At 32.2% G+C, this 106219-nt stretch carries 84 protein-coding genes and 1 tRNA gene (1 of these 85 running past the window's edge); 31 read left to right on the forward strand and 54 right to left on the reverse strand.

Annotation, left to right across the window (positions count from 1 at the left end):
• Positions 1 to 1239, reverse strand: partial view of a DUF1800 domain-containing protein gene (locus H526_RS0112375; protein ID WP_027393289.1) — the 5' portion only. Its footprint begins 306 nt before the window's first position; the window shows 1239 of its 1545 coding nt (coding positions 1-1239); it begins with the start codon at positions 1237 to 1239; the stop codon falls past the left edge of the window.
• Between the two features lie 104 nt (positions 1240 to 1343).
• On the opposite strand from H526_RS0112375, the gene H526_RS0112380 reads away from it, so the two are divergent.
• From H526_RS0112380 to H526_RS31795, 6 genes are all read left to right on the forward strand, one after another.
• Positions 1344 to 2240: a S66 peptidase family protein gene (locus H526_RS0112380; RefSeq protein ID WP_027393290.1), complete on the forward strand. Its 897-nt coding sequence runs from the start codon at positions 1344 to 1346 to the stop codon at positions 2238 to 2240.
• Between the two features lie 2 nt (positions 2241 to 2242).
• A complete protein-coding gene (locus tag H526_RS0112385) occupies positions 2243 to 2602 on the forward strand; it encodes a YraN family protein (RefSeq protein ID WP_027393291.1) in 360 nt (119 codons plus the stop codon).
• Between the two features lie 26 nt (positions 2603 to 2628).
• Positions 2629 to 3525, forward strand: a complete 897-nt coding sequence (locus tag H526_RS0112390) for an aldo/keto reductase (RefSeq protein WP_027393292.1) — start codon at positions 2629 to 2631, stop codon at positions 3523 to 3525.
• 89 nt (positions 3526 to 3614) lie between these two features.
• Positions 3615 to 4733 (forward strand): helix-turn-helix domain-containing protein, encoded by a 1119-nt coding sequence (locus H526_RS0112395; protein ID WP_027393293.1) that lies wholly within the window; start codon positions 3615 to 3617, stop codon positions 4731 to 4733.
• Positions 4734 to 4812: 79 nt separating this feature from the next.
• Positions 4813 to 5733 (forward strand): NHL repeat-containing protein, encoded by a 921-nt coding sequence (locus tag H526_RS0112400; protein WP_027393294.1) that lies wholly within the window; start codon positions 4813 to 4815, stop codon positions 5731 to 5733.
• A 92-nt stretch (positions 5734 to 5825) separates the two neighbouring features.
• Positions 5826 to 5996, forward strand: a complete 171-nt coding sequence (locus H526_RS31795) for a hypothetical protein (protein ID WP_155839683.1) — start codon at positions 5826 to 5828, stop codon at positions 5994 to 5996.
• An 87-nt stretch (positions 5997 to 6083) separates the two neighbouring features.
• Here the strand turns inward: H526_RS31795 and H526_RS0112410 are convergent, their stop codons facing one another.
• From H526_RS0112410 to H526_RS0112430, 5 genes are all read right to left on the reverse strand, one after another.
• Entirely contained in the window at positions 6084 to 7277 is a 1194-nt protein-coding gene (locus H526_RS0112410) for a serine hydrolase domain-containing protein (protein ID WP_027393295.1), read from the reverse strand.
• A gap of 88 nt (positions 7278 to 7365) precedes the next feature.
• Entirely contained in the window at positions 7366 to 8277 is a 912-nt protein-coding gene (locus tag H526_RS30880) for a helix-turn-helix domain-containing protein (protein WP_051336136.1), read from the reverse strand.
• 246 nt (positions 8278 to 8523) lie between these two features.
• Positions 8524 to 8817 carry a hypothetical protein gene (locus tag H526_RS0112420; RefSeq protein WP_027393296.1) on the reverse strand — a complete coding sequence of 98 codons (294 nt, stop codon included), beginning with the start codon at positions 8815 to 8817 and terminating at the stop codon, positions 8524 to 8526.
• 180 nt (positions 8818 to 8997) lie between these two features.
• A complete protein-coding gene (gene mfd / locus H526_RS0112425) occupies positions 8998 to 12363 on the reverse strand; it encodes a transcription-repair coupling factor (RefSeq protein ID WP_027393297.1) in 3366 nt (1121 codons plus the stop codon).
• A gap of 66 nt (positions 12364 to 12429) precedes the next feature.
• Complete coding sequence (locus tag H526_RS0112430; RefSeq protein ID WP_027393298.1) at positions 12430 to 13572, reverse strand: aminotransferase class V-fold PLP-dependent enzyme; 1143 nt, start codon at positions 13570 to 13572, stop codon at positions 12430 to 12432.
• Positions 13573 to 13729: 157 nt separating this feature from the next.
• Here H526_RS0112430 and H526_RS0112435 point away from each other — a divergent pair, with 157 nt between their 5' ends.
• Complete coding sequence (locus H526_RS0112435; RefSeq protein WP_027393299.1) at positions 13730 to 16105, forward strand: DUF5686 and carboxypeptidase-like regulatory domain-containing protein; 2376 nt, start codon at positions 13730 to 13732, stop codon at positions 16103 to 16105.
• A 69-nt stretch (positions 16106 to 16174) separates the two neighbouring features.
• On the opposite strand, the gene pdeM is transcribed toward H526_RS0112435, so the two are convergent.
• Genes pdeM through H526_RS0112455 form a run of 4 tightly spaced genes read right to left on the reverse strand, consistent with a single transcriptional unit; the run spans position 16175 to position 21936 of the window.
• A complete protein-coding gene (gene pdeM / locus H526_RS0112440) occupies positions 16175 to 16813 on the reverse strand; it encodes a ligase-associated DNA damage response endonuclease PdeM (protein WP_027393300.1) in 639 nt (212 codons plus the stop codon).
• 7 nt (positions 16814 to 16820) lie between these two features.
• Complete coding sequence (locus H526_RS0112445) at positions 16821 to 19286, reverse strand: ligase-associated DNA damage response DEXH box helicase (protein WP_027393301.1); 2466 nt, start codon at positions 19284 to 19286, stop codon at positions 16821 to 16823.
• A complete protein-coding gene (locus H526_RS0112450) occupies positions 19283 to 20911 on the reverse strand; it encodes an ATP-dependent DNA ligase (RefSeq protein ID WP_027393302.1) in 1629 nt (542 codons plus the stop codon). The genes H526_RS0112445 and H526_RS0112450 overlap by 4 nt, the downstream gene beginning before the upstream one ends.
• Positions 20908 to 21936, reverse strand: a complete 1029-nt coding sequence (locus tag H526_RS0112455) for a ligase-associated DNA damage response exonuclease (protein ID WP_027393303.1) — start codon at positions 21934 to 21936, stop codon at positions 20908 to 20910. The genes H526_RS0112450 and H526_RS0112455 overlap by 4 nt, the downstream gene beginning before the upstream one ends.
• Positions 21937 to 22147: 211 nt before the next feature.
• Between H526_RS0112455 and H526_RS0112460 the strand changes: the two genes are divergently transcribed.
• Complete coding sequence (locus H526_RS0112460; RefSeq protein ID WP_027393304.1) at positions 22148 to 22579, forward strand: tellurite resistance TerB family protein; 432 nt, start codon at positions 22148 to 22150, stop codon at positions 22577 to 22579.
• Positions 22580 to 22617: 38 nt separating this feature from the next.
• Here the strand turns inward: H526_RS0112460 and H526_RS0112465 are convergent, their stop codons facing one another.
• The 5 genes from H526_RS0112465 to fbp form a co-directional block, all read right to left on the reverse strand.
• Positions 22618 to 24156 (reverse strand): ATP-binding response regulator, encoded by a 1539-nt coding sequence (locus H526_RS0112465; RefSeq protein ID WP_027393305.1) that lies wholly within the window; start codon positions 24154 to 24156, stop codon positions 22618 to 22620.
• A 4-nt stretch (positions 24157 to 24160) separates the two neighbouring features.
• On the reverse strand, positions 24161 to 24652 hold the full coding sequence (locus tag H526_RS0112470) for a Rab family GTPase (protein WP_027393306.1): 492 nt from the start codon (positions 24650 to 24652) through the stop codon (positions 24161 to 24163).
• The gene (locus H526_RS0112475) at positions 24639 to 25463 is read right to left on the reverse strand and encodes a hypothetical protein (protein ID WP_027393307.1); all 825 of its coding nucleotides are present in this window, start codon (positions 25461 to 25463) and stop codon (positions 24639 to 24641) included. The genes H526_RS0112470 and H526_RS0112475 overlap by 14 nt, the downstream gene beginning before the upstream one ends.
• Positions 25464 to 25483: 20 nt before the next feature.
• Entirely contained in the window at positions 25484 to 25834 is a 351-nt protein-coding gene (locus H526_RS0112480; RefSeq protein ID WP_027393308.1) for a hypothetical protein, read from the reverse strand.
• Positions 25835 to 26140: 306 nt separating this feature from the next.
• On the reverse strand, positions 26141 to 27151 hold the full coding sequence (gene fbp, locus H526_RS0112485) for a class 1 fructose-bisphosphatase (RefSeq protein WP_027393309.1): 1011 nt from the start codon (positions 27149 to 27151) through the stop codon (positions 26141 to 26143).
• A 176-nt stretch (positions 27152 to 27327) separates the two neighbouring features.
• Between fbp and H526_RS0112490 the strand changes: the two genes are divergently transcribed.
• The 4 genes from H526_RS0112490 to H526_RS29085 all read left to right on the forward strand — a co-directional run bounded on the left by H526_RS0112490 (position 27328) and on the right by H526_RS29085 (position 32293).
• The gene (locus tag H526_RS0112490) at positions 27328 to 27807 is read left to right on the forward strand and encodes a GNAT family N-acetyltransferase (protein ID WP_027393310.1); all 480 of its coding nucleotides are present in this window, start codon (positions 27328 to 27330) and stop codon (positions 27805 to 27807) included.
• Positions 27808 to 27852: 45 nt separating this feature from the next.
• Positions 27853 to 29106, forward strand: a complete 1254-nt coding sequence (locus tag H526_RS0112495; protein WP_027393311.1) for an aspartate kinase — start codon at positions 27853 to 27855, stop codon at positions 29104 to 29106.
• Positions 29107 to 29159: 53 nt separating this feature from the next.
• Complete coding sequence (locus H526_RS0112500; RefSeq protein WP_035085461.1) at positions 29160 to 30968, forward strand: GNAT family N-acyltransferase; 1809 nt, start codon at positions 29160 to 29162, stop codon at positions 30966 to 30968.
• Between the two features lie 113 nt (positions 30969 to 31081).
• Positions 31082 to 32293 (forward strand): mechanosensitive ion channel family protein, encoded by a 1212-nt coding sequence (locus tag H526_RS29085; protein WP_051336138.1) that lies wholly within the window; start codon positions 31082 to 31084, stop codon positions 32291 to 32293.
• A 12-nt stretch (positions 32294 to 32305) separates the two neighbouring features.
• Here H526_RS29085 and H526_RS0112510 read toward each other — a convergent pair whose 3' ends face one another.
• The 12 genes from H526_RS0112510 to H526_RS0112565 form a co-directional block, all read right to left on the reverse strand.
• Positions 32306 to 32728, reverse strand: coding sequence for an arsenate reductase ArsC (locus tag H526_RS0112510; RefSeq protein WP_035085463.1), 423 nt, complete (start codon positions 32726 to 32728; stop codon positions 32306 to 32308).
• A 20-nt stretch (positions 32729 to 32748) separates the two neighbouring features.
• Entirely contained in the window at positions 32749 to 33246 is a 498-nt protein-coding gene (locus tag H526_RS0112515) for a GNAT family N-acetyltransferase (protein WP_027393314.1), read from the reverse strand.
• The gene (locus H526_RS0112520) at positions 33247 to 33732 is read right to left on the reverse strand and encodes a DUF6428 family protein (RefSeq protein WP_027393315.1); all 486 of its coding nucleotides are present in this window, start codon (positions 33730 to 33732) and stop codon (positions 33247 to 33249) included. It lies immediately after the preceding gene.
• Positions 33733 to 33755: 23 nt separating this feature from the next.
• Positions 33756 to 34079, reverse strand: a complete 324-nt coding sequence (locus H526_RS0112525) for an ArsR/SmtB family transcription factor (RefSeq protein ID WP_027393316.1) — start codon at positions 34077 to 34079, stop codon at positions 33756 to 33758.
• A gap of 81 nt (positions 34080 to 34160) precedes the next feature.
• Positions 34161 to 34517 carry a TM2 domain-containing protein gene (locus tag H526_RS0112530; RefSeq protein ID WP_027393317.1) on the reverse strand — a complete coding sequence of 119 codons (357 nt, stop codon included), beginning with the start codon at positions 34515 to 34517 and terminating at the stop codon, positions 34161 to 34163.
• Between the two features lie 145 nt (positions 34518 to 34662).
• A complete protein-coding gene (locus tag H526_RS0112535) occupies positions 34663 to 35046 on the reverse strand; it encodes a VOC family protein (protein ID WP_027393318.1) in 384 nt (127 codons plus the stop codon).
• Between the two features lie 6 nt (positions 35047 to 35052).
• Positions 35053 to 35511: a DUF1801 domain-containing protein gene (locus H526_RS0112540; RefSeq protein ID WP_027393319.1), complete on the reverse strand. Its 459-nt coding sequence runs from the start codon at positions 35509 to 35511 to the stop codon at positions 35053 to 35055.
• 16 nt (positions 35512 to 35527) lie between these two features.
• The gene (locus H526_RS0112545) at positions 35528 to 36043 is read right to left on the reverse strand and encodes a DUF4199 domain-containing protein (protein WP_027393320.1); all 516 of its coding nucleotides are present in this window, start codon (positions 36041 to 36043) and stop codon (positions 35528 to 35530) included.
• Positions 36044 to 36141: 98 nt separating this feature from the next.
• Positions 36142 to 36558 carry a response regulator transcription factor gene (locus H526_RS32495; protein ID WP_027393321.1) on the reverse strand — a complete coding sequence of 139 codons (417 nt, stop codon included), beginning with the start codon at positions 36556 to 36558 and terminating at the stop codon, positions 36142 to 36144.
• A 58-nt stretch (positions 36559 to 36616) separates the two neighbouring features.
• Positions 36617 to 37237 carry an HD domain-containing protein gene (locus H526_RS0112555; protein ID WP_245591209.1) on the reverse strand — a complete coding sequence of 207 codons (621 nt, stop codon included), beginning with the start codon at positions 37235 to 37237 and terminating at the stop codon, positions 36617 to 36619.
• A complete protein-coding gene (locus tag H526_RS0112560; protein WP_027393323.1) occupies positions 37231 to 38172 on the reverse strand; it encodes a 2-hydroxyacid dehydrogenase in 942 nt (313 codons plus the stop codon). The genes H526_RS0112555 and H526_RS0112560 overlap by 7 nt, the downstream gene beginning before the upstream one ends.
• 101 nt (positions 38173 to 38273) lie before the next feature.
• Positions 38274 to 39056 carry a hypothetical protein gene (locus H526_RS0112565; RefSeq protein ID WP_027393324.1) on the reverse strand — a complete coding sequence of 261 codons (783 nt, stop codon included), beginning with the start codon at positions 39054 to 39056 and terminating at the stop codon, positions 38274 to 38276.
• A 398-nt stretch (positions 39057 to 39454) separates the two neighbouring features.
• On the opposite strand from H526_RS0112565, the gene H526_RS0112570 reads away from it, so the two are divergent.
• The gene (locus tag H526_RS0112570) at positions 39455 to 39886 is read left to right on the forward strand and encodes a hypothetical protein (RefSeq protein WP_035085465.1); all 432 of its coding nucleotides are present in this window, start codon (positions 39455 to 39457) and stop codon (positions 39884 to 39886) included.
• Between the two features lie 48 nt (positions 39887 to 39934).
• On the opposite strand, the gene H526_RS0112575 is transcribed toward H526_RS0112570, so the two are convergent.
• The 9 genes from H526_RS0112575 to serS all read right to left on the reverse strand — a co-directional run bounded on the left by H526_RS0112575 (position 39935) and on the right by serS (position 48249).
• Entirely contained in the window at positions 39935 to 41023 is a 1089-nt protein-coding gene (locus H526_RS0112575; protein ID WP_027393326.1) for a Gfo/Idh/MocA family protein, read from the reverse strand.
• Between the two features lie 56 nt (positions 41024 to 41079).
• Positions 41080 to 41445 (reverse strand): cupin domain-containing protein, encoded by a 366-nt coding sequence (locus tag H526_RS0112580; RefSeq protein WP_027393327.1) that lies wholly within the window; start codon positions 41443 to 41445, stop codon positions 41080 to 41082.
• 18 nt (positions 41446 to 41463) lie between these two features.
• Entirely contained in the window at positions 41464 to 41856 is a 393-nt protein-coding gene (locus H526_RS0112585) for an acyl-CoA thioesterase (RefSeq protein WP_027393328.1), read from the reverse strand.
• Positions 41857 to 41897: 41 nt separating this feature from the next.
• A complete protein-coding gene (gene mgtE, locus H526_RS0112590; RefSeq protein WP_027393329.1) occupies positions 41898 to 43253 on the reverse strand; it encodes a magnesium transporter in 1356 nt (451 codons plus the stop codon).
• A gap of 86 nt (positions 43254 to 43339) precedes the next feature.
• Entirely contained in the window at positions 43340 to 44206 is an 867-nt protein-coding gene (gene rsmA, locus H526_RS0112595) for a 16S rRNA (adenine(1518)-N(6)/adenine(1519)-N(6))-dimethyltransferase RsmA (protein WP_027393330.1), read from the reverse strand.
• 1 nt (position 44207) lies between these two features.
• The gene (locus H526_RS0112600; protein ID WP_035085468.1) at positions 44208 to 44636 is read right to left on the reverse strand and encodes a hypothetical protein; all 429 of its coding nucleotides are present in this window, start codon (positions 44634 to 44636) and stop codon (positions 44208 to 44210) included.
• Position 44637: 1 nt separating this feature from the next.
• Positions 44638 to 44946 carry a DUF4286 family protein gene (locus tag H526_RS0112605; RefSeq protein ID WP_027393332.1) on the reverse strand — a complete coding sequence of 103 codons (309 nt, stop codon included), beginning with the start codon at positions 44944 to 44946 and terminating at the stop codon, positions 44638 to 44640.
• A gap of 152 nt (positions 44947 to 45098) precedes the next feature.
• A complete protein-coding gene (locus H526_RS0112610; protein ID WP_027393333.1) occupies positions 45099 to 46886 on the reverse strand; it encodes a tetratricopeptide repeat protein in 1788 nt (595 codons plus the stop codon).
• A 91-nt stretch (positions 46887 to 46977) separates the two neighbouring features.
• Positions 46978 to 48249 carry a serine--tRNA ligase gene (gene serS / locus H526_RS0112615; protein WP_027393334.1) on the reverse strand — a complete coding sequence of 424 codons (1272 nt, stop codon included), beginning with the start codon at positions 48247 to 48249 and terminating at the stop codon, positions 46978 to 46980.
• An 857-nt stretch (positions 48250 to 49106) separates the two neighbouring features.
• On the opposite strand from serS, the gene H526_RS29090 reads away from it, so the two are divergent.
• Together H526_RS29090 and H526_RS0112625 are read left to right on the forward strand one after the other, a co-directional pair.
• Positions 49107 to 49265: a hypothetical protein gene (locus H526_RS29090; protein WP_155839685.1), complete on the forward strand. Its 159-nt coding sequence runs from the start codon at positions 49107 to 49109 to the stop codon at positions 49263 to 49265.
• Between the two features lie 147 nt (positions 49266 to 49412).
• Positions 49413 to 49790, forward strand: coding sequence for a hypothetical protein (locus tag H526_RS0112625; protein ID WP_027393335.1), 378 nt, complete (start codon positions 49413 to 49415; stop codon positions 49788 to 49790).
• A 73-nt stretch (positions 49791 to 49863) separates the two neighbouring features.
• On the opposite strand, the gene H526_RS0112630 is transcribed toward H526_RS0112625, so the two are convergent.
• Both H526_RS0112630 and H526_RS0112635 read right to left on the reverse strand, forming a co-directional pair.
• On the reverse strand, positions 49864 to 50667 hold the full coding sequence (locus tag H526_RS0112630; protein ID WP_027393336.1) for a tetratricopeptide repeat protein: 804 nt from the start codon (positions 50665 to 50667) through the stop codon (positions 49864 to 49866).
• Positions 50664 to 51224: an RNA polymerase sigma factor gene (locus H526_RS0112635; RefSeq protein ID WP_027393337.1), complete on the reverse strand. Its 561-nt coding sequence runs from the start codon at positions 51222 to 51224 to the stop codon at positions 50664 to 50666. Before H526_RS0112635 ends, H526_RS0112630 begins: the two co-directional genes overlap by 4 nt.
• Before the next feature lie 97 nt (positions 51225 to 51321).
• Here H526_RS0112635 and H526_RS0112640 point away from each other — a divergent pair, with 97 nt between their 5' ends.
• From H526_RS0112640 to H526_RS0112655, 5 genes are all read left to right on the forward strand, one after another.
• Positions 51322 to 51771, forward strand: a complete 450-nt coding sequence (locus H526_RS0112640; protein ID WP_035085472.1) for a hypothetical protein — start codon at positions 51322 to 51324, stop codon at positions 51769 to 51771.
• Positions 51772 to 51778: 7 nt separating this feature from the next.
• On the forward strand, positions 51779 to 54514 hold the full coding sequence (locus H526_RS0112645) for a CHAT domain-containing protein (RefSeq protein WP_027393339.1): 2736 nt from the start codon (positions 51779 to 51781) through the stop codon (positions 54512 to 54514).
• A 321-nt stretch (positions 54515 to 54835) separates the two neighbouring features.
• On the forward strand, positions 54836 to 55072 hold the full coding sequence (locus tag H526_RS0112650; protein ID WP_035085474.1) for a hypothetical protein: 237 nt from the start codon (positions 54836 to 54838) through the stop codon (positions 55070 to 55072).
• An 18-nt stretch (positions 55073 to 55090) separates the two neighbouring features.
• Complete coding sequence (locus tag H526_RS31800; protein ID WP_155839686.1) at positions 55091 to 55249, forward strand: hypothetical protein; 159 nt, start codon at positions 55091 to 55093, stop codon at positions 55247 to 55249.
• Positions 55250 to 55342: 93 nt separating this feature from the next.
• On the forward strand, positions 55343 to 55924 hold the full coding sequence (locus H526_RS0112655) for a M23 family metallopeptidase (RefSeq protein ID WP_081415614.1): 582 nt from the start codon (positions 55343 to 55345) through the stop codon (positions 55922 to 55924).
• A 33-nt stretch (positions 55925 to 55957) separates the two neighbouring features.
• On the opposite strand, the gene H526_RS29095 is transcribed toward H526_RS0112655, so the two are convergent.
• The 6 genes from H526_RS29095 to H526_RS0112685 form a co-directional block, all read right to left on the reverse strand.
• Positions 55958 to 57853 (reverse strand): ATP-binding protein, encoded by a 1896-nt coding sequence (locus tag H526_RS29095; RefSeq protein ID WP_051336139.1) that lies wholly within the window; start codon positions 57851 to 57853, stop codon positions 55958 to 55960.
• A gap of 38 nt (positions 57854 to 57891) precedes the next feature.
• Positions 57892 to 59211: an HTTM domain-containing protein gene (locus H526_RS0112665; protein WP_027393342.1), complete on the reverse strand. Its 1320-nt coding sequence runs from the start codon at positions 59209 to 59211 to the stop codon at positions 57892 to 57894.
• The gene (locus H526_RS0112670) at positions 59208 to 60140 is read right to left on the reverse strand and encodes a bifunctional riboflavin kinase/FAD synthetase (RefSeq protein ID WP_027393343.1); all 933 of its coding nucleotides are present in this window, start codon (positions 60138 to 60140) and stop codon (positions 59208 to 59210) included. The genes H526_RS0112665 and H526_RS0112670 overlap by 4 nt, the downstream gene beginning before the upstream one ends.
• A gap of 210 nt (positions 60141 to 60350) precedes the next feature.
• The gene (gene pth, locus H526_RS0112675; RefSeq protein ID WP_027393344.1) at positions 60351 to 60989 is read right to left on the reverse strand and encodes an aminoacyl-tRNA hydrolase; all 639 of its coding nucleotides are present in this window, start codon (positions 60987 to 60989) and stop codon (positions 60351 to 60353) included.
• Positions 60990 to 61075: 86 nt separating this feature from the next.
• On the reverse strand, positions 61076 to 61696 hold the full coding sequence (locus H526_RS0112680) for a 50S ribosomal protein L25/general stress protein Ctc (protein ID WP_027393345.1): 621 nt from the start codon (positions 61694 to 61696) through the stop codon (positions 61076 to 61078).
• Between the two features lie 26 nt (positions 61697 to 61722).
• Positions 61723 to 62664: a ribose-phosphate pyrophosphokinase gene (locus tag H526_RS0112685; RefSeq protein ID WP_027393346.1), complete on the reverse strand. Its 942-nt coding sequence runs from the start codon at positions 62662 to 62664 to the stop codon at positions 61723 to 61725.
• A gap of 156 nt (positions 62665 to 62820) precedes the next feature.
• On the opposite strand from H526_RS0112685, the gene H526_RS0112690 reads away from it, so the two are divergent.
• The 8 genes from H526_RS0112690 (at position 62821) to H526_RS30895 (ending at position 87514) form a co-directional block, all read left to right on the forward strand.
• A tRNA-Leu gene (locus H526_RS0112690) sits at positions 62821 to 62902 on the forward strand.
• Between the two features lie 345 nt (positions 62903 to 63247).
• Positions 63248 to 70417 carry a BspA family leucine-rich repeat surface protein gene (locus H526_RS30885; RefSeq protein ID WP_051336140.1) on the forward strand — a complete coding sequence of 2390 codons (7170 nt, stop codon included), beginning with the start codon at positions 63248 to 63250 and terminating at the stop codon, positions 70415 to 70417.
• A 4-nt stretch (positions 70418 to 70421) separates the two neighbouring features.
• Positions 70422 to 71336, forward strand: coding sequence for a PorP/SprF family type IX secretion system membrane protein (locus H526_RS0112700; protein ID WP_027393347.1), 915 nt, complete (start codon positions 70422 to 70424; stop codon positions 71334 to 71336).
• 1058 nt (positions 71337 to 72394) lie between these two features.
• Positions 72395 to 75730 (forward strand): cellulase family glycosylhydrolase, encoded by a 3336-nt coding sequence (locus H526_RS30890; protein ID WP_051336141.1) that lies wholly within the window; start codon positions 72395 to 72397, stop codon positions 75728 to 75730.
• A 79-nt stretch (positions 75731 to 75809) separates the two neighbouring features.
• Positions 75810 to 77663 (forward strand): polysaccharide lyase, encoded by a 1854-nt coding sequence (locus H526_RS0112710; RefSeq protein WP_027393348.1) that lies wholly within the window; start codon positions 75810 to 75812, stop codon positions 77661 to 77663.
• 42 nt (positions 77664 to 77705) lie between these two features.
• The gene (locus H526_RS0112715) at positions 77706 to 79958 is read left to right on the forward strand and encodes a polysaccharide lyase (protein WP_027393349.1); all 2253 of its coding nucleotides are present in this window, start codon (positions 77706 to 77708) and stop codon (positions 79956 to 79958) included.
• 93 nt (positions 79959 to 80051) lie between these two features.
• A complete protein-coding gene (locus tag H526_RS0112720) occupies positions 80052 to 82190 on the forward strand; it encodes an Ig-like domain-containing protein (protein ID WP_027393350.1) in 2139 nt (712 codons plus the stop codon).
• A gap of 728 nt (positions 82191 to 82918) precedes the next feature.
• Positions 82919 to 87514, forward strand: coding sequence for a carbohydrate-binding protein (locus H526_RS30895; RefSeq protein WP_081415616.1), 4596 nt, complete (start codon positions 82919 to 82921; stop codon positions 87512 to 87514).
• A gap of 62 nt (positions 87515 to 87576) precedes the next feature.
• Here H526_RS30895 and H526_RS0112730 read toward each other — a convergent pair whose 3' ends face one another.
• The 10 genes from H526_RS0112730 to H526_RS0112775 are packed head-to-tail and all read right to left on the reverse strand — an operon-like array spanning position 87577 to position 96903.
• Positions 87577 to 88872, reverse strand: a complete 1296-nt coding sequence (locus H526_RS0112730) for a TRAP transporter large permease (protein ID WP_027393352.1) — start codon at positions 88870 to 88872, stop codon at positions 87577 to 87579.
• Positions 88869 to 89336 (reverse strand): TRAP transporter small permease, encoded by a 468-nt coding sequence (locus H526_RS0112735; RefSeq protein ID WP_027393353.1) that lies wholly within the window; start codon positions 89334 to 89336, stop codon positions 88869 to 88871. The genes H526_RS0112730 and H526_RS0112735 overlap by 4 nt, the downstream gene beginning before the upstream one ends.
• Positions 89333 to 90313: a TRAP transporter substrate-binding protein gene (locus H526_RS0112740; protein ID WP_027393354.1), complete on the reverse strand. Its 981-nt coding sequence runs from the start codon at positions 90311 to 90313 to the stop codon at positions 89333 to 89335. Before H526_RS0112740 ends, H526_RS0112735 begins: the two co-directional genes overlap by 4 nt.
• A 4-nt stretch (positions 90314 to 90317) precedes the next feature.
• On the reverse strand, positions 90318 to 90983 hold the full coding sequence (locus H526_RS0112745; RefSeq protein ID WP_027393355.1) for a beta/alpha barrel domain-containing protein: 666 nt from the start codon (positions 90981 to 90983) through the stop codon (positions 90318 to 90320).
• Positions 90984 to 91979: a sugar kinase gene (locus tag H526_RS0112750; RefSeq protein WP_027393356.1), complete on the reverse strand. Its 996-nt coding sequence runs from the start codon at positions 91977 to 91979 to the stop codon at positions 90984 to 90986. It abuts the gene before it with no gap.
• The gene (locus H526_RS0112755) at positions 91976 to 93217 is read right to left on the reverse strand and encodes a DUF4861 domain-containing protein (protein WP_027393357.1); all 1242 of its coding nucleotides are present in this window, start codon (positions 93215 to 93217) and stop codon (positions 91976 to 91978) included. The genes H526_RS0112750 and H526_RS0112755 overlap by 4 nt, the downstream gene beginning before the upstream one ends.
• Positions 93217 to 94011: a gluconate 5-dehydrogenase gene (locus tag H526_RS0112760; protein ID WP_027393358.1), complete on the reverse strand. Its 795-nt coding sequence runs from the start codon at positions 94009 to 94011 to the stop codon at positions 93217 to 93219. The genes H526_RS0112755 and H526_RS0112760 overlap by 1 nt, the downstream gene beginning before the upstream one ends.
• An 8-nt stretch (positions 94012 to 94019) precedes the next feature.
• Positions 94020 to 94859 (reverse strand): 5-dehydro-4-deoxy-D-glucuronate isomerase, encoded by an 840-nt coding sequence (kduI, locus tag H526_RS0112765; protein ID WP_027393359.1) that lies wholly within the window; start codon positions 94857 to 94859, stop codon positions 94020 to 94022.
• An 18-nt stretch (positions 94860 to 94877) separates the two neighbouring features.
• The gene (gene uxuA / locus H526_RS0112770; protein WP_027393360.1) at positions 94878 to 96062 is read right to left on the reverse strand and encodes a mannonate dehydratase; all 1185 of its coding nucleotides are present in this window, start codon (positions 96060 to 96062) and stop codon (positions 94878 to 94880) included.
• A 10-nt stretch (positions 96063 to 96072) separates the two neighbouring features.
• A complete protein-coding gene (locus H526_RS0112775) occupies positions 96073 to 96903 on the reverse strand; it encodes an SDR family oxidoreductase (protein ID WP_027393361.1) in 831 nt (276 codons plus the stop codon).
• A 450-nt stretch (positions 96904 to 97353) separates the two neighbouring features.
• On the opposite strand from H526_RS0112775, the gene H526_RS0112780 reads away from it, so the two are divergent.
• The 3 genes from H526_RS0112780 to H526_RS0112790 all read left to right on the forward strand — a co-directional run.
• A complete protein-coding gene (locus tag H526_RS0112780) occupies positions 97354 to 99027 on the forward strand; it encodes a right-handed parallel beta-helix repeat-containing protein (protein ID WP_051336142.1) in 1674 nt (557 codons plus the stop codon).
• A gap of 105 nt (positions 99028 to 99132) precedes the next feature.
• Positions 99133 to 103236, forward strand: a complete 4104-nt coding sequence (locus tag H526_RS0112785) for a hybrid sensor histidine kinase/response regulator (protein WP_027393363.1) — start codon at positions 99133 to 99135, stop codon at positions 103234 to 103236.
• A gap of 239 nt (positions 103237 to 103475) precedes the next feature.
• Positions 103476 to 106219: SusC/RagA family TonB-linked outer membrane protein (locus H526_RS0112790; RefSeq protein ID WP_035085477.1), on the forward strand; the 2744-nt coding region annotated here is incomplete at its 3' end.

Below are 106219 nucleotides of genomic sequence, written 5' to 3' on the forward strand. Positions count from 1 at the left end.
GAACTGTGTTTGATTCTGAGAATAAAAAGTATTTATGATACTTTGAATACCTTCCCATCTTCCAATTAAATAGTCAGGACTAATCCAATCTTCATCTCCTTGCCAACCTTCTACATCAATTGGATTTAGTACTTCTTGACCAATTGTAGTAGTTCTCCCTAATAAAGAATTTAAAGTTGCTAGTGTAGGAGGAGATTCAAAGTTTAATTGTTTAAAATGAGTAACAAATAGATCAATTGGACTTTTAATAATGGCACCTATAGCTTCTTGATCAAAGAAGTGTTCGCTTTTAAAAAGCTGACGTAACACTGGTGCAATCTGAAAGTTATTTGCTATAAATGTTTGTGCCATTTCGGCTACAATTGCTTCGTTACAAGTAGGACTTACGAAATAAGCATATAGTTTACCGCAAATAAAATTAGCTATTAATGTTTCTCGTTGCGCAAACAAATGTGCAATTACGTCATCAGGGCTTCCAAGTCCATAATATCCAAAGTTAGCGGTTTGACCAAAAATATCTTTTGTGTCATTACTAAATTGACCAGGATTAAAAGTAATAGGTCCCCAAGGAATATCATTAGTCTCTACCCAACCGGTAATAGCCTTGGCAGTTTCGATAATATCATTTTCATTATATCCATTATCTACACCTAATGTAAATAATTCATATAATTCTCTGGCATAATTTTCATTAGGTCTGTCTCTTGTGTTCTCATCTCCATTTAGATATACCAACATAGCAGAAGATATACCGATATCATATACAAATTGTCTAAAATCACCTAATGCATGAAATTGAAGAAGATTATAATATTGATATTGATAAGCAGGACTTCTGTACGATTGATCCTCAGTAACAAAGTGATTACTCCAAAATAGTGTTAAACGATCTCTCAATCCGTTTTGCACAAAATCATATATCATTTGTCTTTTACCCTCATCTTGATAAAAATTAATATCATTGTCCTCGTTAGCCATTTCAGCGGCTTCAAATTGATCTCGATTCCAAAAAGCCCATTCTGGGGCAGCAGTTGGAACTAAGGCAATTGCTTCATCAATCAAGGAATCTACTAATGCTGAGGGGTTGTTCTGATTTAATGCATCGATAACCTGTGTTTTAGTAGCTCCAAAGGCTACTCTTCGGTATAAATGATTTATTTTGCTTACGTTCCAAGGATTCTCAGCCGAGGGTACATAAGGGTCTAACGATGCTAAGTTACAAGAAGTATCAGAGATCATAGGCAATAGGTTTAATTAGTGTTAAGGGACGATTTTCAGCGTAATATAATAGTTTAGAACGAAAACATTTGTTAATTAGTATCCTAAAATGAAAAATTTAAGAAATGTTGAAGCCTAATTTTGTTAAAAAAGGAGATAAAATAGCCATTGTTTCCACTGCACGAAAAATTAGTCATAAAGAAATTAGTGAGGCTATTAATATTGTAGAAAAATGGGGTTTAACTCCTGTTGTGGGATCAACTATTGATTTAGAGTATAACCAGTTTGCAGGGACAGATGATGATAGAAGGCAGGATTTTCAAAGAATGTTAGATAATAATGAAATAAAAGCTATATGGTGTGCTCGAGGCGGTTACGGTACAATAAGAATTATAGACCTATTAGATTTTTCTATATTTATGAAACATCCAAAATGGATTGTTGGCTACTCTGATATTACAGTATTACACGCACATATTCACAATTTAGGAATTTCTACAATTCATGCCGCAATGCCGATAGATATTCATAAAGGTAGCGAAGAATCAAGACAATCACTATATGATTCTTTATTTGGAAAAAAGATTAAGTATAATATTCCTTCTTTTGAAAAGAATAAAACAGGAAATTGTAAAGGAAAGGTTATTGGAGGTAATTTATCTATCTTATATTCTATTTGTGGTTCTAAATCATCTATTGATTGTAAAGGAAAAATACTTTGTATTGAGGATTTAGACGAATATTTATATCATGTTGATAGAATGCTCCAGAATTTAAAACGTAATGGATATTTTGATGGATTGTCCGGTTTAATTGTTGGGGGGATGACTAAGATGCACGATAATAATATTTCTTTTGGAAAAAATGCTAAAGAAATTATTTTAGAAATTGTACGAGATTATAGTTTTCCTGTGGTATTTGATTTTCCGATGGGGCATATTGAAGATAATAGAGCATTAATTATGGGGGCAGAAATTTCTTTGGAAGTACAAAAGGAATCTGTAACCTTAAAGTATACGTAGGGGTGGCAGAGCATAATTTACTTGGTAAGGAAGGAGAAACATTAGCTGTTAAGTTTTTAGAAAAAAAGGGATATGAAATTCTAGAACAAAATTATAGATATCTAAAGGCTGAAATTGATATTATAGCCAAGAAAAGTAATACAATAGTGGTTGTCGAAGTAAAAACCAGAAGCACACCAGAGTTTGGTGATCCACAGGATTTTGTAAAACAGAAACAAATACAATTATTGATCAAAGCGATAAATCACTACGTAGAGGAAAATGATTTCGATGAAGAGATACGTTTTGATATTATAGCAATAATTAAAAATAAGTTGCGAACGGAAATTGAGCATCTTGAAGATGCTTTTTATCATTTTTAATAATTAGTCTTAATACAAAAGAATAAATGAAATATCGCAGACTTGGTAATTCGGATGTGGAGATTAGTGAAATATCTTTTGGTTGTATGTCTCTTGAAGAAGATTTTGAAAAAACAAAAGAACTAATCCATTTGGCTTTCGATAAAGGGATTAATTATTTTGATACAGCTGATTTATATCAAAATGGTAACAACGAAGAAATGCTAGGTAAGGCCGTTAAAAGTTTTAGAAACAAGATTATTATAGGCACAAAAGTTGGGAATCAACCTAGAGAAAATGGAGAAGGCTGGGATTGGAATCCAAGTAAAAAATATATTATAAATTCTGTAGAAAAGAGTTTAACTCGCTTAAAGACTGATTATATAGATCTTTATCAATTACATGGAGGAACTATTGATGATCCTATTGAAGAAACTATAGATGCTTTCGAAACATTAAAAGCAGAAGGTAAAATAAGATACTATGGTATTTCGTCTATTCGACCTAATGTAATAAGAGAATATATAAAACACTCTAGAATTTCTAGTGTAATGATGCAATATAGTCTTTTGGATAGGAGACCAGAAGAATCCTGTTTACAATTATTACAGAAAAATAACATAGCTGTTTTATCGAGAGGATCGATAGCAAAGGGATTGTTAGCAGGGAAAAAGGCAAAAGAGTACTTAGAATATATTTCTTCTGATGTTGATATTGTTATTAAAAAGTTAAAACAATTATCTAATGAGGATAGGACTATCGGACAAATAGCAATTCAGTTTGTTTTAAATCATAAATCTATTACTTCTTCTGTTGTTGGTTTTAGAACTGAACATCAGTTACAAGAATGTATAAAAGCTTTAGAAATACAGCAGTTGTCCGATGAAGAACTTAACTATCTTCAAAACATTATTCAGCCATTATTATATAAAAATGACAGATAGATTGATATAAAAAGTACGAGTGTACCCAAACGGTCTTTCTAATTTTTAAATTTGATTAGATTTGAAAAAGGGAATATTTAAACTTCTATATGGATTCATTCGGAATTGTTGATTTATTATTATTCTTAGGAATTAGTCAAGGAGTTTTTCTTGCGATTACTCTTTCATTGCTTCATAATAAAAATAAACCAGCTAATAGGATCTTATCTTTTATACTATTAATAGCCTGTTTGATGCTTGTAGGCAGGGTGTTTTATCCGAGATTTTCTGGAGTTTTATTTTTCCGAATAGCAGGATTTGTGGATACATTGATTTTTATTTTTGGACCTTTGCTATATACGTACATAAGAAGATTGACTTTTAATGAATCTCCGGGTTATAAAACTCCTTGGTATCATTTTATTCCTGCTTTTCTTCATGTAGTATTTTTTAGTTGGACGTTATTTTATACTAGAGAAGAATTACAAATTATAATCAGTGAAGGTGGCTTTAATTTTGTTTATTTTATTGTAGAGACTGTAGGTTTAATAAGTAATGTAGTATATGTTGCTAAATCATATCATTTGCTCAGTATCTATAAAACTGCAGAAAAAACAAACCTTTCTTATTCGCAGAAAGTACAAATCTTCCTAAGGTTTTTTTTATTTGGAATTTCAGTTTTTATGATTTTATGGATCATAAGTTATGCTAATTATTTTATGAGATTTAAGGAGTTGTATTTTATAAGTTATCATCTAATTTGGATGTCAATTCCCGTATTTATTTATATTGTTGGATTTTTTAGTTTAAAGCAACCCGAAATATTTAGGGTTCCACTTAGTAAGAAAAAAACTGTTTCAAAAGAAAGGTTGAATGGAGAAGAACTGGAAATATTAAAAAAGAATTTAGAGGATCTTATGGTTAATAAAAAGATATATTTAAATAATGAACTTACTTTAAAGGATCTTTCTAAAGAACTCAATACTTCTACTAACAATATATCTTGGTTACTCAATAATATACATCAATGTAATTTTTATGATTATGTAAATACATATAGAGTTCAAGAATTTATCTCCAAAATCCAAAAAGGAGAGCATTTTAATCATACTATTTTAGCATTGTCGTTAGATTCAGGTTTTAATTCGAAATCAACTTTTAATAAGGCTTTTAAAATGATTAAGAATGACACTCCAAGTAATTATATAAAAACATTACAAACCTCTTAAAGAAGTTTCAGCGTATACATTAGGTCGATTTTTAAAGTTTTTTGACTCAGTTTTGAGTATAACTTTAAAATTATATCAAATGAAACGAACAGTTAATTTTTTTTCAGCAATAAAGAAAGCGATATGCTCATATGTTACCCCTTCTATTTTTGTTTTATCGCTATTGGTTACTTCTTGTAGACCGGGCGAAGTTCCCAATATAGTAACCACGGTAGATACGGTGACAGATGGTTCATTTCACGATGGACTGGCAATAGATCGTAAAGGGAATTTATATGGATCTGATTTTGTCGGAAATACAGTTTATAAAATGACTCCTTCTAGAGAAGTAACAGTTTTTGTAGATAGTCTGGTTTCTCCAAATGGGATTGGTATTAATAAAAATGATGAAATTTATGTTTGTGATCATTTTGGCAATACTATTTATAAGTACTCAGAAGAAGGTGCGCAATTGGATAGTATTCCGGCAATTTCTCCGGCAGGTATAAAAAGAATACCAGGGACCAACGATATGTTGTTCGTCGAATATAATACGAATACGATTAATTTATTATCAGAAAATAATACAATCACTAAGTTATATGAAGGATCACCAATTAATGGACCAGCTGGAATTGCATTCGATAGGAGAGGTGATTCATATATTGGTAACTTTAATGATAGAAAAATCTATAAATTTAAAGACGGTGAACTCACTTTTATTGCTGAGTTACCCGCAGAAGCACCTAATGCTAATTTTTTAGGGTTTTTGACGTATGCTAGAGGTTTTCTTTTTGCTACTCAAATAGGGGAACATAAGATTTATAAGATCAATCCAAACAAAGAAAATGATTTTGAAGTATTTGCAGGAAGTGTATTGGGTAACGAAGATGGAGATGTTTCTGAAGCGACATTTAATTTTCCAAATGGAATATTAGCTAGCAAGAATCAGAAAATCCTATATATTTCTGATGCTGGGACCAAAAATTTGAGAATCATAGAAAGTGGTATTGAACATTAATTTATAGTTATTAAATAGAAACAGGGAAATTTTCTCTTTTTTATTTTGTAACTTATACCCACAATACAAATTAATCTTAAAATAAATTCATCATGTTAAAATCGATTTTGACTCAGCAAGGAGTAAAACAATTAAACAAAGAACAACAACAAACAATCAATGGAGGAGGAGGATTAAACTCCGAATGTCATTCTGATAGCGAGTGTGATTATCCGTTAATCTGTGCTGGATGCTTATGTAGACCTGTTGGAGGACCATTTTAGTCCGCAGTAGGTATTTAATTAAGGCTAATTCAAATATAAAAAAGGTCAGAATTTAGAATTCTGACCTTTTTTATATTTTTCATCTTGTTAAATTTTTTGATTAATAAAATTTTTTGCAATTGCATATACATTTTCGAATAAATCCGATGATGAGCCATTTTTATTAGCCAGCATTGATATTGATAAGTTATGCTCAGGAAATAATGCTAATAAGGAGATGGATCCATTAGCAATACCTCCATGATGCCAAACCCTGATTGTGGTACCGTTGTTAAATATATCTTTGGCATCATTCCTCCAACCAATAGCATAATTCTGTTCGTTAACTTTAGAATTATTGAGCATTACTGGTGTAGTTAGGAGATCAGTAGTGTTTTTATCGAATAATTCATTATTTAAAAAAGCATTTCCTAGTTTGATGAGGTCGGTTGGAGATGCCAAAAAACCTCCTCCAGCCCATTTATTACTATTGTTAACGGGGTATACCTTTTTATATTTTTGATTAGTTACATCATAAAACTCTGCGGCATCCTTTATAGTTTCCGAAGTTTCCTCAATAATAAATGTAGCATGTAATGGTTCGAATACAGATTCTTTCATGAATTCAGGAAATGGTTTTCCTGAAGCTTCTTCAATCATTGCACTAAGAAGTGTATAATTATAACTGCTATAACTAAAATTATTCCCAGGGGTAAATAATAATTCATCATTATTAAATAATGAAACGCTTTCTTCTACACTAGAATAAGAATCGTTATTGTAATATTCCCAAATAGGAAAACAAAGACAAGTTCCATAATTTCTTATCCCAGAAGTATGCGATCCTAATTGTTTTAAAGTCAAATCTTTAAGAGGTTTGTCTACATATGAGACGAACTGTTTTACCTGATGGTCTAAATTAAGCTTATTGTTTTGAAGTAAAACACCTATTCCTAAAGAAGTGACTGCTTTTGAGGTGCTTCCTATTCTAAATTTAGTGGTAAGATCTGCTAAGGTTTTATCCTCAATATCTTGATATCCGATAACATTAGACCATATGACTTTATTGTTTTGACCAACTGCAATTGATACAGCTGGCGCATCTAATTTTGTGTAGATTGCCTTAAGAATACTATCTGCCTTCTTTAATATGAGGTCATTGTGTATTTGAACCGGTTGAATATTGGAAGTGTTAGGCTTGTTTTTCCAACCGATGGTATAGACAAATATCGGTTCAAAAAGATAATATGCTAAGACTAAAGCTAGAATAGAAATAGAACAAATTTTAATGTATTTTTTCATGTTTTTTAATTGAGATTAGACATAGAATTCCTTGTCATAGAAAGTTAATTCAATGATTTTGATGAGTATTTTTAAAATGAAGAAGGGATTACGCTAAGTCTGTTTCTTGTTGCTTAGCTTTTATCATTTCAGAGATCCTATACAAAAGGATTATTTCAAGAATAATGGTAGGAGTAAGTAAGAAATACCCAAGAAACCCTAATATAACTGTGGCCATACATCCATAAGCAATAATTTCGAAGATACCCGTAGTTTTTGCTAACATTCCTAATGCATTTTGAAGCCTAATCACCGAGATTCCTAAAAGAATACCAATAACTCCAAAAGTGACAGCTTGAGCGCCAATTATGTAGGTAAAATCTAACTCACCTATGTGTAAGGATATTAAATCATAGGTATAGAAAATAATTGTCATAGATGTAAATATAAAAGCAGTTATTCTCAATAAGTAGTTTTTAAAAATTTTGCCAGATAGTATGAAACCTCTCATAAAAAGTATAATTGCTACTAGAATTACCAATTTTAATACACTGTAAAGTGCAGTGGAGACTAACATTTCACTACCAAAATATCTTGAATAGTCCAATGCAAATTCTCCAAATCCAAGAATAAAATATACAATACCACTAATCCAAGATATGGTCAGTTGTCTAGTTAAAAAACTAGCTTCTTTACTGTCATCAATATCAAGAAGAAAAAGTTTTTTAAATTCTTTAGCTACTTTAGAATTTTCGGTTTGTATTTTTTCTAAGTCATAATCCAGTGCCGATAAGATTGTTTTTATTGTGTAGCTTCTTGGAGTTACTTCTCCCGCCTCAATGCGTTGTATAGTTCGAACACTAATATTGCATTGTTCTACGAGCTCTTCCTGTGTAAGTCCTTTAGATTTTCTTAATTCGGATATTTTAATACCTAATGCTGGTTGTTCCATGATTTTTAAGTTTTTCGTTTCTTGTGAAGTAGTATTCCCTGCAGTAGAATTACTAGAACTTGTTTTCATTTGATACAGCAATATTAGTTGTAAGAGATAAAATCTCAAATTTTTTGACTTGACTTTGACCCGTCATTAACCTGACATTTCAAGTATAATAGGGTTTTGAAGGGTTTTTAGTAAATCCCTTTGGAGATGAAATATAGGAATTATTCTAATGCAAAAACCTATGTTTTTGGAATAAGATGTATTCTTTATATAAGATAATTAATTAGGACAGTAGAGATTTTATTGTTGCAACTGTAGTTTTTAGATTTAAGCGCACATTCTTAGATTTTGCAGATAACTCTTAACCTCTATAAACATAGCTTCTTTACTATGAAGGTCATCAATATCATTACTGTAATGGTAACCAAACGAATAGTTTATAGAAAATTCTTCTATATCGATAAGTTCAGGGTGATTTTTGTAGTTTTCTAATTCTTCAGCAAACCTTCTTTCTACATTTGAATAGTTGATAGCATAAAGTTTATTATTATTCCTAGTATCCATATTTATCTTTCTCGATAAAGATCCTTTTAAAAAACTGAATTTTTCTTTTCGTCTCATAATTTAAGTTGGTTTAGTACTTATAATCTGAAATGAAATTAGAAATTTAAAATAATATTAATCGTTTTTTGTAGTTAAAAATGGTTAAAATGACGTTGAAATGCACTTTTAAATCGATGAACGGTAATTTAGTTTTGTGATATTTAAAGTTAATTTTAACGCTTATATTTTAATTAGTACTTAAGAATTTTCAGATTCACTAGCTGTAAATTTTAATGGTTGCAATACTTTAAGACCAGTATTAACAGAGTCAATATTTTCGAAAGTCAGTAATAGCCTTAATCCATTCCTTGTGTTTTTTTCTTTCATTTTGCAGACATTTGGGTTCTTTTGTACAAATTGAAGTACTTTTGAAAATGCAGGACTTTGGTAAAAACTAGATTGTTGATCACTAATAAAATATCCAATAAGTTTATTTTGTTTCATGATTATTTTCTCAATACCTATTGATGTAGCAATCCATTTGATGCGTACGGAGTTTAAAAGATCAATTGCTTGATCGGGTAATTCTCCAAATCGGTCGATTAATCGCTTTTCATATTCCCGTAATCCGGTTTCATCTTTAATACCATTAAGTTCTGTGTATAGGTTAAGTCGCTCAGTAATATTGTTGATGTAACTATCAGGAAATAATAATTCAAAATCGGTATCAATTTGTGTATCTTTTAAATATGCTTTTTCTTTTTTATCATCTTCATATAATTCTGCAAACTCATTTTCTTTTAATTCTTCTATAGCTTCATTTAATATTTTTTGATAAGTATCGAAACCAATCTCGTTAATAAATCCACTTTGTTCTCCTCCTAATAAATCACCTGCTCCACGAATTTCTAGATCTTTCATAGCGATATTAAATCCGCTACCTAAATCAGAATGCATTTCTAAAGCAGTAATACGTTTTCTTGCATCTTCTGTCATTGCAGAATAGGGTGGTGTAATAAAATAACAGAATGCTTTTTTATTACTTCTACCAACACGACCTCTCATTTGATGTAAGTCTGATAGCCCAAAGTTATTAGCATTGTTGATAAAAATAGTATTTGCATTGGGTACATCCAATCCACTTTCTACGATAGTAGTAGACACAAGTACATCAAACTCTCCATTCATAAAAGAGAGCATCAAGCTTTCTAATTTTTTACCATCCATTTGACCATGCCCAATACCTACTTTAGCATCAGGAACTAGACGTTGTATCATCCCAGCTACTTCTTTAATGTTTTCTATTCTGTTGTGAATAAAATATACCTGTCCACCACGTTGAATTTCATAACTCACCGCATCTCTAATCGTTTCTTCAGTAAATCTAATAACATTGGTTTCAATCGGATATCGATTTGGCGGAGGTGTAGTTATTGTAGATAAATCCCTTGCCGCCATTAAGCTAAATTGTAATGTTCTTGGGATAGGTGTAGCTGTTAATGTAAGCGTATCAACATTTTCCTTGATTGTTTTTAATTTGTCTTTTACGGAGACACCAAATTTTTGTTCTTCATCGATTACTAATAATCCAAGATCCTTAAATTTGACATTCTTATTTACCAATTGATGGGTTCCTATAATGATATCAACTTTTCCAGAAGCTAAATCTTCTAGTGTTTCTCTTTTTTGTTTGGCAGTACGGAAACGATTTACATAATCTACCACTACTGGAAAATCCTTTAGTCGTTCTCTAAATGTTTTAGCATGCTGAAAAGCAAGAATAGTGGTTGGGACTAATATGGCTACTTGTTTTCCGTTATCCACAGCTTTAAATGCAGCTCTTATGGCAACTTCAGTTTTACCAAAACCAACATCACCACAAATTAATCGATCCATCGGTCTTTCGCTTTCCATATCAGCTTTTACAGCTTCTGTTGCAGTACTTTGATCAGGTGTATCCTCATATATAAAAGATGCTTCTAATTCATGTTGTAAATAACTGTCAGGGTTATACTGAAATCCCTTTTGAAGTTTTCTTTTTGCGTATAACTGAATTAAGTTAAAAGCAATATGTTTTACTCTTGCTTTTGTTTTTTGTTTTAACGTTTTCCAAGCCTTAGAACCTAGCTTATATATTTGTGGTGGTTTACCATCTTTACCATTAAACTTAGAGATTTTATGAAGAGAATGAATACTTAGGTATAATACATCACGTTCTCCATAAATCAATTTGATAGCTTCCTGCTTTTTACCTTCTACATCTATTTTTTGGAGTCCGCCGAATTTTCCGATTCCATGATCAATATGAGTTACATAATCACCAACTTCTAAATTAGTAAGCTCTTTTAATGTAATAGCTTGTTTTTTGGCATATCCACTTTTTAGACTAAACTTATGGTAGCGCTCAAAAATTTGATGATCTGTATAACAAGCAATTTTACGATTATGATCTATAAACCCTTGAAATGCAGAAAATACAATTGTTTCGTATTGTTTTACATCAAGATCAGCATCATCAAAAATATCATGGAAACGTTTAGCTTGTTGTTCACTTACACAGAAAATATAATTCTTATATTCTTTTTCGTGGTTTTCATTAAGGTTCTTAATCAATAAATCAAACTGCTTGTTAAAGGAAGGCTGAGGTTTTGTATCAAACTTTATGGCATAATCAGCTTTAGTTAGAGGTCTGTTTCCTATTTCTACTAATGTAAAATTTAGTAGTTGTTTTTTGATTAATTCTGAAGAAGCAAATAGTTCTTCAGGTGTACCATGCTTGATATCTTCAGAAAGTGTTTTGAAGGCTTCTTTGGCTTTTTCAAAATTTTTATCAATTCTTGAAGAAAGAAGATCAATGTCTTTTGCAAAAATGACGGTTTTGGAAGCAATGTATTTTAAGAAACTCTCACGAGTTTCTTGCATGGCTTTATTCTCGACATTGGGAATGATAGTGATCTTTTTAATTTGTTCTGTCGATAATTGAGTTTCTACATCAAAGGTTCTGATGCTATCTACTTCATCACCAAAAAATTCTATGCGATAAGGCTCGTCATTACTAAAAGAGAATACATCTACTATACCACCACGTACAGAAAATTCACCAGGTTCAGTGACAAAATCTACTCTTTGAAACTGATACTCGAATAATACTTCATTTACAAAATCTAATGATAAAGTATCCCCAATAGATATTTTTAAGGTGTTTTTTTCTAATTCTTTCCGAGTAACTACCTTTTCGAATAACGCATCAGGATAGGTAACGATCAGAGCAGGTTTTTTACGCGAGTTAATTCTATTTAATACTTCTGCTCTTAATAAAACATTGGCATTGTCAGTTTCTTCAATTTGATAAGGTCTTCGGTAACTACCAGGGTAAAAAAGCACATTTTTATCACCCAATAATTGTTCTAAATCATTTAGGTAATAGGCTGCTTCTTCTTTATCACTAAAAATACATAAAAAAGGTTTTTCTGCTTGTAGAAAAGCATTTTCAATTGCAAAGGATAATGAAGATCCAATGAGACCTTGTAAATGAATTTTACTTTCGGATTGGGCAATAGCATTTCCCAGTTTCTGCAATTGCTGAGACTGTGCAAAAGTTTGCGTGATTAAGATTTGACTCACGTAGCGAAGATTTTGTAGCAAATATAACAGCTATATAAACGTATCCAAAAAAGAACGTCTGATTTATTAAGAGAATTGAAGTAGTAGTCTTTCAAAATCTTTTTCAGAGTTATATACATTGCAAGAAACTCGTATGGCATTCCCTCTAAATGAAACAAATATTTGCTCTCTTTTTAATCGAACCTTTAGTTCGTCTAAATTGATTTGATTAGGAAGGTAGATGCCAAAAAGATGATGTGCTCTGAAAGAGTCATTCTCAATAAAGCAACCTAATTCTCTAAGCTTTTGTATGGTATCTTTAGAGATATTTTTTGCATACTCCTGAATGTTTTTTGGTTGCCATGCAATCAATTGCTCTATAGCATTTATCAACATGGGCGTTAATATAAAATTGCTAGATTCTCCTACAGAATATCTAGCTGCTTTTTCTTTGTAACGATCTTCATAATTAGTAAGTCCAGAAAAATCCTCACTATTGTGTCTATTCATCCAATTATGTTCAATAGGTGTTCCATCGTTAAAAGCATCACTGTAATAAGCCATTCCGATAGAGTAGGGACCTAATAACCATTTATAACCTCCACAAACTAAAGCATCAGGTTCAATATCTTGAACAGAAAATGGCAATGCGCCAACACTTTGTGTACCATCTATGACTAACATAGCTTTTACCATGTTAGCTTTTTCACGGATAGCTTTTAGATCGAATAAAGTTCCATCTGCCCAATGTATATGAGGCAAAGCAATAACCGCAGTATTTGGAGATATAGCATCTAAAATATGTTGATTCCATAACATACCACGATCTTTAAAATCTTTTGGAGGATATACAACTTTGATAATGGCATTGTTTTTTTTGGCTACCTCTTGCCAGATATATACGTTACTAGGAAATTGTTCATCAACTAAGATGATTTCATCACCACTTTGTAAAGGAATATTATTTGCAGCATTGGCAATACCATATGAAACGGAAGGAATAATAGCTGTATTTCTATAATCTGGAGCATCAATTAATGTTGCGAAACGCTGTTTTAAAATTTCTTTATCATTAAAAAAATCTTCAGGTAAGATTTCATTAGGATGTGATTTCTTTTGTAAAGATTGCATACCAATTTCGGTAACTGATTTTAATTGTGGAGCCATATAGGCTCCATTTAAATAGGTAATTTCTTGGGATAGATCAAAAAGGTGTTTTTGGTTTTGCATTAGTAAGTGATTTATACTTTTGGTTTGTATTAGGTTTAAGCAAATTAGAATATTAAATTGATTCATACTCAGCTACTAAGAATTCTTTAACTTTTATAAGAAATAAATGTTTGTAACAAAATTTAATACGTAGAGTCAAATACTAAAAACATAATATATGTACAGAATAGTAATTTGGTGCTTTTTATTAGTTGGGAGTTCTATTTTTTCTCAAAAATCTTTAAAAGGAAAAGTGCTTGATTTTAATACAAAAGAGCCACTAGCGTTTTCTACTATCGTTTTTAATAACAACAAAACATTAGGTACTATTACTGATATTGACGGAAACTTTGTTTTTAGTTCTGATACAGACATTAATAGTTTGGTTTGTAGTTATTTAGGGTACAATAAAAAAACTATTGATGTAATAGATACTACTTATATAGTTATTGAATTAATACCGAAAGAAAATCAACTAGATCAAGTTGTTATTTCTTCAACCGAGAATCCAGCAAATAGAATTATAAGAAACGCGATTAAAAATAGGGAAATAAATGATCCAGAGAAGTTGCAGTCTTTTGCATATAACTCTTACAATAAAATTATTTTTGATGTCCGCTCAAAAAAAAATAAAGATTCGGTGTCATTGGTAAAAAGACTTAAAGGTGGGCATATGATGATCATGGAGAGTATTACTAGAAGAAAATTTTTAGAACCGGATTTAAGTAATGAAGTAGTTGTCGGAACTAAAGTTTCAGGTTTTAGAAATCCTCAATTTGCATCACTAGCTACAGATATTCAACCTTTTTCTTTTTATACTGATATGATAAATTTGTTCGAGGTTAATTACTTAAACCCGATATCTAAAGGAAGCTTAAAAAAGTATAAATTTTTTCTTGAAGAGAGTATACCAGTAAAAAAGGATACAATACATGTGATTTCTTTTCAGCCAAAGGCAAATAAAAACTTTGAAGGGTTAAAGGGAATAATCCATATAAACACTAATAAATTTGCAATACAGAATGTTACAGCTTCTCCATATCAAAAAGGAAAAATTGATTTAAAAATTCAACAAAAGTATGCGTTGTTAAGAGATTCTATATGGTTTCCTGAACAATTGAATTATAAATTGTCTATGCCAGAGTATCCAAGTAAAGAAAATAATTTAGTGATGAATGGTAAAAGTTATATTACTAATATTTCTTTAGATACCTTGTTACAAAAAAGAGATTTTCCAATAGAGGTTGTTAGTATTGCAGAAGGTGCTACTAAAAAGGATAGTGTATTCTGGAACCTAAATCGAAATACAGTCTTAAATCAAAAAGAAAAGATTACGTATAGAGTTTTAGATAGTATTGGAGAAAAGGTGGATTTAGATAAGTTTTTAACCTTATCAGAGAGTCTTTTTAGAGGTAAAATTCCAGTTGGTATTGTAGATATTGATATAAATAAAACAATAATCATGAATCAATTTGAAGGTTTTCGATTAGGAACAGGCTTGTATACAAATGATAAGTTTGATGATCGATTAAGTTTAGGTGGTTTTGTGGGATATGGATTTGATGATAAAGATTGGAAATATGGTGGAGAAGTAAATTACTTGGTGTCAAAAAAGAACGAAGTATCCATAGGATATCAGTATCAGGTAAACTTAAGAGAAGTTGGTAATTACAATAGGCAACAACAAGATTTAGAGTTTTTAAATTTCAGAAGTTATTTAGGATTTAACTTTGATAAGATAAGAGAGCATTCGGTAAATGTTCATTTCAGAAGTTTAAAATATTTAACAGCTGATTTATCCTTTAATCATACTTCAGTTAATCCTAAGTACGAATATGAATTCATTAGTGAAACAACAAACTTTAGAGAATATACCAATAGCAGTTTATCTCTTAATCTTAGATATGCATATAAGGAAAAAATGATTAATTCGTTTAACCAAAGATTCACATCGGGAACAGATTACCCGGTTATTGGTTTTTCGTTTTCCAAAGGATTTGATGATATTCTTGATGGAGATATGGATTATAATAAAATCGAAGTATCTCTAGATCATTCTTTTTACACTAAAAGCTTTGGAAAGACTAGTTATAGGATGGAGGGTGGCTATATAGATAATGCAGTTCCTTATGGATTGTCGTTTACAGGAAAAGGTAATTACGATACTGACTACCCTTTTTTTAGTAAAAATCTTTTTCAGACAATGACTCCATACGAATTCGTGTCTGATAGATACGCTAACCTTTTTATTGCTCACAATTTCGAGGGATTGTTGTTTAAAATTGGAAAATTTCAACCTGATATCGTAGTGCATCAAAATATAGGTTGGGGTAATCTTATTAATAACAATAACGCTCTTGTTCCTTTTAACACAATGGATGAGGTGTTTTTAGAAAGTGGTTTAGAGTTAAAGAGTTTATTTAAAGTGAATTACCTCAATTTAGGTTATTTAGGATTTGGTTTAGGCGGGTTTTATAGATATGGTTTTTATTCAAATGAAGATTTTGAAGATAATTTAGCAATTAAATTTAATATAAGTTTTAAGATCAAATAACTAATGAGGCCCAGTTTTTTAGAGAAAAGATTTAGGATCGATGGGCTTTGATTCTTGTTATTTAAGTAATCAATTTATTAAAATAACTTCCTTTTTTGTGATAGCATATATTTTAACTTTTTTTGTAGATTCCAGTATATGATTACCAGTAAACTCTCCAAAAGCAGGGAGGATAAGTTGATTTTCTTTTTGGTAAAAACAAGGCAAGCGTAAACGTTGTTTGCCTAAGCCTTCTAAAAGTACGCCAGGATGAATATGTCCACAAAAATTAAATAGACCTTCTCTTTCTTCAGGATGATGACTAAGTAAAAAATTATCTAAAATTAATTCTAAACCTAGTTTTATGCCTATTTCTTCATATTTAATAGGAGAGATGATATCATGATTTCCTACGATTAAAAGAAGCTCTACTTTAGTTTTAGATACCCATTCAGAAAACAATATCCATTCATTATTAATGAAACTATGAAAAAGATCTCCCAAAAAACAAACTTTAGATGGGGTAAAGGTTTCGAGAACTGCGTCTAATTGTTCAAAATTTTTGAGAATTGCTTCTTGAGGTACCGCGCTACCGTGTTTTCTAAAATGGGATATTTTTCCTAGATGTAAATCCGCTATCAAAAGGATGTTTTTTTCTTTCCAAAACATTGCGCCTGTAGGATGCAGAAGAAAAGTTTGATTTTGTATTTGTACGGTTTGGAATTTCAAGGATTCATTATTTAGACAACAAAGCTACCATCTTTTTAATACGATCTTCAAGTTTTTCGCTGGATAATTTTTCTCGTAATCGATCTGTTATAATAGGGAATGAAAAAGGAGTCGCTTTTTTACAGGATTTCCAAACAATAGATTGATTTTCTATTCTTTCCAAGGCCTTTTGTAATCTTCCTTCTTCTAATTGATGTTCAAATGTTTCAATAAAAGATTGTTGGTATAAGAGGTTTTTAGACTCAAAATCTCTAAAAACATTGAATAATAATTGCGAACTAGATTGCAAATGTTTGCTTTTTAATATTTTATCGGGATATCCCGTAAACACCATTCCTGATATTACGGCTATATCTCTAAATTTGCGCCTTGCCATTTCTGTAGCATTTAGGCTTTTTTGAAGATCATTGTGCATATGATCTGTAGCAAAAAGATTGTTGTCAATTACCTGTTGCATATCAATTTCTTGGTCTGATAACAGTTCAAAACCGTAATCATTAAATGCTAAGGAAAAGGAGATAGGAAATAAAAGACTAATTCTATAGGCCAACAAGCTTCCTAAAGCTTCGTGGACAAATCTACCTTCAAAAGGATAAAAAATCGCGTGATATCCTTCTCTAGTTTTAAAGGTTTCTATTAAGAATTCATCGGACCCTGGAACGATACTTTCTTCTTGTTGTTTCTGAAATATGTGTGATAGTGCTTTTAATTCCAAAGATTTTTTTTCGTCAGTTTTGGATGAAACTTTATATAATTCCTTCCGAAGTAATTCAGACATTTGGGATGTTAGTGTCAATCGACCACCCATCCAACTAGGAACTTTGGAAGTTTTTTTTGAAGATTTTCTTACCAAAACTTTCATTTCTTTTATCCTAACAAGTTCCAGGTTTCGTCCTGCAAAAGTAAAAACATCTCCAGGTTTCAATTTTGAAATAAACCATTCTTCAATGCTTCCAATATATCCACCTTTAAGGTATTTGACCGTTAACACAGCATCACTAACAATGGTACCTATCTGTAAGCGGTGACGCATTGCAATACCACGATTATTTACTTTGAATAATCCATCTTCTAGAATTTCTACTTTTTTATATTCATCATAACTTTGTAAACTTTGACTACCAATAGTTATAAAATTTAGGATCCATCTCCAATCATCTTCAGAAATAGCTTGGTAACAAAAAGTGCTTTTAATTTCGTGATAAATCTCTTTTGGATAGAATCCATCAGAAACCGCTAGTGTGGTAAGATACTGAATCAGTACATCATAACTATTTAGGTACGGAATTCGATCTTCTACGGTATTATGTTTTACAGCTTGCTGTAAAGCAGATGCTTCAATTAATTCTATAGCATGTGTTGGCAAAAAATAGATTACACTGGTTTTACCAGGTTGATGTCCGCTACGACCTGCTCGCTGTAAGAATCGTGCCACTCCTTTTGGCCCTCCAATCTGAATAATAGTTTCTACTGGAGCAAAATCAACACCTAGATCAAGACTAGAAGTGCAGACTACTGCTTTTAAAGATTCATTACGTATTGCTTGTTCTACCCAAAGCCTTGTTTCTTTGTTAATACTACCGTGATGCATAGCCATTTCTCCTGCGAATTCAGGATATTTTTGTAGTATTTTCTGAAACCAGATTTCGCATTGGCTACGAGTATTAGTGAAAAGTAATGTTGTTTTACTTGTTTTGATAATAGGTACAACCTCGTCTAATAAATGAATTCCCAAGTGACCCCGCCAAGGAAAGGTTTCCATTTCTTTGGGAATAATACTTTTTACCTTAATTTTCTTTTTGATGTTAGCTTTGATTAATACCGAGTTTTGTAAAGCATCTGATTGATATCCTAATAAAACTTCACGTGCCTGCTCCAAGTTTCCGATGGTAGCTGATATTCCCCAAATTCTAAGTTTAGAAGAAACTGTTTTTAATCGAGATAGTGCTAATTCAATTTGAACTCCTCTCTTGGTTCCTAGTAGTTCGTGCCATTCATCAATTATAATGGCAGTGCAATCTTTAAAAGTTTTATCATATCCTTTTGAAGCAAGTAGTAATTGTAAACTTTCTGGAGTGGTAATGAGCAAATCTGGCATAGAACGTTTTTGTGCTGCTCTTTCTTTTTGAGAAGTATCTCCTGTTCTTATTCCTATTGTAAATTGTGTATCTAGATCTTTAGCAAATCTTTCTGTAGCTTGTTTAATCTCTTGTGAAAGTGCTCTTAGAGGTGTGATCCATATTGCTTTCAATCCTTTTTTATGTTTGGTTTGATAGTCAGGATTATCCTTTATATAGTTCAGAACAATTGGAACCCATAAAGAATACGTTTTTCCACTTCCTGTTGGTGCATTTAGTAATCCATGTTTACCCTGTAAGAATGCTTTCCAACTTTGTTTTTGAAAAGGGAAAGATTTCCATTGTTGTTGTTGAAACCAAGATTCTGCTATGGTAAAAAGTTCTTTCTGGGTCATGATTCCTTCGTTAGGCTGGGGATCAATGTTTTTAAATCCTCTAATGTATTTGCTTCTTGAATTTTTTTATCCTGTCGCCATCTTAAAATGCGAGGGAATCGAGTTGCTACACCACTTTTGTGTCTTTTGGATAAAGCAATTCCCTCAAAAGCTATTTCAAAAACCAGCTGAGGAGTTACACTTCTTACTGGGCCAAAACGTTCTAAGGTATTTGCCTTTATAAATTTATCAACTTCCTTAAACTCTGCGTCGGTAAGACCAGAATATGCCTTTGCAAAAGTGACTAATTCAGTTTTATCCTCGTTCCAAAGTCCAAAAGTATAATCTGTAAATAAATTAGACCTACGCCCATGTCCTCGCATAGCATATGTTAAAACTGCATCGATAGTTAGTGGGTCTACTTTCCATTTCCACCAATCTCCTTTTTTGCGACCGACTAAATAAGGTGAATCTTTCTTTTTTAACATTAAACCTTCTGATCTAACGTCTCGCGATCGTTCGCGCTCATCAGCAACTGCTGACCAGGAATTGAAAGTCATTTTTTCAGATAGATGTAATGGTGTTTCTTGTTTTATATAAAGTTCAGAATCACAGACGTTCAGAAATAGTTTTTCTAATAATTCACGACGTTCAGAAAACGGATAGTTTCTGATGTCATTTCCTTTCCATTCTAGCATATCGTATGCTTTTAGAATAATAGGAGTTTTTTGTAATAAGTTTTTAGAAACTGTTTTTCTCCCTATTCTGGTTTGTAGATCATTAAAAGTTCCTATTGTTCCATTTGGGAATGGTAGAATTTCACCGTCTAAAACGGTTCCGTTGGGTATGATTTTTAAGAGTTCTTGAAATTCTGGATATTTATCTGTTACCAATTCTTCTCCACGACTCCAGACAAAAATTTCGTTGTTTCTAATAATAACTTGGGCTCTGATTCCGTCCCATTTATGTTCAGCATACCAATCTGCTACATTTCCTAGATCGGAAATTTTATTTTCTACTGCATATGCTAGGTAGAATGGATAAGGTTTTGAAAGAAAATCGGATTCATTTTCTTTTAAGATTAAGTCTTCGAAAGAAATAGTATTAGGATCCCAATTACCCATCAATTTATATGCTAATATATCTTCGTCAATTTGTGTAGCATTAGATAACGCTCTAGTCATTAATTTTTGACTAACTCCAATCCGGAATCCGCCTGTAATTAGTTTAGTGAACACAAAACGTTCGTAGTAGTTTAATACTCCCCAATTTTTTTGAAGATATGCGCGTTTATGTTCTTCTGATTGTTTTTTAAGCGCAATCATTTCTTGTAGATATTCCGTTAGGGTTTTTGTGGAACTTTCTTTTGAAGTAGGTACTACAAGCGCTATGGTTTCTGCTAAATCTCCAACAATATGATATGATTCTTCAAATAACCAAAGAGGAATGTTCGCTAATTCTGATGCCCAGGTTCTAAGTAATGTGGTATTTACAGGTCTTGGAGGTCTTCGATGAGAGAGTATAGCAATAGTCCATACTTTATCATTTTCTGGAGCATTTTTAAAATAAGAAGCCAATGCACTTACTTTTACATTGGTTTTATTGGTGCTATCTAAAGTTTTGATGAGGTTTGCAAATAGTTTCATTCTGTAACCTCACTTTCTTTTTTAGTTTCTATTTCTGCAAGTTCACCTTCATATTGTGTTTTTTCTGTACGAGCATCATAGCCAAGTTCCCTAAGATATCGCGAGAATATTTCTGTATATCCGTGGGTACTTATAACTTTAGTAGCTCCAGTTTCTTTAACGGCCGTTAATAAACCATCCCAATCACAATGATCAGAGAGTACAAACCCTTTGTCAATTGCTCGTCGTCGTCGTGCTCCTCTAAAGGCCATCCATCCACTTGCAGAAGCAGTTACATAAGGAACCATTTTCCGTATCCAAGTACTGCCATGAGCACTAGGCGGTGCTACTACAATATTCCCGATAAAATCTTCTTTTTTAGTTTCTCTCGTTACCAAAGTAGTTTTAGGGAAGTCGGTCATTGGTCTAATAACATTGGTCATGTTTTCTATGGCTCCATGTGTATAAATCCTTCCAATTTCAGGATTTAAATATTTCAAAAGACGTTGCGCTTTTCCAAGAGAATATCCGAAGAGTATAGAAGTTTTGCCTTCTGATTTATTTTTTGCCCACCATTGGTTAATATCTCTAAAAACTTCCTTTTGAGGTGTCCATTTAAATGGGGGTAACCCAAAAGTGCATTCGGTAATAAAAGTATCGCATCGTATGGGTTCATAAGGAACCGAAATCCCATCATTTTCTGTTTTATAATCTCCTGTGAAAACCCAAACTTCTCCATTATGTTCTACTCTGATTTGCGAGCTTCCGATGATATGACCTGCGGGATGTAGACTAAATTTTACATTGTTTATTATAAAAGTTTCTCCGTATTCTTTCCCGTTAACGTTAATATTTCCTAATCTATGTTTGATAATTGGGATATTCGTGTGATGCGTAATATATTGTTTATGTCCCCATCGACTATGATCAGCGTGTCCGTGTGTAATAATTGCTTTATCTACCGGTTTCCAAGGATCAAGATATACTTTGGCAACATCACAATAGATTCCCTTTTCTGTGAATTCTAAAAGCGGTCGATATGACATAAATGGTAATTATAACTTAATTTATTGAAATTACGGAATACTATGTGGACGAGAAAGTGTTTATAGAAATATTAGGAGTTGTTGATGGTCGTTTTTAGAATTGAATTAGTGTATTTTTATTCTGAATTGGATCGATAAAAAAATCTCGCTTATTAAATTTTAAAAGGAGTATAGTTTGGTTATATTTGCGGAAAATAAATAAAAATACATGATGTCAATATCTGATTTATTTGATAGTGGATTTCAGAAGAGAAATCAAGATCATTTTGCTGCAATTGTTAGAGTAGCAATGAGTGATGGAGTGATAACTGATGAAGAGAGCGCTTTCTTAGATCGATTAGCTAGAAATCTCAGTATCTCTGAAAATGATTATAAAGAAATATTAAAAGATTATGCTTCTCGTCCTATTAATCCTCCTACAAGTTATGACGCTAGATTAGAAAGATTGTTTGATTTAGCAAGAATGGTATATGCTGATAATATAAAAGGAGATGATCAGGTTGTGTTATTAGAGAAGTTATGTATCGGATTAGGTTTTAGATCAGACAATGCTAAATATGTAGTTGATAAAGCACTTTTTTTAGTTGATCAAAATGTGGATGGAGATACATTTGCAGATGAAATTAAAAATATGAATCGATAATCAAATTTTGATAATCAATATTATAAAAAAAGCCGCTTCTATGAAGCGGCTTTTTTAGCTATTTGTTTTACTATTTTATAGATTAAATCTTCTTGTTCAAAAGGTTTCGCTATGAAATCATCCATTCCAGAACGTAAGCATTTGTCTCTTTCAGCTTCAGTTGCTTTTGCAGTAAAACCTATGATTGGAACTTCGGATATCATTTTGTCTCCATAATTATTTCTGATCATATGGGTTGCCTTATAACCATCTACTTTTGATAGTTTTAAATCCATTAAAACAAGATCATAGTTTCTTCTTTCTAGATAATTAATTGCCTCCTGACCGTTAATAGCAACATCTACAAAGAAACTTCCGTGACTAATTAATATTTTCATTAATAAGAATTGAGTAGCTTCTTCATCTTCGACCACTAATATTCTAAATTTCTTTTTAGTTTCTGGAAGGCTGTATTTTTTCTTTTTCTTCGTTGGGATAGATTTTGTAACATCAAACTTGAAGGGTAACTTAATATCAAAGGCTGTCCCTTTATCTGGTTCACTAGTAACTTTGATCTCTCCATTTAGGAGATCTACCAAGTCTTTTACTATAGCTAATCCTAATCCTGTGCCTGAAATTTGTTTATCCCCATTAAAACGCGTAAATCTGTTGAAAATGTTTTTAAGATTTTCTTCTTGAATTCCTAAACCAGTGTCTTCAATCTTGAAACCAATACTTATTTTATTGGTACGTTGATAGTTTTTAGTAACTGATAGAGTTACTTTGCCTTCTTCGGTAAACTTGAAAGCATTGTTAAGAATGTTATTTAAAATTTGAAATACTCTGGTTCTGTCTCCAATAAGATATTCCTGAATATTTGGATCAATATAAGTTTCGAACTCGATGCCTTTTTCTTCGGCAAGTTTGGCGTATGTTTCTTCGAAACCTTCTAATAGGTTAATAAATAGAAACCTTTCGTCTATAATTTTTATTTTTCCAGATTCTATTTTAGAAATATCTACCATATCCTCTATAAGAGCATTGAGGTGTATGCTTTGTCTCTTAATAATTCGAGCTAATTCTTCTTGTTCAAAATTTAAATTTGTTTTTTCTAATACCTCGATAAAACCTAAAATACCTGTCAAAGGTGTTCTAATTTCATGATTAATGTTGGCTATAAAACTATTTTTGAACTGTTCTTTATCAAGTAAATACTGATTTTTAAGCTCTAACTCTTTTGCCCTTAAAATAGACTCATTTTTTTGTTGTGCTATTTTATTTAGTTCGTAGTACTTGGTAGAGTAATCAAACAAGAGAATAACAACTTCTTCAGAATTTATTTTAATTGTGATATCACATATTTTATCAAGTTTCCCTTCTTCTAAGTGAATACAAGGGAAATTATAGGTAGTTTCTTCTTTTTCAAAAACCGCAATAAAACCTTCTATAATCTCGAAAAACGGATGTGCATCATAGATAGATGTTCCTATTTTCCATGTGAAAATATTGCCGTCGGTTTCTTTAATCGTTCCATCGTGTTGAACAATCGTACACTGCGTTTTTTGATTAAATAGTAACTTTTCTTCTTGATATGTCATGGTACTATGCAGTTATTTCCTTAGCAAGATCTGTAAAGAAATCTTGTACGTTTTTATTGGTTTTTGCACTGGTCAAACAATCAACAGTTATATTTAGTTCTTCGAATTTTTTTGTTACATCTTTTTCATTAACCAGATCTAATTTATTGCCAATAACCTTTACTTTTACCTTAGAATGATTTTTAGAAAGATATTCTAAATCTTGGTTGAGATCTTTATAGGTGTCGATACGAGTAAGATCAAATACATAAATAAAGGCGTTGGACCCTAGAAGGTATGACTTTCTGGTGTCTTCTATGTCTGTATGCCCTTCGGTATCCCAAATGATCATAGAAAGTTCTCGACCATCTGGCATTTCGATTACTTTCTTTTTAATTTGAACACCTAAGGTAACTTTATAATCTTCAGAAAATTCGTTATCAATAAAACGTCTGAATAAAGACGTTTTTCCTACACCAAAGTGTCCTAAAAGCACTACTTTTTTAGACAATTTCATCTTCAAAATGTTTTTTTAATTTTTTAGTAAAAAGTTCACTGTTTTCTAAGTCTCTTTTAGAAATGTGATGCTGTGCAAAGTTAATAATTTGATCTTCTAATACTTCTTTAAACATCATATTATATGCGCCAGAAATTACAGCGGCAATATAATAAGAATAAAAATTTTGCACGTGTATAGTGTATAATTCGTATTCTATAGTTTCCAGATTTTGGTTTCCTCCCCGAAAAGCATCTTCTACAAAACTTTTGATAGCAGTTAACATACCTGCAACCATATCTTTATCAACAGTATTATCTGACAACGGGCTGTAATCTGTTATTAGTAAACCAGAATCTTTTTCAATAACAAACATCTGTATTAATCTAGGTTTTGCATAATCTGTAATAGCCAGATCGCCATCACTAATTCCTTGCGCCCTTGCCTTAGTTCTTCTAAATAAGTTTTTGAATGAGAATGCTTGCCTAGTTTTTCGATTAATGTTTTCACTTAACAGTTTCATCTCATGAGCAATATATTTCTTAATCATTTTACCGATTATCGGAAATAATGCTTCTACCACGGCGTCCTGAGAGTTTTTAATCTCTTCCTTTAAAGTTTCTGTAATTGTGGGTCCTAAAGTTTTCGGTATATCCTCAACAAATTGTTTTAATTTATCATCTATAATAGGATCTACCTTATACGATAATTGCTGCTTTTGATGAACAATTTTACTTAATTCATCAACTTTTTTGGCAATGGATTCCGCATACTCCTTCTCTTCTGTAAGAAGTAGTTCTTTGAGAATTTTTAATTTATCCTGTTCTTCCATATTGTTGGATAAACAGATTACTACTTATTAATTTTTTCTCCCATAGCGATTAAAAGATCACCTAATGTTTTTCTATCAACCTTTTTATCATCTAGTGTATCTATTTTATCAGCGAGATTGTCTTCTAATTCAGTGATTCTAATATTTATATCAGTGCTAAGATTGTCAATTGCCTGATTTAATTCTTTTCGAGTATCTTCAATAAAATCTTCAAGCTCCTTTTTCTTAGAAGAAATATCTTTTTTAACTGAGTCAAATTCAGAATTATAAGCAGCAATGTTTTCTCCAAATATTAGATTCTTTATTGCTTCTATTTTTGAAGAAGGATCATTTACTACCTGTTCTTGCGCAGCTTTATTTTCTTTGGCCATTTTTGGTAATTTATATTGTTGTTCTATGAGCTTCAGGTAAATTTAACATAAAAAACATTAAAAATAAGAGTTCACAGAACAATAATGTTAAAGTTACTTGCTTTTACAACAAATGTAATACGTTTAATTTATAGAGTTTTAATAGTTGGTTGGAGGGAGAAACTCTTTTATTTTTATCGTTTGATTGCAAGATTAGTGAAAATTAATTGCAATCAATGTATTCATAAGCTTTTTTTATAAATACACCATTATCTAACTACTCGCTTGATAGTTAAATAAATTATATCATAAGTAAAACTGATGTATTTATGATTCGGAACTTTTCATAAATGATTCTACTTTTGAAACCATATTTTTACTACCGCATATAAATGGAGTGCGTTCGTGTAATTCTGTCGGTTTTATCTCTAAAATCCTTTTAAATCCATCACTTGCTGATCCACCTGCTTGTTCTGCAATAAAGGCCATTGGGTTACATTCGTAAAGTAAACGAAGTTTTCCGTTTGGAGATTTAGAAGTGCTTGGATACATATAAATTCCGCCTTTTATCATATTACGATGTATATCACTAACCAACGAACCTATGTACCTTGATGTATATGGGCGATCTTGTTTTTCTTCTTGACAGTACTTAATGTAGTCCTTTATACCTTGTGGAAAATGAATATAGTTTCCTTCGTTTACAGAGTAGATGTTTCCATCTTCTGGAAAAGTCATGTTTGGGTGTGATAGGTAATATGTACCCAAAGCTGGGTTTAATGTAAATCCATTAACACCGTGACCAGTAGTATATACCAACATAGTAGATGTTCCATAAATAATATATCCAGCAGCAACTTGTAGATTACCAGGTTGTAAGAAATCTTCCATGGTAACAGGTGTTCCTGTCGGGGTAACTCGTCTATAAATCGAAAAAATTGTTCCTACAGAAACATTCACATCTATGTTAGAGCTACCATCTAATGGATCCATAAGTACCACATAATTGTTTCTATGATCACTTTTTTGTCCTTTAATTGTAATGAAGTCATCATTTTCTTCGGAAGCAATACCACAAACAATTTCTCGATTTGTTAGTGTGTTGATAAAGGTTTCATTTGCTAGTACATCAAGTTTTTGTTGATCTTCTCCTTGTATATTAGTTTCACCTATAGCTCCAGTGATATCAACCAAACCTGCTTTGTTAACTTCATGGTTCACCATCTTTGCAGCTAATCGAATTGAATTGATCAATCGAGAAAGTTCTCCGCTAGCATACGGAAAGTCTTTTTGGTTTTCGATAATAAATTCTCCTAAGGTTTGGTTTTTTCTAGCCATTTTGGTTATGTTGAATTTCTGCAAAAATATTATTTTTTAAATAACTAAAACGTTTTCGTAACCGTAATTTGTGAAACTTTTTTAAGAATTAGTAAAACCAAAATTAGATCAGTATAAGATTACAAAATTGTCTGGTTTCTAATACATATTTTATAGTTTTGATAAACTTTTGACTTATGGACTATATAATAAGAGATGCTGTAGCAGAGGATATGCCTCAAGTACTTACATTAATTGAAGAATTAGCTCTTTTTGAAAAAGAACCTGATGCCGTAGAAGTGACGGTAGAAGATCTGATTAATGAAGGTTTTGGAGAAAAGCCATTGTTTCATTGTTTTGTGGCAGAAATTAATAATGAGTTAGTAGGTTTAGCACTGGTGTATTTTAGGTTTTCTACATGGAAAGGAAGAACTGTGCATCTAGAAGACTTAATTGTTAGAGAGTCTATGAGAGGTTCTGGTATTGGAATGGGATTATATAAAAGAGTTATGCAGTACGGAATTGAGAAAGGAGTTAAAAGAGTAGAGTGGAATGTTCTGGACTGGAATAAGCCCGCAGTTAATTTTTATCTAAAGAGTGGTGCTAAAATTTTAGAAGGTTGGCAGGTTGTGCAGATGGATGAATCTGGATTAAATGCATTTGTTTCAAAGATGTAATATGGAGATGAATACATTCGTTTATGAACGAAATTATTGTAACTGATGAGGGTTTTTAAATTTGGAGGCGCATCTGTAAAAGATGCAAAAGCGGTAAAAAACGTAGTTCGTGTATTACAAACAGTTGGGCATTCTGATATTGTAATTATAGTATCTGCTATGGGGAAAATAACCAACGCTCTAGAAACAGTTGTAGAACATTATCTTAACAAGAGTGACCAATTTAAAGATGCCATAGACTTTATAAAAAAATATCATCACGAAGTACTTACAGATCTTTTTGTAAATAAACATCATCCAATCTTTGATAAGATAGATTCCCTTATTTTGGATATGGAAACTATGCTTAATAGAAATAAATCCAATCAATACGATTATGTATATGATCAAACGGTTTGTTATGGAGAATTAATATCTACTACAATTATTAGTGAGTATTTGTCAGAAAATGGATACAAAAATGAATTATTAGATGTCAGAGATGTTATAAAGACAAATGATGTTTATCGCGACGCTATTGTAGATTGGGCAATCACTCAAAAAAGTATTGATGCTACAGTAAATAAAAAAGGTCTGACAATAACACAAGGTTTTATAGCTTCTGATTCTAATAATTTTACAACGACACTTGGTAGAGAAGGAAGTGATTATACAGCAGGAATTTTTGCGTATTGTACAAACGCCATAAGTGTAACAATATGGAAAGATGTACCCGGCGTATTAAATGGAGATCCAAGAGTTTTTGAAAACACTAAATTATTATCGCAAATCTCTTATGAAGAAGCTATCGAATTAGCATTTTACGGAGCTTCAGTAATTCATCCTAAAACCTTGCAGCCATTGCAAAGAAAAGAGATCCCGTTATATGTGAAATCATTTCTTAATCCCGAAAATGAAGGGACTTCGGTTAAAAAAGGACAAAGATTGGTTCCATATTTGCCTTGTTATATAATAAAAAAGGATCAAATACTTTTATCCCTTTCTTCTTTAGATTTCTCATTTATTGTAGAGGAGAACGTAAGTGAAGTTTTTGCACTTTTTCATAAGTTTCACCTAAAAGTAGATCTTATACAGAACTCTGCAATTAGTTTTTCTGTATGTTTAGATGATAAATTCAATAATTTTGATGAATTATTAATACACTTAAAAGCAAAATTTAGTGTCACGTACCAAAAGAACGTGTCTTTATTTACCATTAGACATTTCAACAAAGAAGCAATTCTTTTTTTAGAAGAAAATAAGGATATATTGCTTAAACAAAGCACAAAAGAAACGTATCAAATGGTTGCAAAACAATAAGATGCCCTATTCAATGATTTTGCTATATTTGTAGTTAGCACAAAATGTATTTAATGGCGGTAGTCACCTCTAAAGAAGTAGCCAAAGGGCTTAAATTGGATAAACTTGGTTTTATTGGCACTTTTGTTGGCTGGATGATTCTTAAAATCACACGGTTATCAAAAATAAATCGTCAATACGATAGTATTAGTCACTTAGAGGGTGAGGAGTTTGTAAAGAGTGTATTAGATATGTATGGTGTTACTTTTGAGATTCCACCTGAAGATCTAAAAAGATTGCCTAAACAAGGAGCTTTTATTACACTATCTAATCATCCACTGGGCGGGCTTGACGGGATATTGTTGCTTAAGTTAATGTTTGAACACCGCTCGGATTACAAGATAATAGCTAATTTTCTTTTGCATAATTTCACTCCTTTGAAACGATATATTATGCCTGTTAATCCTTTCGAAAATAGAAAGGAAGTAAAATCTAGTCTTGTAGGAATTAGAGGAGCAATTTCGCATCTTAAGGAAGGGAAACCATTGGGAATATTTCCTGCAGGAGAAGTGTCTACAATGAAGGAGGGTAAGCATTATGTGGATAAACCTTGGGAGCCAGGAGCAATGAGATTAGTTAAGAAAGCTAAGGTACCTGTAATTCCGGTATATTTTCATGCAAGAAATAGTAGGCTTTTTTATCAATTGGCTTCTATTAATGATACGCTAAGAACAGCTAAATTACCAAGCGAACTTTTTTCTCAAGAAAATAAAGTCATTAAAGTAAGGATAGGTAACCCTGTTTCAGTAAAAGATCAAGAAGAATATGGTAACATAGAAGATTTTACAAATTTTTTGCGTAAAAAAACTTATATGTTAGCTAATCCATATGAGAAGAAAACATTGATGGAATCTATTCCTCAGAATTTAAAAATACCAAAGTCTCCGAAAGAAATCGCGGTAGAAGGAAGTATTAATTCTATAGAGTCGGAACTTACATTTTGTCGTGATAATGATATGCGTTTATTAGCGAGTAAAAATTATGAAGTTTTTCTTGCTAAAAAAGAGTGTATTCCGAATGTTGTACACGAAATTGGTCGATTACGCGAAATCACATTTAGAGAGATTGGAGAAGGAACAAATCAATCTATCGATTTAGATCCTTTTGATGATTATTATCATCATATGTTTTTATGGGATGCGAAGGCTAAAAAACTAGCTGGAGCGTATAGAATGGGGATGGGGAATGAAATTTATTCGAATTTTGGAATTGATGGATTTTATTTACAAGATCTATTTAGGTTCGAACCAGAATTACATAAAATGATGAGTGAATCTATTGAAATGGGTAGAGCATTTATCATAAAAGAATATCAACAACGTCCGATGCCGTTATTTTTACTTTGGAAAGGGATTGTGCACTGTACACTTCGTTTTCCAGATCATAAATATTTAATCGGTGGTGTAAGTATAAGTAATAAGTTTAGTAATTTTTCTAAATCATTGATGATCGAGTTTATGAAATCTCATTATTACGATCCTTATGTGGCACAATATGTTAGACCTAAAAAAGAATTTAAGGTTAAACTTAAGGATGCGGATAAGGATTTTGTGTTTGATGAGAGTAGAAGTGATCTTAATAAATTTGATAAAATTATTGATGAAATCGAACCTGGAAGTCTTCGTATACCAGTTTTGATAAAAAAATACATTAAACAAAACGCTAAGGTTGTAGCGTTTAATGTTGATCCATTATTTAATAATGCTGTGGATGGATTGATGTATATAAGAATAGCAGACTTGCCTGATAGCACGGTTAAACCGGTAATGGAAGAGTTTCAGGCGGAATTAGAACAGAAGTATTTTAAAAATGCCGACAAATAATCGGTAATTGGTAGTTTTTTTGTGTAGTTAATCGTAAAATTCCCGTTTTTTCTTACTCTATTCTTTTAGAATACTGATATATTTCACTAATTTGATGATTAAAATATCTTGAAGTGGTTGTACAATATATTTACTTTGCTATTGCGTTATTAGGCGTTATATTATTTCTTTTTCTTAATAAAAGACTTTTTAAGTGGTTACAAAGCAAAATAAGTAAACTAGAAAACAATATTTTTTTTGGAAGAACTAAATTCTCTCAGTTCTTTAGATTTATAACTCCTAGAAGAGAAAGACATATTCTTACGTTCATTATAAGGCTTTTAAAGATAACTGTAATCTTTATTTTTTTCATATTCTATCTTCCTTTTCTATTTAGTCTGGTTCCACAAACGAAGGAGTATGCTGATGTTGTTTTAGGGTATATAAAGAAACCTTTAGTGTTTTTATATGAAGGGTTAGTGGGTTTTATACCGAACTTATTTTTTATTATTGTTATCTTTTTTGTGACTAAATATCTAATAAGGTTTTTAAAATATGTAACAGCAGAATTAGAAAAAGAAGCAGTGCGTCTAGATGGTTTTCATGCAGATTGGGCAAGACCGACTTTTAACTTGTTACGTGTTTTTATAATTGCTTTTGCACTCATAATTGTCTTTCCATACATACCAGGTTCTGATTCTCCTGCTTTTAAAGGCTTGTCAATTTTCTTTGGTATTTTATTTTCTTTGGGATCCACCTCTGCGATATCTAATATTGTAGCAGGTGTTGTGATAACGTATATGCGACCTTTTAAAGTAGGTGATAGGGTTGAGATAGGAAATACTATTGGAGATGTTACAGAAAGAAGTCTTTTGGTAACACGAATCCGTACAATAAAAAACCTGGATGTGACAATTCCTAACTCTTCAATTTTAGGAAATCATATTATCAATTTTACTAAGAACGCTTCAGAAGATGTAGGTGTTATTCTGCATACTTCGGTTACCATTGGATATGATGTGTCTAGTAATGACGTTATAGAGGCATTAAAAAAAGGAGCAAAGAATACGGATCAGGTTTTAAGCGAACCCGTACCCTTTGTTTTGATTAAAAGTTTGGATGATTTTTACGTAAATTATGAATTAAATGTTTACACCAAAAATCCAGAAAAGTCAGCTGCTATTTATTCGATACTACATGAGAATATTAAAAATGAATTACATCAATCGGGAATAGAAATTCTATCCCCACACTATCATGCCGTAAGAGATGGAAACAATCTGGCAGTTCCGCCTTCGAACATTCCTGAAAACTATGCTAAACCAGGGTTTAAGATTGACAAGTAATTTGATTAAAACCTATGTAGTTTGTAAAACGCTTTTATTTACAAAATCGTGGCAATATTCTTTAATTTGATTTCTTGTTTTGGTAAAAGCTGCATGAATTTCTTCTTCAGTTCCTTCTACTTTTGAAGGATCAAAAAAGTTGTAATGCAAGCGTTCTGCTTTTCCTGGAAAAAAAGGGCACCTTTCTTTTGCATTATCACAAACTGTGAGAATATAATCGAATTTTAGATCTAAATATTCTTCTAGGTTGTTAGATGTATGATTAGAGATATCAATTCCATCTTCTTTCATAATGGCGATAGCTCTAGGGTTTACACCATGAGTTTCTACTCCGGCACTATAAACCGTTGCACTATCTTTTGCAAAATGTTTTAAATAGCCTTCTGCCATTTGACTTCTACAGGAATTTCCTGTGCATAATACTAAAATGTTCATTATTGTGGTGTTTTTTGTGGTTACATTATTGTTTTACTTCTACGTTCTAAAATGATATTGTCATACCATATGTTAGACAATTTGCCTATTTTTTCTCTATATCCAATGACTCTAAATCCTAGGGATGTGTGTAGATGAATGCTAGCTTTATTATTACTAAATATTCCTGCTTGTAGGGTCCAAAATCCTTTTTTTTCGCTTTCTTCAATTAATTTAGTCAAAAGTAACTTGCCGACTCCCAAATTCCTACGATTTGATGTTATGTAAATACTAATTTCTGCAACGCCTCTATAAACATCTCTTGTAGAGACAGGAGCTAAAGCTGCCCAACCAATAATTTCATTATTTAGAACAGCTTTTAATCTGCAGGATCCAATATGAACTTGATTCCATTGTTCCCATTTTGGGATCTTGGTTTCGAAAGTTGCTATACCAGTATCTATTCCTTCTTTGTAGATTTTAGCAATATCTTGCCAATCTTCTTCATTAAAAGTTAATATTTCTATTTTTGGTTTCATCTAGCAACATCCACTTCCTGGTGCACAAGAATTTGCTTCGACAGCAGATGATTCTGGAACTCCACAGGTTTCTTTCGCTTTACAATCGGTAGGGTTTACGGCAAGTTTTACTATTAGTTGTCCATCATTTATATTAAATCCAGTAATATGTAAATGTGCAGTGTGAAACATAGAATTTCCGTATTCGATTTTTACTGGAGCATCCATTTCATAAGCAGTCATTGTTCCTACTTTTCTAAGAATGCCTAATGCCTTATAGGAACTTAGATAATCTCGTTTCCCTAATTCATTTGGACTTTCCCATAACTGAATGATTGTTTCTTTCCAAGAATCTGTTCCTGCTCCACAATCAACAGAGTCTATGGTTACATGTTTTACTTCTGTAATATGATAATTAGCACCTACCAGCATTCCAGGCGCATATTCAAACAGTAAAGGTTTGTCTTGATGTTCTCCTAATAATGAAATAAATTCTGATGTATTCATAATATAATAATTTATTTTTTTGTTTAACAACAGTTCTGTTTCGTGGTATTAAAAAATGAATTGAGGTTTTGTTGTAATTCATTCCATTTGTCAATATTGATACAATAACACATACTTTTTCCTTCGACTTCTCCTTTTAGGAGGCCGATACTTTTTAATTCCTTGAGATGTTGTGATATAGTAGCTTGTGCTAAACCTATTTCTTCTACCAAATCATTACATATACAAGCATCTTGTTTACTTATATATTGAAGTATGGCGATACGCGCAGGATGCCCAAGTATTTTAAAAGTTTGAGCTAGTTCGTTTTGTTGTTGATCGAATATTTGAGTTTTGGTAATACCCATAATGTAATTTTAATATCGCAATATTACGATATTAAAATGAAACAAAAAAGCCAGAATAATATTTTCTGGCTTTTTTGTTTTTTAGAACCAAGGTTTTTTACCTACTTGATAGGTTTGGTAGAATTCTTCATCAGATTTGGTCAAGTAAATAATCCCCTCAATTAATCCTACAATACCACCTGCACCACAGGTAACTACTGATATAATTAATTGGATAATACCTTCTTTATTGTACCCTAAAACAAATTTATGAATCCCTAATGATCCAAAAAGTATTCCTAAGATACCTGCAAGAACTTTTTTGTTATCACCTGTTACTTCGTTAAATGTTTCTTTGGCCCCTTCGGCAAACTCACTAGCTGTTTCTTTTGCTGCATCAAGCGCTTCTTCAGCTCCTTTTTTCAGATCATCTCCCAAATTGTTGTTTTCTTCACTCATAATTTTGTTATATACAATTGATTAGTGCGTAGAAAGTTACAAAAAAATATGATTATATAGAATCATTATAAAAAAGGTAACACAATGAAAATCTTCAAATATGATCTGTTAAAACCTTTTTTAAAGCTGTAATTAGATTGTAAGCTTATAAAAATGCTTTATCTATAGGTTCCCAAAGCTCAATTTTATTGCCTTCGGGATCTACAATCCATCCAAATTTACCATATTCATATTCTTCTATTTCACCAACTATTTTTACCCCTTCTTCTTTTAGAACTTTTAAGAGTTCTACTAGGTTTTCTACTCTAAAATTCATCATGAATTCTTTTTTGCTAGGAGAAAAATAGTTGGTGTCTTCTTTAAAAGGGCTCCATTGCGTAGAACAATCATTGCCATCTTTGTCTTTCCACCAAAAAGTACATCCATAATCATCTACAGGTAACCCTAAATGTTTGCCATACCATTCTTTTGTTGTTTTTGGATCTTTTGTTTTGAAAAAAAAACCTCCTAGCCCTGTTACTCTTTTCATCTATCTTTATTTCTTTTTTATATTAGTTTCATATATGTTAATCCACTCTTGGGGAGTCATTTTAGCAGCTAATTCTCCAATTAGTTGTAAAGGAATTTGATCAATTTTCTTAAAACGAATACAACTTTTACCCATATCTAACTTAGTTTTTACATATTTAGGATACTCCCCTACAAACCAATCCATTAATTCTTTATCCGCATAAATCCCCATATGATATACAGCAATAAAATTTTTCTGAGATGCAATATTCATAAATGGTAACGGTAATTTTGGGTCACAATGATATCCATTGGGATATGTTTCGTGGGGGATCACATATCCTATTAATCCATAATTCATTACTTCAGAGAATCCTTCTGGGAGATTATCTAAAATCACCCTTCTTAAATTTTGCATAACCTCTTTACGTTCTTCGGGTATAGCTTCAATATATTCATCTGGTGTGTTTGCTTTGTGTTGCATACTGTTTATGTTTTAATTATTGAGATGGTTTTCTATGTAGCATGAGTCCTGAAATCAGTGAAATAATAAATCCGATGATAAGGACTGTTACAGACATCAATAAAAAATTCATTAAAGGATTTGAAAATAATTCTTTTTGAGTCTCTAATTCTGAAAGCTTTATTTTAAATTCTTCTTCAGAAAGAGTAGTACGCATTTCTTCTATAATGTGACCATAATATTCTGCAGAAAAATTAGGGTTGATATACTTTATATAAACTACATCTAATAATCCAAATGCGATTGCGGCAAATAAAGAAATCAATAATCCAATTATCAATGCTTTTCCGAAAGATACTGTACCATTATTTTCTATATCTCTGTAATGCTTTATGCCAAAGTATACGAAAATAAGGGATACTACCATACTGGCATATCCAATTACTTCTTGTAGGGAATAGGATAAACTTTTTCCAAGAGTCAATGCTAAAGTAAATAGTATACATATGGTTATTGCACCATATATTCCATAACGTACAACTGTATTTTTCATTTGTGTTTTGTTTTATGATTTAGTCAAAAGTAGTTTCGATAATCAAAAAATCACTCATACTAAAGTATGAATTGTATAGCACTTTTGTGCTAAAAGCCTTAAAATTGGATAATTCGAAGTTCTTTGGCGATCTGTATGGCTTGTGTACGGCGTTTAGCATTTAACTTGACTAAGATGTTTGATACATGTGTTTTGATGGTACTTTCGGACACAAAAAGTTTCTTTGCTATTTCTTTATTAGATAATCCCGATGCTATTTCGCATAATACCTCATATTCCCGTTTGCTTAAACCTAATGTTTTGATTTTTTCGTGATCTATTTCTTTTGAATTACTTTTTTCTCTGTGAAGTACTTTTTTATTAATTATGATTCCAATAACAAAAAAAACGATGGCTATTCCTGCAATAATAAATTCTATAGAGGTGTGACCAGATACAAGACTGTATTTACTTAACTGAAAAAGTAGAAGTAATGCTAAAACTAATGCTCCGAAGATGAATATGGTTTTCTTCACCATATAAATTTACTAAAACAAGATGTAATTGATTGTTTTTTTTGGGTTACTAAACAAATTATTTAGAAAGCAAGTCAATCTCTTTTTGAAGATTTTGTTTAGCTTGTTTTTCTAGTATACTATAAAAATGCCTTGTTTTATAAATCTTAGGCATTTCAATGAAGTGTTGTAGTACTTTGATCCTGCCTTTATTGTACATAAAATCTGGGTAGTATTTATATTCTTTTCTAACTTGTTTAAAGTACATTTCATAATCGGTCCAACGACTTCCTAGAATTGAAAGATCAGCATCCGTAAAATAATTAACATCGTTGTTTTTAGAAATTTGATGGCCTTTGGTTGCTAAAATTATTTCTTTACAAAGCTCAACTCTTTCTGAACTAATAAATAATGAGGATAATACTTCTTCAGCTTTTTGTGCACTTCGTTCTTCATTATCTTGTTTTAAAACGTTGTAAATGCAATCATGATAGAACAATGAAAATAACACAATATCCCAGTCTACAATTTCTTCTTGTACCGAAAGTAAATTTTGATACAAATTTTCTAGATGCGATAGATTATGGTAATATCGACTTTTTTTATTGTGATTTTTGATTACATAATCCCATAGAGAACTGGAAATTTTTTGATTTTCAGAATATTTGGTAATCAGTTGTATGAATATTTCTTCTAGCAAAATTCAGCTTTGATTTTATCTACAATTGTTTGAGCAAGTTTTTCTTTAGACTCAATTGTCCAACCAGCAATATGAGGACTAAGAATTACATTGTCCATTTTTATTAAGTCTTTTAGTGGTTTGGGCATTTCAGCTTCTGAAGAAAATAATTGTTCAAAAGAAGATTTTTCGTATTCGAGGACGTCTAATCCTGCTCCTAAAATTTTCCCTGATTGTAACCCATCTACCAAGTCTTTGGTAACTACACTTTTTCCTCTAGCAGTATTGATGAGCCAAAATGGTTTTTTGAATTTATCGATAAACTTAGCGTCTATCATTTTGTTGGTTAAAGGAGTCCAAGGTGTATGCAAACTTAAAACATCTGTTTTTTCAAAAAGTTCTTCTAGGCTAACTTGAGTAGCATCGCTATTCTCCACATCTTCTTTGATATCGTAGCAAATTACTTCTACATCGAAACCTCTCAATTTACGGGCAAATGCCCTTCCCATATTACCATATCCAATGATACCAATAGTTTTTAAATCTAGTTCAATTCCACGATTTGCTTCGCGGTTCCAATGACCATTCTTTACCTGACGATCTGCTGTGTTTAATTTGTTGAATAGTGATAAAATCATTCCTAAAGCGTGTTCTCCTACAGCATTACGATTTCCCTCGGGAGCAGAAAAGAGTTTAATGCCTTTTTTTTCTGCATAATCGGTATCAATACTTTCTAAACCTGCACCAACGCGACCAATAAACTTTAGGTTTGTAGCTTTATCTAAAAAATCTTTATCAATTTTAATACGGGACCTGATTATGATTCCATCATATTCTTTTATTATTGATTCGATTTCAGGCTTTGTAGACGTATAACTTTTTTCGTTTTCAAACCCTAAATTATTTAATTGGTTTATTAAGAGAGGATGATTAGCATCTATATGCAGTATTTTCATGAACGATATTATTAGTATTTCAAAAATAACTAATAAAAGATAAAATAATTTTAATGGAAGTATAATAATATCGGATATCGTCTTTTAAAGTTATTAGATGATTAAATTGCAGAATTTGATGGAATAAAAACAGTTTTGATTCTATCGATAATTCCCTGTAGGATGCTAAAGATTGCATCAGAAGAAAAACCACCAATAAGTGCCATTAGTCCTTTGTTGAATAGATTAATTTGCTGAGCATCTTTTTGATAAAAAGAAATAATCTCCGAAGAAATTAGCCCAGCAATAACTCCCAAGATAATTAATGCGACGTAGTAGATCGTATCTTCTGGAACCAAAGTGCCATTTTTTACTGCCGTACTTACATTTTTTAGTAAATAAAAAAGTACTCCTAAACCTGATATAGCAGTTAGAAAACCTAAATTTAGGAGTAATGAAAGACCTTGGTTATCCATAATACCTTTGTCCAATGAATCGTTATTTACTTCTGGAGAAAGTCCAGTAATGATAAATGCGATTAGAAAAATTATAGATAATATGATTAAGTTTCTTACCAAAGGTAATTTGCTGAACAATGTCTTTCCTTTTTCTTCTTCTCTAAGTTTTTTAGTGTACTCAATAGATTTTGGTGTAGCAGGTGAAATATTTTTGCATAATATGTTATGAGAATTAATAAGATCATCTACTGTACTATTTTGAATAAGCGTATTCACCTCTGTATTTATAGTTATACCATTAAAAATAGCATAAGAGAGCATATTATTTATTTCATTACTAAGCTTATGAATGATTTCTTTAGAAATTCCAGGAACTATTTCAGGTTTTGGAGAGATAGTTTTTACTGTTTTATCGGTAGCTTTACTGATGTTAGTTGCAGTTGCCATGGTGTTAAGAATTTATCGATAGTTATTTAGTACTTTAAAACTATAAAATTATAATCAGTAAAAAACATAGTATTTATACCTGTTTTTAAGCTAGCATTTTTCTATAAATCTAACCGCCAGAATAAATGTTGTTTTTAATATATTATAGAGATAGTTAGATTATTTACAAAGTTTAAATATCATTCTATTTGATAAAACCAGAAATTGCTTAGATACTTGGGGAGTTTTTTTTATATATTTATTAGGAAATACCATTATAATAGCGTGTTATAAAAAAACACTACTATACTTATGTTAAACAAGTAGTTTTATTTTGTAAATTGACTGAAAATTATGAGAAAGTATAGTTAAATGACTTTGCTTATGTATAATAATTCAAAACCCAAAATTAAAATATGATGAGATCACTACTATTATTATTTGCTGTTACCCTTTTGTTTTCTTGTAAAACTCAACAAAAAGGAGAATCTTTAGGTGGAAACGAGGATATTGAGGCTATAGCAGAAGATGAATTACTTACAGGAAAAGTGTTAGGTAAAAGGAAGAAGAAAATGGAATATGTAGCTGTTAAGTTAGTTGTAGATGAAAATACTTGTATGAAGGCTTATACAGATAAAGATGGTCTATATGATTTTTTAATCAATCCAAGTAAGTTAAAAGCTGATAGTTATTTTGAGTTTGTTTATAAGGGATACGCTAAAAAACAGATTCCTTATAGTGAGATAGCAGAAAAAGGTACTGTTACTTTAAGCACAAAAGGAGAGGTTGTAACAACCACAGATTATCGTTTGTTTTATGAGGCAATTAGATCTTGTAAGGACGAATTATAATTGGTAAAATTGCTTAATAGGTAAAAACTATGTCTTTTTTAGTACTTATTAAACTAGTTTAATTTTCTTTTTGTCTTTAGCAGATTTATAAATTGCTTCTACAATTCTAATGTCTTTTATACCTTCTTCACCGGGAACTAAGACATCAGTATTATTTATTATAGATAAAGCATCATCATCCATTTGTTTGGCTTGTTGGTTTTCTATATATGTATTTAATAAAGTTCCGTCACTGGCTTCGCCTTGTACGCCACCATACATTGAAAATGGTTGTAGTTGATACCATCCATTATTAGTGTTTACGCGTAACCGATGCATATCATGTCCAACACTTGTTTTTCCATGGGCTATTGCGCCTGAGGGGAACTCTAATGTAAAATGCGTTGTTTCATCGGTTTCAGTAAATATATCTGGTCTTGTAGTCATTTGTTCAGCTACTACAGATATTGGTTCTTCTGCGGTTGCATACCTCGCCGCATTTAATGAATATACACCTAGGTCATACATAGTTCCTCCTCCTAAAGCTGCATCTAGTCTCCAGCTTCTTTCTGGATTTCTTACATGATAACCAATTTCAGCATAAACTTCTTTAATATTTCCATAAGGTTTGGTAGTAGCCCATTTTATAACTTGTTGTGTATTGGGTTCGTGTTGCATTCGATATCCAATAGATAGTTTAACTTTATTTTTTTTACAAGCACTAATGATGGATTGACATTCTTTTTCGGTTTTTGCCATCGGTTTTTCACACCATACATGTTTTCCTGTATTAGCCGCTTTAATTGCATATTTTGCGTGCAAACCGGTAGGTAGTACAATATATATTACATCTATATCTGGATTATCCGCAATACGGTCCATATTCTCATAGTTATAAACATTTTTATCTGGAATATTATATTTCTTTTGCCAGATAGGTATTTTAGATGGTGTTCCAGTAACTATTCCAGTCAATTGGCAATGTTTTGTTAATTGTAATGCTGGTGCTAGGACTGAAGTACTATAGTTGCCTAATGCTACTAAACATACTCCTAGTTTTTTATTTGGAGTATTAGAAAATAAATGTGTGGATGGTATAAGACTATAACTCGCTATTAACCCAATATTTCGGATAAATGACCTTCTATTTATATTCATAAACCTATTTTATTAAATTTTTTTAGAGGAAAAATCTATTAAAACAATATCGAAATTTAAATATCAATATACTGCGAAACAGTTCTTTCGCTTTCTACTTCTCCGGTATGTTTAGTGCTTGCTTTTTCAAATAATAGAACGTGAACTTCTTCATCATTTTCTGTAGAAGGACAATGTTCCACTCCTTTTGGCACAACAATGATTTCCCCTGCATTAACTTTAACAGTTTTATCTCTAAACTTCATGAAAAGTGTACCTTTTACGACCTGAAAAAGTTCGTCTTCGTCGTCATGCTTATGCCAAATAAAATCACCGCTTAACTTTGCAAGATAAACTTGATTGTTATCCACCATTGCTATGCGATGTGGATGCCATTGCTTGTTAAATTGAGATAGTTTATCTTTAATATTAATTGCTTCCATGTTTTCAACTTAATTATGTCAAAACAAGGTACTTATTTCTTTATTGATTCTGGTAGGTCTTAACGTTTCTTTATGGAGTAAACACCACATGGTTTTGGCGGTAACTATTACTTTTTGAGTAGAAGTTTTTATTATTTTAGTGTGTCGTTCACTTTTTGCACCATGATGATGATCAATCCATGTTTGGATTGTTAGTTCATCATGTTCAACGGCTGGACTGTGATATTCTATGAAATGATTTAAAACTACCCATACGTAGGTGTCTCTAATCGTTTCTGTTGTTTTTGTTTCCCAATGTTTTTTTGCAATATCCTGTACCCAATGCAAGTAGGTAACATTATTTACATGATTCATATCATCAATTGCGGATTTTGGTACCGTGATAGTATATTGAAATACGTCAGAGTTCATAATAAGAGTAGTACTAATTATAATTAATGGAGTTCTAAAACTTAAAACCCAAGTATTAATTTTGCGATGTAAAAAAACAAGAAAATTCCAAAAATATCATTACTAGTAGTAATAAATGGACCAGTTGCAATAGCTGGATCAATACCTCTTTTGTCAAGAATTATAGGAACAAATGTACCTATCAAAGCGGCTACTATGATTACACTCATAAGCGCTGTAGCGATAGTTAAACTAAATGAAATTTCGTAGCTCATAACAATTCCAAATAGTATCACTAAAAGAGCTAGAGCAACTCCATTTATTAGACTAAGCCCAATTTCCTTTAATAATCGTTTCCAAAGACTGCCTTTTACATTGTCATTTGCCAAACCTTGCACAATAATGGCTGAAGATTGAACTCCCACATTACCTGCCATCGCTGCAATAAGAGGTGTGTAAAAGAATAGATCTCGTATTCTAGGATTGGTCATTACATCTTCAAAATCTTGCATAATAAAAACACTTCCTAAACCTCCAAATAACCCTAGAATTAACCAAGGTAAACGTGCTCTAGTAAGTTCCCATACATTATCATCGGCTTCTACATCCTGAGATATACCAGCTGCCATTTGGTAATCTTTTTCTGCTTCTTCCTTAATAAAATCAACCATGTCATCAATTGTGATACGACCAACAAGAACCGTTTCATGATCAACTACAGGAATGGCCTCGAGATCATATTTTTGCATAATTCTTGCTACTTCTTCACCTTCAGTTTCTATATTAACATAGTCTACTTTAGGGATATAAACATCTCTGATATATGCTTTTGTAGGAGCAGTAAGTAAATCTTTAAGAGATAATCTTCCTTTTAATTTTCCTTCTTTATCTATTACATAGATTGAATGTACTCTGGTTACTTTTTCTGCCTGACGACGCATTTCCCGAACACACCCGGCAACTGTCCAAGTTTCTTTTACTTTTACAAGTTCTTTTGCCATTAATCCTCCTGCTTTATCTTCTTCATACAGCAGCAGTTCTTTTATATCTTCAGCGTGTTTTTCATCCTCAATCTCAGCGATTACCTCTTCTGCACGATCTTCAGGAAGTTCTGCAATAATATCTGCAGCATCATCCGTGTCCATTTCTTCTAACTCTTCTGCAATTTCTTTTACAGATAGGTTTTCAAGAATACGTTCTCGGAAATCTTCTTCTAACTCCATTAGAGCCTCCGAAGATTTTTCACTATCTAATAATTTAATTAAGTAAGTTGCTTGATATAAGTTAAGCTCACCGATTATTTCGGCAATATCGGCAAAGTGGATTTCATCGAGCATTTCTTGTAAACGAGTATCGCTTACATCTTCAATAAGATGCTTTACTTGATCGATAAGCTCATCTGAAATCTCGAATGACATAGTGTACTTGTTTATGGGATTTCTTTACAAACGCTCACAAAGATAACCAAAGAATTGAATTGCAGTTTAGATTGACGTTAAATGAATTAAATTCTTGATTTTTCAATCAACAAAGTGAGTTCTATAAATTGATCAACACTTAACTGTTCTGGTCTTTTAGTTAGTATTTCCATTTCTTTTATTTCATCAGGTAATTGAAATGTTTTAAGACTGTTTCTCAATGTTTTTCTTCGTTGCCCAAAAGAAGTCTTGACTACTTTATAAAAAAGTTTTTCATCACAAGGAAGTGTGTGATTTGATTTTCGAATCAATCGTAAAACTCCGCTATCCACCTTGGGCGGAGGATTAAAAACAGAAGGAGGAACTGTAAATAAATACTCAGCATTATAAAATGCCTGGGTTAATACCGATAAAATACCGTAGGCTTTACTTCCTGGTTTTTCACAAATACGTTGGGCTACTTCTTTCTGAAACATCCCGGTAAACTCAGGAATTCGTTTTCGTTTTTCTAATGTCTTAAAAACAATTTGAGAGGAAATGTTATATGGAAAGTTACCAGTAATAGCAAATGGATCATTGTCAAATAATGTATCTAAATCGTATTTAAGAAAGTCTGCTTCGATAACTTTAAAAGCTCCTTTTCCATTTCTAATTTCTGGATGTTCTAAAGGGAAACTAGTATTGAGGTAATCTATAGATTCTGTATCTAAATCCATAGCAATTAAATCTACATCTTTTTGTAGTATATATTTAGTAAGTACACCCATTCCTGGACCTATCTCAATTACATTAGTATAACCGTTTAGTGTTAATGTGTCTCCAATTTTTTTAGCAATATTTTCATCTTTTAGGAAATGCTGACCCAAATGTTTTTTAGCACGCACAGCAGTTTTTTCTGTTCGAACTCTATCGTTAGATGATTGCTTTTTATTTTTTTTAAATTTAGAGGACATCCTAAACTTGTTTTGTTAATGGTTTTATATTTTCTAGGATTGTCTTTTCGATTTCTATTCTATCTTTTTTTGAAAGCCAAGAAATTTCAAGATCAATTTTTTCTCCGTCTGTAGTAATAACATAAGGTTCAGAACCACCCTTAGCAGGATAAAAACTTTGGATTAAATTATAGGGTATATCTTGGTTGCCGATATTTATATAATCTTCATAGGTAGTAATACCAGGATTGTTAGAACGTATTATTAAAAATGCGGATATTATAAATAAAGCAATAAGAACTACAGTTATAATTTTTTCGAAAATAGAGCTTGCTATAAAAAATGAAACAATATTTAAAAAAACACTAATTATAAAAACCCCAAAACCAGCACATACTATAAGACCAAAAATCTTAATAGCATACAGTAATGTTGGTCTATATTGTTTCATATTATTGTTCACTAATAATTTCTAATTCTGTTCTAAACGCAACAAAATGTCCTGCAAATCGATTTGTTTTAGCTCTTAATCTTTCTGCGTCTACTTTATAATATTGTTCTAAGGTACTTTTACTATCCGTTGTGTATTGTACAGAATATGTATAGCCTCCCATTTCCTCTTCCACCAACACCTTACTCATTAAGGCTTTACTAAACTTCCCTGTTGCGAGCATATCAGGAATATGCTCATTTTTCATCCAGGATAACCATTCTTGGTGCTTAGTCTCTTCTATATTAATAGTAACATTGTAAATATACATATTCGTAATTGTCTTTATTGATTAAAGGGAATCAATGCTTTTATAATTAACTTACAAAGTTACGAAGAAGCTTAGACCTGTTATAACGATCACATTGTTATTTGAGTTTTGGATAGAATAATATATAGAAGGAAAATATATTTTAAAAAGAATCAATTGATGGCATCACCACGCAGTGTTCGATACTTTTTTCTAGCATCTACAAAATAGATACTGTCCGCGTGATTAAAGATTAACTTCTCATATAATTCTTTTGCTTTTTCAGGTTCACCCAGAATGTTTACATATAATTCTGCTAACCAGTAATAGGCATCATCTACCAATATGTCATCAGGATAGAATTCGATGATTTTGAGATAGTTTACTTTTGCTTTTTCGAATTCTTTTTCTTTTTCAAATAATTTCGCTTGTCTAAGAAAAGCTTCATCTTCAATTTTTTCTCCTTTGTGATTCACTAAAATTTCTTCGTATTTAGTGATTGCTTCTTGGTTTTTATTTTGAAAAGCTAACAAGTCAGCTCTGGCAAAAATCTTTAAAGCTGTTTGCGTCGAATCTTCTAAAGAATTATCACTTATAATAAGACTTAATTCCATAGCATCATTAGCAATTAATTGAGAGGTAGATGATTTTAGTACATCTAACTGAGTTTGCGCCCAAGCAAAATCCCCTTTATAATAACTAGTTTTAGCTACTTTAAAACGTGCATCTTGGGCTAGAAAGTTATTTTTTAATGCATTCTGTACTTGCGTATAATAGATAAGTGCTTGATTAAATTTTTGATCTAAAACTAAAATATCTGCAATTTTCATTTTAGCTCTAGAAGATTGAAATCTCGAAAGTCTTTCTTGATTTAATAGACGTTTTAAGAATTCAATTGCTTCTTTTTTATTATCCTGATTGAATGCTAAAAAATGAGCGTAATCTATTTGTAAACCGATGGTTTGCGAGCCTTTTCCATAGGTTTCGAATACTTCTTCGTACTGTTGTTTGATTTCTTTGTAATCCTTTTTATCAGCAAGATCGGTTTTTGCTTTTAAAATGATTTTATGAGCTGTCAATTTCATATCATTCCCAGCAGGTGCGTTTAGTATGTAATCTAAAATCTGGGTAGCGGATTTTATATCTTTAGCGCCTATAGCAATTCGGGCAAGCCCAATGATACCTTGTAACCCTTGATCTTTTCTTTTATAGATTGCTTTTTCTTGTACAAACGCTTTTTTAAAGTCCTTTTGTTGAACAAAAAGCCAACTTAACATCTCATTATATATAATATCAGGATTTTGTTGTAATTTTTTGATTAATAATTTTCTGAAAATAACATTGGCATTATTTAATGGGTCATCTGTGATATATTGATTAAAATTACGTTGAACAATGTTTTTATAATTTGGTTGTAATTGTAGTAATGAAAGATAACTGTCGAACATTTTTTCTAGTTTACCTTGTTCTCCGTAAATTTTAGCAAGTTGTACATTAAAATTAGCTCCTGGGTTAGATGCCATTCCTTTTTCATAAATTAAGGCTGCTTGATCTAAAAGATTGTATTTTTCAAAAGTTTGCGCTAGTGAATACGCCGCATTTACATTATTACTATTAAAAACTTTTAAAGCTTTATTATAATAGGTAGTGGCTTTTTCAGAATTCCCTTGAACTTCGTAATGGTGACCCAACTCAACAAGTAGTTGTGCGTTCTTTGGTTTATTCTCAATTTGCTTCTGCAGAATTTTTTCTGCTTTTTCAAACTGTTCTAATTGTTGATGAGATTCTACCAGACCTAGGAGATAGGTAATCCGATTAGGGTTTCTGGTATGTAATTTTTTATATACGGAAAGTGCTTTTTCATATTCACCTTGTTGTACATAGTTTTTTGCTAGCTGTTCGGATTGACCAAACATGGGTATAGCAAAAAGAAAAATGATACAAAGATAAATAAAGCGCATGCTGCAAGTTTTTTTGTAAATATAGCAAAATGCGCTTTGATATTATGTTATAAGTATTGTTAAACTAGCTGATTATCTAGCTCTAAAAGAATTAGTCGATATATTCAAACCCACAATAAGGTACTAAAACATCTGGTATTTTAATCCCTTTAGGCGTTTGATAGTTTTCTAAAATACCAGCTAATACTCTTGGTAATGCTAGAGAACTTCCGTTTAATGTATGAGCTAATTGATTTTTACCATTACCGTCTTTATACCTTAGTTTTAAACGATTGGCTTGATAAGATTCAAAATTAGAAACAGAACTTATTTCTAACCAACGATCTTGAGCGGTAGAAAACACTTCGAAATCATAGGTAAGTGCAGCTGTAAACCCAATATCTCCTCCACATAATCTTAATATACGATAAGGTAATTTTAATTCATTAAGAATTTCCTTTACATGATCTACCATTCCATCTAATGCCTGATAAGAATTTTCAGGTTTTTCGATACGTACAATTTCTACTTTATCAAATTGATGTAAGCGGTTTAACCCACGAACGTGAGCTCCATAAGAACCTGCTTCTCTTCTAAAACAAGGAGTGTATCCAGTACAGCAAATTGGGAGATCATTCTCATTTACTAAATCATCTCTAAACATATTGGTTACCGGAACTTCTGCCGTAGGGATTAAATATAAATCATCTGCTGTAACGTGATACATTTGGCCTTCTTTATCCGGTAATTGGCCAGTACCATAACCAGAAGCTTCATTTACTAAATGAGGAACTTGATATTCTTTATATCCAGCATCTGTATTTTTATCAAGAAAATAACTAATTAGGGCACGTTGTAATCTTGCTCCTTTTCCTTTGTAAACTGGAAATCCGGCACCTGTAATTTTTACTCCTAGTTCAAAATCTATGATGTCATATTTTTTTGCTAATTCCCAATGCGGTAAAGCTCCTTCTTCTAAGGTTGGGATATCACCTTCTCTAAAGACTTCTTCATTATCCTCATCAGTTTGTCCATCAGGAACAGAAGAATGTGGAATGTTAGGAATTGTATATAATAACTCAATAAGTTCAGCTTTTACTTTTGGAAGTCTATCTTCTAAAGTATTCATGCTTTCCTTGATTTGAGAAGCTTTTTGTTTTAATATGTTAGCTTTTTGTTGTTCTCCATTTTTAAACAAAACTCCAATTTCTTTATTCAATTTGTTAGAGTCTGCTTTGATATTATCCAACTTGGACTGTGTAGCACGTCTTTCTTCATCTAAATTGATTACTTTTTCTAGAATTGGAGCAGCATCAAAATTTCTTTTGGCTAATGCAGCAATATATTCTTCTTTATGTGCTATGATTTGTTGTGCAAGTAACATGGTTTTTGTTTTGGGCGATTCCACTCGCTTCCTCGTGGTCGGGCTATCCGCTATATCTTTTGTTTTTCCTTCTACAAGTTCAGGATGATAAAACAAAAGGATGTCGCTGTTATCCCTTTCGCATTAAAGCAGCAAATTTAAAGAAAAGGTTGGTTTTGTATGAATGAGAAAGAATGAATTTTTTAAAAAAGATGAACCTTTTATTTTTTAGACTTATTTCTAGACTTAAAATAGATGATATTATTCGGTGATTACTTGGGGTAAACAATAAAAAAAGCTATGCAACAATGCATAGCTTTTGGGTAATATGACGATGTGGGATCTTGGGGATCAATATTTTTTATGTATGGATTATATGTTTCTTTCTAGAGGCAACTCTCGGTTACTTATTTTATGTTTCATATAAACAACACTAATTTGTTATTTTCTCTGATGTAAAAATACTACAGGTCTTTTCAATATTTTCTTAAGATTAGGTGGGAGTATAGTTTCTATAGACCAAATCTAATTTTCTATCGCCCAAAGGAAATTATAGTGATGAGGTTGATTTGTTTCATTTTCCTTGAAGACGTTTTGGGTTATTATTTTTTTGAGGAATTCTCCCCATTTTTATAAAATAAATTAAATTTTCTTGTGCTGTTTATCGATTTAATATCAACTCTTAACGAAAAGAAACTTTGCTTGAGTAACACTTTTTAGATTTAAGTTATTAACTGATTAGAGATGATTTTCTAATTAATGAAGTAAGTAAGAAGTAAGTGATACATAAAATAGTATAAGAAATGATGTGATCAAACGACACAAACCTTGAGTGTCGATAAATGTTCAGGGCTTACAAATCATTAAATATTTCACATATGAAAAAATCAATTTTAAACATCGGAAAAACTTTAAGTAGAGAGGAATTAAAACAAATCAATGGACAAAGTGGAGGTTATTATTGTCCAGGTGGTAATAGCGAGCCGAATGCTCCTAGATGTCCGGTTCCTTGTTTTATGGGTAATTGTTTTTTGTAAATTAATTGTAAACGAGATTGTCTTATTTAAGATAATCTCGTTTTAAATATACTTATTAGCTGCTAAAAACGCACTTAATCTATGTAATGTTTTTATTATTGGAGGTTTTTTCCTACATTTTTATTGAATGAATTAAAGATACCATTTATGAAACTATGTTGTTTTTTATTTACAGTACTTTTCATTCACACAATTTCTGCTCAGAATATAGATGATTACGACGCCGTTATCATTGATTTTATTAAAGGATATAATTATCTATCTCCCACAACGATTTTTGATTTATTAGATGAAAAATATCAGCAGACAAAAACTATTGATGATATTGATCAATTTTTAGAAAGCCATAATAAGACATTAGGCATGATAGAAGACTGTAGAGTAATTTCAAAAAAGAATGGAGAAACGTCATACATCATGCAAGCCGAAAAATCCGTTATGATTATGAAATTTGAGTTTTCTGATCAAAATAAAATTACTCATTATGAGTCAACGGTATTACAAGCTTCATTACCTACATTCTAAAAGCGATTTTGAAAAAATAAGGACTAGATAAAATTTGTCTTATTTAATATGCGGTATTTCCCTATATCAATAATTAAGTTTTATAATTAACTATTTCTTCAAATAATTCCTTAGCTTCTTTATTCTTAGAATATGAGTTTTTAATAATAACTTGGAGTATTTTTTTACATTTATCTAAATCTTTTGTTTTTAAGTATAGGAGTGATTTGTACCAGTATCCTTTTTCGGAGTCAATAAGGTCACTATTAATTAAAGTATCTAAACTCTCTTCAGCCGAAGAATAGTCACCTAGTTCCCAATGAGATATTGCCTTGTATACATATAAAGTACTATTATCCTTATCTTTCTTTAGTAATTTGTCAATATAAATTATTGCTTCTTGATAGTTTTCATTTTTAAAATTATTCTCCGCCAAAGCTAAATCAGGATCTACTTCATTAGGGTTTCTAGTAACTAAGGAAGGTAGTTCATAAGTGCTGTAATTAGTGTAAATTTCCTCAATAGTCTTTTGGTTTTTTTGAAGGTAAAAATTGATAAGCAGTGCAAATAGCGCAACAGCAGCAACAGCAGAAAAATAGGTTAATCTTCTTATTTTATTCTTACGCTTGTTACTGGTTGTAGCCTTGTGTATTACTTGTTTTAATCTATCTGCATTATTTCGATATAAAGTGGTATATTCTTCTACTTCTGTTACATCTATTTTTGAAACATAACTCCATTCTTCTTCATTTAGAGTTTCAAAAATTTGCTTCTCTAAAAGAAATTTTTCTTTAAAATTTTGATCATTGGCAATGGTATCCAAAAAATCATTCCGTTCTTTTTCAGAAAGTTGATTTCTTAAAAAGCGTTCAATTAATATGTCTTCTTCTAAACTCATAATTCTTTTAATGAATTATATCTACTATCTTTTTTAATTAATTCTGCCAAACGTTTTTTGCATTTAAACACGCGTTGTCGAACAACCAATTCAGAGGAATATTCTGTGTTGGCAACAATTTCTTCGTATGGAGTTTTTGCAAAAAAAAGTGTTAAAATCTCTTTACAATTTCCGGTAATTTCTGCAAATTTTTCAATAAACAGTTCTTGTCTCTTTTGCTCTAGAAGGGCAAATGAACTATCTATATATTCATCATGTACTTCAACTTTTTCTACATTTGTTACCCTTTTTTTATGAAGATTTAATTCTCTTCGCCATAAGTTTTTACAAATTGCCATTAAATAGGCATCAAAATCTCCCGAAATACTAAACTTTTCTCTTTTGTATCGAATTATTATCTGAATCAATGATTTTTGAAATATATCTTCTGCATCCTCCGTATTTCCGCTATTTAGAAGGATAAATTTTTTAATTGAAGGGAAGTTTTTATTATATATCTGAGCAATTATTTTTGAATCTTCTTTTACGAGCTCTTTTAAAAAAAAATTACCGTCCATATGTAAATGTTAAAAAGCAAAAATAAAATTTTATACTTTTACGTGGGTAACATTTTAAGTTTTTATGAAGAATAGGAAAATAAAAAACGTAAAAAAAATGAGGAAAAACATTATTTTAGGAGTACTAAGTTGTTTGTTCTTCTTTGCTTGTGAGCAAAATGAGGAACCTACAGAAATCGAAGGAAACGCTAAATTCGATGATTTAACTTTTGTAGATGGAACTCCTGTTCAGTATACCATCGAAGATATAGAAGTTGTGGTTATTTATGAAGTAGGAACTACAGAATCTCAGAAAGCTGAAATTAGAGCGAGGCACGCGACTGAATACGGCCAGGTTAATGTAACTTCCTGTTCATTAAATCCTAATGGAGAAATCTGGAGTTATAGAGATTTGGTGATTCATAATTGGGAAGATGCCCCATATCAGGAATTGAATCATAGAGCTACGGATCCTATTGAAGCAGAAGATCCGGTAGAAAAATCTGTACTTCTTAAAATTGATTATAGAACATATTCAATTAATGATCCAAATATTGTTTGCGATTAATTAAATATTGAAGATTAAGATTAAGAAATATAAAATCTTTTTTTGGCTACTTATTGGGCATATTCTGCCTATAAGTAGCCAAAATTATTATAAACAATTTGTAGAACTCAAAGAAAGTAAAAAGATAATTGAGGAGATAGAGAGTGATCATCTTTTGGGCTTAACAAAAGATACGACCCATATTCTAGAAATGTCTCATTTTTTTTCTGTACAGTGGTACAATAAAAAAAAATATGATCTAGCGATAAAGTATGCGAAGATTGAGATAAGTCATTTTAATGATCAATTAAAAAAAAGTGTTTCTTATGAAAATGCGCTTTATAATTTAGGGAGATTTTATTTTAAAAATAGAGAATTTACTAAGGGAGTTTGGTGTTTTAATAATGTGATAGAAGCTAATATTACAAGAATTAAAGTAGCGAGATCATATGGAGAGTTAGGTAAATATTATAGACGAAAAGGAGAATTATATAAAGCTTTAAATTACTCCAAAAAAGGAATTTACTTATTGGAAACAGATTCAAGTAAGAAAAGTTCGTTAGAATCAAGTCTTTTATCTTTGTATATCAACACTACGATTATTTGCGATGAGTTAGATACCAAAACATCCTCTAGGCAAGGTGTTGAATTATTAAAAAATGCGGATAGTTTAATACAATTAAACGAAAAACTACTTTCACAAAAAAACTTTTATTCGTTAAACGCTACTTATGCAAATTTATACGCTAATGCGTACCTGAATGATTTTAACAAATCCAAATATTATTACATTAGGAATTTAGAAAGAGGAATAGAACAAAAAGACTCCTCGGTAATTTCTAATTCATATGTGAATTTAGGGGAATTGTATTTTGATTACCAAAAAGATAGTGCGCTATTCTATCTGCAACGTAGTTTGATATTTAATAAAAATAATAAAAACAGAAAGGCTGAAAGTTATAGAAATATTGCAAACTATTTTAGAGAACAAGGGAATTATAAATTAGCTCTTCGAAATATTGAAAATTCATTGGGTTGGAGTTTTGGACTAAATGGTGAGCTAACTAATCCCACGCCATCTGAACTACAATTGTTCGACACGGATGATAGAAGAAATGTTTTTAGAGCGTTAAGAAGTAAAATAATAATTCTATTTGATTTATACGAAAAAACTAAAAATCTTAAGTACCTAGAACAGGTAATCAATACAGTAACAATTAGTGATCGACTTGTTACTGTAATTATAGAGAATAGTTTCGAGATTAATACAAAATTATTATGGCGTAAAGAGGCTTCTGATACCTATACCATGGGAGTACGAGCAGCTTATCTTTTGGGAGATAATGCTTCTATATTCCGTTTTATGGAAAAAAACAAGGGCTTATTGCTAATACAAGGTGTTAAAGAAAATACGATTCAATATGACTTGCCAAAAGAATTATTGGACAAAAGATTACGGCTAAAAGAGAATATTTTAAGTCTAGAGGATAACATAAATCAAAATCAGGATATCTATAGTAAAGAAAAAGATTCCTTGTTCGAATTTAAAAAGTCATATCAAGCTTTTAATGATTCGCTCTACATGGTAAATCCAAAATACTTTGATAAAAAATTAAGAATAGAGCCGTTTGCACTTTCACAAGTAAAGGAAAAATTAGATTCGGATACAGTAATTATTTCATATACCCTCGATGAACAAAATGCTGAAGAGAAAAGTGTTTTTGGACTCGTAATCACTTCTAAAAATACATTCAGTTTCAAAGTAAAAAACGCCAATGATTTATTGGTTAATTTAGATGAGTATCGAAGGTTAATATCGAGGCCCTTAAAAAAGAAAAAAGAATTGATATCTTTTAAAGATGTTTCTTACGCTATCTATCAACAACTTTTTCCTGGAGAGCATTTTAAAAAAATGATTAAGAATAAACATTTGGTGTTTATTCCTGATGTTGCTATGCAAAACATCCCTTTTGAAGCTTTTAATGTAAGTGCGGAATCATTGAAATATCTAATTGAGCAAAATGATATTAGTTATACATATTCTGCATCCTTTTTAGAACATAACAGTAAAACCGAAAGAAAAACCAAGCTTAATTTTGTTGGATTTGCACCAATTCAGTTTTCAAATCCCAATCTTCCAGAACTAAGTACTACCGAAGAAGAGGTTTCGTCGATAAATACTATTGTAAAAGGAGAGTCTTACTTGTCGGATCGGGCAAGTAAAGAAATGTTTCTAAAAATGAGTGAGGATGCTAAAATTATACATTTGGCTACTCATGCAAATTCTGGAGAAAAGCCTGAGATTTACTTTTTTAAAGATACTATTAAGCTTCATGAGTTATACACATATAAAAATAATTCAGATCTCGTAGTGTTAAGTGCATGTCAAACTAACCTGGGGAAAATTAATAAAGGAGAGGGTGTCTTTAGTTTAGCAAGAGGGTTCTTTTATGCTGGGGCCAATACCGTTATTTCATCCTTATGGAATGTTAATGATACTTCTACTTCTAATATTATGAAATATTTTTATGAAGATTTAAATGCTTCTTCATCTAAAGTAGAAGCCTTAAGTAATGCTAAACGAAAATACCTAAAAGAACATTCATTATCTGAGATGTCCCCATATTATTGGGCTTCTTTTGTGCTGATTGGTGATACTGATCAAGTTTTTGAAAACAACTTCGTTCCCTACTATATCATGGGATTTCTAATTTTTATCTTTTTTATTTTTATTTTTTTTAAAAAAATGGGTAACAAATCATAAAAGTATGAAGAGTTAGGAGAAATGAAGTTCATTTTGAAAGACTCGATACTACATATGATCACGTTAATATTTTAAAGAGAATAAGGTCTCTTGCAATAAAGAAGCATCGATTTTTTTTAAAACAAAGTCATCTTTCTTATGTATTTCATCATAGGTTTTTATGAAAACATGCTTTTATTAAAGCAGTTTTATGAATCCACAGCTATTATAGACTAGAAATAATGAAAATATAGAAACAACTACCGGTTGTATAAATGTATTGACACAAACCTTGAGTGTCGTAAAATGTTCAAGGACTTAATCATTTTAAATTATTTACTTATGAAAAAATCATTGTTAAACTTAGGGAAAGCACTTAGCAAATCGGAACAAAAAGACATTCACGGAGGAAGAGGAGGTTTTGTGGCGTGCGGTTGTTCTTCGGATTATATTTTAGAAGGAGGAGAATTTGTAAATGGTAGCGAGTGTTCATTTGTTGCAAATGGTACTGCATGGGGAGATCCTTTTCCAGGAGGTCGTTGTTTAGGAAGTGTACAAAATGGAATGTGCTGTGTTTAATGTAAAATTAATTTAATGATGAAAAAATCAATTTTAGATTTCGGTAAAGCGTTAAGCAAATCGGAACAACAACAAATTAACGGAAAAGGGAATATCTACTGGTGTGCAGGAGGTAATTCACATACCACTAATCAATGGTGTCCAGTTCGCTGTTTTATGGGGAATTGTTTGTTGTAAATTAATGATTATCGAGGTTGTCTGAAAAGGGAGCCTCGTTTTTTTAGTTTTAATTGACTCAATGGCTAAGAGTATATATCGTATATTTAATATATGATCACCAGTGCTACGCGTCGTTTTTTAGCCTCACTTTTGATTCTAATAGGTTCATTATATCGAAATAAAAGAACCCGAAAATTTACATTAATCCCTTTGGTTGTAATTGGATTAGGATTTTTGGTTCCCCAAAAAATGATAATTCCTGTACAAGGAGCTACTATAAAGGATTGGGATGACCATTCGTTCTGGGCATATCCTTGGGGAAGTTCAGTCACGCATAAAGGGATTGATATTTTCAAGGAAAAAGGCACCGATGTAATTTCATCTACGCACGGCATTGTGATGTATACCTATGAAGGAGGAAAAGGAGGGAAGACAGTCATGGTTTTGGGTCCTAAATGGCGATTTCATTATTATGCCCATCTTGATGAGGTTGATGCTTTTCCGTTTCAACCAGTAGCGTCCGGAACCAAATTAGGAACAGTAGGAAATACTGGTAATGCTTTAGGTAAACCTCCTCATTTACATTATGCGATCACAACACCGTTTCCTTATTGGTGGTTAAGAGAACCAGAAGTTATACAAGGAAATCGTAAAATGTTTTATCTAGACCCGGATACGTGGCTTAGAAAGTAATACGTAGTAAGAATTCTTACATGTTTTTTAATTTTATACAGGGATTTCTATATTAACTACGGTGCCTCTATTCTCTGTAGAATCTATCATCATTTTACCAGATAAAGGACTTAGTCGGTTTCTGATATTTTTAAAACCAATTCCGTCTTTTATTTTAGAGGTGTCAAAACCAATTCCATTGTCCTCAAAAAGAAGCTGTAATGAAGTTTGGTACTCATTTAGATAAATATCTATATGATCGGCTTTAGCGTGTTTAAGAGTGTTGGTTAATAGTTCTTGAACGATTTTGAATAATTCTTCTTTTAAAGGGCTTTCAATTTCATTGATCTTTTCTTCTGGATGAGGGTTGAAGGATATATTTTGATTACTCCCTTGTTGGATATTATTTACATACTCCTTTATAAGCGTAGAAATACCATTGTTTTGAAACTTTTTGGAAGCTAGATTATGTGATAAATCCCTGACTTGATGATAAGTCTCATCTATTTGTTTTATAATTTTTGTTTGTAACGTTCCGTTGTCATTAGAGCTAGAAAGTTGCAATTTAATACTAGCTAAATTTCCCCCTATACTATCGTGTAATTCTCGTGCAAGACGTTTTCGTTCTTTGTTTTGGCCATCCATAGTGGCATTTATCAGGTTGAGCTCTTGGTCTTTCATCAACCCGTGAACTTTTTGAGAATTGACTTGTTTCTGAGATTTGTTTAATTCAATTTGTGTTTTTAATTTTTGGAAGTATACAAATAACAATGCTATTACTGGTAGCAATACTACCAAAAACCCTATAAGGAATGCTTTTTTAATAGTTCGTTGTCTTTTAAGTTCACTTTCCTTAAGTAGCTTTTCTTCCTTAAGTGATAGAATTTCTTTTTCCTTTTGTAAAGTTTGATACTTAACTTCCATCTCCTTTACAATCGCTTTATTTTGATTCTTAAGAATTTGGTTAGAAATAGATAAATATTGAGTCATCAAATTATAAGCATTTTCATAATCTTTGTCCGCTACCTTAATGTCTTTAAGTACCATAATAACATCTCTTTGTAGCTCAAGTTTATTCCATTGCATAGTATTTACGTAGGCAGTGGACAGGATCATTTCTGCATCTTTAACATGCCCTTGGTTGTAATAAACGATTCCCATTCGTATCACCGCATCTATATAGAGATCATAGAATTTACTTTCTAACGCGATGTCTTTTACAGATCTAAAATACTCGAGCGCGTGTTCTAGGTTATTTTCAAAAAAATCAATTCTACCAAGTTTTAATTGAGTCTCTAGTCGAATTTTATTGTTTTCGTAAATTTTTAATTCTTCTAAAACTTCAAGATATGTGGATTTTGCTTTAGAAATATCTTTCTTGAAAAAGAATACGTCTGCAGATAATTTTTTTGCTAGTACTTGGACATCATTATCCTTGCTTTTTTGAATACAAGTTTCGAATACAGATAAAGCTGTGTCATATTCTTTTTGATGCAAATACACTGTTCCTAACCCTAATTGATGAATATAATGCATCCTATTCATTTCAGAAATCGAAGAAATAGCAATACCATCTAAATGATGTTTCATTGCATCATCAAATAACCCTTTTTCTAGTTTACCTTTACCAAGGATATTATAAGACTTGGATAGATAGAGATTGTAATCAGAAAAATTATCCTTTTCTATAAGAATCTCGTTTTTTAGAAGTTCTCCGTAATGCAGTATAGAGTCTGTATTTCCTGACTCTATATGGATTGCGGCAATCGTATCAATAAACTTAACTTTTTCTAGAAGATCTTTTGCATTTTTTAGATTCTTATAGTAATATTTGTCTACGGTATTAGGGATTTTTCCAAAAGAAGAATACCAGTCTTTCTTTTCCTGAGCCTTGCTAGAAAATGAAACTAGTATAATTAATATTAAAAACCTCTTAATTAAAATACCCATAATATTACATTGAAGATATGTTATCAATATAAAAACACCTATTCTTTGTCATATTTAATAACCCAGGGATTAGTCGCAAAATAATTCCATTTTACACTTGTTAGATCAACATCTGGATCTATTAGTACCCTCGATTTTTTACGATTTACAGAAACTCTGCTTTTTACATATACAGCTATATCTCTTCCTTCTTTTTGGTGTTCTTTTTTGAGAAATTGAGCAAACTGCCAGATTGCATCAGGCTTTGTGTTTACGATACGGCGTTGTTTTTTTGATAAATACTGATTCTTGTCTATTTTAACTCTCTTACAAGTATTGTCATTAAATTCTACATAAAAATTAGTATATCCTGATCTGCCTCGTAGCATCATTCTCCAGCTTAGCTTATGTCCTTCTTCTGTCCATAAAACGTCACCTGGAATAAACCAATGACGAATTGGTAAAGTAAGTTGAATTATAAACCAAATTGCCAATGCTGGGATTAATAATTTTCTGTATGATGGAACAATTAACTCATTTGCTGAGTAGAACTCTTTTTTAGGCATAAAAAGACTATGAATACGTTCTTTAGAAAAGAAAAAGACCGTAAACGCTAGTGATAAGTATGGGAATATTCCAATTTGAAATACAATAGAGTTAAAAAGATGAAAAAAGATACTAATAATAAATGCCGCTAAGCGTGTTTTTCGCCATAGCAGTAGGGGGATGATTAGTAAATCAAATAAAATTCCAAAATATGCAATAGCTACATGAGCCCATTTTTGTTGTAATACTTCTCCAACAATAGGATAGTCTGCTCTAGATAACATTAAGTTTCTAGCTACACTAAAGTCTAGCCAATCTGGGTATAGTTTAGCAACAGAAGCATATGTGTAAACAATCCATAACTGCACTATTATGAATAGAATACACCATCTAGGCATAGAGATTCGTTTAAGTGCTGGATTTTTCTTAACATCTAAAGAAAAATAATTTCCGGCAGGTAATGTACTCATAAGAATACACAGTAATAACAGGAGATAATAATGATTGTTGTAAGAAGCTTTTTGCATATAATAAACACCAGCCCAAAGAATAGTATAAGAAATCATACTCCAGCTGTATTTAAAACCTATCATAATAAAGATTCCGAAAACTCCCATAAGGGCGAAATAATAGTACATTCCGCTTCCTGGAAGTGGTTGTAGAAAATCTAATCCTATAAAATTAAAGGTAAATTGAGGCTCTACAAGAGTTCTTCTAACCCAACCGGTAAGAATAGCACCAAAAGATTCTGCAGTAATTAGAAACCCAAAAAATACTCTAAAGATTATTAAAGCACTATTGTCTATTTGTGTAAATAACCAACGATTGATCATACCGTAGAATTTATGTAATCTCTAGAAAAATCTTCGTCATCTTGCATTGCATTTTTTAAATCTTCGATAGAATCGAATTTTTTCTCATCTCTAATACGAATGAGTATTTCGATCTGTATTTTCTTTTCGTAAAGGTTAAATGAAGCATCAAAAAAATGAGTTTCAATAGTTTGATGTGTCCCATTTACTGTGGGATTATTCCCAATATTCATCATCCCGAAATACATCTTGTTATTGATATGGGATTTTACAACATATACTCCTTTTTTTGGAATCAGTTTGTAATCCTCTTCTATATGAAGATTGGCCGTAGGATATTCTAGCTTGCGTCCTAATTCTTTGCCTTTTATTATTTTACCAGTTAGCATAAAATTGTACCCCAAGTATTTGTTCGCTTTAATAATGTCTCCTTCGAGTAAAGCCTCTCGGATTTTAGTAGAACTCACAGCAACATCATCAATATCTTGTTTGGAGATTTCTTCTACAGTAAAATCATTCTGAATTCCGAAAGAAGCAAGATCTGTAATATTAGAATTGCGATTGCGTCCAAAACGGTGATCGTAGCCAATAATTACGTGGCGAACATTTAGTTTGTTTATCAACATTTCTTCCACATATTCTTTTGCAGAAAGACGAGAAAATTCTTTTGTAAATGGATGAATTACTAAACTATCTAACCCAGTTTTTTCTAAAATTTGTATTCGCTCTTCAATTGTGTTAATGAGCTTTATGCTTGTATCTTTTTGCAAAACCATCCTGGGGTGCGGGAAAAAGGTAAGAATAACAGATTCTAGATTATCGCGTTTAGCAGCATCTACTAATCGTTCAATTATCTTTTTGTGACCAATATGAACACCATCAAAAGTTCCAATGGTAACAACCGATGGAGTGTGATTATCATATGTGTTAGCGTCGGTATAACGTTTCATCCGTTAATTTTTATTTATTTTTTTAGTAAAACGGAATTCGTAATTGTACGCGATAATTACTTTCAATTGAGTATATGTATTTTGTTTCAAGAAGATTATTTTAATTAAAACCGTGTAGGATTCATCTACATTTATCTAATTCTTATTACAATGTCTTGGTAGTAAGAATTGTTAGCTATAAAATTAAGCAAATGTTGTGAGATCTACTATTTATTTTCCGTTAAAGGTATTCATTGTGTTAGCTAATCCTGCGCTAACAAAGGATTTGATAAGCGCAATTCCTTTATCTAACCGTTCTGGCATGGCAGCTTCTTCTTCAGAATTCCATTCTCCAAGAACATAATCCACTTGTCTGCCTTTGCTAAATTCTGCTCCAACACCAAACCTAAATCTACAATACTTTGATGTATTAAGTTGTGCTTCAATATCTTTTAGTCCATTATGTCCTCCAGCGCTTCCTTTTGCCTTAACTCTGATCGTACCAAAAGAAAGATTGATGTCATCGGTTATAATTAAAAGGTTCTCAATAGGTACTTTTTCTTTAGTTAGCCAATATCTTACAGCTTTTCCACTAAGATTCATATATGTATTAGGCTTTAATAGTAAGATGGTGCGTCCTTTGTGCTTATAAGTTGTCACATCGCCAAGCTTCTCGGTTTTAAAATCAAGATTTTCTTCTTTTGTCAGAGCGTCAAGAATTTTAAAGCCAATATTATGACGAGTGTTATGATACTTAGGTCCAATATTACCAAGACCTACAATAAGAAATTTTTTCATGAGATCTTCCTGGGTTTCTTCTTTTGTATTTTGAGTTTGATTAGAGAATATTTTTCTAAATAGAGATAACATTGGTGTTTCTTTTTGGTAAAAATAAAAAAAGCACTCTGAAAATAGAATCAGAATGCTTTTTGATTGTTATCTCTGCAAAGAAAAGATTACGCTTCAGCAGCTGGTGCTTCTGCAGCGGGTGCTTCTCCTTCAGTTTCTTCTTCCTCATCATCAGCAACCGCTGTACGAGAAGTTTTAACCATACAGATTACTGTGTTTTCTGGGTGTAGAATAGAGAAATCTTCGCTAGCTACATCAGTAACATATAATTTGTTTCCAATTTTAAGCTCAGTGATATCTCCTTCAATTAAATCTGGTAATTTAGATGCTAAACCTTTTACTTTGATACGTCTTAAGTTGTATCGTAAAACACCACCATTACGAACACCACGAGAGTTTCCAGTTGTTCTGAAAGGAAGTTCTACAGTGATTGGCTTATCATCAAAAATCTGAATAAAATCGATGTGTAAAATTCTGTCAGTTACAGGGTGAAATTGAATATCCTGTAAGATGGCATTGATTTTTGTACCATTATCCAACGCTATTACCACGGTATGAACGTCTGGAGTATACACTAAGTTTTTAAAAGCAATTTCTGGCGCTGCAAAGTGTATAATAGTGTCTCCACCATAAATAACACAAGGTACCTGTCCAGCATTACGTAAGGCTTTTGTTGCTTTTTTACCTACGCTTTCTCTTTGAGATGCATTGATTGTTAATGACTTCATTTTAAAATATATTAATAATTATTAATTTACATTATAAATTTAGAGCTAATAGACTCGTTGTTATGAACTCTATTCATAACATCTGCAAATAAATTAGCACAAGTAATTACTCTAATTTTATCACTTTTTTGTTTTAGGGGAATAGAGTCAGTTACGATTAATTCCTCTAGTTTTGAGTTTTCTAATCTTTCATAAGCTGTTCCAGAAAGAATAGGGTGTGTACATATTGCTCTAACACTTTTTGCTCCTCTTTCCATCATAAGATCAGCAGCTTTAGTAAGTGTACCTGCAGTGTCCACCATATCATCTACTAATACTACGTTTTTACCGGTCACATTTCCTATTAATTCCATATGAGAAATCACATTAGCTTTAGCGCGTTGTTTGTAACAAATAACTACATCGCTTTGTAAAGCCTTAGAATATGCATATGCTCTCTTAGAACCACCCATGTCAGGAGAAGCGATTGTTAAATCACTTAAATTTAACGATTGTAAATAAGGTAAAAATATAGTTGATGCGAATAAATGATCTACTGGTTTTTCAAAAAATCCTTGAATTTGATCAGCGTGCAAGTCCATAGTTATGATTCTTGTTGCACCTGCAGTTTCTAGCATTTTAGCAATAAGCTTTGCAGCAATAGGAACTCTTGGTTTGTCTTTTCTATCCTGACGTGCCCATCCATAATATGGTAGCACAGCAGTAATATGTCTTGCCGAAGCTCTTTTAGCAGCATCTAACATTAACAACATTTCCATTAAATGATCAGAGTTTGGATGTGTAGATCCAATAATAAATACCCTAGACCCTCTTACTGATTCTTCAAAAGAAGGCTGAAACTCACCATCACTGTAGGTAGATGTAATGACTTTACCTAATTTCGCACCATATGCTTTCACAATTTGTTCTGCGAGTTCAGTACTTTGGTTACAAGCAAAAAATTTTGCTTCTGTAATTAAATTAGGCATAGGGTAAAATGTTGTTTTGTAATGAGTTAAAACTTATTTTTTAAAAACAAGGTGCAAATTTAAAAATTTATTTCTACTCTGACTCGTATTTTATTACTTATTTAATGGATGTGATAAAATATTTTTTTAATTTTGCCGTCCAATTCATTCAAAGTTGCTCAAGTGGCGGAATTGGTAGACGCGCTGGATTCAAAATCCAGTTCTTTCGAGAGTGTGGGTTCGATTCCCACCTTGAGTACAAAAAAACCTGATAAATAGATGTTTATCAGGTTTTTTAATACTCAATTTTAATATTTTCTATCCTTTTTTGTGCAAGAAAAGAACACCAAAAACATTATTTATAGGTTTCAAATTATAATTTGAAACGTCTTCACTAACATTAATACATAGTTTTGATAAAAATGAAATGAATCTTGCTTATGCAATTTAGGTTCATTTTGGAAACTAAATTAAAAACAACGGTTTTCAGGGTTGTCTGGGGTAAGAAGAGACCATAGTTTTGTTTGCGTAAATATAAGGTCATCCCTAGTAATGGTTGATTTTAATTTGGTTTACAAGGAAAAATTGATTTTAAAAATTTCTTATGATAAAAAAAATACACTTACGTACCATACTGTATTTGCTGAGTTATAGTTTGTTAATAGTTCCTTTATTTGGTGGATATTCTTTAGAACATACTATAGAAAAATCTGAGTTTACCAGTTTTGTTGGAGAGTTTACTTCGATTTGGGATACAACACAACCAGGAACTTCTTTAGATAATGAAATAACGATTCCTACTAATCCGGCATATACCTATAATTATACAGTAGATTGGGGAGATGGATCTTCGGACACTGGTATTACAACCGATATTACTCATACCTATGCTACATCTGGAATATATACTGTAAAAATAAGTGGTGATTTTCCAGCTATTTATTTTAATAATTCAGGAGATCGAGAAAAGATTATAGAAATTTTGGAGTGGGGAATTATAGAATGGTTAACCATGGAGAATGCCTTCTATGGATGTAGAAATCTTAATTTTGACGCGATAGATTCTCCAAACTTGTCCCAAGCAACCTCGTTGAAAAATATGTTTAGGGGGTGTCTTTCGTTTAACGGTATTGTTAATAATTGGGATATAGGTACAATTACAGATATCTCGGGAATGTTTTATGACGCAGAAATATTTAATAGGCCTTTAGATAATTGGAATGTAATAAATGTAACTGATATGTCCGAAACTTTTCGGGATGCAGAATTGTTTAATGAACCTTTAGATAACTGGAATACAGCAACGGTAACCAACATGCAAGGTATGTTTGATGATGCTGAACGTTTCAATCAAAATATCAATAATTGGGATGTGTCAAATGTTACCGACATGTCAAGAATGTTTCTTGATGCTAGTGCATATAATAATCCTCTGAATAACTGGAATGTTTCTAATGTTACCAATATGTCTCAGATGTTTGATGATGCTAATTCATTTAATCAAAATATTAATAATTGGATAGTGGATAATGTTACGGATATGTCCGGGATGTTCTCATGTATTAATTTTAACCAACCTTTAGATAATTGGAATGTTTCAGCTGTAACAGATATGTCATCAATGTTTTCTGTTAATCGTAATTTTAGTCAGCCTATTAATAATTGGGATGTATCTTCAGTTACCAATATGGATACGATGTTCTTTTTTACAGTTTTTAATTTACCATTGGATCAATGGGATGTAAGCGGGGTTACTTCTATGAATTCAATGTTTAATAGAGCGTTATTTAATCTGCCATTAAATGATTGGGATGTGAGTTCTGTAACTTCTATGTCTAGAATGTTTGGTGGAAATACTTCTTTTACTACACCATTTAATCAGCCCTTAGATCAATGGAATACATCTGCTGTTGTAAATGTTTCAGGTATGTTTGGTTGGTCAGCATTTAACCAAAATATTAATGATTGGGACGTATCTAGCGTTACAAATATGTCAACAATGTTTGCAAGTAACACGATTTATGACCAACCTTTAGACAATTGGGCTATATCTACTGTTACGAATACGCAAGCAATGTTTAGTGGAGCAACAAGTTTTAATCAGGACATAACAAATTGGGATACTCAAAACATAACTAATATGAATGTAATGTTCAGTGGAGCCCAAATGTTTAATCAAAATTTAGCTTCTTGGAATATTACCTCGGTTACGCAAATGGGTAATATGCTGTCTAATTCGGGTTTGTCGCAAGAAAATTATGATAATATCTTGATAGGATGGGCATCACAAGCAGTGCAATCAAATGTTTCTTTGGGAGCCTTAAATATTCGTTATTGTGATGGTAGAATTGCTAGGCAAGAACTAATAGATAATTTTAACTGGACTATTACAGGTGATATTGTTAATTGTACCAATGTTTTTTGTACAGAAATAATCTCTCCTTTAGATGGTGCAACAGGAGTGCCAGCTAATTCTGATATTGTATGGAATGCTGCCCCGCAAGCAACGGGTTATTTAGTAAGTTTACGAAGAGAAAACGGTGGTGCTACACAAGTGATTTATGACAATGAAGATTTGGGAAATGTTACTCGTATCACGTTTACTAATGAATTTCTGGATGGAGATGTTGTATACATTACCGTCGTTCCTTATAATGCTGAAGGACCTGCAGAAAACTGTGATGAAATAAGTTTTTCGGTAGTATCCTCTTGGCAAAATAACCCTAATGCATATAGAATACAGATTGATACCCGAATAGATGGTTTTGCTACAACACCTTTAGATCAATTTGAAGTAGAAACAAATAATGATTTTACCTATAATATAAATATCGATTGGGGAGATGGAGAATATGATAATAATGTAACTTCTGATATTATCCATACGTATGATGTTCCTGGAATATATAATGTAGCCATTATAGGAGAGTTCCCTAATCCTTATTTTGGAGTTTTTGGAGATGGCGAAAAAGTACTTTCTATTGATCGATGGGGAACATTCGAATATCTATCTATGGAAAAAGCCTGTAATGATTGCGAAAATATGATTTACAATGCTACGGACATACCTAATTTATCACAGGTGACAAGTATGAACGAGATGTTTGATGGGGCTGTTTTATTTGATGCAAATATTAATGATTGGGATGTGAGTAATGTTACAGATATGAGTGGTCTTTTTAATCGTACCACTGCTTTTAATCAACCTCTGGACAATTGGGTCGTTGATAATGTTACGAATATGTCGAGAATGTTTTCTGCCGCTACTAGTTTTAATCAACCTTTGGATGCTTGGAATACATCTAATGTAGAGTTTATGTCAAGTATGTTTAGATCTGCAACTAGTTTTACTCAAAATATTAATGGTTGGGATGTTTCGTCGGTAACAAATATGGCATCAATGTTTGAGGGTGCTAGACTATATAATTCTCCTATGGACTCATGGGATGTTAGCAACGTAACCAATATGGCAGGAATGTTTAAAAGAGCATTGATCTTTAATCAATCTTTAAATGCTTGGGATGTTAGCAATGTAACTAATATGGCAGAGATGTTTAATGGTTTTTTTCTAGATATGGAGTTTAATGCATCTTTAAACGATTGGGATGTAGACAATGTTACCGATATGAGAGAAATGTTTGCGTATTGTCCTCAATTTGATCAACCTCTAAATAATTGGAATGTTGGAAATGTTACAGATATGTCAGAAATGTTTCATGAAGCTTCTGTATTTAATCAAGATATAAATTCTTGGAATGTGACCAATGTAATCACTATGCAGTCCATGTTTGAGGATGCTTTGGCATTTAATGAACCACTTAATAATTGGGATGTAAATTCTGTGGTAAGTATGGTTTCTACTTTCCAAAATGCCCAAGCATTCGATCAACCATTAAATGCTTGGAATGTAAGTGCAGTTGCCAACATGACTTCTATGTTTAGAAGAGCTAATGCATTCAATCAACCCATCGATAATTGGAATGTGAGTTCTGTAACACTTATGACTTCTATGTTTGAAAGTGCTTCAGCTTTTAATCAGAATTTGAATCCTTGGGATGTTGCTGTGGTAACAAATATGGATTCTATGTTTAAGGATGCAATTGTATTTGATCAATCATTAGATAGTTGGGATACAGGAGAGGTTCAGAATATGCAGGAAATGTTTAGTGGCGCTACTGCATTTAATCAAAATATTGATTCTTGGAACGTTTCTTTTGTAACGACTATGGAAGAAATGTTTAGAAACGCTACATCTTATAACCAAGCAATGGATTCTTGGAATGTAGCTTCGGTAACTACGATGGAAGGAATGTTTCAGGGTGCTACTTCTTTTAATGAAGCTATTAGCAGTTGGAATGTAAGAGGAGTAAATACGATGGCATATATGTTTGATGGAGCTACTTCTTTCAATCGATTATTAAATAATTGGAGAGTTAGTGGAGTTCAGAATATGGATTATATGTTTAGAAATGCCAGTAGTTATAATCAAGAAATGAATATGTGGGATATAGGTAGTGTTAGTATGCAATCTATGTTAGAAAATGCTACGGCCTTTGATCAGTTTCTCGGTGATTGGAATATAAGTAGCGTTAGCAATATGTTAGATATGTTGGATAATACTTCATTAACAAGAGAAAATTATGATAGTACATTAATTGCTTGGTCAGAACAGGCATTGACTACAGGAATTAATTTAGGTGCAGAATCATTGCTTTATTGTGATAGTATAGATGAAAGACAATCCATGATCGATACCTATGGATGGATTTTTACAGATGATATTCGGGATTGTCCGATTCCAGTATGTACACAGCTAACATCGCCTGAAAACGGCGATGTAGATGTGCCAATAAATACAAACCTTGTTTGGGAACCAGTTCTGTATGCAACTGAATATGTGCTTACAATTACGCTTCAACCAAGTGGAACCATAATTAATGCAACTGTTACTACAGAATCTTATGAATTTATGGCTAATGAACTTGTCGGTTCTACTAGCGTAACAGTTCTTATAGAGCCTAGAAATGACGAAGGTACCGCCACAGGTTGTGTTGCCGAAACATTTTTTCTGTCAACAAATCCTGCTACGGTGCCAGATTGCACAATATTGGTAACTCCTTTGGCTGGAACTATTGATGTTACTATAACAACCGATGTTTCTTGGCAAGCAATTGCTGATGCTGATGGTTATTTTTTAACAGTAGGTACATCTACAGGTGGGAATGATATTTTAAATAATGAAGATGTTGGCAATGTTACCACTTATGATTTGACAAATGATTTACCGGAAGATACCGAAATCTTCGTTACTATAACCCCGTATAACGAAGAAGGAAATGCAACTGGATGTGCAGAAGAAAGTTTTACTACAGAGTTGATTCCTGTTGTGCCTTCTTGTACTACGATTTCGGATCCTTTAAATGGAGCAACTAATGTAGCAATCGATACAGATTTAAGTTGGAATAGTGTTGATGGAGCCACAGGTTACTTGGTTTCTGTAGGAATCACTCAAGGCGGTATTGAAATAGCGAATAGTATTGACGTAGGAAATGTAACTATATATGATTTTCCAACGGATCTTATTGAAAACAGAACTTTTTATGTAACAATTATACCATATAATGATGTTGGTGACGCAGTTGGATGTATGGAAGAAAGTTTTAGAACAGGAGAATCTACACTAAATGATCCTCCAGCATGTACCACACTTACTATTCCCTTAAATGGAGCTGTAGACATTGCAATAGGTAGTAATTTAACATGGAGCAGCAGTTTTAATGCGGATGGATATCGATTAACAGTAGGAACAAGTTCTGGAGCCACAGATATTATAAATAATCAAGATGTTGGTAATGTTACTACTTTTGATTTACTAGCTGATTTGCCAGAAGGGACAGAAATATTTGTTACAATAGTTCCTTATAATAGTTTTGGAGATGCTACAGGATGTTCAGAAGAAAGTTTTACAACAGAAACTATAGCGACGATTCCAAGTTGTACAACTTTATCAATTCCTTTGGATGGAGCTACTAACGTTTTGATAGGAACAGATTTAAGTTGGAATTCAATTTCTGATGCTACAGGATATCGATTAATAGTTGGAACAAGTTCTGGTGCTACAGATATTATAAATAATCAAGATGTAGGTAATGTAACGACTTTTGATTTGCCAGCAGATTTGCCAGAGAATACTGAGATTTTTGTTACCATTATTCCGTATAATGCGGTTGGTGATGCTACTGGATGTTCAGAAGAAAGTTTTACTACAGAAACTATAGCAACGATTCCAAGTTGTACTACTTTATCGATTCCTTTAGATGGAGCTGCTAACGTTGGGATAGGAACGGATTTAAGTTGGAATTCAATTTCTGATGCTACAGGATATCGATTAATAGTTGGAACAAGTTCTGGCGGAAGTGATATTATAAATAATCAGGATGTTGGTAATGTAACGACTTTTGATTTGCCAGCAGATTTACCGGAGAATACTGAGATTTTTGTTACCATTATTCCGTATAATGCCGTTGGTGATGCTACGGGATGTTCAGAAGAGAGTTTTACTACCGAAACTGTTGCAACGATTCCAAGTTGTACTACCTTATCGATTCCTTTGGATGGCGCTACTGATATTTCTATAGGAACGGATTTAAGTTGGAATGCAGTTTCTAATGCTACAGGATATCGATTAATAGTTGGAACAAGTTCTGGTGGGAGTGATATTATAAATAATCAGGATGTAGGTAATGTAACTACTTTTGATTTACCAGCAGAATTACCAGAGAATACTGAGATTTTTGTTGCCATTATTCCGTACAATGCCGTTGGTGATGCTACGGGATGTTCAGAAGAGCGTTTTACTACCGAAACTGTTGCAACGATTCCAAGTTGTACTACTTTATCGATTCCTTTGGATGGAGCTACTGATATTTCTATAGGAACGGATTTAAGCTGGAATTCAATTTCTGATGCTACAGGATATCGATTAATAGTTGGAACAAGTTCTGGCGGAAGTGATATTATAAATAATCAGGATGTTGGTAATGTAACTACTTTTGATTTGTCAACTGATTTACCGGAGAATACTGAGATTTTTGTTGCTATTATTCCGTACAATGCAGTTGGAGATGCTACAGGATGTTCAGAAGAGAGTTTTACTACAGAGACTTTAGCAACGATTCCGAGTTGTACTACATTATCTAATCCTTTAAGTGGAGATACAGATGTTTCTGTAGATACAGACATAAGTTGGAATGCAGTTTCTGATGCTACTGGATATAGACTAACAGTTGGGACGAGTTCTGGTGTTACGGATATTATAAATAATCAGGATATTGGTAATGTTACAACTTTTGATTTGCCAATTGATTTACCAGAGAATACTACAATTTTTGTAACTATTACCCCATACAACATATTAGGAGATGCTACAGGATGTTCTGAAGAGAATTTTATCACAGAAAATCCGATAATTATTGTAGAGGATGATACCAAATACGGGTTTTCTCCAGATGGTGATGGAATTAATGAATTCTGGGAAATTGACGGAATTGAAAATTACCCTGGAAATACTGTCTCTATTTATAATCGTTGGGGAGATATGGTATTTGAAATTTCAGGATACAATAATACTTCAAGGGTTTTTAGAGGTGATGCAAATCGTCTAACCAATCTTGGTGGTGGTGCATTGCCAGAAGGCACCTATTTCTTTAGTATTAATATCCCCCAAAGTAATTCTCTAAAAAAACTAAAAGGATTTTTAGTTTTAAAACGATAATTTTATGACAAAGCATATATATAATGTGCTAACAATACTTATTTTGTTAGTATGCAAGAACTCTATACAAGCTCAGCAAACACCAGTGTTTTCTGATTATTATTATAATCCAGTATTAATCAATCCTGCTCATTCTGGATATAGTCCGGATACAGAGGTAAGCTTAAGTAATTTTGGATACCTAAGTGGGTTTGAGGGAAGCCCAAGAACGTTTTCAGGAATTCTAAATACAAGTGTTTTTGATGATAAGGTTGGGATAAGTGGTGGTTTTATAAGTGATCAAATTGGAGTCACTTCTGCAACAACGATTTTTGGATCCTATGCTTACAAAATATTGTTAGATGAGAATTATAATAGAGCACGTTGGTGGAATTATAATCCTAATGTATTATCATTTGGATTAACTACGGGAGTACTTTTCTTTAATGAAGATCTATCACGATTAAATATACAAGGAGATCCAAACTTTGAAAATGATGTTAACGTGACTGTTCCAACTTTTGGTTTTGGAGCTCTTTATAATCATAATAAACTTTATATTGGATTTTCTGTGCAAAATTTGTTCTCTGATAGTATTGCTTCTGACCAAAATGTAAATATTCAAACGCCATATTATTTATATGGTGGTTATAGATTGTATCTCAGTAGATTCCAAGAAATACGGCTACAGCCAAGCATGTTAGTTAAGTTTGAGGCTGACGCGCCTGCTCAGTTTGATTTTAATGTATCTGTTAATTATAAGAATAGAATAGAAGTCGGAGGAGGTTATCGAAGCAGTTCATCATTTAATGGACTTATTGGACTTTATTTTCTGGAGAACTGGCGTTTTGCCTATAGTTATACTGCATTTGATAGAAATACTCCATTTAATAATACAAATGGATTTATTCTTACATACAAATCCGGAGAAGGATTTTGATCTAGGGTAGAGATAAATTAAAATTATATCTTTTATAATCTGGACCACCTCAATATTATACTGGATTCTTCTGAGCGGTAATAAATTATATTTCTAAGATCAGCTTTTGTCTGTAGTAAATTATGGAGAATGGTTTTTGGTGCGAAATTCTATTGAATTAGTATTGATTAATTGATGTGTTTATTAAGTAAGGAGGGTATGTTAATGCCATTTTTTATATTGAATTTTATAAAATTAAAAATCTAATAATCAGATACTTGTATTTATTTACCCCCAAAAGCGTATTATTAAAAACGTATTTAATACTAATATTATCCTGCAATAATTTTAAAACCTATTATGATGCACGCACACTTTATTAATGAATCTATTTAATTAAATCGTGTTAATATATCTAGTATAGTTTTTCCAGAAAAACTAAAATAAGTATAAAACATTGTTTTTTTAATGTAATAGAATAATTAAAGATTATGGTAATTAGTATTCATTTTACTGATAGAAATTCCAGAGATATGAAATACTAAAAACAATTAAAAAGAGTTAATAAAAATTGTCTAGATTAAATCTTAGGCAACTTATAAATAAAAGTATGATTTACTCCTTTATAAAATAGAAATTTAAATAAAGGTATTTGATTTTCATATTAATAAATTGATTTAAGTAAAAGGTTAATGAACCAAGACCAATTACGAAAATATCAATAATTAAAATCAAATAAAATTGCAAGTAAGTTCGATATCTAAATTCTATCTCCCACCCTTCCGGAATTTGGACATATCATTTTTAAATAATGGATCGTACCAGAAGAATTTCTGGCTCGTTACTAATGATTATATCATTATAGTCCAATCTATGCATATATGCTTATTTCAGTACTTATATACTGATAAGAAAAATTAATCTGGCGTAGTGACTTAGGATTATATCTTCATTAAATAGAGCAATAGATTTTTTAGGTAAAGTATATGATGTATAGAAAACCTATATGAATAAAGCTGTAGGCCTATATTTTCGGATCATTTATTATAATAACATAACACACACAAACTAACGTAATTATGAAAATGTATTACACACACAAGAAACATTTTTCAGCAAACCGTTTTTTATGGTTAGCACTACTATTATTTATTTGGGCAGGAGGAGTAGCTCAAACAGTTGTACAGAAACATGGAAGATTAAGAGTACAAGGAAATCAAATTGTTGATAAAAATAATGATCCGGTCAGTCTGGCTGGAAATAGTTTATTCTGGAGTAATGCGGGAGATACATCGGATTTTTATGATGCCGAAACCGTATCACATCTTACCAGTGATTGGAATAGTTCAATCATCCGCGTAGCTATGGGAGTAAAAGAAAACTGGGATGGAGGTACAGGTTACATTGATAGTCCTAATTTCCAAAAAAATAAAATTAGAAAAGTAATTGATGCAGCGATAACAGAAGGAATCTATGTGATAATAGATTGGCATACTCATGAAGCTGAACAATATACTTCGGAAGCTGCTGACTTTTTTAAGGAAATGGCACAATTATACGGAGATAAACCTAATGTTATTTATGAAGTATATAACGAGCCGATTAACCAATCTTGGTCAATAGTAAAAAGTTATTCCGAAACGGTAATTGCAGCTATTAGATCTGAAGATCCGGATAATCTTATTATCGTAGGTTCTCCTACTTGGTCTCAGGATGTTGATGTAGCATCAAATAATCCAATAAGTGATGCTAATACAGCATACACTTTACATTTTTATTCAGGGACACATACAAATAGTTTAAGACAAAAAGCTACAACAGCTATGAACAATGGTATAGCATTATTTGTTACAGAATGGGGAGCGGTTGATGCTAGTGGTGATGGAGCTTTAGAAATTCCAGAAACAGAAAGATGGATGCAATTTTTCAAAGACAATAATATTAGCCACGTAAATTGGTCAGTTAGTGATAAACCTAGTAACAATGATCCTACAAGAGCTGAAAGATCTTCTGTAGTAGAATTAGGAAAGGGGATTGATGGATTAAAAAATAATCAACTAACACCAACAGGAAATTACATAAAAGACCTTATAAAAAACTGGTCAGAAGATGATGGAGGAGATCCTGATGGGCCTAGTGGTACCATCAATTGTAATACAGTAGACTGTATTAGAAATGCTATGCAAAATGCACAACCAGGAGATGAAATTATAATTGCTTCAGGAACCTATGAGGCTCCAGATAAAATTAATATAGGAGGAAGAGCAGCTAGATTTGCTTCAGATAAAAATGGTACAGCTTCGCAACCTATCATTATGAGAGCACAAAACCCTTCCAATCCACCAATATTAAAAGGTGAAAATGGGAAGTATGATGGATATGTATTGCACATGCTAGGAGATTATTGGGAAATAAAAAATATAATTTTTGAAGAAGGTTCTAAAGGAATTGTATTGGATAATGCCAATAATGGAATCCTAGAAAATCTAACAGTTAGAGAATTAGGAGAAGAAGGAATTCATTTAAGAGATGGGTCGAGTTCTAACCTTGTAAAAGATTGTCGAGTATATAATGTGGGTATCAAAAAACCAGGAATTGGAGAAGGTTTATATGTGGGATCTGATAAAGGACAGCATGATGATTACGAAAGAGAATGTAATAATAATATTATTGATGGTTGTATTGTAGGGCCTAATGTAACAGCAGAAGGTGTCGATGTAAAAGAAGGAACTAAAAATACAATTATCCGTAATTGTACTTTCTCTGCGCAAGGGATATCTGGAGAAAATAGTGCAGATGCTTTTATTGATCTTAAAGGAGCTTATGCTTTTGTATATAACAACACCTTTAATTTGGATGGATCTACGATTATTAATGCTGGAGTTGATTTTTTAGATAGAGGAACTGGATTCAATACTGGTTTTAGAAATGCAATTTTTGATAATACTTTTAATTTAGGTAGTAGAGCTAACGAAATTCAAACAGCAAGAAAAAAACAAGGAGACCCTTCAGAAATTCACGTATGGAATAATACGCGTAATCCAAACTCTGCAGATTTCCCTATAAGTGATGGAACTACGAATTTTGTTACACAATCTTGCCCAAGTTGGAACATCGTTCCTTGTAATGACGGTGGAGGAAATCAAAATCCAAGTGTCAATATTACATCTCCTACTAATGGACAATCATATCAAGAAGGAGATAATATAACAATAATAGCTAATGCATCAGATTCAGATGGAAGTATAACAAAAGTTGAATTTTATAATGGTTCTGTAAAATTGGGAGAAGATTCATCATCTCCATACCAGTATAATATCAATAATGCTCAAGCAGGTAGTTATAATTTAACTGCAAAAGCAACGGATAATGATGGAGCAACAACAACTTCTGGCAACGTAAATATTACGGTATCTAGCGATAATGGAGGAGATAATACGCCTCCTGCAATTTCTTTCGAAACACCTTCTGGTAATTTAACAGTCGATGAAGGATATAGTAGCCTTTATATCAAAGTAAATGCTTCCGATAGTGATGGAACCATAGATAATGTAAAACTTTATATCAATGGTAATTTTATAAGACAAGAAAGATTCGATCCATATGAATGGGGGCATAGCACATCACCTAACCCAGCAGAAACAACTGGTTTAGCAGCTGGGGATCATACATTTCGAGCTACAGCTACGGATAATGAAGGGGCTACTTCCGAGACCACCTTTACATTAACAGTAACAGGTGAAGATACTGGTGGAGGCAATGATTGTTCATTTGGAACTCCTTCTAGTGGTGCTTTACCAGCGTTTGATGGAGTATCTTTTACAGAAGTACATGTGTTGGGAAGCGGTGGTCCTGCGTTGGATAACTTTAGAAAATTTAGTGTCAACTGGAACCCACAATATAATGGATTATATCAGTTTGCAATAAACACAAACAATGGTGTTCCTAATTACTATGTTGATCTTAGACCTTTTAGTAATGCCAATTTTAACACTAGTAATCCTGAGTTAACAATAACTAACTCTGGGCTTGGTGGTTTAGATGGCTCTTACTGGGTTGCAAAAGATGGAAATAATTTTGTTATGGTCTCTAAAAGCGGAAACTTCTCAATTTATTTCAGTAACTCTGATACAGCTCCTAACTGTGATGATGATAAATCACCAGTAGATGAAGATAAATTAACCAATATTAAATTGTTTCCAAACCCTGTTAGTGATAACATACTTAATGTTACAGGGATAGCTCAGGAAAAATCTACGTTAGAAGTTGCTGATATGCAAGGTAAGATTGTACTTCAAGAGTATATTGAGAATACAGAAGTAGGTTTAGATGTTTCTAAGCTAAAATCAGGTATGTATATTCTTATTGTTAAAGGATTAAAATTCAGAAAATCCATTCTATTTACTAAACAGTAATAGTATTAGCCAATCATCATCATCAGGTAGCTGACTAAGTTATCTGATGATGATTCTAATGATTCAAAACGCATACATCATGAATTATAAATACGTAAAAAATAGTTTTACATTTATTTTATTGAGCCTTACTTCATTCTTATTTGCTCAAGAAAACTATGTATATCAATATGATTTTGATCATTTGTCCTCCGGGCAATATAATAGAGATCAGATAAAAGAAGCACTAAATGTTTCCTTTTGTAAAGGAGCAGATGAAGGTAGAGTACATATTTCTGATTTTGAAAATCGAGGAAAAGTACTAGATGTTAAGTATCCAAAAGGACAGGTTAAAACCGGAGAAAGTGGTATGCATACTAAAGTACCATTTGATGTAGAAGGAGAGTATGATGAATTATATATTAGTTATTGGATATACTTTCCAGAAGATTTTGAATTTCGAGCAGGGGGTAAATTACCTGGTTTAGCATATCAGACTTCAGAAAGGAATATGTCTTTACGTCTAATGTGGAGATACGATGGACTGGTTGAGTTCTATGTGCATTATAATACAGAACCTACTTGGGATGGATGGCATGCATCTATTAATTGGAGTCTAACAGATCCTTATGAAGAACCTAATGGAGAACCTCAGGCGGATCAGGTGAAGTTTAAAAAAGGGCAGTGGAATCATGTAGAAATGTATAATAAGCTAAATACTCCTGGGCAGAATGATGGAATAATGAGAGGTTGGTTAAATGGAGAGCTTGCGATAGATATTACAGATAATGGTGATTACAGGCAAGTTGGAGAAGAAGATATTCATCTTAATATTATTTATTTATCAACCTTTTTTGGAGGTAGTGATGAAACTTTCCAGCCTACCAAAGACCTAGAAGCCTACTTTGATGATTTCATTGTTTCGACAACCAGAATAGGAGATGATAGCGATAATGATGGAGACGGAGATAATACAAATCAACCACCAGTCGTTACATTCGCAACACCTTCTAATAATATTACCGTTGATGAAGGTTATATTCTTGATGTTAGAGTTAATGCCTCTGATACCGATGGGAGTGTTAGTAATGTAAAACTTTATATAGATGATACTCTTATAAGACAAGAAAGTGTTGCTCCCTATGAATGGGGTCATGCTTCATCGCCAAATCCAGATGAAGTAAATAATTTGCCTGTTGGTTCACATGTTTTTAAAGCGGTTGCAATAGATAATGATGGGGCAACTTCAGAAACTATATTTACGCTTACTGTACAAAATGAAGATACAGATAATAGTGATAATTGTTCCTTCGATACTCCTGTAAATAATAGTATCTCAAGTATTGAAAAGACGTCTTTTTCCGAAGCATACGTTTTAGGAAATAATGGACCTGCACTAGACAATTTTAGAAAGCTTACTATTAATTGGAATGCCACGAATAATGGTTTATATCAATTTGCGATCAATACCAATAATGGAATTCCTAGTTATTACATAGATCTTAAAAATAAAGTAACTCATACGTTGGGACAATCAAGTCCTGAAATAACAATTAATGATTCTGGAATTTCTGGATTAGACGGTTCTTATTGGATTGCTAGAGATCAAGATAATTTTATAATGGTTTCTAAGACTAGAGGATTTACATTGTATTTCAGTAATTCTAATGAATTTCCTTCTTGCGATAATAAATCCCAACCTGATTTAGAAAAGGTAGATTCCTTTTCTTATTACCCAAATCCTGCCAATAGTTCAATTTTGCTAAGCGGTGTTGATCCATCTATTAGCGAAATAGTGATTTATAATATAAATAGTCAGAAAGTTAAATCAATAAAGCCAATTAAGAAAGAATCGATTTCAATTGATGTTACTTCATTACAGAATGGACTTTATTTTATCGAGTTAAAATCTTTCAAGGTAGCATCGAAAAGATATAAACTAATAAAGAATTAATAACCAAACTCAACTAATTAACTAATTAAAAATTTTATAATCATGAAAGAAAAGATTGTTTATAAACGGTATATAAATAAGAATGTTTTTACGCTATCATTTTTGATAGTGATCGCACTTCTTTTTAATAATCAAGACACTTTTGCTCAATGTAATACTATAATCGATGTTGATTTCAATAATTGGAACAACAGACGATACTCTATTGCAGATATCAAAAATGATTTTAATAATAAAGTCAAACCTTGGACTGCATCTACATATAGAGGAGTAGAAGGTCCCGGCGCTGCAAGTAATTTGATAGAAAATACTCCGCAAGAAACAAGGATTGTTAATGGAACTTTACGAGCGCAGTATTTAAAAAATGATGCCTCAGGTAGATCAGGTGGTTTTCTCTTTGATCCTTATTTTGATGCCGTAGATGAAGCGTATTTAGAATATAAGGTAAAATTTGATGATAATTTTTTCTGGGCTACTGGTGGAAAATTGCCAGGATTGGGAGGTTCTACCAGCGGGATTAATAGTGAAAGTACTGGTCGTGGAACTATTCCATCTGGATGTAAATACAATACAAATGGATGGTCTGCACGTTTGATGTGGAGAAGAAATAGGGCGCAAACCAATGCACCTTATCTTATTCTTTACAGTTACTTTGCCGAAAAACAAGATGGGAGTGCTAGAAAAGATGGAGATTGTGGAGACGGAAAAAGAATTTTTTCTAATCTGAAAGATGATAAATGGTATACAATCCGTCAGTACATCAAAATGAATACACCAGGCCAAAAAAATGGTAAAGTAATCATGTGGATTGATGGAGTAGAAACGTATCGTGATAACAATGCGAAAATTCGAAACTCAGGAAAAAGCAGCTTAAAAATCAATGCTTTAATTATGAATACCTATCGTGGAGGAAGTAGAACAGATCCTGTTTGGCATTCTCCAAGAACAGAATATACGTTTTTTGATGATTTTAAAGTTTGGACAGGATGCGGTAACCCACCAGACGGTGGCGAGGATAACAAACCACCACAAGTTGCATTAACCAATCCATCATCGAATAATCAAGAGTTTACACTTGGTGAGACGATTACCTTAAGAGCGAATGCATCAGATCCTGATGGAGATGTTGATCGAGTTAATTTTAAAGTTAATGGTGGATATTATGATCAAGATCAAACGGCTCCTTATACTGTAACTTGGACACCGACTTCAGCAGGTACATACACTATAGGAGCACGAGCTTTTGAAGAAGGACAAGAAGGGCTTTCTACAGAAGTTTCAAGAACGGTAATTGTTAAGTCCCCAACTAGTAATCAAGCTCCAAATGTTTCATTTGCTTCACCATCTGGTAACCTTACTGTAGATGAGGGATATGATCTAACGGTAGTTGCAAATGCTTCTGATTCTGATGGAAGTGTTTCTAATGTAAAATTATATATTAATAACAGTTTAGTTCGTCAAGAGAATGTAGCACCATATGAGTGGGGTCATAATAGTTCTCCAAATCCACAAGAGTTAAATGGAAGATCTGCTGGGACGTATACAGTTAAAGCTGTAGCTACTGATAATGATGGTAAACAAAGTGAAGCCACTTTTGCTTTAACTGTAAAAGGAGATGATGATAATGGAGGCGATGGAGATGGTAATAATAGTTGTTCATTTGGTACACCTATCAATAGCGGTCTTAGTGCTATGGATAAGATATCGTATTCTAATGTTCATATTTTAGGAAGTGATGGTCCAAAACTTGGTAATTTTCGAAAGTTTACTATTAATTGGGTTCCTTCTAATATCGGATTATATCAGTTTGCAATCAATACAAATAATGGTTCACCAGATTGGTATGTAGACTTTAAAACTACAATGACTTTTCAGTTGAAGAATTCTAATCCAGAAGTTACTTTGAACAATACTGGATTTGAAGGTTTAGATGGATCTTATTGGGTCACACAAGAAGCTAATAGTTTTGTGATGGTTTCTAAGATAAAGGACTTCGCTATATATTTCAGTAACTCATCATCTGTTCCAGATTGTAATCGATCTTCAGGTATTGATAATATTGAAGAGAAGATGATTGTTTATCCTAATCCTGTCAAGGATAATGTTATCTACATTGGTGGTTTGTCTACAAAGACTAAGGTCTTACAAATTGTTGATCTCCAAGGACGAATAATCAAAGAATTAAATTCTACAAACACTTCAGAAACTATGGATGTTTCAGAACTTCCTTCTGGTCCATATTTGCTGATTAGTAGAAGTAAGAACTCGAAACAATCCTTTTTGTTTATTAAATAAGAAAAAAGGTATAACACTAACTAAACTAGTTAAATACATATATAAGTTAATAATAAGATTATCAATTTGTATATACTAATACCATCGCGAATTATGAAAAAAAATGAAATTAGAAATACGGTTTTTATAATAATATTTCTATTAGCAGGGGTTTATGCACATAGCCAAGTGCTTTGGTATGGAGATCCTAATAAGAGTGTGAATAGCAGCTTCAGAAGATTTGATTCTGGTAATGCTGGAGATTACTGTAATAATCAATCTAATAATTCATCTACAGCTACTACTACGAATGATTCGGAATATGGAAAAGTTTGGAGAGTTCGTAAACCGAAAGGTCAGAAAAGAGGGGAATTTGCCAGAACGACGGGTACGGTTAATAATCATGTGCCTAAGGATGGGGATGTACTATATTATGGATGGAGATGGAAAATAAATTCAACACCTAACATTACTAGCGGAATCGCTGTGTGGCAGTGGAAAACTGATGCTGGTAATCAAAATAACACTCAAAATTACCCTCTTAATATGGGGTATGGCAATGGGAACTTAAGTCTTAGTGCTTGGGGTCCTTGTTATCCGTCGTGGAATTCTTGTAGTGGATCTATTAGCAGACGCAAAACTACTTTATGGAATAAATCTATTCCAGAAAATACTTGGGTGAGTTTTGTCATAAAAATAAAACTGTCTAGAAATAAAGATGTAGGATATATAGAATTCTGGTATAATGGAGAGAAACAAACTTTAACCAATTCAGGATTTCAGGATTATAAAGTAACGTTGTCCTCGGATGGTAAGAGAGCATATCATAAAACATTTGATGGTACTGTTGTATATCCGAAATGGGGATCATATAACTCTAATGCGTGCAACTTTGATGTTAGCACTTATTATGACGAAATGAGAGTCGCAACAACTTTAGCAGCTGCAACTCCTTCGGGGACTTCTTCTGATTCTAATAAACCACCAACAGTAGCCTTAACGAATCCATCTCAGAATAATCAAGAGTTTACTTTAGGAGAAACAATTGTCTTAAGAGCAAACGCTTTGGATCCTGATGGCGATGTAGGTCGAGTTAATTTTAAAGTAAACGGTAGCTATTATGATCAAGATCAAACAGCTCCTTATACGGTTACTTGGACACCAACAGTAGCAGGAACATATACAATAGGCGCAAGAGCTTTTGAAGAAGGGCAAGAAGGGCTTTCTACAGAAGTTTCAAGAACGGTAATTGTTAAGTCACCAACTAGTAATCAAGCTCCAAATGTTTCATTTGCTTCACCATCTGGTAACATTACTTTAGAAGAGGGATATGATCTTACCGTAGTTGCAAATGCTTCTGATTCTGATGGAAGTGTTTCTAATGTAAAATTATATATTAATAACAGTTTAGTTCGTCAAGAGAATGTAGCACCATATGAGTGGGGTCATAATAGTTCCCCTAATCCACAAGAAGTAAATGGAAGATCTGCTGGGACGTATACGGTTAAAGCTGTAGCTACTGATAATGATGGTAAACAAAGTGAAGCCACTTTTACCTTAACTGTAGAAGGAGACGATGATAATGGAAGTGATGGAGATGGCAATAATAGCTGTTCATTTGGTACTCCGATCAATAGCGGTCTTAATGCTATGGATAAGGTAACCTATTCTAATGTACATGTGTTAGGGGATAACGGGCCTAAATTAGGGAACTTCAGAAAATTTACGATTAATTGGGTGCCAGATAGTAATGGTTTATATCAGTTTGCTATTAATACAAATAATGGATCTCCGGATTGGTACGTAGATTTTAAAGGTTCCATGACTTTTCAGTTGAAGAATTCTAATCCAGAAGTTACATTAATGAATACGGATTTTGATGGATTAGATGGTTCTTATTGGATAGCTAGAGACGGTGCTAATTTTGCACTGGTCTCCAAATCTGAAGGATATACGATATATTTCAGTAATTCGGTATCTGCTCCAAATTGTAATAGGTCTAATCCAGTAATTGATGTTTCGCAGATTAAAGCTTTTCCTAACCCTTTGTCGGATTCTTTTTTAACCATTTCTGGAATGTCATCAGAATTAAAAACTCTTCAGATAATTAGTATTGAAGGGAAAGTAGTAAAAGAGTTTATGACTGAAAAAGAAATAGAAACTGTGGATGTTTCAGAATTACCATCTGGTTCCTATTTCTTATCTATTAAATCGATAGGATTTAAAGAATCTTTATTGTTTGTAAAAAAATAAGATTGGTAATAGCTAACTAGGATATTTTTTGAGATCAAAATATCCTAGTTTTATTAGTCCTAACTATATGAAAATCATTTTGTATTATCTTTTTAAAGATCATATTTAGAATTAAAACTTGATATTTTTCGACACGAGTGTAGTAGGAAAGAATAATCTATAATAAAAACCTTAATAATATCTATAAAGTATCTATAAAAATTTAATGTAAATAAATGTTTGTCAGTTGTTTAAGTGAATTTTCACTCATGTTTAAAACTTGAATTTTTCTTCGAAATTCAATACTATTGTATGATAATATTTAATAAGAAAATCCAGACGCTCTTGTTAAATTTTTTATATCATAGTTAAGAAGCATTGAACAAATATTATTGGGAATTTTAATTTATAATTTTAAAAATTTATTTATGATAATAATCATTCCAAAAACAACTGTTCTAAATATCAAGTGATAACTAGCATTTGACTCTTAAAATATTTCTTCCCTTAGATCTTTAATATTTTAATTCGGTTACTAATATGTATTCTAGTATAGTGATTTATTTCATTAAATGGATTTGACCTTATTAATAAAATTAATGATAGCAAATACAATTTTAGAATAAATTAAAATAAAGACTTAGAAAAGATATAAGACACCATAATAAGCTTAGTGTTTATAGATCAATTATTGTCTCTATAGGTGCTCAATAACATAACACAAACTCACAACTAAAACCTAATAAATTATGAATACAACTAAAAGTTACCTCCATAAATGGCGATACCTATTAAAACACAGCAGCTTCGCTACATTAATTTTATTGATGTTCCTTATATTTTGTGTAAGTAAAATTTTTGCTACTTCTAACGATACACCTACAAAAATTACCTCATCTTTTGATTGTGCTCCACCTACTATTAGTTTGGTTACTATTAGACCTGTTCAATCTGGATTATGGACACAGGCATCAACTTGGCCCAATGGTAATCTACCAACAGCAAATGATGATATAGTTGTCCCTCCTGGAATAACTTTAACTATGGTAGGAACTTGTAGAGCCAAAAACATCACTGTACAAGGAAAACTTGGTGCAGTAAACTATCAATCTCCAGGTGCTTGGATAGATTTAGAAGCACAAAGTATTATGGTTGCTAACGGAGGATATATGGAAGTAGGAACTGAAAATCAGCCTTACTATGCAGATAAAGGCCCTGGAGGCATTAGATGTCAAATAACACTTACGGGTAACAAGATTGCTAATGCGGCAGCATCATATAAAGCAATTATGGTAATGGGCGGAGGCCGCTTAGAATTGCATGGAAAGAAAAGAATAAGTTGGACCAATCTAGCAAGTACTGCAAATGTAGGAGCAACGCAAATTACCCTAAAAGATCAGGTAGATTGGGAAGTAGGGGATAAGATCGCACTTACTGCCACAGGATTGGCCAGTTCGCAATCAAAAGCTTGGAACAATGTGGATGAAGCTACAATAACTGCTATTAGCGGTAATAAAAGAACACTTACACTATCACCGCCTCTTAAATTTAAACATATTGGAGGATCTAAGACATATACTAGAGACAGAGATGGAAAAACTTGGGATGTAAATATCCAAGGAGAAGTTGGTTTGTTATCACACTATATTAAAATTCAGGGTAAAATGGATGGAAATAATGAGCAAACTGGCTTTGGAGGTCATATTATGCTCATGAAAGGTTCTACTTCTCATTCAGAAAATATAGAGTTATATAAAATGGGGCAAAAAGGTGTGTTAGGTAGATACCCTTATCACTGGCACTTAAATGAAGATCAGTCAAATGGTAGCTATCTAAGAAATAGTAGTGTACACAAATCATTTAATAGAGCTGTTACTATACACGGTACAGATTACGTTACTGTTGATGGTGTATTTGCATACGATCAAATTGGTCACGGTATTTTTTTAGAAGATGGAGGAGAACGATTTAATACGATTAAAAATAATGTGGTATTTGTTACTAGAAGACCAAAACCAGGTGAAGAATTGACTCCTTCTGATAATGAAGCTAATGAAGCACAAAATAGAACACCAGCATCTTATTGGATTACGAATCCTAATAATTATTTCGAAAATAATGTGGCCGCGGGTACAGAAGGAACAGGGTTTTGGTTTGCTTTTCCGGAAAAACCTATGTTTGATTCTGGTAATTTAGCTTATTTCCAAGGGATGAATCCAACAACAGAACCTTTAGGACGATTCGATGGTTTTGTTGCACATACTTGTATGACTGGTTGGGATGTTTTTGATCAGTTGAACCCTGATCATTCAATAAAAAAGAACTTTGGATGGAAAGTTAATTCTAGACAACTTATTAAAGATGGTTTGTTTTATGGAAATGATCAAGCTTTATATAGCGGGTTAGGTGTAGGAGGTATAAATAAAAATACAGTTTTTTATGATTGTGCTTTTAGTGATAATAAAACCGTTTCTATGCTTGCGGGTGATCTTACGATAGAGAATAGTCTTTTTAATGTTGATACAGATTTAGGTGTTTTTGAGGGTGTACGAGAATTCTTTAGATTTTATGATGGTCCTGGTAGACATTTTGATTGTCATTTTGAAGGATGGAACCGGTCTAATGCCGAAATGATTAAGCAAATTACAGGTGGTGGAGCAACTGAGAATTTTAACCCTACTTTTAGAGGAACTACGAAAGGATTTTCTGAACCTTTCCCATTTAGATTTTTTCAATTGCCAAATACGACTGATACTCGTACTCGAAAAATAGGACAATTTTTCAAAGATTATGATGGAACGATGTTAGGAAAAAAGGGTACATTGATTAGAGATATTCCATTTCTTAGAGATGGACATGAATATAGACATTCTTCTTGGAGAAATGCAGCACGATCGGATTATTATTTTGCAGGATTATGGATGGCAAGAATCAATGCAAGTGGAGTTCGCATGTCTGTAGTTCGATCTAAGCCAGGTACTGAAGATGTTTGTTTTTATGAATCTGGATCACCTTCATCTGGAACCTATAAATTTCCAATGATTGTTAATGAAGATTTCATGTATACCTATTATTTTGATAAAGCCCCAGCAAATAAAAGTATATTACTTATCTGGAATCGGGGAGATGCTGGAGATTTAGGATTGGCTTGCCTGAAGGGTTTGGGAAAACTAGGCAATTTTAGAGTAAACGGTGCTCCGCTACTAAATTCTAGAGCAGCAGTAGAGAATGCTACAAATAATGGATATTTTATAGCTGGAAACGGAGATGTGTATATCAAATTTAGAGCTGTCGGAGGAGATGATAGAGTAAATGTTACCCTAAATTGGGATAATAATGGAGGTTTCCAACCCACTAATCTTCCTTGTACAACAAATGACCTTGATGGAGTTACTGCTCTAGATAGTGATGGGGATGGAAGACCTGATATTACTGAAATAGATACCTGTGGCAATCCGAACAATGCCTCTGATTTAAATTTCGGATTTAGTAATACTAATGAAAATTTTGAACGTTTCAATATTGCCGCTGCTAATACCAGTAGTGATCAACATTGGCTGGTAAGAGCTGATAATTCTAATGATCCCTATATTGTAAGAAGTGGATTTAAATTTAATGGCAATCAGGTTTCCCAATTAAGAATTAGAACTAAGTCTGAGGCAACTGGGTCATATCAACTATTTTGGACTACAATTAATGAGAATAATTTTTCAGCTGCTCGATCAGTAACAGTGACCCCACAAGCCACAAATGTCTTTGAAGAACTTGTGTTTGATATGAGTAATCTCAACAGCTGGATGGGGCAAACCATTACCAAACTTCGATTAGATTTTCCTGGAAATCCTTCTGGATCTAGTCATTATTGGGTTGATTATATTCATGGACCAAATGCATCGGATGACCCTTGTGATAATTCACCAGAAATTGTATTTACAAACCCTACAAATAACGAGTTAGAAGAAGGTGATGATTTAGGTGTAGTAGTCTCTGTTACCAATGGAAGTGTTTCAAATATTAGACTTTATCTAAATGATGTTTTGGTACGACAAGAAGGAGGAGCTCCTTATGAATGGGGGACAGCAAATACCAACCAAAATGATAATACTTTATTAAATCTTGCGGCAGGAACTTATGAGTTAAAGGCTATAGCAACTTCTGCCAGTGGTGAAACTGTCACCAAAATCAAAACGATTATTGTAAATGATGTAAATGGAACTGCAATTCCAATACCGGGGAGTTTTGAAGCGGAAGCATTTGTAAATATATCCGGCAGTGTTCGTGCAGAGAACACACCTGGTGGAGGACAAAACCTTGGTTTCATACTAAATAATAATTATACTGAGTATCAGATTGATGTTGAGGATTCTGGAAGCTATGATTTTACAGTGTTTACTTCAAGTAACACTAATGGTGGTACCATTGAGATTTATGTGAATAACTCTTTAAAAGAATCTATACAGATCCCAGGAAATGGTAATTGGCATTCATATAAATCACATACTAGTTCTATTTCACTTTCCGGTGGAAACCAAACATTACGATTGGTATACACTGGTGGAGCTGGTTATTTGTTTAATTTTGATAAAGTTGAAGTTACAAAACCTTCGCTTGTGGAAACAACTACAAGCCTTTCTCCAATTCACGATGCTTACTTAGATAATAGTACAAGATTTAATAATACTATGGTGAGATTAGAAGGTGGAAGACGTACCGGATATTTAATGTTTGATCTAGCTGGAATTAATGGAGAGATTACTGATGCGATATTAGAATTTGAAGTATTTGGTGATGCAGGAAATGGAGAAGTACTAGTCCAAGAGGCAGCACATAACGGATGGACAGAGACCAATCTCTCTCTTCAAAATAAACCTGCCACAAAAGCACAGATTATAGGTTCTAGAACAGGTGCATATGCAATAGGTTCTATTATACAAATTCCGGTAGATCTTTCTAAAGTTTTGACTAATGAGAAACTCAGTCTTATTTTAGAAATGAATGGAGGCAATGATTTTGCTTTTGGATCCAAGGAAAATGGAACTACAGGAGCTCCAAAATTGGTAATTACTTATTTAGAGAATAAAAATCCTGACAACGTTGATGATAACGACCCTATTCTTTATCCAAATCCAGTAAAGAATATCTTACGTGTTTCTGGTGCGGATTTTTCCAAAGTCATTAAGGTATATGATTTGTTAGGTGCAGAAAAGATTAGTCAATCTTTGGATGAATCAGAAAATGAGATTGATTTTAGCCAGCTGTCCAAAGGAGTCTATATGGTGCGAATTATAGATATAGAGAATCGTCGATCAGATTTAATGATATATAAAATTGTAAAAACAAATTAAAGAGAATGATAAACAATCTCAAGGTATTTTTCCTTGAGGTTGTTTATATATTGTATAAGCTTTTATAAATCAAATAACCTAGGAAGCCATAAACTTAACTCAGGAATATAGGTGATTAAAACCAATACAAGTATCATAATTAAAAACAAAGGCATCAAAGGGCGAATTACTTTCTGAATACTTAATTCTGCTACACTACATCCTACAAAAAGTACAGAACCCACAGGAGGCGTGCATAGTCCGATACAAAGGTTTAGAATCATAACAACACCAAAGTGGATAGGATTCATTCCTAAATCTGTTACAATAGGTAAAAAAATTGGAGTGAAAATTAATACTGCTGGAGTCATATCCATAAAGACTCCCACAAATAATAAAATTAGATTGATAAGTATTAAAATAATAATTGGATTATCACTAATTGAAAGTAATGCATTACTAATTTCTTGAGGAATGTTTTCATAAGACATTACCCAAGACATTGCAATAGAGGTTGCAATTAGTAATAACACGATTGATGAGGTTTTTATAGTTTCTAATAATATTGGAGCAATGCTTTTAAGTGAAATTTCTTTATACAGAAGAGCTAATATAAAAGTGTAAATAACTGCTATTGCAGAAGCCTCAGTAGCTGTGAAAATTCCGGCAACGATTCCTCCAATAACAACTACAAGTAAAAGAAGACTTGGTAATGCATCTAAAAATCGTTTAAGAAAAACCTTAAGACTAACTAGTTTTTCTGTAGGATATTTTTTGATTACCGAATAAATACCAGCGACTAACATTAAAGCAAATCCAATCAATAAACCTGGGACATACCCAGCTACAAATAGAGCAGCAATAGAAACACCACCACTAGCTAGAGAATATATAATTAAAACATTACTTGGTGGGATTAATAAACCTGTCGTAGAACTAGTTATATTTACAGCAGCACTAAAAGATTTATCATACCCTTCTTTTTCCATCATTGGATTCATAAACCCACCAATAGCAGAAGCAGCTGCAACGGCGGAACCGGATATTGCACCAAAAAGCATACAAGCAAATATATTTACAAAAGCCAATCCTCCTGGTAAAGGTCCTACAATAGCTTTTGCGAAATTTATGAGTCGTACTGCAATACCGCCTCGATTCATAATTTGACCTGCTAGTATGAAAAAAGGAATTGCAGAAAGGGTAAAACTGTCCAAAGATGTTGCCATCCTTTGCGCTAACGTAGTAACTGATGGCATAAATGGCATGGCTACAATAAGGGTAAATAGTCCGGATAGACCAATGGCATACGCTACGGGAACTCGAATTGAGAGTAATACAAGAAAACTTAATGTTAGGATCAAAACTTCAGTATAATTCATAATACAAGATCTTTTTTACGTAATAGTATGACTAAAGAATAATAACAGATCAATAAGCCACTTATAGGAATTACCAAATAAATAAATCCTAAAGGAATTTCTAGTGTAGCTGATTTTTGCTGAAACACAAATGTTAACCAACAAAGTCTTACTCCTCCGATAACCATAACAAGAAATCCAAAAATTAAAACAGATCCTTGCACAATACTTTCATATAATTTTTGTCTTTTAGCTACAATATGAGAAGGTATCAGATCTATGGCAAGATGTAAGCGTTTTCCTGTGGCGTATGCCGCTCCCAATAGGCCTAGCCATATTAAGGAGAAGCTCGAAATCTCGTCAGTAATAGTACTGGGGGATTTTAATAAAAACCTTGAAAACACCTGCCATATAACACTAAATAACATCAATGAGAATATTAGAATTAGCGCTTTTTCTAAAAATGTATCTATTGTTTTTCTCATTGCTTTGTGTTTTTGATATTCTTAATTAAGGATAGCATATCAGGATTATCTTGAAACATTTTTTGAATACTTTCTGTCTCCTGTTCGAACAAAGTTTTGTCAGGAGTTATAATTTCGACTCCAGATGTGGTAATAATATCCAAGGATTCCTTTTCTGATGCAGCCCATAACTTACGTTGTTCTATTGTAGATTCTCTCGCAGCTTCTTTTAACCAGATTTGTTCCTGCTCCGATAATCGTTCCCAAGTATCTAAACCAATTAATAAAACATCAGGAACGGCAGTATGTTGATCAAGACTAAAGTATTTACATATTTCATAATGTTTAGAGGTATAAAAACTGGGCAGGTTGTTTTCTGCGCCGTCGACAACACCTTGTTGTAGAGCTGTGTATAATTCTCCCCATGAAATGGGAGTGGGAGATCCTCCTAAAGAATTGACCATTGCAACAGCCATATTACTTTTTTGAACTCTTATTTTCAAACCCTTAAGATCTTCTGGAGTCGTTATAGGCTTCTCTTTTGTATAGAAACTACGACTTCCTGCATCATAAAAAGTTAACCCTCTTAGTCGATATTTATCTCCTTTAGTAAGCATTTCATCTCCAATAGCTCCATCAAAAACCTGAAAAGCGTGTTGTCTATCTCTAAATAGATATGGAATACTAAAAACCTTGTATTCTGTGATAAAGTTTTCTAAGACAGCTGCAGAAACTTTGGTAATGTCTAGACTTCCAATTTGTAGTAATTCAAGACATTCACGTTCTGCACCCAATTGACCACTTGGGTATAATTTAACTTGTAAAGTTCCGTTTGATTTTTTTTTAAGTTTTTCACCTAAAATAATCATTGCTTTATGCACAGGATGTTTGGTGTCTAATGTGTGCGCTAGTCTTAGTATTTTGACTTCTTTTTTCGTAGAACAAGATCCTATTATTAATAGTCCTATAAAAAGTGGAAATAGTATCTTGATTCTCATGATATTAGTTGTTTTTAATTTCTTTAATGCTCACCAATACTTCTTTTATATCCGAAGAAAGTTTTAAGAAATCGTTGTTCTTAATATTGTTTTTACTAAAAAGTAGAGATCCCATTCCAACACAACTTACTCCAGAATCAAACCATAATCTTAAATTTTCCAGAGAAGGTTGTACACCTCCGGTAGGCATTATTTTAGTTTTAGGTAAAACAGTTTTAATAGCTTTGATGAAATCTACACCTAAAACATTACCAGGGAAGGCTTTAATTAATTTTGCTCCTAGTTGTTGAGCACTATAAACTTCTGTAACGGTAGCACATCCTGGGACCCATAACACTTCTTTTTTATTGCAATAATTAGCGATTTCAGGGATTAATGCCGGAGAAACTATAAAATCTGCTTGAGCGTTAAGAAATTGTTCAACCTCAGTTTTAGTAAAAATGGTTCCTATACCTAAAATTAGATCATTGTACTTTAATGCATATTTTCGTAATTCAGTAAAAACGGAGAGTGCTTTTTCATTTCTATTTGTGAATTCAAAAACTCTGACACCTGCTTCATATGAAGCATCTAATACTTTTTTAGTAACTTCAATATCTTGATGATTAAAAACAGGAATTAATCCGGTTTTTTCCATTATTGTGATGATGTGTTCTGCAGAGTTTTTCATTTATCTTAATAGTCTTCCAATGTTATCCCCTTGTACTAGTTGTTCTATTTCTTCTACAGAAACTAAATTTGCATCTCCAAGAATTCCATGTTTCAATACTGCAGAAGCCACGGAAAATTCAAGAGCATCATCCTCTTCTTTGTGCATCAATCCATAAATTAATCCTGCCATAAAAGCATCACCACCGCCAATGCGATCTACAATGTTTTCCATAGTATAAGTTTTAGAGACATTGTATTTATTATTTCTCCAAAGTATTGCCGATAACTTATTTTGAGATGCAGAAATGATTTCTCGTTGGGTATTAGATAGTGTATGCACAGTAGTGTATTTCTGCTGTACTTTTTTACATCCTTCTTCAAAGTTGTTTGCTGAAATGTCTAGGCAATTTTCAAAATCAGTAAGCCCACCTACGATAACATTAGTTTTGCTAATAAGCTCAGGCATTATTTCTAAAGGTGATTTCCCATATTGCCATAGGTTTCTTCTATAATTAATATCTCCACTTACTGTTATTCCTAATTTTTGCGCCGAAGTCAAAGCATCGAGACATAGTTGAGCTGCGGATTCAGAGATCGCCGGTGTAATTCCTGTCCAATGAAACCAATCTACATCCTTTAAAATTTCATCCCAGTTAAAAATAGTAGGGTTTAATTTTGAAAAGGAAGAATCAAAACGGTCATATATGATTTTAGAAGATCGTTGCATAACACCATTTTCTAAAAAATAAAGTCCCATTCTTCCATCATTGAATTTTATGTTATTAGTGTCAACTCCTGACTTTTTTAAGTAGTTGCAAGCAGTTTTTCCTATCGAATGATTTGGAAATGAAGTGATATGAGTAGCGCTGACATTCCATTGTGCAAGAGAGATTGCAACATTAGCTTCTGTTCCGCCAAAATGCGCCCTATATGTATTCGATTGCTCGAATCGCTCATGCGTAGCAGTAGTAAGACGCATTAGAACCTCACCTAAAGTGACAACTCTTTTTTTCATTTTATTAATATTGGATTTGATAATTTTTCACTCATTTCCGAAACTATTTTATCAAAACCTTCATAGGTATTGAATTGGGCATTGGATTGTTCCCATCCCGCAAGGAAGTAAAAAGTGGTAGGTTTTTTATCTGAGGCATTCATTACAGTGTAGTAGGTTGTAGTAATATCTGTATTTTCCTTAGGAGTTTGTCCTTCGTTGATAAAATCTTTTTCAGGGACTATGATCGCCATACCAAGAAAGTCATTATTCTCTGATTGTGCTCCGAAAGTCTCTAGAATGAAATGCTTTTTTGAGGATTTAGAGTATTTATCGTTAGGTTTTAAATTTACAATACCGGTAACCAAATCCATTTGATTGGTTGCACCTCTAAAAAACACTTGACTCTGGTACCCCCATTGTCCTTTCCAAATGGTAATTCTATGGACAACATCTATATTTTGATCTCCAATTTTTGAATTCCTGTAAATCATGTCAAAAACTGATCTTATAGGCCCTTCCATAACAGTTTTAAATTCTGCTTGGTCCTTACCAGTAAGCCTGATCAGTGAGTCATTATATTTTATAGCCAATGCTCCAGCTCCAAGAGAGTTTCCAACTTTTAGGACATCCATCCCCCAGTCATCTAATTCATGATAATTTCCTTCTCCTAAACCTACGCGATCTAATACAAGTTCGGAGGTGTTTTTTCCAAAAATATCAATACCATTTCGTGGATCAAAATAGAATCTAAAGCCTACTTTATCATTCTCCCAAGCTGGTCCTTCCATTTGATAAAAAATACTATCATTGGTTCGTGGGTCACCTGTTCGCTTTTGCTCTAAAACTTCTTTTACAGTATTTTTATTAGTTCCAATTCCGAACCTAATATTTGTTCTTGGAGTAAACGAAGGAATACTTTCTGTAGCTATTGTTGTTAATTCTAGTTTTTGAGTTTGATTTGCTTTAAAGTCAAGGGTTAAGCTTAATTCATCCCACTCCTCCTTTTTTTCTAGGTTATCTAATTGAAAAGGAATGATTCTTCCAGACGAATCTTTAATTATAGGAACTCTATTATCGGAGATACTGTCTAACTTGTTTATTATTATGTCTTTGGGAATAATAATACTCTCATCCATTCTATCTATAGAAGAATTATTTGTAAAGCTGATATATTTTTTACCTTGATCAGATACGGATTCCTTTTTGCAACTTATTACTGTAAGCGTTAAGGAAATAATGATGCATAGATGTTTCATTACTTTTCGTTTGTAGGTTTACCAATAGTTGCTAGAATACCACCATCTACATAGAGAATATGCCCATTTACAAAATCACTTGCCTTAGAAGCTAAAAATATAGCTGTACCTGCCAAGTCGCTAGGGTCGCCCCATTTAGCAGCTGGAGTACGATTAATGATAAAATCATTAAACGGATGTCCGTCTATACGGATTGGTGCTGTTTGTTCCGTAGCAAAATATCCTGGACCAATTCCATTCACTTGTATATTGTATTTTGCCCATTCTGTAGCCATATTCTGAGTAAGCATTTTTAATCCTCCCTTCGCAGCAGCGTATGCACCAACAGTATTACGCCCTAATTCGCTCATCATAGAGCAGATATTAATTATTTTCCCTGATTTTCTTTCGATCATTCCCTGAACTACGTGCTTAGAAACTATAAATGGGCTAACAAGGTCTACGTCAATTACTTCTTTAAAATCAGAAACTTCCATTTTTTCTAGAGGCGTACGTTTTATAATACCCGCATTATTAATTAGAATATGGATAGGACCTACTTCTTCTTCAATTTGTTTAATAGCATTTTTTACTTCTTCTTCATTAGTTACATCGAATTTATAACCTCGAGCATCTATTCCTAATTCTTTATATGAATCTACTGCATTGTTGATTTTTTCTTGAGAGGAATTTCCATTTACGATAATTTTAGCTCCTGCAAGTCCTAATCCTTTGGCCATAGCCATACCTAAACCATGTGTTGATCCTGTAATTAGAGCATTTTTATCTTTTACATCAAATAGTGATAGTGACATAATGTGACTTATTTAAGATCTGTAATTTTACATGTATCCATATCCCCATAATCCAAATTCTCTCCGGCCATTCCCCAAATGAATGTGTAGTTAGAGGTTCCTGAACCAGAATGTATAGACCAAGGAGGTGAAATTACAGCTTGCTCATTCTGCATCCAGATATGTCTGGTTTCGTGTGTTTGCCCCATAAAATGACAGACAGATTGATCATTTGGTACTTCAAAATAGAAATATACTTCCATTCTTCTATCATGAGAATGTGCTGGCATTGTATTCCATACACTACCTTTTTTTAATTCTGTCATTCCCATTTGTAATTGACAAGTTTCTACGACACCACCAACAATAAGCTGTATCACCGTTCTATGATTAGAAGTTTCTAAAGAGCCTAATTCTATTTTATTGGCCTTTTCTTTAGTTACTTTTACCGTAGGATAACTATGATGTGCTGGTGCAGAATTGATATAGAATTTAGCAGGATTTGATGAACTCTGACTTTTAAATACTACTTCTTTATTTCCTTTTCCCACATATAAAGCTTCTTTGTATTCTAGTTCATAAGAAGTTCCATCTACTATAACTTCCCCTTTTCCTCCAACATTAATAATTCCCAGCTCTCTTCTTTCTAAAAAATAGTCCGCTTTTATGGGATCGATAGGTTCTAGTTTTAAAGTATCCTTTGGCACCACCGATCCAGCGATATACCTGTCGTAATGCGAATATGTAAGATTTATTTGTCCTAACTGCATTAGGTTTTCTATCAAAAATTCATCTCTTAATTCTGTAGTATCCATTGCTTTTACAGCTTTAGGGTGAGATGCATATCTGGATTCGTAAGCAGTAGCCATAATTTTATGTTTTAGTTGTTATAGTATTGATTTTCTAATTCCCATTTCCAAGCCTCTTAATTCTGCTAAACCTCTTAATCTTCCGATTCCTGAATACCCTGGATTTGTTTTTTTATGTTGGTCATCTAACATTTTATGACCGTGATCTGGTCGCATTGGAATATTAAGATCGGATCGACCAACTTTCTTCCTTTTCTTTTGTTCATTTATTAGAGATCTCATTACTTCATACATATCCACATCACCTTCTAGATGATTAGCTTCATAAAAGTTTCCTTTTTCATCTCTTTTAGTACTTCTTAAATGAATAAAATGTATTCGACTTCCTAAACGTTCTATCATATTTGGTAAATCATTATCAGGACGAAGCCCAAAGGATCCGGTACAAAATGTTAACCCATTATTGGTAGAGTCTACAGCGTTATATAAATCCATAATATCTTTTTCTGTGCTTACTACTCGTGGTAGACCAAGGATTGGATATGGAGGATCGTCTGGGTGGATGCACATAAGTACTCCGGATTGTTCTGCTGTAGGTATAATATCTTTTAAAAATGAAAAGAGATGTTCTTTTAATTCTTTAGCTCCAATATCTTTATAAGTATTTAAAATGGCATTAAAGTCTTTTAACGAATATCCTTCTTCTGCACCTGGTAAACCGGCGATTATGTTATTTACTAAGAGTTTCTTTTGCTCTTCAGACATTTGTTTTTCTAATATCTTAGCATTTTTAATTTGTGTATCAGTGTACTCTTTTAGTGCATTTGGTCTATTAAGTAATAATAGATCAAAAACTGCGAATTCAGTTGCGTCAAAACGTAATGCAGTTGATCCATCCGAAACTTTGTATTCTAGATTTGTTCTGGTCCAATCGAGAACAGGCATGAAGTTATAGCAGATGATATTGATTTCGCAAGCACCAAGGTTTTGTATTGTAGTTTTGTAATTTTCTATGTATTTAATATAGTTTCCAGATCTGGTTTTTATGTTTTCGTGAATTGGAACGCTTTCCACAACAGACCATTTTAATCCGGATGCTTCAATGATTTCCTTTCTTTTTAGTATTTCTTCTATTATCCAAACTTCTCCATTTGGGATATGATGTAAAGCGGATACAATACCAGTTGCTCCAGCTTGTTTTATGTCGGATAATGATACTGGATCATTAGGTCCATACCATCGCCATGTTTTTTCTAATTTCATATATTATATATTAAACACCGCTAAAAGCGCTAAAACCTCCATCAATGGGAACGACAATACCAGTTACAAACTTGGAGCCTTCTCCGCATAACCATTCTGTAGTTCCAATAAGATCCTCGGGGTTCCCATATCTGCCCATTGGAGTTTGTTCTATGATAGTTTTACCTCTTTGGGTTAGATTTCCTTCAGAATCTGTTAATAACGATCTATTTTGATCCGTTAAGAAAAAACCAGGTGCTAGAGCATTTACTCTAATACCCACTTTCGCAAAATGTACAGCAAGCCATTGTGTGAAATTTGATATCGCTGCTTTTGCTCCACTATACGCTGGAATTTTGGTTAATGGAGTAAATGCATTCATGGATGATATATTGAGAATGCAACAATTTTCTTTACCCACCATTTCTTTTGCAAAAACTTGGGTTGGTAATAAAGTCCCTATAAAATTGAGATTAAAAACGAATTGAATTCCTTCTGTATCTAAATCAAAAAAACTTTTAAAATCATTTTGATTATTTTCCAAATCTTTTAATCTAAGGTGCGTGTTCGAAGTTGTCCCTTTTGGGTGATTTCCACCAGCTCCGTTAATTAAAATATCGCAGCTACCTAATTTTGAATTAATCTCGGATTGTGCTTTTAATAAAGATTCTTTACTAAGTACATCTGCAGCAATACCAATCGCTGAACCACCTTGTTTTTTAATCTCTTGTGCAACTTTTTCTGCTGCATCTTTTCTTAAATCCAAAATAGCAAGTTGTGCTCCTTTTTTAGCCAATGCTAATGCTATTGTTTTCCCTAAAACTCCACCGCCACCAGTGAGTACTACTACCTTATTATCCATATTTACAATAGAAAGAATTCATCTATTTCAAATTTGAAACTTTTATTACAATTAAGATTTAAATTTTAGAGAAGGATCATACGGAAATAAGTATAAAAAAGTACAATGAATTGATTTTCAGTGTATTAATTTTTTACTGGTTTAAATGTAAATTTTCTTAAAAAATTGAATATGCTGTTTGTTTTCAAAGGATTATGTTGAGTTTTTGATAAATTTTGAAGACAATTTTTGAATTATTCGAACAATTAGCGCCCTTAATCCGAACTATTAGGATAGTAGGTTTTAATAGTTTTGAAACAACCTATTTTTCATAATAGATTATAATCGATAAACTTATTCTTAGAATAGAGAGGTACATTTTAAGTTTTAACTTATAAATGTATGAGTACTGTTGATAACATATAATAATGATAAAATAAGTTTTTCTAGGACTATAAAAAGAAATATAGAATGCGAATAAATGACAAAAACAATTCAAGTACTGTTTTCTTATTTTTATTGCTATTACAGGTCATCGGAGCTTCTTCTCAGGAAGAATATTCTTTGTCGGAGTTAGTTGCTAATAAAGGTCCTTATATTCCTAATTATAGTTATGCTGGGTATCAATTTGGAGAGAAGGAGATAAAAATTTCAGATGATATTACTACTGTACTGAACGCAACTGATTTTGGGGTTGTTGCAAATGATGAAAAAGATGATTCCAAAGCGTTATTGAGAGTTTTTGAGAAAGCTCATCAGATAAAAGAACCAGTATTGATTCAATTACCTGCAGGAAGGATAATTTTAAGTGAAGTATTATATTTCGAAAGGAGCAACATTGTACTTAATGGTCAGGGAGTAGAAAATAATGGAACTGAAATTTTCTGCCCAAGACCAATGATGTACTTAAAAGATCCTAATGATTTAAAAGAACTTAGAGAATATCTGGTTAAACTAGATAAAATTCAAAAAGAAGAAGAAAAGAACATTTTCCTTCCTTTCTCTCAATATTCTTGGTCAGGAGGTATGTTTTGGACCAGAATTCCTGGTGCTAGGGTAAAATCCTATCTTAAAAAATACGATAAAGAGCCTAAAGTTTTGGGAACTATTGAAAATGCAAAACGTGGTTCAGTCTCATTTAAAGTTCATAATGATTTAGGATTAAATAAAGGGGACGTTGTAGAGATACAATGGTTTAATAAAAAGGGCAAAGAGGCAAATATATTAAGAGAATTATATGGAGATACTGAAAATTTAAAAATTGGATCTCATCATTGGAACTATACCAATCTGCCATTAATTCGTCAACAGGCACAAATTGAAGAAATAGTTCGAAATCAAGTTACAATTAAATCTCCATTATTAACAGACATTATTCCGGAATATGAGGTGAGAATAATAAAATGGGATCATTTAAAAGAAGTGGGGATTCAGAATTTCAAAATTACATTTCCTTTTTCTAATCGTATAGCTCATCACGTAGAACAAGGATATAATGGAATTTACTTGACTAGAGTTTTTAATAGTTGGGTTCAAAATGTGGTTATAGAAAATTCTGACAGTGGTATATTAACAGAAGCTATTGCTAATGTAACCATTAAAGATATTAAGACTACCGGGAAAAAGAAAGGTCATTATACAGTACAAATGGGAGGAGTGCATAATGTTTTAGTTAAGAATTTATCTGTTCATAATGATGTAATGCATCCTTTAAGCTTTAATACTTTTTCTACTAAAAGCGTTTATCATAACTGTGAAGTTCTAAAAAATCCAATTTTGGATCAACACTCAGGTGTGAATCATCAAAATTTATTTGATTTAATAACTGTTCATTTAAATACATTAGGAAATGACTCATATCCTCTTTTTACAGGTGGTGGAGCGGGTTATTGGAAACCTTCACATGCATCATATAGTACTTTTTGGAATATTAAAGTAAATTTTTTGAATACTCCAGAGCATGAAGAACTCATACGTTTAGATGGAATGAACGATGGGCCTAATGCTAGGTTAGTAGGTGTCTGGGGAAATCAAAAGATAGTAATTAACTATAATCCAGATGCCTATGTAGGTTTTGTAAATAAAGACATAAAATTAATTCCTTCGTTATATAAGTATCAACTTAAGAGAAGGTTAAAGAATTAAAAAATTAGAAAGCAAAAATGAATTGGTCTTAAACGTTAAATTATTAACATTTATTTAATATTTTGAAGTTTAAAACGTTATTAGGAGGAAATTTTAAGGGAATTGATGAAGCATATATACGCATTACTATTATTTTTTATTTCAACTTTGTCTATTGCTCAAGATAATTTTTATAATAAATTTTTACATCTTTTTACCTCAGATGGATTATCACAAAGTACAGTAATTGCTATTCATCAGGATCGATTAGGTCGAATGTGGATAGGAACCAGAGATGGATTAAATAAATATGATGGTGATAATTTTACGGTGTATAGAAATATACTTAATGACTCCACTTCAATTAGTAATAATGACATTTTATCTATACAAGAGGATCAAGAAGGTTTTATCTGGATCGGAACATACAATGGATTAAATAGATACGATCCAAAACTTAATATATTTAAATCATATTTCCATTCTAGTAAAAAAGGAAGTATCTCAGACAATACAATCTGGTCTATTCATATGTTGGATAATGGAGAACTTTGGTTTGGTTCTTCTAACGGTCTTATGGTATATAATAGGGAATCAGATTCATTTATTACAATCAAAAATAACCCAGTGAATGCTTCAAGTCTTTCGAATAATTATATTTTAAGTATATACGAAGACAATAAAAAAGATATCTGGATAGGGACAGCAAATGGTTTAAATAAGTTAAAAACAAGGAATGATAAAGATTTTGTATTTAAGAGATTTTATAGTCATCAAAAATCAAATAGCTTAAGTGACTCTTATATTCAAGCTATTGTACAAGATGATAAAGATAGATTGTGGATTGGAACTAAATATGGAGGTCTTAACTACTACGATTTAACTTCTAGTTCCTTTGGTCGTGTAAGGAAGACTAATAAAAACCAAACAATTAATAAAGATGTTAGAAGTTTATCTATAGATAATCGGGGAGTACTTTGGATAGCAACTTATGATGGACTTTGTATTAAAAACAATGATGACTCTATTATTTCTATTAGGCATCAACAGAACAATTTAAAAAGTCTTAGCAGAAACTCGATTAAAACAATTTTTATAGATAGAAAAGGTTCTGCTTGGCTAGGAACTTATTATGGAGGAATTAACATATGGGATGAATCCAATTCTAATTTTATATCGCTTAGAAAAAACTCTACTGATGATATTGAATACGGCGTAGTAAGCAGTATTGTGCAAGATGATAAGTATAATTTATATTTCGGAACCGAAGGAAAAGGGATTAGTATATTAGATTTGAAGAAAAATCAATCTCTTGATATACAGAAGATTTCAGAAAATAAACTCCCTAGTCTTAGTATTAAATCATTATTTATTGATGACAAAAAACTTTGGATTGGAACTTATAATGCTGGTGTAGCTTTATATGATATAGAGGCTAAGAAATTTGTTTCTAATTTGTTGAGCAAGGATTTAAGAGTGCTTCTTAAAGATGTCGGTGTGTATACGATTAAAAAATCTGGAGATTTTATGTATTTAGGGACTTTTGGAAAAGGCCTTATTCAATATAGTTTAACAAACAAAGATTTTAGATTTATAGATCATAATGACATAAATAAAAAATCACTTTCTAATGATAGAATTAGAGTTTTACTTGTTGATAAAGATTCTAACTTATGGATTGGCACACAAAATGGCCTTAATTTTATAGAAAGAAGTAAGTTAAATAATAAAGAAATAATTACGGTTAAACGTTTCTTTTTTAATGAAGAACAATTATCCGGAGATGATATTTTAAGCATATACGAGGATAAAAGAGGAATTCTCTACGTTGGGACCAAAGCAAATGGTGTATATAAGTTTGATGATAATACATTTAATAAATTAGAACTTAATGTAGTAGGGACAAAGATTAGTACAGTTTTTAGTATTGTAGAGTATGATGATAACGTTATTTGGATGAGTTCCAATAAAGGTATTGTAGCATATAATCCTGATAAAAAAACTTCGATTCTTTATAACCAAACTGATGGTTTAATCAGTAACGAATTTAATAATAATGCATGTTTAAGAGCTAAAAATGGAGGTCTCTATTTTGGAGGACCATCTGGAGTCTCATTTTTAAATCCTAATCAGATAAAGAAAAATACTTTTGTACCCAAAGTGGTTTTGACAGATTTTAATATTCAAGGAAAAAAGATTGACACTTATGGAGATAAAAAAGTACTAAAAAAGAGTGTTTCCTATACGGATAAACTTACATTATTGCATGATCAAGCTTCTTTTGGGATTAGTTTTGCAATGCCTAATTTTATTAATTCTTCTAATAATCAATACGCGTATCGGTTAGTTGGATTAGATAATCAATGGCAGTATACCAAAAATACCGAAGTAAATTACACAATACAAAAACCAGGTAATTACACTTTTGAGGTAAAAGGGGCGAATAATGATAATATTTGGAATGATGAGCCTACAAAACTAAAAATATCATTAAAACCGGCTCCTTGGAAGAGTCCCCTTGCTTTTGCAGGATATGTCATAGCAATAATTTTAGCATTGTTTGGATTAAACCAAATTAACAAAGCAAAAACAAAACTAAAACATGAATTAGACTTAGAACATCTAGAAAATATTAGAAAAGAAGAAATGAATCGTTCTAAGTTAGAGTTTTTTACAAATATTTCTCACGAATTCAGAACGCCATTAGCACTGATTATAGCACCCTTACAACAATTGATAGAGAATTATCAAGGTAGTAACAAGATGTATAAACGTTTATTAGTTATCGAACGTAATGCGGATCAATTATTGAAATTGATTAATCAATTATTAGATTTTAGAAAGTTTGAAAATAAGCATTCTAAATTACAGGTTGCAGAAGGGAATTTGGTAAAGTACCTAAAGGAAATTTACTTGTCATTTAATGAATTTGCTAAAGCAGGTTCGTATACCTATACATTTGAAACTTCTTCGGATATGATAGAAGTATACTTTGATCGATATAAATTGGAGAGGGTATTTTATAACTTAATTTCTAATGCATTTAAGTATACTCCAGAAGGAGGAGAGATTCATGTAAGAATTTTCGAGAATAACAATAATGCGATTGTTGAAATAGAGGATACAGGTAAAGGAGTTGATAAAGAGTTTGTGGACAAAGTATTTGATCGTTTTTATGAAGTAGCTGCGGATAAAGATTATCAGAAACAATTTAATCAAGCCAGTGGGATTGGATTGTCGATAGCAAAAAAAGCTGTCGAATTACATCAAGGTATTATAGAAGTTATGGATACCAAATTAGAAAAAGGAACTGTTTTTAGAGTAAGTCTTAAAAAAGGGAAAGCTCATTTAAACGAAACAGATATTATAAAGGATTTTAAGATTAGTGATGATATTACTCAATATAAAAATCAAATTTCTACAGCTAAGAAAAATAAAGAACTAGATATGGAAATGGTTTTTAAAGAAGACCAAAAGCCATTGATTCTTATTGCAGAGGACAATGATGAATTGAGAGATTTCATAGGAGATATGCTTAAAGACTATTATCAGATAATCAAAGCTGAGAATGGGCAGGTAGCATTTAAAAAGGCAATACAAAAAGTTCCAGATTTAATAATTAGTGATGTGATTATGCCTAAAATGGAAGGGACTGAACTGTGCTCTAAAATAAAGAATGATATTAGAACGAGTCATATTCCTTTTATTTTATTGACTTCTAGAACCTCATTAATTTATAAGTTTGATGGTTTGGAGTCTGGAGCAGATGCTTATATAAATAAGCCTTTTAATGTAAAAGAATTTTTGTTAACCATACGAAACCTTCTTTCATCTTTAGAAAAACAAAAAGAGAAATTTTCATCTAATGAGTTTAGGTCATCGGACATTACGGTAACTTCTATAGATGAAGAGTTATTGAAAAAAGCGGTGAAAATTGTTGAAGAAAATATAAGCAATACTTCTTTTGATATTCCATACTTTAGCTCGGAGTTAGGTGTAAGTAGAACCATGTTATTTTCTAAAATTAAAGGCTGGACCAATTTAACACCGAATGAATTTATTCATTCTATCCGAATGAAAAGAGCTTCTCAATTATTAGAGTTAGGTCAAATAAATATCTCAGAAGTTTGCTATAAAGTAGGTTTTAGAAACCCTAAATATTTCACAAAATGTTTTAAAAAGCATTTTGATCAGACTCCCTCAGAATACGCATCAAAATTCTTTTCTTAAAAACAGATCGTTTTAACAATGATAGGGTCTGTTAAGTGCTTATTTCCAATGTTTAGTACAGAAATATACCCTTTTTAGGACTTTTAGATATATCGTTTTAAGTAGGTTTGAGTATGAATAGGAAACAAAGCAGATATATCTTTTTACAACTCTTCTTTTCGTTGTGTATCATATTTTTTTGTCTTCTAATTATATATCTGTATTAAACAGAAGCGTACACTAACATAAATCAATCACTCATGAATGAAAAATTTACATATTTAAAAGTATTGAAAAGATGTATTCAAGTTTTGTTATTAATGATGGGGTCTGCGTTATCCGCACAAATTGAGATTACAGGAACAGTTACATCAGAAGATGGAGTTCCTATTCTAGGTGCTAACGTTAGCGTAAAAAATAAACCTATTGGTACTACTACTGATTTTGATGGTTTATATACTATAAAGGTGCCAGATGAAAAAGCTGTTTTAGTATTTTCTTATGTCGGATTTGCTGATCAAGAAATATTAGTTGGTAGTCAAAAAAGTATCAATGTTATTTTATCTGCATCAATAGAATCTTTGGAGCAAATCGTTGTTGTCGGTTATGGGTCACAACGTAAGAGTGATGTAACGGGTTCTGTATCTTCTGTAAAGACGGAGGAGTTAAATGCTTTTCCTGTATTGAATGCAGCACAGGCGCTTCAGGGTCGTGCAGCAGGTGTAGTAGTTCAATCTAACAATGGTGGAGAACCGGGTGCCCCTATCAATGTAAAGATTAGAGGAAATACTTCTATCAATGCTAGTAGTGCCCCACTTATAGTTGTAGATGGATTTGTAGGAGGTATCTTTCCACAGGCAAATGACATTCAATCTATTGAGATTTTAAAAGATGCATCTGCTACCGCTATTTATGGTTCTAGAGGTTCTAATGGGGTTGTTTTAGTAACCACCAAAAAAGGTAGAAAGGGTAAATTATCTGTAGAGGTAAATACTACATATTCTATTCAAAATACAGCCAATCGTCTAGATTTATTAAATGCGGATCAATTTGCAGCTTATCAGCAAACCATCAATCCTGGATATGTTCAAGGATCTGCCAATACAGATTGGCAAGATTTATTGTATCGTAGTGGTAGTACTGCCAATCATCAATTTTCTTTTTCTGGAGGAAGTGATAAGATAAATTTTTATGCCTCTGCTACTTATTTTAAGCAAGAAGGTGTGATTATAAATTCTGAATTCGAAAGAATTTCTTTTTTATCAAATATCGATGCACAGGTAACTGATAAGTTAAAGTTGGGAGCTAATATATTTGGTAGTCGAGGAAATAAAGATGGAGTTCCTACACAATCAACCGGTGCTACAGTAAATGGTGGTGGAGATGATGTGGTTTCATTATTATTTCGATTTGCACCAGATCTTGGGGTACAGGATGCCAATGGCCTTAATACAATTAACTCTGTTGGAGATAATGTAGATAATCCATTTGCCATTGCTACTGAGGGAATCGATGAGACAAAAACAGATAATTATAGAGCCAATTTATATGCGAATTACGATATTTTTGAAAACCTTACTTTCAAAACTACATTTGGTTTTAGTACCATTAATGGTACTCAAGGGACATTTAGTCCATCGACTTTAATTACTACAGCTGGAGCTGGTACAGGCGGAAGAGCAACCATCACAAATTCTAAGAGTACAAGTATCTTAAGTGAAAACTACTTAACCTATAATGCAGAAATAGGAAGAGGGAATCTTACTTTATTAGCAGGATATTCTTACCAAAAGAATTCTACAGATAGATTCTCTGCAGGAGCTGAAGGGTTTACCTCAGATTCTTTTTCTTACCACGCATTACAAACAGGATCTACTCAATTGATACCTACTTCTTCTTTTTCTGAAATAGAGATTCAATCTCAATTCGGTAGGCTAAACTTTGATTATGATGATAAGTACTTACTAACAGCTACAGTTAGAAGAGATGGATCATCGAATTTTGCTAAAAATGAAAAATATGCAATTTTCCCATCAGGAGCCATTGGTTGGAAAGTATCAAATGAAAACTTCTTAAAGGACAGTCAAACGGTTTCTAATCTAAAGTTAAGAGCCAGTTATGGGGTAACCGGTAATCAAGCAATTGCAGCATATGGATCACTTGCTAGTTTTGCATCTGTCTTTACTCCTATCAATGGACAGACTGTTATTAATGTAACACCAAACCAAGTAGCCAACCCAGATCTAAAATGGGAATCTTCCTATCAAACCAATCTTGGTCTAGATTTAGGATTATTTTCTAATAGAGTTTCACTGTCATTGGATTACTATAATATAGACACCAAGGATCTTATCATTGCAGATTCTAGTCAACCAGAATTTTTAGGTTTTCTAACTGCTGCAAGTTTAAGAAATGTAGGAGAGATTAATAACAAAGGATTTGAGATTACTTTAAATACCAGAAATGTTAGTACCGAAAACTTCAGTTGGACTACAGATCTTAATTGGTCTACAAACAAAAATGAGTTTGTTAGTTTATTAAATGGTGAAGATATATTCCAAGATGCTTCTCCTGGATATTTTAATATAGATCGTACGCATATCCTAAGAGAAGGAGAAGCTGTAGGTGTTTTTTGGGGATATGAATATAGAGGTGTTTACCAAGGTGGAGCTTTACCAGAAGGAACCGCTATTTTTGAAGGAGGCGAAGCAGGAGATCAATTATTTACAGATTTACCAGATGAAGATGGTAATTTAGATGGCGTAATTACCACCGATGATCAACAAATAATAGGAGATCCTAATCCAGATTTTACCATTGGTATCACAAACACATTTACTTACAAAAACATTGATCTAAGCATCTTTTTTCAAGGAGCTTATGGTGGCGATGTTATGAATCTTACCAATGTACAGTTATTTAACGGAGATTCTAATGCCACTACAGATATATTAAATGCTTGGACTCCAACAAACACAAATACAGATATACCCTCTGCTAAACT

It is taken from the genome of Aquimarina latercula DSM 2041 (assembly GCF_000430645.1).
Classification (GTDB): domain Bacteria; phylum Bacteroidota; class Bacteroidia; order Flavobacteriales; family Flavobacteriaceae; genus Aquimarina; species Aquimarina latercula.

Coding starts and splice junctions, on each gene's coding strand:
- H526_RS0112380 (WP_027393290.1), top strand. CDS start 1,344: ATGTTGAAGCCTAATTTTGTTAAAAAAGGAGATAAAATAGCCATTGTT.
- H526_RS0112390 (WP_027393292.1), top strand. CDS start 2,629: ATGAAATATCGCAGACTTGGTAATTCGGATGTGGAGATTAGTGAAATA.
- H526_RS0112395 (WP_027393293.1), top strand. CDS start 3,615: ATGGATTCATTCGGAATTGTTGATTTATTATTATTCTTAGGAATTAGT.
- H526_RS0112400 (WP_027393294.1), top strand. CDS start 4,813: ATGAAACGAACAGTTAATTTTTTTTCAGCAATAAAGAAAGCGATATGC.
- H526_RS31795 (WP_155839683.1), top strand. CDS start 5,826: ATGTTAAAATCGATTTTGACTCAGCAAGGAGTAAAACAATTAAACAAA.
- H526_RS0112410 (WP_027393295.1), bottom strand. CDS start 7,277: ATGAAAAAATACATTAAAATTTGTTCTATTTCTATTCTAGCTTTAGTC.
- H526_RS30880 (WP_051336136.1), bottom strand. CDS start 8,277: ATGAAAACAAGTTCTAGTAATTCTACTGCAGGGAATACTACTTCACAA.
- H526_RS0112420 (WP_027393296.1), bottom strand. CDS start 8,817: ATGAGACGAAAAGAAAAATTCAGTTTTTTAAAAGGATCTTTATCGAGA.
- H526_RS0112430 (WP_027393298.1), bottom strand. CDS start 13,572: ATGCAAAACCAAAAACACCTTTTTGATCTATCCCAAGAAATTACCTAT.
- H526_RS0112435 (WP_027393299.1), top strand. CDS start 13,730: ATGTACAGAATAGTAATTTGGTGCTTTTTATTAGTTGGGAGTTCTATT.
- H526_RS0112445 (WP_027393301.1), bottom strand. CDS start 19,286: ATGACCCAGAAAGAACTTTTTACCATAGCAGAATCTTGGTTTCAACAA.
- H526_RS0112450 (WP_027393302.1), bottom strand. CDS start 20,911: ATGAAACTATTTGCAAACCTCATCAAAACTTTAGATAGCACCAATAAA.
- H526_RS0112455 (WP_027393303.1), bottom strand. CDS start 21,936: ATGTCATATCGACCGCTTTTAGAATTCACAGAAAAGGGAATCTATTGT.
- H526_RS0112460 (WP_027393304.1), top strand. CDS start 22,148: ATGTCAATATCTGATTTATTTGATAGTGGATTTCAGAAGAGAAATCAA.
- H526_RS0112465 (WP_027393305.1), bottom strand. CDS start 24,156: ATGACATATCAAGAAGAAAAGTTACTATTTAATCAAAAAACGCAGTGT.
- H526_RS0112470 (WP_027393306.1), bottom strand. CDS start 24,652: ATGAAATTGTCTAAAAAAGTAGTGCTTTTAGGACACTTTGGTGTAGGA.
- H526_RS0112475 (WP_027393307.1), bottom strand. CDS start 25,463: ATGGAAGAACAGGATAAATTAAAAATTCTCAAAGAACTACTTCTTACA.
- H526_RS0112480 (WP_027393308.1), bottom strand. CDS start 25,834: ATGGCCAAAGAAAATAAAGCTGCGCAAGAACAGGTAGTAAATGATCCT.
- fbp (WP_027393309.1), bottom strand. CDS start 27,151: ATGGCTAGAAAAAACCAAACCTTAGGAGAATTTATTATCGAAAACCAA.
- H526_RS0112490 (WP_027393310.1), top strand. CDS start 27,328: ATGGACTATATAATAAGAGATGCTGTAGCAGAGGATATGCCTCAAGTA.
- H526_RS0112495 (WP_027393311.1), top strand. CDS start 27,853: ATGAGGGTTTTTAAATTTGGAGGCGCATCTGTAAAAGATGCAAAAGCG.
- H526_RS0112500 (WP_035085461.1), top strand. CDS start 29,160: ATGGCGGTAGTCACCTCTAAAGAAGTAGCCAAAGGGCTTAAATTGGAT.
- H526_RS0112510 (WP_035085463.1), bottom strand. CDS start 32,728: ATGAACATTTTAGTATTATGCACAGGAAATTCCTGTAGAAGTCAAATG.
- H526_RS0112515 (WP_027393314.1), bottom strand. CDS start 33,246: ATGAAACCAAAAATAGAAATATTAACTTTTAATGAAGAAGATTGGCAA.
- H526_RS0112520 (WP_027393315.1), bottom strand. CDS start 33,732: ATGAATACATCAGAATTTATTTCATTATTAGGAGAACATCAAGACAAA.
- H526_RS0112525 (WP_027393316.1), bottom strand. CDS start 34,079: ATGGGTATTACCAAAACTCAAATATTCGATCAACAACAAAACGAACTA.
- H526_RS0112530 (WP_027393317.1), bottom strand. CDS start 34,517: ATGAGTGAAGAAAACAACAATTTGGGAGATGATCTGAAAAAAGGAGCT.
- H526_RS0112535 (WP_027393318.1), bottom strand. CDS start 35,046: ATGAAAAGAGTAACAGGGCTAGGAGGTTTTTTTTTCAAAACAAAAGAT.
- H526_RS0112540 (WP_027393319.1), bottom strand. CDS start 35,511: ATGCAACACAAAGCAAACACACCAGATGAATATATTGAAGCTATACCC.
- H526_RS0112545 (WP_027393320.1), bottom strand. CDS start 36,043: ATGAAAAATACAGTTGTACGTTATGGAATATATGGTGCAATAACCATA.
- H526_RS0112560 (WP_027393323.1), bottom strand. CDS start 38,172: ATGAAAATACTGCATATAGATGCTAATCATCCTCTCTTAATAAACCAA.
- H526_RS0112565 (WP_027393324.1), bottom strand. CDS start 39,056: ATGGCAACTGCAACTAACATCAGTAAAGCTACCGATAAAACAGTAAAA.
- H526_RS0112570 (WP_035085465.1), top strand. CDS start 39,455: ATGAGATCACTACTATTATTATTTGCTGTTACCCTTTTGTTTTCTTGT.
- H526_RS0112575 (WP_027393326.1), bottom strand. CDS start 41,023: ATGAATATAAATAGAAGGTCATTTATCCGAAATATTGGGTTAATAGCG.
- H526_RS0112580 (WP_027393327.1), bottom strand. CDS start 41,445: ATGGAAGCAATTAATATTAAAGATAAACTATCTCAATTTAACAAGCAA.
- H526_RS0112585 (WP_027393328.1), bottom strand. CDS start 41,856: ATGAACTCTGACGTATTTCAATATACTATCACGGTACCAAAATCCGCA.
- mgtE (WP_027393329.1), bottom strand. CDS start 43,253: ATGTCATTCGAGATTTCAGATGAGCTTATCGATCAAGTAAAGCATCTT.
- rsmA (WP_027393330.1), bottom strand. CDS start 44,206: ATGTCCTCTAAATTTAAAAAAAATAAAAAGCAATCATCTAACGATAGA.
- H526_RS0112600 (WP_035085468.1), bottom strand. CDS start 44,636: ATGAAACAATATAGACCAACATTACTGTATGCTATTAAGATTTTTGGT.
- H526_RS0112605 (WP_027393332.1), bottom strand. CDS start 44,946: ATGTATATTTACAATGTTACTATTAATATAGAAGAGACTAAGCACCAA.
- H526_RS0112610 (WP_027393333.1), bottom strand. CDS start 46,886: ATGCGCTTTATTTATCTTTGTATCATTTTTCTTTTTGCTATACCCATG.
- serS (WP_027393334.1), bottom strand. CDS start 48,249: ATGTTACTTGCACAACAAATCATAGCACATAAAGAAGAATATATTGCT.
- H526_RS29090 (WP_155839685.1), top strand. CDS start 49,107: ATGAAAAAATCAATTTTAAACATCGGAAAAACTTTAAGTAGAGAGGAA.
- H526_RS0112625 (WP_027393335.1), top strand. CDS start 49,413: ATGAAACTATGTTGTTTTTTATTTACAGTACTTTTCATTCACACAATT.
- H526_RS0112630 (WP_027393336.1), bottom strand. CDS start 50,667: ATGAGTTTAGAAGAAGACATATTAATTGAACGCTTTTTAAGAAATCAA.
- H526_RS0112635 (WP_027393337.1), bottom strand. CDS start 51,224: ATGGACGGTAATTTTTTTTTAAAAGAGCTCGTAAAAGAAGATTCAAAA.
- H526_RS0112640 (WP_035085472.1), top strand. CDS start 51,322: ATGAGGAAAAACATTATTTTAGGAGTACTAAGTTGTTTGTTCTTCTTT.
- H526_RS0112650 (WP_035085474.1), top strand. CDS start 54,836: ATGAAAAAATCATTGTTAAACTTAGGGAAAGCACTTAGCAAATCGGAA.
- H526_RS31800 (WP_155839686.1), top strand. CDS start 55,091: ATGAAAAAATCAATTTTAGATTTCGGTAAAGCGTTAAGCAAATCGGAA.
- H526_RS0112655 (WP_081415614.1), top strand. CDS start 55,343: ATGATCACCAGTGCTACGCGTCGTTTTTTAGCCTCACTTTTGATTCTA.
- H526_RS29095 (WP_051336139.1), bottom strand. CDS start 57,853: ATGGGTATTTTAATTAAGAGGTTTTTAATATTAATTATACTAGTTTCA.
- H526_RS0112665 (WP_027393342.1), bottom strand. CDS start 59,211: ATGATCAATCGTTGGTTATTTACACAAATAGACAATAGTGCTTTAATA.
- H526_RS0112670 (WP_027393343.1), bottom strand. CDS start 60,140: ATGAAACGTTATACCGACGCTAACACATATGATAATCACACTCCATCG.
- pth (WP_027393344.1), bottom strand. CDS start 60,989: ATGTTATCTCTATTTAGAAAAATATTCTCTAATCAAACTCAAAATACA.
- H526_RS0112680 (WP_027393345.1), bottom strand. CDS start 61,696: ATGAAGTCATTAACAATCAATGCATCTCAAAGAGAAAGCGTAGGTAAA.
- H526_RS0112685 (WP_027393346.1), bottom strand. CDS start 62,664: ATGCCTAATTTAATTACAGAAGCAAAATTTTTTGCTTGTAACCAAAGT.
- H526_RS30885 (WP_051336140.1), top strand. CDS start 63,248: ATGATAAAAAAAATACACTTACGTACCATACTGTATTTGCTGAGTTAT.
- H526_RS0112700 (WP_027393347.1), top strand. CDS start 70,422: ATGACAAAGCATATATATAATGTGCTAACAATACTTATTTTGTTAGTA.
- H526_RS30890 (WP_051336141.1), top strand. CDS start 72,395: ATGAAAATGTATTACACACACAAGAAACATTTTTCAGCAAACCGTTTT.
- H526_RS0112710 (WP_027393348.1), top strand. CDS start 75,810: ATGAATTATAAATACGTAAAAAATAGTTTTACATTTATTTTATTGAGC.
- H526_RS0112715 (WP_027393349.1), top strand. CDS start 77,706: ATGAAAGAAAAGATTGTTTATAAACGGTATATAAATAAGAATGTTTTT.
- H526_RS0112720 (WP_027393350.1), top strand. CDS start 80,052: ATGAAAAAAAATGAAATTAGAAATACGGTTTTTATAATAATATTTCTA.
- H526_RS30895 (WP_081415616.1), top strand. CDS start 82,919: ATGAATACAACTAAAAGTTACCTCCATAAATGGCGATACCTATTAAAA.
- H526_RS0112730 (WP_027393352.1), bottom strand. CDS start 88,872: ATGAATTATACTGAAGTTTTGATCCTAACATTAAGTTTTCTTGTATTA.
- H526_RS0112735 (WP_027393353.1), bottom strand. CDS start 89,336: ATGAGAAAAACAATAGATACATTTTTAGAAAAAGCGCTAATTCTAATA.
- H526_RS0112740 (WP_027393354.1), bottom strand. CDS start 90,313: ATGAGAATCAAGATACTATTTCCACTTTTTATAGGACTATTAATAATA.
- H526_RS0112745 (WP_027393355.1), bottom strand. CDS start 90,983: ATGAAAAACTCTGCAGAACACATCATCACAATAATGGAAAAAACCGGA.
- H526_RS0112750 (WP_027393356.1), bottom strand. CDS start 91,979: ATGAAAAAAAGAGTTGTCACTTTAGGTGAGGTTCTAATGCGTCTTACT.
- H526_RS0112755 (WP_027393357.1), bottom strand. CDS start 93,217: ATGAAACATCTATGCATCATTATTTCCTTAACGCTTACAGTAATAAGT.
- H526_RS0112760 (WP_027393358.1), bottom strand. CDS start 94,011: ATGTCACTATCACTATTTGATGTAAAAGATAAAAATGCTCTAATTACA.
- kduI (WP_027393359.1), bottom strand. CDS start 94,859: ATGGCTACTGCTTACGAATCCAGATATGCATCTCACCCTAAAGCTGTA.
- uxuA (WP_027393360.1), bottom strand. CDS start 96,062: ATGAAATTAGAAAAAACATGGCGATGGTATGGACCTAATGATCCAGTA.
- H526_RS0112775 (WP_027393361.1), bottom strand. CDS start 96,903: ATGGATAATAAGGTAGTAGTACTCACTGGTGGCGGTGGAGTTTTAGGG.
- H526_RS0112780 (WP_051336142.1), top strand. CDS start 97,354: ATGCGAATAAATGACAAAAACAATTCAAGTACTGTTTTCTTATTTTTA.
- H526_RS0112785 (WP_027393363.1), top strand. CDS start 99,133: ATGAAGCATATATACGCATTACTATTATTTTTTATTTCAACTTTGTCT.